Genomic DNA, 114940 nt, shown 5'->3' with positions numbered 1-114940 from the left:
GGCGACGGAGTGAAAGAGGATGCGGGCCGCCTGCTGAGGCGATTCGGTGAGGTGACGCGCCAGTCGGGTCTCGAGTGAGGTCGAAAAAAAAGGGTCCATCGGGCGGCTCCGCAGGTTTCAGTGTCGACCCATTATACTGAATTGCCGCGGATCGATTCCACCCTCAAACCGAAAATGGACGCTTTTCGACGAAATGGGTCAGGATTGAGACCCTTCCGTTAGACCCGTCTCCTCCGGGATGCGCGAGAGCGTGCCCGCATCTCGTGCGCCAAGATCACCGGATCCTCGATTCGCCCGCAGCAGAGGCACCGCGCGCCGAGGTAATCCCACGGCCGTGAATCGATCGAGGTGAATAAAAACTTCTCTGCCACCATCAGCCCGCCACATTTTCTGCAATTCATTTGATCTCTCCTTCTGTTTTTATTTCGTTGTGAAGTGTGACACTTTTAGTATTAAGCAATCGGTGTGCCGCTGTTCGGGAAAAGAGTTCATTGCTAAAAAAGGCTCTCTTTTGGGCCGAATGCTTTCGGAAAAGTGGTCTGGGCGCCCTCTTTTCCCTTCCGGAATCTGGAGGTTCTTCCGGAAGTCAGAATCCCGCTGTATGATTTTGGACCGTCACTGTATCCAGGCGCCGATCGCAATCAACCCACCGAGGAGGGTGACCCCCGCCGCGGAGAGGACCGGCAGAACCTCACGGAGCGACCCAAACCGATCGAGCCGCCCCATCATCCCCCCCAAATAGACCATCAACAATCCGATCGCCACCAACGTTGCGGCGAGCCCCGCGCTGAAGGCGACGATTAGAATCAATCCGAATCCGACCTGATGAAAGGCGATTGCACTTAGCAGAACGACCAGCGCCGACGGACAGGGGACGATCCCGCCGGTGATCCCCAATCCCAAGAGGCCGGAGAGGGTCGGGGCAGGATGAGGGTCATGCCGATGGCCGTGATCATGACGGTGAGGGTGATCGACCGGATGCGGGTGGTGGTGGGAGTGATGGAGGTCCTGATGATCGTGCCGCATCGCCTGCCACCGCTGCCGGAAGAGGGAGAAGCCGATGATCACGATCGCGAGCCCCGAGAGGAGTCCGAGCCAGGGATAGAGCCGTTCCGGGACGATATATTTCGAGAGATAGAGGGTGACGAGCCCGAGGAGAAAGACGCCGATCGTGTGTGAGGCGGTGACGATCGACCCGAGGAGCAGCGCATGTTTGGCGGTGCCGCGGGCGCCGACCAGGTAGGCGGCGACGATCGTCTTCCCATGGCCGGGGGAGAGGGCGTGGAGCGCGCCGAGCCCGAAGGAGACGGCGAGGGCGAAGAGGAGCATCGGAGCGGTCGGGGCGGCGCCGGTCATCCATCCGGTCATCAATCTGGTCATCAAGGCGGCGAATCGGTCGTTCCGAAGAAACCGGCTCCCGGGCGAGGGGGTGGTCCGAGGGAGGGTCGAACCGGAATCGGGGGTCGGCCCGAGAGAAATAGAGAAGTGGGTTTCTACCACCTGGGGAGGGCTTTGAATCTCTTTCTCCGGATACGACTTTAATTCGCCTCCCTGCGTCGGAAGGGGGGAGCCGGCGAGGGAGATCCCATCGCGCCCGGCGGCGGCCATCTCTTTCCAGCCGGCCCGGCCGGGATAGTTGCCATCCCGATAAAAAAGTGCGATCGATCGACGATCGGCCGTCATGGCCGGAGGAAGGGGCGCCCGGTAGCGCAGGGAGAGGCGCATCGTCGGGAGGCCGCCGGCGCCGGGGGAGAATTCAATTTCGGAGGAGACCGGGGTCAGCGACAGCGGCGCTCCTCCCACCGTTAAGGCCAGACCCGATGCGAGGGCGCCTCCCTTCTCGGTCAGATAGGCCGCTTGCTCGGCAGGATCGGTCTCTCCGTTTTGATCGAGATCGATTTTCTGGATCTCCTGAAAGGTCGGGATCTCGGCGAAGTCGAGGAGATAGCGGACCTCCACCCCCTCCGGGCCGACCTCCAGGCCGGAGTAGTGATTGATGGAGAAGTTTCCCATCGGGTGGGCGGTCGCCTCTGCGACTGAGAGAAGAAGGGAGAAAAGGGCAATCAAAAAAAGTCGGATCATGACGGACCTCCTTGCGTCTGCCCGAGCGCGGCGAGCGCCTGGCGGGCGCGCTGCGCGTAGACAGGGTGAAAGTGCGGGTTCAGCGACAACGCTTGGTTTAAAAGCCGTTTTGCTTCTTTTTCTTTTCCGACCGCGCGGGCGATCATCCCGGCGTGAAAGAGCATCCGGGGGTCGCGCGTGCCGAGCCGAAGCGCTTTCTTCATCGCCTGCTCCGCCTCGGGGTAGCGCCGGTCTTTATAATAGGTCCAGCCGAGGATGTCATAGGTGTAAACATCTTTCCGAACCTCCAGCTCCCGCGCGGCGATTCGGACCGCCTCTTCCACCTTCCGATCATGGTCGGCATAAAAGAGGGCGAGATCGCGGTTGTAGAGAACCTGGTTGATCTGATCGAGTCGGGCCATCTGCTCGACGAGGTCATATTGCTTGCGGGCCTCGTCCGGTTTTCCCATCTCGGTATAAAGGTCGCCGAGGGCGGAGAGGTAATGGGGATAGGGGATCACCTCGATCGCCTGCTGATAGAGCCGGGCCGCTTCCGGTTTTTTGTCCTCCGTCGCGCGAAGCCGCCCGAGACCGGCCAGCGCGCGATGATAGTTTGGAAAGCGCTTGAGGGCCGCTTGATAAACGCCTTCCGCCTTCTTCACCTTTCCGAGGTTGAAGTATTCGTCTCCCAGTTCCACCTGACACCAGGCGGTATTTTCCGAGTGAAGCGAGCTGGAGCGGATCGCCTTCTCCCAAAGGTCGATCGCCCCCTCCGGATCGCCGTGCAGCGATCGAAGATGCGCGGCGCGGCTCAACGCCCCTTGGTCGGGCTTGAGGTCGAGCATCTGTTGGGCATGATCGATCGCCTTTGGATAGTCGCCTAGTTCCAGGTAGGCGTCGCTTAAGACGCCGTCATGGAAACTGATCTTCGGTTGCGCGGCGTGGGCTTTTTCGGCCCAGATCGCCGCTTCTTTAAATTCATGCTTGAAGAGGGCGACCCAGGCGCGCAGGCCGAGCGCTTCGCCGTTGGAGGCTTCCTTTGCGAGTGACTTTTCAAGAAGGCGCTCGGCCCGGGTGAAGTAGGCCGCATCGCCGGTCTCTCTTCCCTTCTGGATGTAGGCCCATGCCAACCGGTTGCGGAGGGGGAGTGATCGGGGCGCTTTCGCACTCTCTCCTTCCAGCAGGGTGACCTGTTGGTCGGTGGTCAAAGAGGCTCCGGGCGTTCCCGGCTGAACCGTCTGTTCATCGGATGTGGAGAAGGCCTGGGCGTTTATCAATAGTAGAAAGGTGAGGAGGATCCCGCCCGCGAGGACCGGCCATCGACTGGATTGAAAGAGATTTTTCCGATTCATCATCTGTTCTCCCTCCAAGGGGTGGGGGGAATCCCCCACCCCCGCTTGTCAGGTTAGGGTGTCTCGGTGGGGTCGATGTGGCGACGATCCCGGCCGTTGTGCGGGGTCGGGAGGAAGGGGAATTTCGTCGCGATGCCGTTTGCCGTGAGGTTGCTTCCCTCGGCGCCGATGTTGAAATTGACCCCGTCGCCGAGCATCGGTGTCGCCGGATCGATCAAGGCGCCGGCCACCGCACGGAGCGCGATGTCGGTGACATCGTCATTCGGACGCCGGCCGTTCGGCCAGGCGGCGGGGTCGGGGGTCGCTTTCCCGGAGGCGTCGTGGGCGAAGGGGCCGAGCCGCTTTTGGGCGTTTGGATCGGTCGGCGGGACGTTGAGATCCAGCCGGATGAAATCGGCCAATCGCCCGTCGCTCACCGCCTGTGCCTTGATCCCTTGGCTCTCCACCCCGCAGATGTTCTGAAGCGGGCTGTCGCTGTAGCGAAGCAACAGATTGGCCAGGTCGGCCCGATTTTGGGTGGGGAAGTGGGTTCCGAAGACAAGGTTTAACGCGGTGGCAAGCGAGGAGTTGCAGTAGTAATCGAGAAACTGCGCCTCGCTCTCGGCATCGGTCGCATTCCAGCGGTCTTTGTCGATCGTGGCGATGATCAGCTCGTTCACCAACGGGTTTCCCATCCGGGCCACCTGAACGAAGGTGGCGGAGTTCTCGCGCTTGTTCGCTTTCCGGATGACCGACACCCGCGGCCGGCTGGTGCTGGCATAGGCGCCGATCACCTTGCTGTCTCCTTTTTTGACGATCTCGTTGATCGGGATCTCCAGCGCGATTGTGCTGACGTTGTATCCGCTCAACGTGTTGGTGGCGGTCCCGACATTTTTCGTATCGTCGGCGTCGTCGGCTGCGGAGAGGATCGGCGAGACATGAAGGTTGAGCGTATCGAACGCCCCGCCGAGGTCGATGTAAAACGACTCGCCCCGTTGGCCGGCGAAGACCCGCCCGCCGTTGCTGAGAGAATAGATCCCTTGTTTTGCGAGATCTTCATAGTTCGGCATTGTTCGGGGTCCGACATTGGAGGGGACCGCGACCATCGCCACCTTCCCCAGCTGCCGGTCGGGGAGGCCGAAGCGCTTTTCGGTGACGGTGTAGAACTGTCGGAGGATCAATCCGTCCGAGCCGGCGCCGTCGAGCGTGGTGATCGGCGGGAGGGCGGCGTAGGAGAGGGGAAAGGTCTCGCCGGCGGTGCGGATCTCCGTCTTGAAACGAATCTGATAGACGGTGTTCGCGGCGATGTTGTTTTTGTTGTTGTCGATGTGGATTTCGTAGAGAACGTCATCGGCGAAGTTAAAATAATTCGGGCCGGCGCTCGGCTCCTGTAAGGGAATGACGTTCATCACGAAGACCACCTTATCGGGATTTTCCCAGCTGCGGAACATGTAAAAGTCGGTGATGTCCGCTTCCGGGTCCATCGAGATCAACGGGGCCTCTCGATGGCTTGCAGCAAAGACCGAGGAGGCCATCAAGACCCCCGCGAGCGATAGAATCAATTTTTGTTTCATTTTAGCGAACATGGTTGCTCTCCTTATGTGATCCGGTGAATGATTTTGGTTTTGATCTCTCTTTTAATTCGGCGAGGGTGTTTCTGATAATGTCACCTCTCCGGCTGATTTTTCTTCGGCTTCCGCCGAGGCGATTAAGGTGGACTCGTCCTGGGTCAGCTTCTCCGAGACGACGGGCACCTTCTCCTCCGCCTCTGCGACCGACGGTGTGTTGGAGTCGGAGCAGCCGGCTGAAAGACCGATCATCAACATCAGACCGGCCAGAAATAAAAAGTGGGATTTCATCGGGATCACCTCCTTTCGGTAAATTCCATTTTGGTCTTCTATCCATGCACAGAAGCGATTTTCTTCCGCACAAGTGTCACTTTAAAATCAATCGGGCAAACCAACAATCCCCCTTCATGGGGGGATCGGCTGAACCGGATTGCGGAATGCGGAATTCGGAGGGCGGGGTGAAGGAGCGGGCGTCGCCACCCGCTCTCAGGATGCAGGGAAGGGATAAAAAGCCGTCCTCTTGCCGCGGATGGCCGACCGCCGAGCTTCCTATCGAAATGCTTGTTTTCGGCGGGAAGTTGGCATACAATTACCCTTTTGTCGGGAGAGAGGGTTTGGCAAAGCGAAAAGAGAAAAAGAAGGTCGGATTGGTCAGCCTCGGGTGCCCTAAAAATCAGGTCGACTCCGAGGTGATGTTGGGATCGTTGCTCCAGGCCGGGTATGAGTTGACGGCCGAGGAGGCGGAAGCCGATATCGTCATCGTCAACACGTGCGGCTTCATCGATCAGGCGAAAGAGGAGTCGATCGAGACCCTCCTCGAAATGGCGGAGCTGAAGAAAACCGGCCGCTGTCGGGCCTTGATCGCCACCGGCTGCCTGACCCAGCGCTATTCGGGAGACCTGCTCGATCAGCTGCCGGAGATCGACGCCGTCGTCGGGACCGGCGATTTCCCCAAGATCGTTTCACTTTGTGATGCGCTCTTAAACCCGAAGCGGACCGACGACCGTCCCCGTCTGACCGAGACGCCGACCTATCTCTACCAGCCCGAGACCCCTCGCCTGCGGCTCGGGCCGAAACATTGGGCTTATATTAAGGTCTCGGAGGGGTGCAACTACCGCTGCTCGTTCTGCAGCATCCCGTCGTTCCGGGGCGATCTCCAGAGCCGAACGGTCGATTCGGTCGTCCGCGAGGCGCAGGCGCTCGCTGCGGAAGGGGTCATCGAGATTAATCTCATTGCGCAGAGCCTCACCAGTTTCGGCTGGGACCGGCGGAACAAGGGAGAGCTGGTTACCCTGCTCAAAGCGCTGACCCGGGTCGACGGAATTGAGTGGATTCGGCTTTTCTACACCTACCCGACCGATTTCACCGACGCCTTGATTGACCTGATTGCGGAAGAGGAGAAGATCTGCCGTTATATCGATCTGCCGCTCCAGCATATCGACGACGGCATTTTAAAGAAGATGAACCGAAAGGGAAAGCGGCGCGAGATCGAGCGGCTGATTCAAAAGCTGCGAGAGCGGATTCCGGAGGTGACGCTCCGGAGCACCTTTATCGTCGGCTTCCCGGGGGAGACCGAAAAGGAATACCGCACCCTCTCCGAATTCATCCGCGAGACCGAATTCGACCGGCTCGGCATCTTCACCTACTCGCTCGAAGAGGGGACCTCCGCCCATCCGCTCGGCGATCCGGTGCCGGAGGAGACGAAGCGCAAGCGCCGGCAGACGCTTTTGGAGATGCAGCGGAAAATCTCCCGCCGCAAGCAGCGGAAGATGATCGGAACGACCCAGACCGTCTTAATCGACGGGCTCTCGAAGGAGAGCGATCTACTTCTGGAAGGAAGATTGGAAGGACAGGCCCCTGATGTCGACGGGGTGATCCTGATCAACGACACCGGCGGACGGGTCGTGAATGGCGGGGAATTCGTCTCGGTCCGGATGACCGCGGCGCACGATTACGATCTGGTCGGAGAAGTGGTGGTTGAATCAAAGCAGGAGGCGCCGCTTCCGATGCTTTCGGTTTTGCCGTCGATCCAGGGGTAAGGGGGCCGTGACCGCCTCACTGCTGATCTTCCTCTTCACTTACACCTTCATTGCCTTCCGCAATGTCCCGGGCTTTCCGCTCGACATGCCGGCCGGGACGCTCGTCGGCGCCGTCCTCACCGTGGCCGCCGGGGTGCTCTCCCTGCAAGAAGCCTACATTGCCATCGACTGGAACACGATTCTCCTCTTGCTGGGGATGATGCTGGTCGTCGCCTATCTCGCAATGGCCGGCTTTTTCGGTTGGATCGCTTCGCTGTGGCTGCGTGTCTCGCCTTCCCCCCTGCGCCTGTTGATCGGCGTCGTGCTCCTGAGCGGCGTTCTCTCCGCTCTCTTTGTCAATGATACAATCTGCCTCTTCTTCACCCCGATCCTCCTCGTCCTTCTTCGCTCTCTTCGCTTAAACCCGGTGCCGTATCTGATCGCGCTGGCGACCGCCTCCAACATCGGCGGCCAGATGTCGATCATGGGAAACCCACAAAACATGTTTATCGGAAATCACTCGGAGATCTCCTTCGGCCGCTTTCTCCTCTTCCTCGCACCGATCACGCTGATCGGCCTCTTTCTCAATATCGGGGTGATTGCCTGGATCTACCGGAAGGAGTTTTTTGAAAAATCCTTGATGACACCCGCTCCGATCGAGCCGGTCGGCCCCGGCCTCGATCGGACACTCATGATCAAGGGTTTGGGGGTGGTGGCGGCGATGTTGGTCCTGTTCCTCCTCGAGCAGCCCTATCCGCTTGTCGCGATCGGGGGGGCGGCGGTCCTTTTTCTGATCGGCAACCGAAAGCCGGAGCTCGCTTTCCGGAGGGTCGACTGGACCCTTCTCGTCTTTTTTGCCTCCCTCTTTGTCGTGATGCGCGGGGTCGAGCGGGCGGGGTGGGTTCGATTGGTCTTGGAGAAGAGCGGACCCTGGATGATGGGGGGGCCGGCGCAGGTGGTGACGGTGTTGAGCGGGGTGACGTTGGTTCTCTCCAACCTCGTCAGCAATGTCCCGGCGGTGGTCCTGTTGGAGCCGTTTGTGAAGTCGATGCCGAATCCCGATTTGGGTTGGCTGACGCTGGCGATGAGCAGCACGCTGGCCGGAAACTTGACACTGGTCGGCTCGGTCGCGAACCTGATTGTCGTCTCGCTGGCCCATCCGGAGGTGGAGATCTCTTTTTGGGAATACCTCAAGGTCGGAGCGATCCTGACCGTATTGACGATCGCCGTCGGCATCGGGATTTTGATTCTAGAAGCGAGATTTTTGTGAGCGATCCGGAGGGGAACGCGGATCAGTCGATCAACATCGGCCGGCCGGCAATCGGAAGGGTCTGCCGGCCGGCCTTTTTTAGAGAACTAGGCGATCTCGATCAGCTCAATTTCAAACGTCAGCGCTTTTCCTGCCAGGGGGTGGTTTCCGTCGAGGGTCACACTCGCATCGGAGGTCTCCGTCACCATCACGACAATCGATTGGCCCTCGGATTGGGGAATCTGATACTGCTGTCCCACCTGAGGATCGAGCCCTTCGGGGAGGTGGTGTCGATCAACCACCAGCACCATCTCTTCGTGGCGAGGGCCATAGGCGTTCTCAGCCGGAATCACAATCTTTTTCGACTCTCCCGGGTTCATTCCAATCACCGCCTCTTCAAAGCCGGGAATGACCTCTCCCTCTCCGAGGGTAAAGGGAAGCGGCCCTTTCTCTTTAGAGGTGTCGAATACCGTCCCATCTTCGAACGTGCCGACATAGTGAACCTTCACGGTATTCCCGCGTTTTGCCTGAGCCATTATTTCCTCCTCGCATCTATGGCTGTTTTCCGGGGGCTGTTTTCCGGGCGGCCTGGCCGGATCATCGTGTCCCTCTCCGGCAGCGGAGGGCGGCCTTCTGGACAAGGTTTGGCCCGTGCGGCGCCCAGAACGACCCGGTCCCGCTTCTTCAATCGAATTCTGTTTCAAAGGACGACAAGCGGATCAGAAGATGGCTTAATGATAAAGGAACAATGCCGCGATTTGCAACGTTGCGGGCGGTCAGGCGGGTGAAAAGGAGCGGTTCCGGAAAGAGCAGACTGTTTTTCATTGAAATAAATACGAAACTTTTATACAATGAGCCGGAGCATTACTGATACATACCGCAACGGAGATTCAGCTTGCCTGTTTCAGCGTATGAAAGACGCAAGTTCGTTCGGGTCGATGTCAATCTCGCCGTGAATCTGAACCGGCAACTCCGTGCGGCGATGAAAAAGCTCGGCGTCGGCGGATGTCTTCTGGAGTGTAACCAGCCCTTCGATTCCGCCGAGCCGATTCAGCTCGATTTTTCAGCCCAAGGGGAGCGATTCAGTTTAACCGGTTATATCGTCCACTCGGTCGTCCAACATCAATATGGAATCCGGTTCAATACCGACGACAATCAGGTGACCCGCCTGGTCGATGTCATCCACAAAATCCAAGATGCATCGATCGTCCGACGCTCCACCCGCCTCAAGGTCCATCGCGAAGCGTTTCTCGACAATGAGCCGTCTCTCCTGACCGATCTCAGCGAGGGGGGCTGTTCTTTACAAACCTCCCGCTTCTTCAACTATGGCGATATCGTCGAGGTACGATTTCTCCTCGAGCAGGAGGAGATCTATCTCGCCGCCCAGGTCCGATGGAGGAGCCGACACGGGGTCGGCGTCGAGTTTCTCTCCCTGATCCGACCCAGCTCAGTGACATCTCCCATTTTATCGGCAAGCAGGGGACCCCATCCCCCGCGCTCTGAAGAGTGTCCCGCCTCGGCCCGGTTGAAATCGGTGATCGATCCTTCCTCGCTTTCTTCACCCGTCAGGCGCGCTCCCTGTCATCCGGCCTCACCGAAGGCGACCGTCTGTTTTGAGGAGAGATCCCTTTCAGGGAGGGGCGATTCCACTCTGTGATCTGGTTTTCATGCGCCTGATTGATCATGACGCAATCGAACTCGATCACCCGGAGGAGCGGATCGCGGGAGACCGGATACATTCCGGTGATGTCGAACCCTTTTTCTTTCAGCATCTGATATGACTCGGTAAAACTCGGCATGCTTTCGTAGATCTTTCGGAGCGAGACCTCCGTCTGAATGGCGTAAATCTGCTGGAGGGTCGCTTCCGCCCCCTTGATCACCTCGAGATCATAGCCTTGGGTGTCCATTTTTAAAAAGATATTTTGAAGCTTCAGTTTTGTCTGGAGCGGTCCGAGGACCGAATCCAAGGTCCGGACGTCGACCGTCGCCTTGTGGTCAATGCGGTTCGCATCGTTAAATTGCGCAACGACGGAGGTGTCCGGATTCAGGAAAGAGCTGAAGACCGGCCCTTTCATGACATTGATCTCCATCGTCTTGTTTTGGCTCCCCAAGGCATAGCCATAGATCTGCCATTGGGGATCATTTTTTGCCAGCGCTCTTAACGTATTGAGATTTTCCTCAACCGGCTCGAACGAGAGGATCTGTCCGTCATAGCCGACGCTGTTCCGAAGGAAATGTCGATAGCCGCCGACATTGGCGCCGACGTCGAGAACGCATTGGATATGGAGCCGCTTGAAGAGAAAAGCGAGATGGTGGGAGAAGGAGCGCCATTCTAAATTCTCCGGCCGCTGAACCACATAACCAAAACATTGAAAGAGCCGGCTGATACCGCTTGTGAGGATCCGTTTCATCGTCTTCTCAGAGGAGGGGTGATGAATAAGGAGAGGGGGCGGATTCCTTTCGTTGCGGACAATATGTCCCAACACCGATTCGGGATTCTGCAAGTCGGATGCCGGCGCCATTTTTCTCCAGTGGAGCACCAGGCGCGGTGGCGTGAGGAGAGGGTCTGAAGAAGATAGAGAGGTATTTACCGAAACCCGGAAAAGAACTCCCTGATTTTTCGTCGGGATTCGAGCGTCCCGAGCGCACCGGAGCCGGGATGAACGTGAGTAAAGGAGGCCGATTCCAATCACGGCCGTCTCACGAAGCTCAAACGGACCGATCGTTATGGCGGCGACGGTCCACCCTTTTCCTCGACCTGGGCGATCCTTCGGATTACATCGGCGAGGCCATGGACCACGCGCGCCAAGCGGAGGGTGTCGACCGTCTCCGGCCGGTCGGTGGGTCGATGATAGTGTGGGTTCCGAAAGGGGACGGTGTCGGTGATCATCATCGCAGGATAGCCCTCTTTCCAGAACGAGTCATGATCGGACCAGGAGATGCCGGGAAGCCAGGAGGGTGCGGCCGCCCCCTCCGAGGGGAAGGGGGTTCGCTTGCGGAATGCGGCGATGCTCTCTCTTACCAGGTTGCCATATCGGATGTTTCCGACGAAACCGATGAAGTTGCCGCGATCGGGATAAAAATGGTCCAAAGGGGAGGGATAGCGCTGGCTGCCGGGCGCGTCTGAATAGTAGCCGATCGACTCGATCGAATACATTGCGACGATTCGGTCGTTGCGGGCGCGCGCCGCCCGCGCGTAGACGCGGCTTCCCATCGCGCCGGTTAAGTAAGTCGGCGGCTCTTCATTGGTAAATGCAACGAATCGAATCGTCCGCTCGAACGCCTCTTCTTTGAACATCCGCGCCAATTCCAATATCGCCGCAACCCCCGTGGCGTTGTCGTCCGCGCCGGGCGAGCCGGGGACAGTATCATAATGGGCGCCGAGCAGAACGACCTCCGCCGAACGGCCCCGGCCCGGAAGAACCGCTTCCAAGTTCCGAAACGTCCGGCCGTCGTGGGTATAAGCCTGCGGGCGAACTTCATAGCCGATTTGTTTGAAGGCCGATTCGATATAGGTCGCCGCCGCTTCAAGACCGGTCGGATTTTGGAAGCTCCGCTCCCCGATCTCCCCGGCGAGGGCGAAAAGATCACCCTCCAGGCGGGTTCGGCTTCCCTCCTCCCCCTCCGTGAGCGGAGGAAGCGCCCCTTGAAAAGAGGACCCCGGCATGCGGATCATCATCAGCCATCCAATCGATAACCCACCTAAGAGAAGGAGGGCCCCCGTTAAAAGCAAGCGCTTCACCCTGCGGATGGAAGGAGCCGTCGGCCGTGTTGTCATGGGGTACGATGCCGGAGAATAAAGAGAGATCTTCTTGTGGAGACGCCTACGATTATTCTATCGAATTGGAACGCGCGCGACAAGGAGGTTGACTCGGCGTTGAGCGTTCGGTTAGAACAGAACAAAGGTGCCGCTGAAGATAGACGATGCCGATCGGGGTCTTACTTTTTCAATCGGGGATGGAGGAGCCATGAGGATGAAGGGACGTTTTCTGACGGGTGGTTTGTTCTTATTGATGATTCTCTGGATATCGATGACCGCCGCGCAAGGGGAGACGACGAAGCTGACGCACCTTACTTGGCACGGCCATGCCGCTTTTGAAGTGGTGACCCCGGGCGGCGCGGTGCTGTTGATCGATCCCTGGCTAAAAAATCCGGTCAATCCGAACGCCCAGGAAAACAAAGATCCGGTCGCCCGGTTTGAAAAGGTCGACTATATTCTGATCACCCACGGTCACTCCGATCACGTCGGCGATGCCGTCGCGCTGGCCAAGAAAACCGGAGCGCGGCTGATCACGAATGCCGAGCTGGGAGCCGCCATGGTGAAGCTCCTCGGTTTTCCAAAAGAGCAGGTCGGGTTCGATACCCTTCTCAACCCCGGTGGAGAGATCCGGATTGCCGACGGCGAAGTGACGGTGATGATGACGCCGGCGATCCACTCGAGCGGTCTGAACAATCCGAACGCGGGGCCGCAGGAGTCCGACATCGTCTATGGAGGGATCGCGGCCGGATTTGTCCTGATTATTAAGAACGGTCCGACGATTTATCACACCGGCGACACCGCCTATTTTAAGGAAATGGAGATGATCGGCGAGCAATATGAGCCCGATGTCGCCTTAATCAATATCGGCGGTCACTTCGGGATGGAGCCGCCGATGGCGGCCAAGGCGGCCGCGGCGGTCAGAGCGAAGCTGGCGATTCCGCACCATTTTGGAACGATGCCGATCTTAACCCAGAATCCGCAACCCTTCATCGATGCACTTGGGAAGAGGAAGATTCCCGCCCGGGTGATGAAGCCGGGAGAGACCCTCGCCTTCGAGGGAAACAAGCTCAAAAAATAGAGGAGCCGGCCTTATAAATCGCATGAACCACTAAGATAGAGCGCATCAACTACGCCGTCAACGCGACCGGCATGCCGGCCCTCGACCCCTTCGGCGTTAATCGAGCGTTTCACTGTAGGTTGAAATCGCATTGCAGAGGATTTCATCCATATAGAGATTGATCGTCCGGGCGGCACGGTAGTAGCTCTTGAGGTCTGCGTCGATGGAGCCGTTACAGCACTGCTCCGTTAAGAAGTCGAGCATGATGGTCCGCAGCAGCGAGACCTCACGCGCAAGCTCCCGGCCGCGGTAGCCTTGTTGGAAGCGGAGATAGACTTTGACGCGCCCTTCCAAGGTGTTGGTCGGGCTGGGGGTCTCGTCTGCTTGGAGCAGTTCGCAGATCTCTTCGATGATCGCCGGAACATGATCGCGCAGCTCCAGGCGGGAGAGCGCGGCGTCCGAATCGATCCGCGCGTCATTGCGCACCGCACGCATCCAACTCTCCGTGATCTTCTCGTTATTTTCCGCTATCCATGTGTTCAGCTTTTCATTCGCCATGGTTGATCTCCGGGATTCCGTTTACACAGGTTGTACACACTTCCCTCCAAACATTCCTCGAACTCTTTCCCATGTGTTTCCTTTACGAATTCAAGAAAGCCGTAGATATTTCTGACCCCTTCCTCGTCGAATCCCATCTTTTTGAGGAGATCGTCGTTCGCACGAAAAGAGAGGGGATAAGGAAGGATCTGGAAGCGATATTTCCCTGAGTCTTGAAATTTGACGATGACGTCATATAAATTCCGAAGCATCATGAAGGATGAAATAAGACATTCATAGCTGTTCTGGCTGGCGCGAATCAGAAGATAGAGATAATCTTCGTTGTAGTTTTTAATCAGCTGCTCGTAATCTTCCTGTGTAAACATGACGTCGACATTCCCGTGATCCGCTCACAAACCCGCCTACATCGTTGAGGACCGTTCCGTCTATTGAGCGGAAAGGGTCGGCCCCTTATTCATCGGTTTTTATGGGCGAGTTGGAAACCTATTCGGAAGCGGATAAAAAAGTCGGCCTTTTATACCGGCCGACCGATCCTGCTGATTAAGAGAAGAAGACCTCTCATACATGATGTTGGGATTGGTACATCAATAGAATTATAACTAAAATGGTTATTCGCAAGCAAGGAGGAAAATGAATTCCGCTTCATCCCGGGCGTCCTTTTCGCAATGGCGCATTTTATCTCTCCTTGAGGGACGCCGGCCGACGTTTGCAGATCGCGACGAGATCGGCTAGAATGCGTTCCGATTGATTAAATGAATGGGATCGAACCGACGATCGGAAGACTTATATCTAAATCGGTTCTCAGGCGAAAGAGGAGGAAGAGAATGAAGGCGATTATTCTATCTGCATTTCTAATTTTATCGGTCATGATCTTCTCCCCGGCGATGGCGACAGAGCTGTCGGGGACGGTCTACAGCAAAGGGGCGCCGGTGGCCAATTTGACCATTGCGGTCAAAGGGAGCGATACAAAAACGAAGACCGGCCCCAAGGGAGAGTACAAGCTCGATCTCGCTCCGGGAGATTACACCCTGATCATCCGGGGGAAAGAATTCCCCATAAAGGTGGCGTCGGCTCCGACGCGCCACGATATCCAACTCTGAGAAAAGGACTCTCTCAATGGCAGAACACGAGGGCAAGCGAACCGATATTTGGGCGAAGATGGAATCGTTTGCGAAGATCCTGGCCGGGTTCAGCGCCGCCGCCAGCGCCATCCTCATTCCGATTTTCCTGAGCTCCTATACGGAACAAAATCGCCGGGCGGAGATGTTCGTTAAGACCATGACCGAGCGGGAAAAGTCGGATACCGATATTCGACAGTCGATGTTCCAAAGCCTTCTCACCGGCTACCTCGGTGCGATCAAAGAAGATTTTATCAAGGCCGATGAAGAGTCGTTCAGAAGAAGGATTGTCTTCCTAGAGCTCCTGACCATCAACTTTCAGGAGTTCTTTAATGCGAAACCGCTCTTTGAAGATGTCTATACGGGGCTCGAGCGAAAACGGACCGCGTCGCACGGCGACGTAGAGAGAAAGAAATGGGATGATTTAGAACAGCAGATCATCCGGGTGTCGACGAATTTGGTCTCCCGACAGGCCAAGATGCTGAACAACATCGGAACCGGCGCCGTCTTCAACATCGACAAAGGGGAGTCGATCTGCGTGCGGCTGTATGATCGGGACGATTTTGCCAAGCTCCGGAAGCGAGATGGGAGAACTCCTTTCCAGAATTTTCTGCCGGGCCGTTGCATCGATGAGCAGAATCAATCCGGAAAGGGGGGGAGCAAAGAGGGGAGAGACGGGAAAGACGCCCAAGGAACCGGTGCAAACAACGACCTCGCCACGCCGGAGCCGAGGGGGAACAACCGGCGCCAGTCTCTCGAAATCCTTCCCGTGGCGGTTGACAAAGCCTATGCCACGGTTCAGGTCAGTATCTATGACGATGTCTTCGACGGAGAGGTTCTCCAAGGGAGTCTGCTGAAGGGGAGCCTCCAATTTGATGTTTCTTATTTTGATCTCCCTTATATGGACAACACCAAGATGAGTGACGGCAGCCGATTCTCGCTGATCTTAAGGGGCATCGACGGCGATTCGGTCGAAATCGAAGCGATCCGGTTTAAAAATGATTTTATGAGCCTTCGAGATCGCCCCCTCTTTGAGGAGATGCTCCAGAAGCTGGAAAAAGGGGGAGGCTAATCTCTCCGGTCTCATCGACTTGCCCCCTCTTTAAAGATAAGCGATTTCCCCTCCCGGCGGGGAACCGCCCTCCCCTTCCCCGCCGGCCGGCACCAAACCGGTGCATTAACTTTGAATCGGGTGGAGGTCCATGACCCGGTTTTGCTCGTCGACCTCAAAGCTGATCTGGGCTCCCTCTTTTAAGATAACCACCTTCGGAACAACCGGGTCTTTCAGCTCAAAGCTCTGCGTCGCGCCATCTTCGGTCCGAACGGTCAGCACTTTGTCTGATCCGCGGTAGGTCTCCACCATCGCAGTGAGCGACCGATGATGATGCGATCCGTGGATATCGATGATCTGGTTTCCTTCATCCATCTGCAAGACGACCGTGTCCCCCCGATCGATCGAGGGAAGCCCGCTCTTTTCCGCCTCTCTCACGGTGAAATACCGCGTCGTTCCTTCGTCGGTTCTTACCGAGACCAATGTCCCATCTACCTTTTTCACCGTGGCGGAGACCTCGCGGTGTCCCGGAGCGTCCAGCATGGCCGCGGTCGATGGGCCGGCATAAAACACCGGGGCGGTGATCGCTAAAACCAGAATCGTTCCAAATATTTCCTTTTTCATTTTCGTCTCTCCTCGTTTTTTGATGGCCGGCGGTCTCTCGGACCGTCCTTTGAGCCGTCGCATTTCCTTGGACCGTTGCGCTCTTGTCTCTTCATGGTAAGGGATAGAGCAAACGCTGTTCCAAATGCATTCGAGGCCGACTTCATTTCATGAAGTGACTGAAATCATAAGTGCTTTGCGCCGATTTGAAGGGGTCTTCTTAATTTTGAAATGGGAGGTGCCGAAGAAAAGGTGCCGGATGCTCGGCACTGCCGAAAGATCGGCACGGGGCCACGGTCTAGACGGCCTTTCACCCTCCGCGCGATAAAAACGCTCGGGCGATGTTTTCGCGTTCCCCGGGGTTATCGGCGTGAGATGCCGAGCTTTCTCATTCTCGATTGGAGGGTGGTCCGCTTCATCCCGAGACGGGCCGCGGCGCCTGAGACGCCGCCGACGACCCAGTTTGCTTCATCGAGAATGCGCATGATATGTTCCCGCTCGGCCGCTTCCAGCGTGGTTGTCCGTTTGGGAAGGATCTCCGAGGAGCGGGCCGTCTCGGCGAGCGGGACGGAGAGAATCGCTCCTTCGGACAAAATGACGGAGCGCTCAATCACGTTTTCAAGCTCGCGGATATTGCCGGGCCAGGGATAGTTCATCAGCAGGGTCATCGTCTCGGAAGGGATCGTTTCGGTCTGCTTGTTCATCCGCTGGGCATACTTCCGGGCAAAATATTTTACGAGCAAAGGAATGTCTTCACGCCGTTCCCGCAGCGGCGGGAGGAGAATGGGAAAGACATTCAGGCGGTAGTAGAGGTCATTGCGGAACGCTTTCTCCGCCATCATCTGGCCCAGGTCTCGATTCGTCGCGGCGACCAGGCGGACATTGACCTTGATCGTCTTGGTTCCCCCCAGCCGCTCGAACTCTTGCTCCTGAAGGACCTGCAATAATTTCGACTGCAGCTCCAGCGAAATGTCGCCGACCTCGTCCAAGAAAAGGGTCCCCTGATGGGCCAACTCGAACCGGCCGATCTTCTGTGCAATCGCTCCGGTGAAGGCGCCCCGCTCATGGCCGAAGAGCTCGCTTTCCAGCAATCCGGTCGGAATCGCGGCACAGTTCATCTTCACGAAGGTCCGCTCGCGTCGCCCGCTTAAGTTGTGGATGGCCCGTGCGATCAGCTCCTTGCCGGTGCCGGTTTCGCCCAGGATCAACACGGTCGAGTCGGTCGGCGCGACCGTCTCCACCTGTTTGAGCACTTTTTTTAACGCGGCGCTCTGACCGATGATCTCCTTGAAGTCATATCCCGTCCGAATCTCCTCTTCCAGGTACAATTTCTCTTTTGCCAATTTGTCCTTCAGCTTGGTGATCTGCTGGTAAGCGAGGGCGTTCTCCACCGCGATCGCGATCTGGCTGGCCACCCGGCTGAGCAGTTCGAGGTCGTCTTCCGAGAAGGCGGCCTCCTGCTCACTGAGCACCTCCAACGTCCCCAGCACCCGGTCGTGCGAGATTAAGGGGACGCTGCAGATACGCTTTAACCCCTCGGCGATCAAGCGTTTCGCGTTCTCATCGGGAAGATCGGTCAGATTGCGGAGGACGGTCCGGCGCGACGTAAAAGCCAGCATCGGCACCTCCACTTCCGCGATCGGGAAGCCCGATTCGACGAAGTCGCGATATTGCTCAATGAATTCCTGATGTCCCGGGGAGTCGAGCGCATAAGAGCGAAGCCGGCACTGATCGGGGTCATAGAGGGTCATGCCGGCGAAATCGTGCGGGACCACCCGGCGCAGGAAGGCGGAGATTGCCTTCAGGAGCTGCCGCAGATCGAGATGGGCGATGATCGCATTCGTCACCTCCAGCAGCAGCCGTTGACGGTCGAGCTCTCGCGTTAACTGTTGTTGATACCTCCGGGCGCTCTGATAATTGAGGACGTTTTCGACGGCGACGGCGACGAGCTTGCCGATCTGCTGAAGAAATTCCAAGTCGGCGTCGCCATAGGCCCCCTTCTTCAGACTGAGAAATCCGAGCGCGCCGAGCCGCTGCGCCGCGGTGGTTAAGGGGACAAAGCAGAATGCTCTGATTCCATCGTCCCGCATCGGTTGAATCTCCTTCCGCCAACGCGGCTCCTCGGAGAGATCGGGGACGAGCAGAATTTCCTGCGTATTCCAGACGTGAACGGTCGGGAAATCGGCCGGCTCGTCGTGATCTCCAACGATCTCCGCCGGAATGTTCGCCTGAACGGTATGCAGCCGCATCACGCCCCGTTCGGGGTCATGCAAGGAGAGGCCGATGACGTTCACATCGACGACGGCAGGCAAGCGCTGCGCCAGATCTCGAATCAGCTCGCGCAGATCCTGATGGACCGAAATAATCTCAGCGACTTCCAAAAGCGTCCGATATCGCTGTGCCGGGTTATCAAATGTCCGGGAAGAATCGTTATTCGTCAATGATCAGAGGTCCTCCTTCCGTCGGTGGGCCGATGAGCAGGGAGCGGGGGAAGGGGTGCGGTCGCGCAGCGGGGTGGCAGCCTGTTTCAAAAGATTATTGCATTTTTAATTCATATAGACAATCGGCCTCTTTTACGATGCCGATGGAGTGAGCCGCGCCTTTACAAAACTTTAACCGCGAGTTGATCCGGATGTAATCTCACCGGTCTACCCTCATTCCTGGTCCATCGGGATGTAGACCGTTGGCGGGATGTAGACCGCTGGGGCCGTGCCGGTGGGGCGGCCGGATTGCTCGCTTGCCATAGGATCGAGGGTCCTAAAAAGAGGGGATCTGACGCCAGCCCCGCCGACGCGACGGTCCGTCCGGGCACCGACCGAAATTATGCCTGGGCGACGGTGAAGGTCCTCGCAAACGGTAAGGTCAAAATCAAAGCGTATGGTTTCGACGATCACTACGGTCCGACGAGTTTAATCGGATCGATCATCCTCAAACAGTCATCGAGGAGAGGACTTAAACCAAACCCTCTCCTCTCGCCTTAGTGTGAAATATTAATGAAAAGAGGAGACATTCATGTCTAAAAAGATCTTTCTGGCGGCGTTTGTTTCAATGGCGATGGCCCCTGCGGCGCTCTCCGCCGCAACCGGTCCGAGCAGCGCGCAATCTCCCTACCTCAACCCGTCCGCGCCGGGGGTGGAGTTCACCTCCATTCTGACCGTGGGCGATGAGGCCAAAAAGATACCGGGAGAGGAGGGCTATCGGATGGCCGGCATTCCCGATGGGCTCGGCGCCTACGATAATGGGGACGGCACCTTCACCCTATTGATGAACCACGAGCTGAACATCAACTCGGCGGGAGTCCCTTCCGGCATTGTCCGGGCTCATGGCGGGGCCGGCGCCTTCGTCTCCAAGTGGAAGATCCGCAAAAGCGATCTCAAGGTTCTCAATGGGGAGGACCTGATCAAGCGGGTGTTTCTCTGGGACACCACGAATCAAACGTATGTCGCCTCCTCGGATGCCGTCTTTATCCGGTTTTGCTCGGCCGACCTTCCGTCCCCGACCGCCTTCTTCAACAAGAAAAGCGGCAAGGGCTTTAATGAAGGGAGAATTTTTCTAAATGGGGAAGAAGAGAAGACCGACCTTCGCCCCTCCCAGCGCGCCTTTGCTCATATTGCCGAGGGCCGTCAGCAGGGAACCACCTATGAGCTTCCTTTGATGGGGAAGGGGAACTGGGAGAACCTTCTGGCCAGCCCCTCTTCGCAGGACAAGACGATCGTCATCGGGCAAGACGACGGCGGGTTCAACAAGGTCTTCATCTACATCGGAGAGAAGCAGAAAAAAGGGAATCCGATCGAGCTGGCCGGCCTCTCTCACGGCAAGCGCTATGTCCTCGCGATCGATGGTTTTACGACCGAGCCGGGGTTCGATCCCGCCGCCGCTCAATTTAAAGGGAGTTTCAGCCTGATTGAAGATGCCGACGGCTCCCATGGAACCACCCTTCTCCGCCCCGAAGATGGCGCCTGGGATACGGTCGATCCCAATCGGTACTATTTTGTCACCACCGCGAGCATCACCGGCAACAGCCGTCTCTGGCGGCTGACATTCAGCGATATCGCGCATCCGGAATTGGGCGGCGCCATCGAGGTTTTGGTCGACGGCAATGCCGTTGCATCGCCGCAGATCAAAATGATGGACAACATCGCCCTCGACAAAGGAGGCGATGTCTATCTGCTCGAGGATGTCGGCAATAATCCGCGGTTGGGTCAGCTCTGGAGCTACGGGGCCTCGACCCGCAATGTCACGAACCTCGGCCAGCATGATCCGAGCCGCTTCGACCCGGCGGTCTCGAATAACCTTTCCTTTTTAACCCAAGACGAAGAAAGCTCCGGGATCATCGAAGTGACCCGTTTATTCCAAGGGGTCCGGGGCTATGACACCCAACGCAACCGGTACTTTCTGCTCGACGTGCAGGCGCATTATCCGATTAACGGCGCCAATCCACATGGATTCACGAATCCGGATGAACTGGTGGAAGGGGGACAGCTGTTGCTCATGAAGATACCGAAGGAGGCGACGGTCGAGGAAGAGATCGAAAGCGAGTAGCCGCGCCGGGGCGGATCAGAATTAAAAATACGATTTGATGACAATGTGGCCTGCCGGTTGGGCCGGATCGGCTTTTAAACAGAACCCTTGCGTGATAGGAGAGCATCATGAGTAAAAAGAAGTGGGCTGCTTATCTGTTCATTTCATCCCTGTTTGCAGCTGCCGCCGCCGAGGCGAGCACCGACCTGATCGCCGTCGGGAGTGTGAGCGGAAGCTATGAAGATTTTGCGCTTCAAACCGCCCCGCCGCTGGAAAATGGAATCCCGGGGAACCGCCTCGGCGGGCTCGGTTCTGGCCTCGCCTATGCCGGTGGGAACACCTTCCTCGCCGTTCCCGATCGGGGGCCGAATGCGAAACCATACGACCCCAGCGTCGACGACACCGTCTCTTACATCAACCGTTTCCAGAACTTTCACCTGACACTGGCGCCGAGTGATCCCGGCGCGCCCCTTCCGTTCACCCTCACCCCGATGCTCACCGGGACGACGCTCCTCTCAAGCTTCACCCCGCTGACCTACGCTTCCAGCGGCGTCCCTCCGCTGAATAGCGTCAATCACACCTACTACTTCACCGGTCGGTCGGACAATTTTAATCCAACCCAGCCGTCGACCCATCCGCTGAATGCCCGGTTCGACTCCGAGGGGATTCGGGTCTCGAACGATGGTTTGAGCGTCTTCATCTCCGATGAATATGGTCCCTATGTTTACCAGTTCAACCGCCTCACCGGAAAACGTGTCCGGGTCTTCAATCTTCCCGCCAAATTCGCCGTCAAGAATCTAAGTCCAAACGGGGATACCGAGATCAACGGCAATACCTCCGGACGGGTCGCCAACAAAGGGATGGAAGGGTTGGCGATCACTCCGGATGGGAAAACGTTAGTCGGCATCCTGCAAAGCCCGTTGATTCAAGACGGCGGGACCAACGGCGCCGTCACCCGAATCGTCACGATCGATCTTCGGACCGGCGCCACCCATGAATATGGGTATCAATTCGACAACATTGGCTCCGCTTCAAAGGCGAAATATGGCACCGCCAGCGAGATCCTCGCCATCAATAACCATGAGTTTTTAGTCGATGAGCGCGATGGCAAAGGGCTGGTGGATAATTCCATCGCCGTCGTCAAGAAACTCTATAAGATCAACCTCGTCGGCGCCCCAGAGATCAGCAATCTCACCGGAGCGAGCAATCTTCTCGGGACCGCCGCTCCCAAGACCCTTTTCTTAGACATCGTGGCCGTGCTGAACAGCAAAGGGATCGCGAGCACCGACATTCCGGCGAAGCTGGAAGGAATCGCTTTCGGACAGGATGTGACGATCAACGGCGCCACCCTGCACACCCTCTACGTCTCCAACGACAACGACTACGTCGCCACTGTGATCGACACCACCCATCCGCTCGGGATGGACAACCCGAACAAGTTCTTCGTTTTTGCCTTCGAAGACGCCGACCTGCCGGGCTTGGTTCCCCAGGATTTTGATGACCTCTATCTTCGATTCACGAATTAACGTCTGTTGAAAAGATGCTGATAGAGTGAGATAAAAAGAGGCCTTGCGGCTCACCCGCAAGGCCTCTTTTTATGCGCGCCGGAGGTGGGATATAGAAGCAGAAGACAGCGCGGTAAAAGTACCCTCTAGTGTTACCCCTTGTGAATGCCGACAACACGATTTTGATCATCGACTTCCACGGTGACGCGAGATCCCTCCCGGATGGAGTTCATCTTCTGAATGGCGGGGCCCTTCACTGTGAAGGTTTCCGTTTCTCCGTTGTGGGTCACCACGGTCAGTCGCTCATCCGACGGGCTAAACGTCTGGACCTTTCCATGGATCGTCCGGTATCCCTGATTGGCGGAGATCACGGTTGCCGGAAAGACATTGATGCTCCGGTTTGCCCAAGTCCTTTCCACGACGACCTTTTCTCCCTGGGTGTACGAGCTGAAGTCGTCTCGCCTGCTTTTGCTGATCGGATAACTCATCACGGCACCGGAATCGGTCCTCACGGCGATTGCATGATCGTCGATCCTCTCAATCGTTCCATTGATTCTTTCGGGCGGCGCGCCGGGCCCATCTGCCGCAAAACCATATCCGGCATAGCCGACCTGTGATATTGTCGCCAAAATCAAAAATCCCTTCAGCAGCTGTTTTTTCATTTTTACTCCTCCTTCGTCATTGGTCCTGTCTGATTTGTGATGCTGCGGTCTTGCGATAAAACAGGATAGAGATCCGATTGGACTCCTAGGCTCTCAACTGATCGTTTGTAATATTATTTTTCTGTAATATTATTTTCACATAGTCGAAGCACGCGAATCTATACTACCTCGGGCTCATCCGTTTAATCCTTTTCGGCTAATGCTTTCGGAATAAGGATGATTCCCTTTGCGGGAGTGGAATCGCAGAGGAGGCTTGCTGTATGGACTGTTGCGGAGTTCGGATCGGGAGGGTTTCGCGCGTTTTTAGTTTTTAAAAGCAGGCTGCTGCGTTCCGTCGGGATTGGAAGGAAGTGAATCGTTCACTTCATTCCAATGGCGTTCTAGGCGGAGAGCATCTTGAAAGCATGCATCCAATCGTTGCGTAAAAAAACCGGAGACGCACCAAAGGATGCAGAGCGGCTCAATCACGCGGGCCACCTCGGCGCCTTAGGATCTTTTCGGTTGGCTCGAACGGTCCAGCAATCTCACGCCGAGAAAAACCAAGAAATTAACCACCCAGGCCATCCAGGCGATCCAAAGCGAGAAAACAAAAGCGCCGCCGAAATCGACCGAGTACCAGACGGTCGCAACGTTGGCGAGCGTGACGGTGACCGCCGCGCTGAGACCGGCGCCGAAGACGCTTCCTTGGTAGTTGAATTTTTCCAGTGCGGTCAGGAAGCCATAGGTGGCGAGCCCGATGACCAGGCTGTAAATCAGGTGGGAAACAATCAAGAGGGTCCACGCCCCGCTCTCGCCGAGATCGCCGACGAGCCCGTTCCAGCCGGGAAGGAGACGAAAGACGATCGCTCCGACCGGCAGGGTGACGACGGCGCTGGTCACAAACCCGCGAAAGACGAAGTTCCCGGTCATAAGTGACAGAGCCGTTCAGATTCTCGGGAGCGCGCTGATCTTCTGCCGGCGGGACCGGATCGGATCGGCTGGAACTCTTCCACGATCGTTACGCCGTTGATCTTCCATCCCTCTCCTTCGAGGACCATCAGATATCGTGCGATGACCGTCACATGGTCTTTCCCGGTCACATGGACCGTCGCGACCGCCGCCTGTGTATCGTCCGAGAAGAGGGTCTCTCCGAAGGAGACGAGGTGGGAATTCGCGATCTGCGGGTAACCGGACCGGACCATCGTCTCAAAGCGTTCTTTCGAGAGCCGTTGGCGGATCGACTTCGAGGCAAGGGTGTAGGCGGTCGGGTAGTCCTCCTTGTTGAAGGCGGCCATCTGCTGTTGGATGACCGATTGGATCAGGTCGGTTGAATGAATGGGGTCAAAGGCCGCCATCGCAGTGCCTTCGAATAAAGCGAATAAAGAGAGGACGATGAGAGAGCAGGCGATCTTCATAGCAGGATGAGCTTATAGAATTGCGTCAGCAAAGTAAAGGACCGGCCGCTTGGATCCCGGTTGAGGGATCGATCTGAGGAGGGATGGCCCAAAAAAACAACCATCGTTGATCGCCGCGAGACTCAACATGACACCTATTAGGCGGCTATGCCTCTCACGGGCCGGGGGAGGGAACATGATCGCCTATGCGACGACCCAGAGCTGACCGACCAGAGTGCGCTTTATTTGTTTGCCCGATCGCGCGCCGCTTGCAGCTCGTTCCGATACGACGCGTCATTTGAATTCAGTCGGATCGCCTCGGAGAGATGCTTGACCGCTTCGTCGAATTCTCCTCGTTTTCTCAATATCGCGCCGAGACCGTAATGGGCGAGGTGCTGACCGGGATTGATCCGGATGACCTCGCGCAGATGGGGCAACGCCTCGTCGTCTCTCCGTTGCTGGGTGAAGAGGCGCGCCAAAAAGAGGTGGGCATACTCGTCATTGGGATTGAGTCTAAGGGCGGCATCAAAGTGACGAATCGCCGCCGCCACCTCTCCTTTTTTGACGAGGAGGGCCGCCAGCTCGGTATGGGCGAGGTTCGCGTTGGGCGCGTTTGGCGCGTTGGGCGCGTTGGGATTGAGTTGAAGTTCCTCTTGCAGCTGCAGGATCGCTTCGTCGGGCTTGCCCTGTTGCACCAACAGCTCCGCGAGTTTCAGACGGGGCCCCGATTTTTGAGGGTAGTGGCTGATCATCTGACGAAGAGCGTTGATGGCGTCATCATATTTCCCTTGCCGCGACAAGACCGTCACCAGAAAATAGTATGTATCGGGATGCGGTCCCTGAAGTTCTAAGGCCTGCCGCAATGCGTTCTGCGCCTCTTCCAGTTTTCCGGCCCAATTCAGCGTCCGTCCCAGGATGCGAAGCGCCTCCGCCGCGTCATTCACGCTAAAGCCGGCGAGCACCTGGCGGGTGACCTGCTCGACCTTCTCGCTGTTCCAAGCGGCGTCCGGCTTCACAACTTTTTCTCTGACCAGCGCGTCGAACAACGCGAGCCCCAACATCCGGTAGCCTTTGATGTTGGTGTGGACATGGTCAACGAAATATTCTTTTCCCAAGATTGGAGGGAGGTTCTTCTGCTCGCGCACATAGGCTTCTTTGAGCAGACGCGGGAAATCGACCAACGGCGCGCCTGCGTCGGAGGCGACCTCCTCCACGATGCGCTGCATGGGACTTAAGATTCGCAAGGGGGCGATGTCCTCATCGACGGCGCGCCAGAAGACCTTCTCCGCTTCGTCATACTGACCTGTCTCATAGAGAACCTGTCCGATTCGGTAATGCAGCTCGGCATAACGATCGTCGATCGCAAGCGCTTGGCGGTAGAGCGGCAATGCGTCGCTGACGTGGCCTTGCCCCTGCAGCTCGCTCGCGCGCCGGTAGAGATCTTCCCACATGTGAAGCGCATCGTCGCCGAGTCCCGCCTTGTGCTCGCTCTTGAACGGGGACATGTCTTTGAGGTTCACCGCCGGCTGGACGAAGACGATCTGGGCCCCCGCACCCCGCGCGATCTGTGCCATCCGCTCCATTCCATAGCGGTAGTGTTTTAGGACCTGCCGCTTGAGCGGGTCATCGCGGTGATAGCTCGTCGGGCCGACCGTATGGGTGAGGATCTCATCGACCTCGCCGCTCAGTTGGTAGCGCTCTTTTGCATTTTTGAGCGGGTCGGGCCGAACGACGCCGATTGCCTCTTTCATCGCCGCCCAGGTCCGGGTCCGGCTGAGGAGGGCGCTTCCCCGCAGCGCCCAGTCGGGCAGCGCCATCAGGCGTCCATAGGAGCGCCGCTCGAGGAATTCATTCTGCCCGCAGTAGACGATAAAAAGGTCGGGCTGATATCGGCTCAGCTCCTCCATCAGGTTGGCGATCCGGTAGCTGGCATAGCTGACGCCGCCGGCATTGATCACCTCCCAATTTCGGGATGGATCAGCGGCCTTCAAAAAGGCCCGCAGCCAGCCGCAAAACGACACCGGATCGTAGTAGGGATGACCGACCGTCGTCGATTCCCCCATGCAGAAAATCCGATAGCTCTTCTCTCCTTTTACCTTGGGAAACGCTTGATAGTTAAAAAAGGCAATTTTGCTTGGAGCGGTCTGGAGGAGGATCGATCCGTCCGGCTGCCCGGCTTCGATAAAGAGGGGGATGTTTTGGGCGAATCCGACAAAGGGATCTTCGGTGACGAGGACGGGACGGACGCCGGTCAGCGCCAGGGTCAGCTCCAGGGTCCCAAAGAAGAGGGTCACGATGAGGATCGTGAATAAAATGCTTTTCCAAAACGGGCGGGGTCGCGGAGAGACGGCGTCGTTTTTTTCCGGTTCCTGACTCATTCTGCGGTGATTTTAACATGTAAAGGGGTTTCGATCCAGGGTTTCCATCAGGCGGGGGCATTCTGAAGCACACCGATCTCTTGACAAGGAAGAGGGGAGGTGTAAAGATCGAGGGGCAATTCGCTTAACAGAAAAGAACAGCATGGCATTCACCATTTTAGGAATATCGGCCTATTACCATGACAGCGCTGCGGCATTGCTGCGCGACGGCGAAATCGTGGCGGCCGCGCAGGAAGAACGCTTTACCCGGCGGAAACACGATGCCCGGTTTCCCGACCGGGCGATTTCGTATTGCCTCAAAGAGGCGGGACTTCGCCTCGCCGATCTCGATGCGATCGTCTTCTACGATAAGCCGCTGGTCAAATTCGAGCGGCTGATTGAGACCTACCTCGCCTCCGCCCCCCGCGGATACCGCTCCTTTGCCGCCGCCATGCCGGTCTGGCTTAAGGAAAAACTTTTCTTAAAAGGCCAACTTAAAAAAGCGCTGGCGCGTCTCGGACAATGCCGGGTGTCGGCGCTCCCTTCGCTCTATTTTACCGAGCACCATCAGGCCCACGCCGCTTCCGCATTTTATCCAAGCCCTTTTCCCCGCGCGGCGATCCTCTGCATGGACGGCGTCGGAGAGTGGGCGACCACGTCGGTCTGGCTCGGGGAGGGGAACACGCTGACCCCGCAGTGGCAGATCGACTTTCCCCACTCGCTCGGCCTCCTCTACTCGGCATTCACCTATTACGCCGGATTCAAAGTCAACTCCGGGGAGTATAAATTAATGGGGTTGGCCCCCTACGGCGAACCGGAATATGTCGATCTGATCTTAAAGCACTTGTTGGATCTCAAAGAGGACGGAACCTTCCGTCTGAACCTCGACTACTTCGACTACCCCACCGGCCTGAGGATGACGAATGCCAAATTCAATGCGCTCTTCGGCGGACCGCCGCGCGCGCCGGAGGAGAATCTCACCCAACGGGAGATGAACCTTGCCCGCTCCATCCAGGTCGTCACCGAAGAGGTTGTTTTACGGCTGGCCAGAACGATTCATCGGGAACTCGGGGTCGATCAGCTTTGTCTCGCCGGCGGGGTCGCGCTCAACTGCGTCGCCAATGGACGGCTCGTTCGGGAAGGACCGTACCGGGATCTTTGGATTCAGCCGGCGGCGGGAGATGCCGGCGGCGCGCTCGGCGCCGCGTGGGCCCTCTGGCATCAATATCATGACCGGCCGCGGAGGGTGACCGGCGCCGACCGGATGGCCGGCGCGTTTCTCGGGCCTCGGTTTAGCGCGTCCGAGATCGAGGCCTATCTCGATTCGGTCGGCGCCGTCTATGAATCTTTGGACGACGCGTCGTTGATGAATTCCGTCGCGGAGATTCTGGCGAATGAACAGGTCGTCGGGTGGTTTCAGGGACGGATGGAATTCGGCCCCCGCGCCCTCGGCGCCCGCTCGATCCTCGGCGATCCCCGGAGCGAGAAGATGCAATCGGTGATGAACCTGAAGATCAAATACCGGGAGTCGTTCCGTCCGTTTGCACCGTCGGTTCTCAGCGAATCGGCCTCCGCCTGGTTCGACCTCGACCGGCCGAGTCCGTACATGCTCCTAACCGCATCGGTCCGTGAGGCGCGCCGCACTCCGATGCCGCCCGATAACCCAGAAAAGGGAGCGGCGACCGCTCCGCGACAACGCTTTGGGATCGACCGGCTCCAGGTCAAACGCTCGTCGATCCCCGCCGTGACGCATATCGATTATTCGGCCCGAATTCAGACGGTGCATCCGGAGACGAATCCCCGGTATTACAAACTCATTGAAGCGTTTGAACGGCGAACCGGCTGTCCGGTCCTGGTTAACAGCTCCTTCAATGTCCGCGGGGAGCCGATCGTCTGCACGCCGGAAGAGGCGTACCGCTGCTTCATGCGGACCGAAATCGATTATCTGGTCTTGGAGAATTTTTTGCTGGCCAAAACAAAACAGCCTGCATGGAAAAAAGAAGATGACTGGAAAGAGACGTTCGACCTGGATTGATCCGGTCTTCAAGCGGCCCGCCCCGCCGACGGCGAAAGAGCTGCGTTCCTTCGGCCTCACCTTGGGGCTTTTTATCGCGGGCTGTTTTGGCCTTCTGTTTCCCTGGCTCTGGAGCCTGACGCCTGCGCGTTGGCCTTGGACGCTCGGAGCGCTCTTTATTTTCTGGGGCCTGGTTGCGCCGACGACCTTGGCGCCTGTCTTTTATGGTTGGACGATCGTCGGCGGTCTTCTCGGATGGATTAATACCCGGATTATTTTAGCCGTTCTTTTTTACCTCGTCTTCTTTCCGGTCGGATTTTTCATGCGGCGGTCGGGATGGGACCCGCTTCGGCGCACCTGGAAGCGTGATATAATCAGCTACCGGATCCAAAGCAAAGCGGCGGACCGGAAACAGATGAAGAGACCCTTCTAATGATTGAGTTTTTGAAAGACCTCTTGGCTTTTATGAAAGAGCGCAAGAAGTTTTGGCTGGCGCCGATTATCTTGATCTTGGTGCTGCTCGGAACGCTGATCGTCCTGACGCAAAGCGCGGCCGTCGGGCCGTTTATCTATACCCTTTTCTGAACGGCGTAGCCCGATCATGGCTTCAGCCCGGCGAGCCTCCCCGCGATTCAGGAGCGGCCCCCTCCGCAATTCTTCTTTTTGTCTCCTTGCAAAACAGCACCACCAGGCCGGCCAGCGCGCCGTTCACCCCAATCATAAAAAGGGCAACCAGATGTTTGATGTAATCAGGCTCATTCGGATCGTAGAGATAAAAGAGCTTCGAGAGGAGGAGCCCCGGCATGTGAACGATAAAGAAGATGACCGACCCGTAGAGCGCCGTCGGGCCGTCCAGATAAAAATTTGTGAAATGCCAGATCACGCCGATCACGATATAGATAAGCCCGGCGCCCCACGCGGCCGGAGCGGCCGAGCGAACTTGTCTTTTCATTTTAAGATCCGAGGAATCGAACACGCAATTTACTGCTTTAGCCCTTTCAAGTCAATCATCTCGATGAGGCTTCCCGGATTAAAGCGCTTTTAATTTTGGATCGTCCTCATTCGATGTTATAATTTTTTTGTGCAATGACGGAAGAGAATCAGAAAGAAAATTCGACCTATACTGAAGGCGCTTCGCTAAACCCGTCGCCCCGGCTCCGCCCATTCTGGAAAATAATCTTATTTACAACGATCATCGTCACCCTCTTTTTCGGCGCCCTGGAGCTGATCTTGGCGCTGGCCGGCGTCCGTCCCGTCCTCGTCACCGACGATCCCTTCGTCGGATTCGCACAGAATATTCCTCTCTTCGTCGAAGATCGTCAGCCGGATGGATCGGTTCTCCTCAAGGTCGCTCAAAACAAATGGCATTTTTTTAATGAGGATCAACTCTTCCCCAAGGAGAAGGGGCGCAACAGCTATCGGATCTTCTGCTTGGGGGGATCGACGACGTACGGTCACCCTTACAAAGATCGGTTCTCGTTTTGCGGGTGGCTGCGGGCCTATCTGAAAGCGGCCGATCCGTCGCGCCAATGGGAGGTGATCAACGCCGGAGGGATCAGCTACGCCAGCTACCGGGTGACCCACCTGATGAATGAGCTGAAGCAATACCAACCCGACCTTTTTATCGTCTACTCCGGGCAAAACGAATTCCTCGAACAGCGCTCCTATGGGACGCTTGCCGAGCTCCCCGGCGCGGCGCTTCGGGCCGGCGCCCTCCTCAGCCGGACCCGGACCTGGGCGGCGATGAAAAAGGCAATCGAGGTTGTCCGACCCGACCCGCTCAAAAATGCCAAGGAGCGCTATCAGCTGAGCGGCGAGGTCGATGATATCCTCGATCACACCCTCGGCCCGACGACTTATCACCGCGACGATCCGCTCAAGCGGCAGATCATCAACCACTATCGCCTCAATCTAAAACGAATGGTCCAGATCGCCCGCGGCAGCGGCGCGGAGATCCTCTTCGTCCAACCGGCGGTGAACCTCAAAGACATGTCCCCGTTCAAAAGCGAGCACAAAGCGGGACTCGGCGATGATCCACTCCGCAGGTGGGAAGATCTCTACCGGCGCGCGGGCGAGTTGCAGAACCAGGGCCGCTTCAGCGAGGCACTGCCGCTCTATCAACAAGCGCTTGCGATCGACGACCGCTATGCCGAGCTCCACTACCGAGTCGGACAGGTTCTTTATGAGACGGGCAGATATGACGAGGCGGAGAAGGCGTTCTGGCGGGCCGTCGATGAGGACATCACCCCCTTGCGGATCTTGAGTGCCATGCAGCGAATCGTGGAAGAGGTGACCTCGGACGAAGGGGTTCCGCGGGTCGATTTCCCCCGCCTGCTCAAGGAAGCCTATGCGCGTGAGCAGAAGAACCTCCCTCCGATTTTGGGAAAAGAATATTTCGTCGACCATATTCACACCAACATCAACGGATATCGGATGTTGGGTTTGGCGCTGCTTGATCAGATGATCCAACGGGGAATCGTTCGGCCGGATCGGTCGTGGGGCGAGGCGGCGATCGTGAACGTGGACAGAGAGGTGATGTCGGGCTTTGATCGGAAGGCGGAGGGGGTCGCGTTGAAGACGCTGGGAAAGACGCTCGATTGGGCCGGAAAGTTTCATGAGGCCCATCAGGTCTTCCTGCGTGCTCTGGAGGCGCTCGGCCCCGACGCGGAGATCTATAAACGGTTGACCACCTCTTCAATGGGGCGGGGCGCGTTCGATGATGCGATCTTTTACATTCGGCAGGTCATCGCCCTCGGAGTGGAGGAGCCCGACCTTCATCACAGGCTGGCGAGATTGTTGGTGCAGCAAGGGAGAAATGAGGAGGCGATCGAGCAATACCGAGAGGAGCTTCGGCGGTATCCGGACAACCCGGTTGCGCTGACCGATCTGGCGGTCCTCCTCGCGAAAAAGGGGGAGAACGAGGAGGCGCGGCGTCATCTCGATGCGGCGCTGAAGCGGGCGCCCGATTTTGGATATGCTCATTTAAATTTGGCGATCCTTTTGACCAAGGCGCAGCGGTATGAGGAGGCGTTGCCGCACGGCCGCGAGGGGGTTCGGTTGAACCCGGACCAACCGCTGGCGCATTTCTATCTTGGGGTGATTCTGAAAAAGCAGGGGAGGGTGGAAGAGGCGATTCCACACCTCTCCGAGGCGGTCCGATTAAATCCGGACGATCCGGCGGCGAAGAAAAATTTGGAAGAGGCGCTGGCGGCACGGAAGCCGTAACGACCTAAAATCGGTCGGCTAGATCATATAGGGATCCGCAGTGCTTGCGTTACTTTTCCTTTTCAGGGTGGGGTTGTTTTTGCGCGACGGTTCGGATGTTCCACCTTCTGTTCGGTTTCGAAGCTCCATAGAGCCTCGGATATAAAATCGAGGTATCTTCTGATTCCGATCGGTTGTCAATCTATCGTAGAACGAGACCCTTGCCGAAGTCGACTGTCGGACGTTCAGAAATGCTTTATGATTTAATCGGTTCGTGGTAATCTACGGTTTTATTTCTCAGGGGACGATAAGGAGAGAGACGCGATGAAACATTATAAAACAACCTGCGCCCTATTGATCGTTGCATCGGTCGGCTGCTTTTCAGAGATGCCGGCTTTTTCTGCCGATCCCATTTCGGGGGAGAAGATCTCTCAGAAACAGGTCGGACAGGAAGTGCAAGAGGCGGTCGATGCAATCAAGAAGTATTCGGCCGACCAGCGCGACGAAGCGGTGAAAAAGGGGAGGGCGGTCTTGGATCATCTCGATGTCGAGATTGCTGCGATGGAATCGAAGATGAAAAAGAACTGGGGCCGGATGGAGGAGTCGGCCCGCAAGAGCGCCACCGCCTCGCTGGAGGCGATTAAAAAGGAGCGGGCGGAGGTGGCGAAGTGGGTCGGGTCGATGACGCAGAGCTCCGCCGCCGCGTGGGAAGAGGTCAAGAAAGGATTCGTGGAGAGCTATCAAACGCTGCACGAGTCGTTTGATCGAGCCGCACAGAAGTTTTAGGTGGGACGTCTCTGCCGTCGTGCGTTCCCGTTACGGTGATCGACCCTGGCTAACGGTCGACGAACACTTTCAGCCGCTCATATAGGGATGATAATTATGCCGAGGAGTCGTAAAGCTGGATCATGTTAATGAATGCGGTGTATAACTTCTTTTTGAGCAATGGATGTGATCTTGGTACTCGCGGTTAGTGCACTAATTACATCAGTTATACGGATGACTTCGAAATTTGGTATAAATTCTCCATTTTCATTTAGTTTGTTAAACGAAATTCCGAGGTCATAGCTTGGTCCTATATAGGCTATACCAACGCCAGTTTTGATCGCATTGCGCTTTTCTCGCCAGCTCAAAAACCAGTTAATATAATCAGGATATGAAGTTCTTATTATTTGAGCTACTGGATTATTAAGTTTAAATTCCTTTTTCTTATGATCAAAAGTGTCTGTCATTGCACTCGCCCTTCCAGCCTGTTGGCGGATAATACTCAAAAGGGTTTTATACAGAGAGTCATGATATGTTCTAATGAAATAGAAGAATGCTTTATATCCGACCCTCAGGCTAGCGGATGATTTATCTGTCATTCTCATAAGCTGTTTGGATTGATCAAAATATCTATCAAGCTTTTCTCGCGACTCCTTATCCGTGAAGTTATCTTGCATCTCCCCTAGGGTGTCGAAGTGCTTTATCGGGTTTTCAGCCTCCAGAACGTTAAATAGTCTGGTCTGTTCCACACAATCTTGGACAGCTTTTATATGTATTTCTCGGAAAACTGGAGAGAATGAAAGGATATCAGCCGCTAATTCTGCGCGTTGTAGACGGATAGGGAACGAAATAAGATTAGCTTCGGCAAGGGAGTTGTCCAGCTGCAGGGAAGCTTCCCGAAAATCCTCAACATTTATCAAAGTCAGATAGCATAAGCTAATGAAAAGTATATCTCTAATCGAGCCAGTCTCTCTCTTTCAGCTTTTTCGGAAGATACTTCTTCGTCAGATACTGGAAGTCTTTGTTGGCCAGCGCGTCGAGCTCATACTTGAGGCCGCTGGCGAGCATCCGCTTGATCTCTTCCTGCCAAGCGGTTTTCTGGAACCAGGGGTAGGCGAGGAGCTCTTTGGCGCGGGCGATGTCTTTTTCGTTGAGCTTGATGCCGACGTTGCGCGGGAGGCCGTAGGTCTCGGGGTCGCCGCTGGAGAGGCCGATGAACTTCGCTTTCGGGATCGCCATCCGCTGGCTTTCGAAGGCGAGGTTGATCGAGCCTTGCTTCACGACCGAGTAGATGTAGTAGCCCCAGGGATCGTTGTCGACGAGCACATAAACGGGGAGACCTTTCTCTTCATGCAGCCGGCGGGTCAAGCGGCGGATGCCGCGGGGGGGCTGGCCGTTGCCGGTGAGCAAGATGCAGTTGTACCGGCGCCAGAACTTGTCTTCCGAGAGGCGGTTCCACTGCGTTCCCTTCTCGACGAGCAAAACGAAGTCGGCGGTGCATTTCTTGATCGAAAGATATTCCGGCTCGACGATCGACGGGACCGAATAGCCCCCTTTCCCGAGCCGCATACAATTCACCGTGTCGCCGTCGTCGAGGAGGACGAGCGGCCCGATGACGCTCCCCGCGCTCTCGGCGCGGACATGGAGCTCTTCGCGGAGCGCCTCAAGCGACGCCTCGAGATCTTCAATCACCGGATCGGATTCGTCCTGGTTGTCGAAGGTGTTTTCGTTCGAGTCTTTCAGCGTGTGTTTGGTCCGGTAGTAGATCTCCCTGAGCGACGTCGTGAGGCCGGCCCGCTGCAGCTCGGAGAGGGCGTCGGCGACGAGCACCGTCTGCATGAACTTCTTCGCCATCCCGACGTTGAAGAACGAGCGCTCCTGTTTCTTCTTCCCCATCTCGATCATCCCCTTCTTCTCGCTGAAGGTGACGTTCGAGAGAGATCGGATCGGAATCGAGAGGGTGGGATCTTGCTTCCGCTCCGCGGCGGTGATCACCGCATCGGCGACGCCGATCAGCTTCTTCTCCACCGGGGTGATCTTGTGCTCCGCTTTCTTTTTCGCCATGCTGTCTCCTACTTCTTTTTGCCTGGGGTCTGTTTTTTCGAAAGATTCTTTGCCTTTGCCACCGGCTGAACTTTCCGTTTGGTTTTCGCCGGCCCCGCAGGAGCGTCTTCGTCTTCAGGGCGATCTTCATTTTTGGCCGCATCCGGCTCTTTTAGAATTCCTTCCGCAGGAGGGGTTGCGTCGGGTGCTTCGTCGTTGATCACCGGCGCATCCCCTTCGACCCCCTCCGCGGTGACGATGATCGAGTGGGGAAGCCCTTCGGGGCCCTCTCCGGTTTTCCCAAGGGCGGCGTCGGTCTTCTCGCCGCCGGTCCGCTTCAGCGCGATCTTCTGCAGCTGCTCTTTGAGTTTCTCCGCGGAGAGCTTTCCCCCTTTCAACCGGTTGCAGGCGTCGACGACCTCTTCGATGTAGAGCTCGAAGATATTGCGCCGGCGGAATTCTCCTTTGGCGCGCTCCCTCCGTTTGATAAAGGCGCCAAGGCGCCGGCCGCACTCGCGGAGCGCCAGCGTAATCTCTTTTCGGATTTCATCGTAATCGGCGATCGCCTCTTTCGATTCGCTGGTGAACGGCACCCAGACCGATGCCATGTGGACGAAGATCACCATCGGGCCGGCCGGCAGCGCCCCTCTCGATTGCGAGACGCCATAGTTCCGCCACGAGGTGTCGACGACCCCTTTGAAGGTGGCGCAGGCCGACTGCTGATAGAGGAGCGGGACCCGGTTTGCGTAGCGGATCACCCGGGCGAGCTCGCTGTCTTCTTCCTGATCTTCCCCTTCGGCGAGCGGTACTTTTTTCTCTTCCGGTTTTTTCCCCTCCGGCTCGGGTGCCTTGCCATAGGCGAGCCCCGCTTCGATTGCAAAGGGGTTGCCCCGGTAGACCGCCGGCGGGCGGCTGACCGCCGTGTAGAATTCCCCCTTGATCTGTTTGTAGAGGCCGGCGAGGATGGCGTTCTCTCCGATCGGCGAGAGGCAGTTGGTCGGCGGCGCCATGATCTTCGTCGATTGGATCGCCTTATAGAGCGCCTCGGCCTCGGCCCCGATCACATCGCGCGGCTTCATCTGGGGCGACAGCTTCGCCGCCTTGCAGATCTCCTCGGCGAGCTTGGTCGAGACGCGGCTGAAATCGGTGGAGAGGAATCCGGAGAGCCAGCGGCTTTTGGTGTCTTGCAGCATCTTCAGTAGAATGCCGAACTCGATCCCGTACGGATGCGGCTTGATCTCTTTCGGCGGGACCGGGAGCTCCTGGACCATCCGGGGGTACTCTTTGGTCTCCCCCTCCGGGGTGACGTAGACGAGTCTCACGTGCGGGTTGGCGATGGAGGTCTGCTCGAGATAATCATCGACCGACGCCCTCCCCTTCTGGTAGCGCCCTTCGATCTCGAGCGCCACCTGGGTGCCGCGGGGGTTCTCCCAGTTGACCTGCTTCTTCTCCAGGATCAACGGCTCGTTTTTCTTCGTATCGATCTGAACTTCGAAATAGTGCGCGGGGGACTTCGGGCCGGTGCGGGAGATAATCTGGACCGGCCGGCCGGTCGTCAGCTGGCCGTACATCCCGGCGGCCGAGATCCCGATCCCCTGCTGCCCGCGGCTCATCCGAAGCCGATGGAATTTGGAGCCGTAGAGGAGTTTCGCGAAGATCGGCGGAATCTGCTGGCGGATGATGCCGGGCCCATTGTCGGTGACGGTGATCCGAAACCGCGTCGCCTGGCTCGGCGGGGGCGGGGCCGCGTCGGTGGAGACGATCTCGAGCTTGACCGTCACCTCCGGCAGAATTCCCGCCTCCTCACAGGCGTCGAGCGCGTTGTCGACCGCCTCTTTGACGCAGGTGAGCATTGCTTTTCTCGGGGAGTCGAATCCGAGCAGGTGCCGGTTCTTGGTAAAGAATTCGGCGACGGAGATCTCCCGCTGCCGCGCCCCCATTTCGACGGCGGTGAGGGTCTCCTTCGGTGCGGCGGCGCGGGTTTCGGATTTCGGGGTTGCGCCGCTACCGGACGCTTCTGAATCGGGGTCGCTCTTGCTGCGTTTCGCCATGGCTCCTCTCAAGATTGGGTCATCGTTCTTTTGTATAATAGAATCCTCTTAGAGTCAACCGGGCAGGCTCACTGGGAAAGGGAGGCATTCAGGAAAGAACCCTCCGCGGCAGAGCGGCTGCGCGTGGTCGGCCCGCGTCCTTCCGAACGATTGAACGGATCACGTCGCATATTCATTCGACCCTTGGACCCAAAGGAACGACTGAATATCGATCTGATCACGCGGCCGCAGGTCGCGGAGGTCGCGTCGGAGGGTGTCAGGGTGCGCCGTGCTCGGTTTTTTTGTATCTCCTGGTATAGGATCATTTGATTTGAAAAGGCTGGGTTTCGAGACGTTGTTAAAGTATGTTCCTTTTGCGGGATGATGCCGAATCTTGTGACCACGCCGTCATAACAACAATTTTTGCACACTCTCTGCCGGGCGATCTATAATCCAAAAGAAGATCAGATCATTCCTTTAATGAAGCGGCCGCTTCGGTTTCGCAGGGAAAACTCAATCGGAGGTGCATGAAAAGAGTTCCAATGGAAGGGGTTGGTTGCTTGAGGATGATTCTAAATTTGTAGGGCGCTTCGGATTTCCTGCACGATCTCCTCCGGACGCTTGTTGACCTCCACCACCATCGCGTCGCGGGCCGGCTCTTCCAACGTATCGAATTGACTGCCGATCAAAGAGGGGTTCATAAAGTGATCGGGCCGCCTCTCAAGGCGCGCCTCGATCAGCCCCGGCTCTCCTTTCAGGTAGACCGTCTGGACGGTGCTGCTCACCCGCAGATATTGTCGATACGATTTTTTCAGCGCGGAGCAGGCCAAGACGATATTCTTCCCCTGCGCCACCCACTCGCTGACGGCCGTTCGCAGGGAGTCGAGCCAAGGCTGGCGCGCCGCGTCGGTGAGCGGAATGCCCTGCCGCATCTTTAGAATATTGTCGGGAGAGTGAAAGGCATCGGCATCATAAAACGTCCAGCCCAATTCTTTCGCAAGCAATTGGCCGACGGTGGTTTTCCCCGCGCCTGTCACGCCGAAGAGAATGATGACCATGGTTCATTTTAGCATTTGGGAGGAGGGGAATGTAGGCATGGGTATCCGAAGTCTGTCTCAATGGCCTAGCTTTGTGTATGCGTTGGAGGTTAGGCGTCCGTGATACCGCTCTTTTTCAGAGATAACATTAATCGAGTGATTCACCGGATAGAAGTTTTCCAAGACCGTATTTACGAATGAAATAAATACTTCCAATGAGCCCGGTAAGCAATAATGACAATCCGACAATACCATCTATCAAATAGAGCACCAATGGAAAGTCATCGACGACCTTGCCGTTAACAGAATACTTGAGTGACCACCTATGTTTTTGGATTGCCGTGCCTGAAGGGAAGGTGCCACGTGGCGGGTTCAGCGACTGATCGTTAGGGCCAGCAGAGTAACGGATCGATGAGCCATCCATATCCGATTGGATTGTATAGTTGGTGACGCATCGATTATTAGAGGGCTGCTCGCAAAGGGTTGAAGACTCAAGAATAGTGCCCGACACATCAATTTGTGCACGGCCCATTATACCGAAGAACGAAAACAAGAATAGCGGAATTCCCCAAATGAATCCGGCGATGGTAGATATCTTTTTAAATCGATTAGAGCCTTTGGGAAGGAATTGCATCTTAGCCGTCGCTCAACGCGTGTTCAGAATTAAAGTAGTCGGAGGTAGTGCCGATATGGGTTCAGCCGATGATTCGGCAAGAGATTATATCTGTCTTTTATGGTCATTGACTCAGTTCAGAGGGTCTATCGCTTGAGCGACACGAGGATCGCCCCCGCCGCAATCAGCATGATCCCAACCCAATTTTTCAGCGGCAGTTTCTCCCCGAGGAAGCTCACGCCGAAGAGGGCGACCAGGACCACGCTGAGCTTATCGATCGGCGCCACCTGCGACGCATTCCCCAGCTTCAGCGCCCGAAAGTAGCAGATCCAAGAGGCGCCGGTGGCGAGGCCGGAGAGGACCAGGAAGAGGTAGCTTCTTGGTGAGACCGAGTCGAAGGGTTGGTATTGGCCGGTGGCGAAGAGGATGATCGACAGGGAGAGAAGAATCACGATCGTCCGGATGAACGTCGCGAAATCGGAGTTAACGTTTTCGATCCCGATCTTCGCGAAAATGGCGGTTAAGGCCGCGAAGATCGCGGAGAGGATTGCCCAAAATTGCCAAGAAGAAAAGGGAGTCAATTCACCCCATTTTTAACTGCTTCATCGCTGCAATCATGTTCGATGGTTTTTCCGATTTCAGGAACCGCCTTTTATATAATCGAATCCACTCATTGAGTCAACTACGGATGGAATCAGCGTCGCGGGGGTGGAGCCCCCTCCTTCACTTGATGGCGTCTTTTTTTGGATCGGGGAAGGTGTCGTCCGGATAGGCCATCACGACATCGCTGATCAGCTTGCCGTCTTTATCATACATCAGGTAGCCGAGGTTCGGCGGGGGAAGGGGGCGGACGATGTACCGCTCGGTTGTTCCCTCCGGGAAGATGGCGACCGCCCCGTTTTGGTAGCGAACCATCAGCCCCTTGCCGAAGGGGGTGACCCCCTCCCGCTCTGCGACGTCGAAGCCGAAGAGATCTTCCAGGTCGGCGTCCAGGGGAATTTCCGTCGGCCAATTCTCCGTCCCTTCAACGACCACGGTGCGGGGCTCGGGAGGGGCTTTCTTCGGCGCTGGGGGCGGTTTGGGAGGGGTTCCCTTTTGTGTTCCCGACCAGTCGGTCGTGTGCCAGACCCGAAATTCCTTCCCTTTCCCCTCGTCGTTGATCCAGACCTCCCACCAATAGTAGGGAAAGTTCCCGCCATACCCCGCATAAATATAGCCGCGATCCCAAAACCATTGCGGTTTGTATCGGGCAAAAATCACGGCCGCTTCATAGTCGCCTCCGGCCCGGACCTCCCGCTGCGGGTGTTTCTTCGCCCACGCTTCATACTCGGGCACCGTCAGCTCGCCCGGACCGGGCGGAACTTTTTGGGAGGATTTCGGCTGCCGTTGAACCCGATGGCCGCCGGAGGCGCGCTGCTGGACGACATGCGCCAGCTCGTGCGCCAGCAGGCGCCGCCCCTTGGACGTTCCCGGCGCGTATTCGCCTGCTTCAAACACCAGCTCCGGTCCGACCGTGTAGGCCCGTGCGCCCAACAGGCGCGCCGATGCCGCCGCCCGGTCGTCCGTGTGGACTCGCACCTGGCCGAAATCCTCCCCAAAGCGGGCCGCCATCCACCCGCGCGTCGCCGCATCGAGCGGACGTCCGGGGGAGGAGACGGCCTCCCGTACAGAGGACGGCACTGCCGCTTCGTCGGTATTCTTCCCCTGCACCGGTTCTGTCTGTAATTGCTCGCGAGGACCCGGTGTCTGCATCACCTGATTGGCCATGCGGTCTGCTTCCTGTTCAGACCGATCTGCCGGTGTGCTGACGGTCCGTTTCAGTTGGATCTGGGGAGGCGCCGCATGGGTCTGGAGCAAACGTTGGACGGCTTGGTTGCCGATGGTGTGTTGTAAGTGAGGAATGACGTGTCTTGCCGGATTGTGTGCGAAGGAGTTTCGAGCCTGCATTTTGGAGCGAGCAGGTTGGAGCAGGTGATTTTGTTTTTGATCGGGTCCGAAGGTGCGCATTCGCGGCCATCCTTCCGGATGCTGAGGAATAAGGAGTCGGGGTCTACTGAGGAAAGGATATAGACAACCTATCGGATTGTATGCTGTTCCCACTGCCAGCGTCAATGAAGTGCCGTCAGTGTATGGCGTGGATTCATTATTTAGGGGTTGGCTGGGTCGCTAGAATCTCCCATCCAAAGATCGTGAGCTGTTGGTGGACAAGGTGAATAAGTTGTTGCTCGGTGATCTGGATGCGCTCTCCTAAACTGAGATTAGCGATTTCTCTGGCAAGCAACTCAAATGCCTTTATCAGCATCGCCAGCTCAACTTGAGGAGGTGAATGCTCGTAGCCGATTACAGCAACTGCTTTTTTTCTGCCAGTGGTAAGTCGCGAAGTTTTAAGGCATCACCGATCAGACTTACGTTTCCAGGATATGGATGCAAAAGGTTAACTGACCAGTTCTCTGCCTGCTTACCGTTATCCCCGAATGGTCGTGCAATCTTGAACTCGATTCCCCAGCAACCTTTAATCAGTAAATCAGGAGTTCGTTTAGTTATTACGTTTCCGGAGTATCCTGGCTTTGTGTTGAGTCGTTTCGCAATTTTGCCTATGAGTTGAGGCTCGCCGTGTGGACCCACGCCTGGTTGAAAGCTCTTGAAAGATTCACGGCTAGCATCCATTGCCGCAAGTTCGTCCGCAATATCGCTGAATACTTTTTGAAGTTCCATACGGAGTGTTAGAGGGGATTCCACATTAAGCAAATTTATAATCAGGCGTCTACTGCTTCACCACCGCAATGGTACTATTGGAAGCATTCAGCCCATCGACAGTGGCGCCGAGACGGTCCATTTTGCGGATGTAGTCGATGACCTCTTGGGTCACGATCTCGCCGGGGACGAGGAGGAATGCAGGGCCCAAGACACCTTCTCTCTAAGTAGCTCGACTGCGTGTTTTTGCGCGTCGGCTGGCGCGTTTCGTTGGGCTGACAGATTGGTGAGCGGCCTTGATCAATGTCCGTAATGCCTCATTCACAGCGTCGGCATCGGGAAAAACTTCCGCAACATCCGGGCTGAGCAGCACCAGGTTCGTACCGGATTGGTAGGACTTGTAGTATTTTCCGCGAACACCGCGACCGAGATCGCTGCGCTTGTATTCAGGGCGTAATTCATCGTGTTTAACCTTCTTCATAGATTTTCCTTTCCTGTCGCGTTGCAGGGCGGGCACTGATGATTCTGGTTCGATCACTCCGTTGGGTATGGGAAACGACCAACAGCTTATTCGACTGTGAGAGACCAAAAGTCAGATAGCGCTCTTCCTGGGAGGAATGGTCAGGATCATCGAATGTGAGGGCGAGGGGGTCACCAAAGACCGTCGATGCTTCGTGAAAAGAAACACCATGTTTTTTCTCATTGGCAACCGTCTTCTTTTCATCCCACTCGAAGATCATCTGCTGATTATAGACGACTTCAATTGAATGGTCCAATCTGTTTTAAGGTTCAGAGGTGACCGGGACCTACTGCTTCACCACCGCAATGGTACTATTGGAAGCATTCAGCCCATCGACAGTGGCGCCGAGGCGGTCCATTTTGCGGATGTAGTCGATGACCTCTTGGGTCACGATTTCGCCGGGGACGAGGAGGGGGATGCCGGGGGGATAGACGGTGATGATTTCGGAGCTGACGAGGCCGCAGCTTTCGTCGAGCGGGGCATAGCGATAGTCGCGGAAGAAGGCCTCGCGCGGGGTCATCTGGCCCGCCTTGCCGAAGGGGGGAAGGCTGACCTCGGCAATGAAACTCGATTGGCTCGGTTTGCCGTGGTATTCCTTCGACATGTCGCGGAGGGCGTCGACGAGCTTGTTGAGGTCGTCCCGCCGGTCGCCGATGCTGACGATGACCAGCACATTGAATGGATCGGCCATCTCGACCTGAATGTGATACTTGGTGTTGAGGATCTGCGACGCCTGAAAGCCGGAGAGGCCGAGGTCCCGGACGGTGATCGTCAGCTTGGTGATGTCGAAATCGCCCATCGGGGCGAACATCGGGTTTTTGACCATCTCTTTGTCGAAGCAGAAGACGCCGGGGATCCGATTGATCTTCGCCCGCGCCTCGGTGGCGAGCTTGATCGCCTTGTCGAGAAGCTTCTCCCCCTCGGTCGCCATCTGCATCCGTGCCAGATCCAACGACGCCATTAAAATATAGGACGGACTGGTGCTCTGAACGAAGCGGAGGACCTGGGCGAGGGTCGTCATGTCGACCCGCGGCCCCTGCGCGTGAAGCATCGACGCCTGCGTCATCCCGCCGATGATCTTGTGAGTGCTCTGGACGACGAGGTCGGCGCCGGCCTCGACGCCGGAAATCGGCAAATCGGGGTGAAATTTCAGATGGGGCCCGTGTGCCTCGTCGACCATCACCACCAGGCCCTTTCCATGGGCGTACGGGATGATCCGCTCCAGATCGGCGCAGATGCCGTAGTAGTTGGGGCTGGTGAGGAAGAGGGCTTTCGCTTCGGGATGGGCGTCGATCGCGCGGATCGTCTCTTCGTAGGTGACGTTGAGGGTCAATTTTAAATTGTCGTCGACCGCCGGGGAGAAGAAGATCGGCTCGGCGCCGGAGAAGATCAGCCCGGCCAAGACCGACTTGTGGGCGTTGCGGGCGACGAGGACCTTGTCGCGCGGGCCGCAGGCGGCGAGGATCATCGCATGGTTGCCGCCGGTGGTGCCGTTGACGAGGAAGAACGAGCGGTCGGCGCCGTAGGCCTTGGCGGCGAGCTCCTGCGCCTCTTTGATGACCCCTTTCGGCTTTTGGAGGGAGTCGACTTCGTCCAGCGTCGTCAGGTCGATCGAGAAGATCTTCGGACCGACGAATTTCCGGAAGCGGGTCGAAATCCCCTTGCCGCTCTTGTGGCCGGGGGTGTGGAAGGAGACCTTCCGGCTCTCGGCGAGCGAGACCATGGCGTCAAAAAGGGGGGTTTTGAATTGCTCTTGGTCGATCATTTTATATGTGGGGGCCCGTCCGGAAAGTGCAAATGAAAGAGTCCTCCGATGCCCCCACACCCCGCGCTCGCACCGGCGAAGCCGGCTGCTCGCTTTGATCTATGATGATGTCTCTTCACGGGAGATCTCAGAGAACCTGTTTTTAAATGCTGAAAAAATTTCTTTCTCAATGGTATGTGAACAACGGATAATTGTCTTCGATGATTCGCTCTTGTTTCTCGATTTGGGTCCGAACCTGTTTTGGGAGGTAGAACTGGCCGACATGGGTTTCGCCGTCGTAATATTTCAGCTCTCCCGCCACCCGCTGTGAAATGCGCCGGTCGACTTCATTCTGGTCCAACATCCTCGGATCGAACCGCTTCGAGGCCAACGCAAAGCCCCAGGGGAGACCGAAAGAGGGGATGGCCGCTTGATAGGGGGAGACCACCGGAAAGACCGCCCGGAGGGTCTGATAGACGGCGGAGTAGTTCAGCAGGTTGGTGGCGGCGGTGGTGCCGGCCTGAAGCGAGATGATCCCATGGTCGGTGAGCCGCTCCATCACCAGGCTGTAGAATTCTTTCGTGTAGAGGAGGTACGCGGGCCCTTCTTCGACCGGCTCGGAGATGTCGATGATGATGATATCGTAGGTGTCGGTCGTCTCCTCCAGATACTTCCGCGCGTCGAGGTAGCGGACCTCTGCGCGGCGATCTTCAAACGCCCCCTGGTGCCATTGCGGGAGGTGCCGCTTGCAGCTCTCCACCACCTCTTGGTCGATGTCGACCATCAAGACCCGCTCGACCGACCGGTGGCGCAAGATCTCCCGGAGGGTGGCGCCTTCCCCCCCTCCGACGATGAAGACCCGCTTCGGCTCCGGATGGGTGAGCATCGCGGGGTGGACGAGCGCTTCATGATAAATAAACTCGTCCATCGCGCTCGACTGCATCTTGCCGTCGAGAACCAAGCAACGTCCGTAGCTTTTGGTATCGAGAATCTCTACCTGCTGAAATTGGGTCTGCTTGGAAAAGACGATGGTGTCGATCCCATGCATGTGCCCCTCATACGGGGAGAGGTGATCAAGGAACCATTTGTAGCTCTTTGGCTCGGTCATAATGAACGGGCTCTCCTTTAACCGGCTTGTGCGGCAACTTTTGGTCGCCCAAGGAAAGCAAACCCCTCTTCATTTCGACCAAGGAGGGATTCTTCGATTGTAGTTTGGTGACAATGTAATGGGCGGCGACGGAAGGCTGGAGCGTTTCGCCGCAGGTAAAGATGTCAACGGCCGCATAGCCGTATTCAGGCCATGTATGGATGGTCAGATGCGATTCCGCAATCACGACCACGCCGCTGATTCCGAAGGGGCTGAACTTGTGGAACCGACTTTCAATGATGGTTGCTTTCGCTTCCTTTGCTGCGGTAACGAGAATGTCCTCGATCTTCTTCAGGTCATTGAGTGTTTTGGTGTTACAATCCTTCAACTCCACCAACAAGTGCGTCCCTAAAGCATGCACTCTATTTGCCCCCTTTCGTTAGGACGGGGTGAGTTCACCCCTTTCGAATTGTGAGTTGTGAGCAGTCTCACCTCCTTTTCTCCCGGCATCCCAAAAACAGCTAAAATTTTTTGTAAATATATATCAATAAATTTTTTTGTCAAGGTAAAAAGTTCACCACTAATTGGGGTCGGCTGAATCTCCTGCGCCTATAGGTTGAGGTTTCGCCGTTCTTCCCATGTTGAGTAGAGTCTACATGAAGATCCGAAAGATATTCAATGCCGGATTTGGAAAAATTTGGTGAATTTTAGGATCATTTGAGTCAGAATCAGGCTGCATTTGATTTAGAAAAGTCCTTTTTGATGGCATAGTCGAAATATGGCCTCTTTTCTCTTCCGTCGCCTCGCGCAATTTTTAATTTCTCTCTTCGGCATCACCCTTTTGACCTTCGGCCTCCTTCATCTGGCGCCGGGAGAGCCGACCGACCTTCAGACGACCCTCAATCCTAAGATATCGGCACAAGCCCGAGAAAACTTAAGACGGCTCTATGGACTCGACCGGCCGCTTCCAGTCCAATATGCCGACTGGCTCCGGCGCTTCGTGACGCTCGACCTCGGTCGCTCCTTTGTCGACGGAGAGCGGGTGTCGAAGAAGATCCTCGACCGGCTGCCGATTACGGTGATCATCAACCTCCTCTCGCTCACCCTGATCGTCCTGATCGCCTTTCCGATCGGGATTGTGTCGGCGACCCGCCAATACTCCTGGTTCGACCGAGCGACGACCCTCTTTGTCTATATCGGCTTTGCCCTTCCGAACTTTTGGCTGGCGCTGCTGCTGATGCTCCTCTTCGGGGTGACGCTCGGCTGGCTGCCGCTCTCCGGCGTCCAATCGCTGTCGGTGGCGCAGATGTCGTTCTTCGAACGGGGGGTCGATTGGGCGGAGCATCTGATCTTGCCGGTCTTGACCGCCGCTTTCATCGGGCTCGCCGGCTACTCCCGCTACCTTCGATCGGAGATGTTAGAGGTGGTCCGGCAAGATTATATCCGGACGGCGCGGGCTAAAGGGCTCTCGGAGCGGCAGGTGATCTTTAAACATGCGCTGCGGAACGCGCTGATCCCCGTCGTCACCCTGATCGGGCTGGAGCTGCCGGCCTTGATCGGTGGGAGCGTGATTATTGAAACGGTCTTCGCGATTCCCGGGATGGGCCAGCTCTCTTATCAGTCGGTCTTGGCGCGCGATTACCCGGTGGTGATGGGGTTGACGATGATCGGGGCGGTGCTGACGCTGGCCGGCAACCTCCTCGCCGACCTTTCCTACGCCTGGATCAATCCCAGGATTCGGATTTCGTAGAGCGCGGCCTCGGTATCAGGGCTGAAGTGGCTAAATCAAAATGGATAAGAAGGGAGATCCGATGGAAAAAACCGAGTCCGCCGCGCGATCCGACCTGCCGCCCCCGATCCTGCTTCCCCCGCCGGCCGATGTCTGGCGGCGATTTGTCCGAAACCGGGTTGCGCTCTTTGGCGCCGTCGTCGTGTTCAGCGTCTTTCTCGTCGCCCTGGGAGCGCCGCTCCTCGCCCCCTATCCGCCCGATCAGATCGACATTCAGAACATCCTCAACCCGCCGAGCTTCCAACATCCGTTCGGAACCGACCCGCTGGGGCGCGACGTCCTCAGCCGGGTGATCTGGGGGGCACGTGTCTCGCTGCTGGTCGGATTTGTCGCGGTCGGCATCGCCGTCTTTATCGGGGTCTGGGTCGGCGCCGCCGCCGGCTTTTATGCCGGCGCGGTCGACGCGCTTCTCATGCGGCTCGTCGATGTCATGCTCTCGATCCCGGCTTTCTTTTTAATCCTGGCGGTGATTGCGATTCTGGAGCCGTCGATCTGGAACATCATGATTGTCATCGGCTTGACCCGCTGGATGGGGGTGGCCCGGCTGGTCCGGGGGCAATTTTTAGCGCTGAAGGAGGTCGATTATGTCGCCGCCGCCCGAACCCTCGGCGCGGACGATCTTCGGCTGATCTTCCGCCATCTCCTGCCGAATGCCCTGTCGCCGGTCTATGTTTCCGCTGTGCTCGGGATCGCCGGGGCGATCCTCACCGAGTCGGCGTTGAGCTTCCTCGGCCTCGGCGTGCAGCCGCCGAAGCCGAGCTGGGGAGGCATTCTGACGGCCGGAAAAGACAACCTCGAGATCGCCTGGTGGCTCTCGATCTTCCCGGGCCTTGCGATCTTCGTCACGGTCCTCGGCTACAACCTCTTGGGCGAGGGGCTGCGCGACGCGCTCGATCCAAGGTTAAAGGTGTGAAAGGCCGCGCGATTTCGGATTGCGGAGTGAGGGTCAAAAGATTTTTATTCCGAAATACGCAATCCGAAATCCACATTTAATATCAGGCTGCTTTTTTCAGCCGGGCGTATTCGCCTTGGCAGTAGGCGAGGTGCCGGCGCTCGTCCCGCAGCCCCTTCTCGACCGATTGAAGGATCTCGGGGGGGAAATTCTTGGTCGCTCCCTCTTCATAGGCCGAGACGGCCGATTCCTCATTGGAGACCATCGCCGAGAGGATCGCATCGGCCCCGCCGAGCTTTGAGACGGCGGTCCATCCTTTTTGAAGCACCCCCATGCCGCCGGGGCTTTTCTCCGGCTCTCCCCCATATTGCCGGACGAACGGGGAGAGTTCCTCGATATGACGTTCATGGTCCCCACGGAATTGGATGAAGTTGTCCCGGATCGTCGGCTGATCATTGAGGCCGTCGATCGCCGTATTATATGCGCCGATGGCATTGTGGTCGGTCTCGATGAGGTCGTTTAATGTGCTGACGATTTCGTCATTGCCCATGATGGCACCTTTGTACTCCATGGCAGGTTCCTCCTTGGTTTAAATCGGTTAAGCGGCGCGGGTCAAGAGATACTTTTCTGGAATTTCATAGAACTGTTTCCTGCACGCGTGGCTGCAAAAATAGTAACTCTTCCCCTCATACTTCAACGCGGTTGAGAGTTTTTCGTCGATCAACACCCCGCATACCGGATCTCGGCTCATTGCGTCCCCTTTTCTAAAAATGGGTTGATACGGAACGGCCTCCTTCAATGGGCGGTGCCGTGGGGGCCGGTCGGGCAGGCGAGCCCTCGATGGATGGTGAAGGGGCCGGCCCGGCGATTCGCTCGGTCATCCTCATGCCGATCCAGAGCTCTAACATCTTTTTCTGGGTACGATAGCGAAGGCTCAGGCCGAACTGTGGTCCCTGATGATGCGGGAGCGCCATTCCGAGATCGAATAGCGTCAGCCGAACCCCGAAGCGAAGTGACGTCATCGTTCCTCCCGTTGCCTTTAGACCGACGAATCGGAAGTCGATCCGCGGGTAGTCGTCAGCACTGCAATCAGGGTGCCGCTAAAAAGCACCGATCAGATAGATCTGGTTGAGGCGATCCCATTTTTAAAAACGAATTGTGTCGGACGGGTACAGATATTCAACGGAGGGTGGAAGGGCTGTCTCTTTTTTGCACACCGTTCGGGTTTAGGGGAGGTGTCCCGCGGCCCGATTTTCAATTTTCCATTGGGGAAGGTTATAGGTGATCCCGATCGGGGAGGGTTCGATTCCTGTGAACCGCTTATGAATGATCGGGAGGGCCATCGGGTAATAGAGAAAGGTGTAGGGCTGCTCTTCCGCAATCAGCCGGTGGACCTCCTGATAGATCTTCTTCCGGTCTTCCGGTCGGCAGCTCCGCCGTCCCTGAATGAGGAGGTCGTCGACCCGGGGATTTCGATAGGAGACAAAGTTGAACTCTCCCTCTTTCGTCTTGCTCGAATGCCAGATGTTGTAGATGTCGGGATCGAGCCCGACCCCCCAGCCGAGGATCACGGCGTCGAACTGCTTCTTGTCGATAAATTGGTGCAGCAGCGCCTGCCACTCGACTACCCGGATCTCGACCTGGATGCCGACCCGTTTCAGATTGTTTTGAACGATCTCCGCCGCTTTCATCCGCTCTTCATTCCCCTGATTGGTCAAGAGGGTAAAGGCGAAAGGCCGGCCTTTTTTCTGAAGCAGCCCGTCCTTTCCGGCCGGCTCGGCCGGGCGCCAACCGGCCTCGGCGAGGAGTGCTTTCGCCTTCTCCGGATTGTAGTCGAGCGCCTTCACCTCCGGATTGTAGGCCCACGACTCGGGGATGTAGGGGCCGGTGGCCGGCCGGCCGAGGCCGAAGAGAACCGCTTGGATGATCGCTTCTTTGTCGATGGCGTGGGTGAGCGCCCGCCGCACCCGCGGATCGGCGAACTTGGGATCGAGCAGGTTATATCCGATGTAAGTGTATGCCAACGCCGGATACTTGAATCGATTGAACTCGCGCCGGAAAAAGGAAGTGTCGGTCTGCTTCTGGTATTGCACCGGCCGAAGGGCCATCCAGTCGAGATTCAGCGCCTTTAGCTCCAGAAATTGCGTTGCCATGTCGGGGAGGATCCGATAGATAAACGTCTCGATCTCCGGCTTCCCCTCGAAGTAATCGGGATTCGCCTTTAACACGACCTTCTGGCCGGTGGTCCACTCCGAGAAGCGGAACGGGCCGGTCCCGACCGGGTTTCGGCTGAACGGATCGGTGTTGAGCTCTTTCCCCTCCAGCAGGTGTTTCGGAAGGATTCCCATCGTCCAGCTCTCCAGGCCGGGGGCGAACGGCTCCTTGTAGATCACCCGCACCGTGTAGGGATCGACCTTCTCGACCCGCGCGACCGATTCAAAATTGCTGCTGTAGGGGGTGATCACGTTCGGATCGATGACCTTCTGATAGCTGAAGAGCACATCATCGGCGGTGAACTCTTTGCCGTCGTGCCATTTGACCCCTTTTCGCAAATGGAAGGTGGCCGAGAGGCAGTCGGGGCTCCGCTCGAACGTCTCGGCGAGACTGCCGATCAGCCGGGCGTTCTTGTCGTATTTCACCAGGCCGTTGAAGACAAGGCTGGTAATCTCCTGGGAGGCGCTGTCGGAGGCCATCATCGGAACCAGCCGTTTCGGCTCGCCGATCGAAGCGGTTGACAGGGTCGTCGGATGCGCCGGCGCTTTCGGCTTCGTGCAGCTGCCGAGGCCGGCACCGATCAGGGCCGCCATCACGAAATAGATTTGAAACCGACGTTGAAGATGCATCGAACGATCCGTTTTGGGTTGCTGTCACTTCTTCTCATGCCAAGCTCGGTATAACAGAAGTCGGATGCTTTTCGCAACGGGTCGGGTCGGAGAGAAGGGAAGCGGACTGAAAGGGTCTCAGAAAAAATAAGAGGGGCGGGTCAAAAGCGGCCCGCCCCTCCGAGGAGAATCAGATGAAGATTAGTTATACCGCAGCTTCCGGAGCAAGGGAAGGGAGATCAATCCCGCAGCAAGAAGGAGAAAGGTGCTCGGCGTCGGAACCGGCTGGGTGGCCACGCCGGCAAAATCAATTTCGAGGGGCGTACTCGAACTTCCCCCGTAATTTTGAGTCTCGGTGATCTTAAAATATCCGCCGGTCACCGCCTGATCAAAAACGAAATAGTAGGCCTGATCAATGCCGGGTGCAACGTCGTTGGTTCCGAATCCGCTGGAGGAGAGAACGGTCGAGAGAGCCGATGAACTAAACCCATTAAAGAGAAGGTCCGATTGGGTGCAGGCCGCATTGTAGCAGTAGCGGAGCGCGAATGGATCCAGTCCTGCATCTTCGAAAATAACCAATCCGGGCACAGAGACATTGGAGGTGGAGGTCTTTAAGGTGAGCGAGGCGCCGCTGGTAAAGTCGACATTGAGCGGCGCATCGGTCGACTCGGTGACGATACCGACATCGTCGAGCTTGGCCAGCTCGCTGTTCACGCGGGCAGCGATTCCGCTCGCCGCTACTTCCGAGGGATCGAGGGTCCCTGTGTTGGATTGGTAATAAAGACGGTCCGAAATCTGGATCGGCAGCAGCCCGCTCACGGCGGTTGCGGAAGTGGCGACACCTGAGCTGAGGGAGAGCTGAAAGCCGGAGGTGCCGGTCAACGCAAAGGGGGCTGTCGAGGTCTGGGTCGGTGAAGACCAATCCCCCAGCAGGTAAGCTTGAGAGACGCTCAGCGCCCAAGCCGGCGCCGCTGAAGCAGCGGCGATCATCAGCGTCAGCATCGCGGCGATTACCCCGGCACGAATGCCGGATCGCTTTGATCGCCGCTCTGAAGAGATCGAATCGGACTTGCCCTGCGGTTCATTCAACATGTTTTAGACCCTGTTACAGGATTAATATTGTCTTTCAACGGGTGCCGCCGCTTTCTATGTAAACCGTATGAGTATACTCCTTGTTGGGATAATACTACGATGGGCACACCCCGGGTGTCAATGAAAATTTAACCCAATCTTACGCCATCATTGTCCGATGTTTGTCCCGCCCGCCCGTAATCAAGGCCGGACGGAATACAGTTCTTTCCTTGCTGATTCTGGGGTAAATCTTGTAGAGAGGGATGCCGTATGGCTTCAGAAAGCCGCATGGGGCCGGAGCGGGCGTTCTCTATATAATAGAAGGGCGGTGTTACTTCGAGTAGAGATGACAGCGGGTTGTATGTCCGGTGCCACGGTCGTTCTCTCCGGGATAGGTTTCCCGGCAGATCGCCATTACTTCGGGGCAACGGGGGTGGAAATAGCAGCCTTGGGGCGGATTCATCGGGGAGGGGATCTCCCCTTCCAAGCGGAGAATGGTTCGTTTCTTCTCGATGTCGACCTGAGGGACGGCCGAGAGGAGGGCCTGGGTGTAGGGGTGCTGCGGGCGGTTCAGCACCGCCTCGACCGGGCCGTATTCGACGATCCGGCCGAGGTACATCACCGCCACCTCATGGGCGAAGTATTCCACCACGGAGAGGTTATGGGTGATGAAGAGATAGGCGAGGCCGAACCGCTCCTGAAGATCTTTCAGAAGATTGAGAATCTGCGCCTGAACGGAGACATCGAGCGCGCTGGTCGGCTCATCACAGATGATCACCTTCGGATCGACCGCAAGTGCCCGAGCGATGCAGATTCGCTGCCGCTGGCCCCCGGAGAACTCATGGGGATAGCGCCGCTTCGCATCGACGGGGAGACCGACCTGCTCCAGGAGCCGATCGACCCGCGTCTCCGCTTCGGCGAATGATTTCGCGCGGCGTTGTGCTTCAATCCCCTCTTTGATGATGTCGCCGACCATCATCCGGGGATTGAGCGACGCGTAGGGATCTTGAAAGATGATCTGGCAGTCGCCCCGCTTTTCTCGAAGGGCCGGTCCGGAGAGGGTCGTCAATTCGACGCCGTCGAATTGAACGCCTCCTCCGGTCGGGCGAATCAGCTGAAGGATCGCTTTTCCGGCGGTTGTCTTTCCGCAGCCCGACTCGCCGACGAGTGCAACCGTCCGACCGGCGGCCAGGGAGAAAGAAACGCCGTCGACCGCTTTCACCTGGCCGACGATTTTTTTGAGGAGCCCTTTATGAATGGGAAAGTGAACTTTCAGATCGGTCACCTGGAGGAGGGAGTCGTTTGCTTGAACCGTTCCCTTTCCGTTCCCTTCCGTCGTTACTGAAAGTGTGGCTTCGATCGCGGTCGCCGGCCGCGTCGCCGCAACGGCCGGATCGTAGAGATGGCATCGCACGCCGCCGGCTCCGTCGATCCAGCGGGGGACGATCGTCTCGCACGCCTCCCACGCCGCATCGCATCGGTTGGCAAAGCGGCAGCCGGCGAACTCCCGGTTGAGCGGCGGAACGCTGCCCCGAATCACGCCGAGACGCTCCCCCCGCTTGTTCCGGTTCGGCAGCGAGTGGAAGAGCTTTTGAGAATAGGGATGGCGCGGGTTGCTGAAGAAGGTCGCGCGGTCGGCGCTCTCCACAATTTGACCGGCATACATTACGGCGACCCGGTCGGCCATTTCGGAGACGACCGCGAGGTCGTGGGTGATGAGTAGGATCGCCATCCCTCGCTCTCGCTGCAGGCGACGGAGCAGGTCAAGAATCTGCGCCTGAATCGTCACGTCGAGCGCCGTCGTCGGCTCATCGGCAATCAAGAGCGCCGGCTCGCCGGCGAGCGCCATGGCAATCATGATCCGTTGCTTCATCCCCCCCGACATCTGATGGGGGTATTCGTCGAACCGGCGGACCGGGTCGGGGATGCCGACCGAAATAAGGAGGTCGCAGGCGCGTCTTTTCGCCGCCGCTCCATCGAGGGAGAAATGATACCGCAGCGTCTCGGAGATCTGCGCGCCGACGGTCATCACCGGATTGAGGCTCGTCATCGGCTCTTGAAAGATCATCGAGATCCGATGGCCGCGCAGCGGGCGCATCGCCACCTCCGGCAGCGCGCAGAGATCCTCTCCATTCAACACGACCGCTCCCGACACGATCCGCCCCGCCGGCTCCGGAACGAGCCGCATGAGCGACAGCGCCGTCATCGATTTCCCGCAACCCGACTCTCCGAGCAGGGCAAACGTCTCCCCCCGTCGCACGTCGAACGAGATCCCGTCGACCGCCCGGACGATCCCGCCGTCGGTGTGAAACCAGGTTTTGAGGTCGGTCACTCTAAGGACAGGATCCGGGGTGTTCATGCGCGCCCCCTCAAGCGGGGATCGAGCGCATCCCGCACCGCGTCGGAGAAGAGATTGGCCGAGAGGACCAGGCCGAACATAAAGACGAAGGCGGCGACGAGCGACCACCAGACGATCGGCTCGCGCGCCATCTCCATCCGGGCGCTGTTGATCATGTTCCCCCAGGAGATCATCGCCGGATCGACGCCGACCCCGACGTATGACAAGACCGCCTCGGCGAGGACCAGGCCGCTGAAATCGAGGACCACCGAAATCAAGACGATGTGCATCACGTTCGGGAGAATGTGGCGAAGGATGATCCGCCAGCTTCCGACCCCGAGCGCGGTCGCCGCTTGAACATAGTCCATCTCCCGCAGCTTCAGCGTCTCGCCCCGCAGCAGCCGGCAGAGGCCGATCCAGCCGGTGACTCCGAGGATAATGCAGAGAAAGAGGAGGCGAATGTCGGCCCGCTGGTTCACGCTGGTGAACGCGTCGGCATTCTGATCCATATAGACCTGGAGGATCAAGACCGCCGCGGCGATCAGGAGCACCCCCGGCACCGAGCTGAGGGTCGTATAAATATATTGGATGACGTCGTCCACCCATCCGCGGAAGTAGCCGGCGGCAATCCCAAGGAGAATGGCAAAGGGGAGCATGACAAGCGTCGTCACGGTGCCGATTACCAGCCCGGTCCGAATCGCCTTGAGGGAGAGGTAAAAGACATCCTGTCCCACCTTGTCGGTTCCGAAGAGATGGTATTTGGCGCTCAGCGAAAAAGCGATCCCTGAGAGGAGAATGAGCAGGGTCAGGGTGCCGAGGGTCGCCCGCCAGGCGGTGTCGCTCTTCCCTTTTAAAATCGTTTCAGCCATCGCCGGCACCGTGGTTTGATGGCGCCTGCTAAGGCCGAGAACGAAGAGGCCATTGAACGCAAACGCCGCGACCAGTCCGATGGCGGTGCCTTGAAGGGTGGTGAGGAAGAGATCGCGCGACCGCTCCGATTCCGGGTTGCCGAGATGGGCGCCGCCATATTTCAGCCGGGGAAAGATGCGCCCCTGGGTGCCGTCGGGCATCTCGACCGTTTCCTTCGAGTACGCATGCGCCGCCAGCGGGGCGGAATAGGTCCGCTCGACATTTTTCCGGAGCCGATCGGTCATCCCATCGAGGAGAGAGACGACTTCCGGCGCGTACTGCGCCGCCTGGCCCGCCTCGGTTGCCGGCAGTTTCCGCTTGAAGTGGATCGAATCGGTCAAGCCGACTCCGACATAGGCGAGCAGGATGACCATCGCCGCCATCGCTACCGGCCGCCGGCGGATCTGCCGCCAGGGGGCGCGCAGCGGCTCTTGCCGGGAGGCGTAGAGGCCGAGTGCAATGGCCGCAGCAAGTAAGATGAAGATCAAGGCGTCGGTCCAGAGGACCACGGGGAGGATCGGCATCAGGTGAGCCTCACGCGTGGATCGACCAGTGTGTAAGAGATGTCGGTCAGAATCAGTCCGATGATATAGAGGACCGATCCGAGGAAGACCATCGCACGGACAATGGCGAAGTCCTGGCTGTTGATGGCGTCGATCGTATAGCTTCCAAGACCGGGGATGCCGAAGAACGATTCGGTTAGGAGCGAGCCGAGAAAGAGAAGGGGAATGATCACCACCACGCCGGTGAGAATTGGAATCAGCGCATTTCGTAAGACATGGCCGAAGAGAACCCGCAGCTCAGAGAGCCCCTTTGCCCGGGCGGTTCGGACATACTCTTTCCCGATCTCTTCGAGGAAAATCGTGCGGTACCAGCGCAAACTGCTTCCCAGTCCGGCGATCAAGCCGATTAAGACCGGAAGGAGGACGAACTTGAGGGAGCCGAATCCGCTGCTGTAGCCGGAGATCGGGACGAGCCGCAGCACCTTGCTGAAGAGAAACTGTCCGCCGATGATATAAAAGAGGGCAGAAACCGACATCATGGCGACGGCAACGATCACCCCCCAATAATCGATATAGGTTGCCCGGAAGAAAGCGATGAGCATGGCGAGAGTGATGTCAATCAGCAGCCCGACGATCAAAGCGGGAACGGCGATGGCGAGGCTCGGTCCCATTCGCTGGCGGATGTCGGCCCCGATCTCCCGCCCATCATCGGCCCGTCCGAAATCAAATGCAAAGAGCTTCACCGATTTTTCGAAGAAGATCGTCTTCGTGAACGTCCCCCGGCCTTCGGCGGCGGAATTAAAGAGAAGCGGTTTGTCATAGCCATGTTCCGCTTTCCACTTCTCGATCGCCTCCTGATTGACCCGTTTCATCCCGAGGTGCATTCGCGCCATGTTGTCGGGGGTGTTCACGACGAAGAAGAGAATGAAGGTGAGGAGATTCACCCCGATCAAGATCGGCACGGCATAGAGGACGCGGCGGATGAGGTACCCGATCATTCTAGTCTCCTCTGGACCGTTCCCCGCTCTCTGCGCCGGTAGGTCGCCACGGCCGGAAGGGTGCCGACCACCAAGACGCCGACCAGCGCCACCACCGGCCACCAGACCGGTTTGTTCCACGTTTGACGCTGTTGGGCGCGGAGGGCCGGATCAATCTTGGCATACTTGAGCGTGTTGTTGGCCATCAGGTTCGGCTTGGCCTTTCGATACCAGGCGTGGTAGAGGCCGAACTGCTTCGGATGAAAGCCGGAGGCCCAGGGGGCGTCGTACCGGACGAGCGCGACCATCTGGTCGATGATCGCTTTTCGCTCCGGGGTGTTCCCCATGTTTTTCATCTTCTCGAAAAGCCGGTCGAACTCCGGATTTTCGTAGTTGGTTGCATTCTCCCCGTTTTTTCCCGCCTTGGCATTCGGGCCGTAGAGGAGGAAGAGGAAGTTCTCCGGATCGGGATAGTCGGCGTTCCACCCCCATTGGAAGATCTGCCCGGTGCCTTTCAGCATCTTATCTTGGAACCGATTGTAATCGGTGTTTCGGATGACGAGCTGAATGTTCAGCTTCTCAAACTGCTTTCGCATCCAATCGAAACTCGACTTCGCCTCCGGTCCGGTGCCGGTGGTGTCGAAATTCAGGACGAGCGGCTGCCCGGTCTGGGCATCGCGGCCGTCGGGATAGCCGGCCTCGGCGAGAAGTTTCCGCGCAACCTCGATCGGTTTTCGCTGCGGCCGACCGTTCACCCAATCGTAAACGTAGCGGTTGATCCCGGCTTCCCCCTCGGTGTAGCCGAAGATCCCCGGCGGGATCGGGCTCTGCATTGCGATCCCCCGCCCGTTCCGGAAGATGGCGATCGACTCCTCTTCATCGACGGCGATCCCGATCGCCTGGCGGAGCTTTCGAGCGGCTTCGGATTTTCCTCCGACCACCGGGTCGAGCATATTAAATCCGAGGTAAAAGGTGCTCGTCTCCACGCTTGTCACGAGGCGGATTTTCTTCTCCTTCATCTCCTCGGTCAGGTCGGCATCGCCGGTGCCGCTGATCCGGATCGCTTTGTCGAAGGTGTCGGACGAGATTCCCGATGCGTCGTAGTAGCCTTGCAAAAATTTATTCCAAACCGGAACATCTTCTTTCTCCAAGCTGAAGACGACCTTGTCGATGAAGGGGAGCGGCTTGCCGGCGTCGGCGAGCAGGCCGGCCGCTTCATCTTCCGGCTCTCCCTCGCTCGGATAGCGCTCGCCATGGAAATTCGGATTCCGCTCCAGCACCATCTGACGATTCGGATTGTTGACCGTCAACATATAGGGGCCGGTGCCGATCGGATACCAGTCGAGGGTAATGTTCTTCTCGGTCAGCCCCGGTTGAGAATAAAATCGGTCGGCCTCATAGGGGATCGGGGCGAAGAACGGCATCGCCAGCCAGTAGATAAACTGCGGATATTTGCCGACGATTTTGATTCGATAGGTGTACCGATCGACCACCTCCACACCGGCCAGAGGGAACGTCCGCAGATCGAGAAAGGCGTCCCGGCCGGCCTTCACCTGCGCCTGCTGGAGGGTGGCGGCCAACTCCTTTAACCCGACGATATATTCCGACATAAAGCCGTAGATCGGAGACTGGATCTTCGGGTGGGCAAGCCGTTTGATTTGATAGACGTAATCTTCGGCGGTCAGCTCTCGGCTGCCGGTCCGCTTAAAATCGCCGAGGGTGGCAATCTTTGAAAGGTCGTTGGGGCCGAGCGCGTGATAGAGAAAGGGTCCCTCGCCTTCTTGACCCTCTTGAGCGAAGGCGGGGTGGGGCTGATAGCGGCTGCCGGGCCGGATCTTGATTTCATAGACGCTCGATGCCACCTGCTCCGCCGGGTCGGTCTCCTTGAGCCGCTCGCCTTTACTATTGAGGTAAATCGGGGTCGGCATTTCGGTGGCGGTCAAGGGGACCAGGGTGTAGGGACGCTTGAGATAGTGGTACTGAAAAGGGGGCTCGTAGATTTGACCGGTGAAGGTCGCTTCGTTGGAAGAGTACGATTGCGCGGGGTCGAGATGTTTCGGCCGTTCGCTGAAAGAAGAGTAGAGAATGTTTTTCCCCTCTTCCGACCGAGGATAGGGATCGTTCAGCGGGGAGCGGGCGCATCCGAGGATGGAGAGGAGAAGAAGCGCCGCAACAAGTTTGGTGGTCAAAAGAAGATTCATGCCTTTAGGGCACGATCATACTGATTTTTTGGAAAAAACTCAATGGGGCCGGAGTCGGCCCCCCTGAGTTCGATTGATCGTATGTGGAACCGACACCGGGAGAATTCTGTTGGTTTTGAATCCTCACACCCGAAGCGCCCTGTCCCACCCTTTTATTTTGCAGGCGCCGGAGCGGTCGTGGCCGGCGGTGTGGCGGGTGCCGCCTTCGACGTATCGTCCGAACCTTTGGGTGGAAGGGTGTCTTTGCCCCCCGGAACCGGAACCTCTTTCGGAACAAGCTCATCTTTCTTGCCGGTATCAACGATGGAGGAGGCGATCGATCGGTCCCGGCTCAGGATAGAAAGGGTGAGGGAGGTGATCATGAAGAGGACGGCCGCTCCGACGGTGAGCTTGCTCAAGAAGGTGGCGGCGCCGCGGCTGCCGAAAATGGTCTGGCTCGATCCCCCGAAGGCGGCCCCCATCTCGGCCCCTTTGCCGGCCTGGAGCAGAACGACCCCCATCAGGATGAGACAGACGATCAGATGAATGATTACGACGAATATGTACATTGATTCTCCTTATTATTTATTTTTTGCTTTTACTCCCAATTCGATCATATTGCCGAACGACTCGGCGGAGAGGCTGGCGCCGCCGGCCAATACACCATCGATGTCGGCCTCCTCCATAAATAGCGCAATGTTCTTCTCGGTGACGCTGCCGCCGTAGAGAAGACGGGGTGTGTCGGCTCCTTCTTCCGAAAGCGACAGAAAATAATCGCGGATCTGGCGGTGGGTCGACTCGGCTTCTTCCGGCTGTGGGGTGAGCCCGGTGCCGATCGCCCAGACCGGCTCATAGGCGATGATCCAATCCGACGGGCCTGGCCGGAGGTCGTCCTGCGCCTCTCTCAGCTGCCGCTCGATGACCTCCCAGGTTTTATTTTCCTCCCGCTCTTCCCGGGTCTCGCCGACGCAGAGGATCGGGATCAATCCCGCCCGCAGTGCCGCAGCGACCTTTTTGTGAATGATGGCATTCGTCTCTCCGAAATAGATCCGGCGCTCCGAATGGCCGATGATCACATAGCGGCATCCGGCGTCGCGGAGCATCAGGGGAGAAATTTCGCCGGTATATGCGCCGCGCTCCTCAAAGTGGGTGTTCTGGCCCCCCAAGCCGACGGGAACACTTCCCCCCTTTAGATAATCGGCCATCGGGGCGAGCAGAGTAAAAGGGGGGGTGACGATCGCCTCGAAAGGGAGGGGGGGAAGCTGCGGCCATCGCTTCTCCATCTCCTGAAGGTAAACGAGCGCCTCGCCGCGGTTCTTATTCATTTTCCAATTCGCCACAAAACAAGGGGTGCGCATCAAGGGACCGTTTAGAATAGAAATTCAGAATATAGGAGCCGGAAGTCAGAATTCAGAAGGAGGTGCGACCTGCCGATCCTTCCGGTTCCTGACGTCTGAATTCCGCCTTCATTAATAATTAGGCCTCTTTGTCCGGAAGGACCGCGAGTCCCGGGAGATCTTTGCCTTCCAACAGCTGCAGCGCCGCGCCGCCGCCGGTGGAGATGAATGAGATATTCTCCGACTCTCCCGCCTTGTGAACCGCCAGGGCGGTCTCACCGCCGCCGACGATCGTCAGCGCATACGAGTTGGCGATCGCATGGGCGATGGCGGAGGTGCCGCGGGAGTAAGCGTCCATTTCAAAGACCCCCATCGGTCCGTTCCAGAGGATCGTCTTCGCGTTCGCCAGCACTTCGGTGAAGAGGCGGACGGAAGCCGGTCCGGTATCGAGGCCGATCCATCCCTTGGGAATTTCCTGGACCGGGACGATCTTCGTCTCCGCCGCCGGATCCATGCTGGCGGCGACCACACAGTCGACCGGAAGGTAGAATTTGATTCCCCGCTCGATCGCATGCTCTTTGATCTCGCGTGCGAAGGAGAGCATCGAGTCTTCGACCAGCGAATTGCCGACATCGTTCCCCAGCGCTTTCAAAAAGGTGAAGGCCATTCCACCGCCGATGATCACCTTGTCGACCTTCTTGCCGAGGTTCTCGATGACGCCGATTTTCCCGGAGACCTTTGCGCCGCCGAGGATTGCCACGAAGGGGCGCGCCGGATTCTTCACGGCCCCCTCGAGGTAGGAGATCTCCTTCTTCATCAAGAAGCCGCACGCTTTCACCTTGATGAAGTGGGTGATGCCGGTGACCGAGGCATGGCTTCGATGGACCGCCCCGAAAGCGTCGTTGATATAGACATCGATTCCCAGATCGGCCAGCGCCTTGGCAAAGCCCTCGTCGTTCTTTTTCTCTTCCGGATGGAAACGGAGGTTCTCGAGAAGGAGGACATCGCCCGGCTTCAATTTGGCGACCATGTTTTGAACCTGCGGCCCGATGCAGTCGGGGGCGAAGAAAACCTCTTTCCCCAAAAAGCGTTGGAGCCGTTTTGCCACGGGGGCGAGGGTGTAGCGTGGATCGACCCCTTTCGGCCGATCGAGGTGGGAGGCCAGGATCACAATGGCTCCCTCGTCGATGGCGTAGTTAATCGTCGGAAGGGTGGAGCGGATTCGGGTATCGTCGGTGATGTGCAGGTTGCTGTCCAACGGGACATTGAAGTCGGCCCGGATGAAGACCCGCTTCCCTTTGATGGGGACATCTTCAATGGTCAATTTATTCATGTTCATGAGCGTCCGCCCTTTCTTTTTGTATGTGGGGCCCGTCCGGCAAGTGACTAAGAAAGGGTCCTCCGATGCGCCCACACCCCGCGGCTTGGACAGGCACCGCCTGATCCTCACCTTGATTCATTTCCCAGGCTCCGAATTTTTATCTGGACATCGTATTCGCGGCATTCGCGCCGGCATGGCCAGTCGTTTGCTTCATCTAGAATTTTTTCCAAATGGCTTAAACCAGCCGTTACTTTTTTCCGGCGATGTAGAGGATCAGATCCCGAACGCGGCAGGAGTAACCCCATTCGTTGTCGTACCAAGCGATCACCTTCGTCATCCGGCCGCCGAGGACCTTGGTCAGCGTCCCGTCGACGATTGAGGAGTGGGGATTGCCGTTAAAATCGGTCGAGACCAACGGCGCCTCGGTGTAGAGGAGAATTCCCTTTAACTCTTTCTGCGCCGCATTCGAGAAGGCTTCTCGAACCGACGCCTCGGTGGCATCCGATTCCAGCTCCGCCACCAGATCAATGACCGAGACGTTCGGTGTCGGAACCCGGATGGCCATGCCGTCCATCTTTCCGGCGAGATCGGGAAGGACCTCCGAGAGGGCTTTCGCCGCCCCGGTGGTGGTTGGGATCATCGAGAGGGCCGCGGCCCGCGCCCGCCTTAAATCTTTGTGCGGGAGATCGAGGAGCTGCTGATCGTTGGTATAGGAGTGAACCGTTGTCATTAATCCCCGCTTGATCCCGAATTGATTGAGCAGCACCTTGGCGACCGGCGCGAGGCAGTTCGTCGTGCAGGAGGCGTTCGAGAGGATATGGTGCCGGCTCGGATCGTATTTCTCCTCGTTGACCCCCAAAACCAGGGTGATGTCGGGATTCTTGGCCGGGGCGGAGATGACCACCTTTTTCGCCCCGGCGGTCAGGTGCTTCTCGGCGCCGGCACGGTCGGTGAACTTGCCGGTCGATTCGACGACCACCTCGACTCCCATCTCCTTCCAGGGGAGTGCGGCGGGATCTTTTTCCTTGGTGATCCGGACCGATTTCCCATCGACCAGCAGAACATCGTCCTTTGCCTCGACCTCGGGGCCGAACGTTCCATGCACAGAGTCATATTTGAGAAGATGGGCGAGGGTCTTGGCATCGGTCAGGTCATTGATCGCCACGATTTGAAGATTTGGATTCCCAAACGCAGTGCGAAAGAAATTCCGTCCAATTCTTCCGAACCCATTAATCGCTATTTTCGTGGGCATCTGTGTAGACACCTTCGTAGACATCGCTGCTCCTTTCAGTTTGCTCATTCTGCCATTCTGTCGATCTGATGATCAGCCGGTAAATAAGGATGTGAGGCGTGAAGCGCGAGGCGTCCGGGAAAAACGATCTTCCCGGATCCCTCCCACTCCACCCCTCACGAACTTAGAACGCGCTCTCTTCCTCATCCAGTTTAAAGAACTGTGTCGGGGTCGGGGTCTCGACCTTGTACTCTTTCGGTTCGGTCCCCTTTACAAAGACTTCGACGATCCCTTTTTCTTCACCCGGAGGGGTGAGCAGCCCGGTGTGCGGGTCTATCTTAGCATAAACGATATTGTCTGGGATAGAAAAAGGTGTAACGGGAAAACGGGCCAGCGTTTCCTGCATAAAACTCATCCAGATCGGCAATGCGGCGCTTCCGCCCGCTTCGCGGTCTCCCAAGGTCCGATTGTCGTCGAATCCGACCCAGACGCCGGCGACGACATTGGGGGAGAAGCCGATAAACCAGGCGTCGGTAAACTCATTGGTCGTTCCGGTCTTCCCGGCCAGCGGCCGCCCGAGTGATTTGGCTTTTTTCGCCGTTCCGCGCTGGATGACGTCTTCCATCATGTTCGTCACCACATAGGCGGTCTCCTTCGAGACGACCTGCTGCGGGGCGAGCTCGCGGTGCTCCAGGACTTTGCCGTTATGATCGCTGACCGAAATGATGAGGGTTGGATCGACGCGGACCCCTTGGCTGGCGAAGACGGTGTAGGCGGAGGTCATCTCGATCAGGGTGACGCCGGAGGAGCCGAGCGCCAGGGAGAGGTCGCGGGTCAGCGGGCTTTGAATGCCGACCCGCTTTGCGAAATCGATCACATTCCGAACGCCGACCTGTTCCAAGAGCCGAACGGTCGCCAAATTTCGCGAATAGGTGAGCGCTTCGCGAAGGGTGATCGGGCCGTAGAACTTCTCCTCGTAATTCTCCGGTTTCCAGACCTTGTCGAGCTCCACATCTTCGTAGACGACCGGGTTGTCGAGGACGACCGTCGCCGGGGTCAGCCCCCGCTCGATCGCGGTGGCGTAAATGATCGGCTTGAATGCAGAGCCGGGCTGCCGCCGGGCGGCGAGCGCCCGATTAAATTCGCTCCGCTTGAAGTCATACCCGCCAAGAAGCGCTTTCACCGCCCCGGTCGCCGGATCAATCGCGACGAAGGCCCCTTCGACGATCGGTTCTTGCTCCAAGCTGAAGAAGGTCCCTTTTCCCTCGGCCGCAACCTTCTTCACCTTGACTTTAATCAGATCGTTGACTTTGACGATGTCTGACACTTTCGGTTTCTCGATCACCTGCAGGTCGTCCGGGAGATGCGGCCCTTTCAGCCGCCGCGCCCCCCAGGCCATGTCTTCCATCAGCATCTTGCCGGTGACCCCGCCCGCGCGGACCAGCGCATACCCCTCTTTGTCCGAGAGCTGCGTCACCTGCCCGTCGAGGAGGTCGCCAGCCGCCAGCGTCGGGGTGGCGATCTCCGCCGTCTCGGCCGGTCTCTCCGCCTTTCCGATCGGACCGCGGTATCCTTGCCGCTTGTCGAGATCGCGCAGGCCGGTCCGAAGCGCCCGGTTGGCGGAGCGCTGCATGTCGATGTTCAGGGTGGTGTAGATGTTGAGTCCCCCCTTGTAAACCGCATCGTCGCCGTATTTGGAGATCACATATTGCCGGATGTATTCGATGTAATGAAGCGCCAGCTCTTCGTCGGGGACGAGCTTTTGGAAGAAGAGGTCTTGCTGGTAGGCCGTTTTATACTGTTCCGGCGTGATAAATCCCTCGTCAAGCATCCGTCTGAGGACGACCCCCTGCCGCGTCTTCGCTTTCTGCGGATTGCGATAGGGGGAGTGGTCGTTCGGCGCCTTCGGAAGGCCGGCCAAGAAAGCGACCTCGGCTAGTTTCAGATCGCCGACATCTTTGCCGAAATAGGTCCGGGAGGCGACCTGGACCCCATAGGCGCCATGCCCGAAATAGATCTGATTCAAGTAGATCTCGAGGATCTCATCCTTGGTCAGCATCGTTTCCATCTTGCGGGCGAGGAGGATCTCCTTGAACTTCCGCTTCATCGTCCGCTCGGAGGTCAGGAAGAGGGAGCGGGTCAGCTGCTGCGTAATTGTGCTCGCCCCCTGGCGAATCCTCCCGCTCTCCAGATTGGTCACGAAGGCTTTCACGATCCGGAGGTAATCGAATCCGCTGTGCTCGTAAAACCGGGAGTCTTCCACCGCCAGAATCGCCTGAATCAGCTCTTTCGGCATCTTCGAGAGGGGAACAAAAACCCGTTTTTCGATATAGAATTGCCCGATCACCCGATTGTCGTCGGAGTAGATTCGGGTCGCTTGGCTCGGCTCGTAGCTTCCGAGCGATTCGAGGGAGGGAAGGTCCCGGGAGAAATACCAGATCACCCCGCCGGCGGCGATCACCGCCAGCAGGGCAAGAGAGGCCATGGAGAGGAGGAGCCATTTCACCCATCGGAAACGACGCCGTCTCTCCGAGTTATTTTCAATCGGAATGTCCAAAATTCACCGGGATTTGCCAGGAAAATCCTTGATTGTCGAACCTTCAGCCTATCGGTTTTTGGTTTCCTTGTCAAGGTTGTTTCCCTCTCTTTCCGCGGATAAAATCCCTCTCAGGAGGGCTTTTTTGAGAGGAGAAGGGACCCTCTGTCCGGTCGACGAGCCGGCGGGGGAGGGGATTGAAAACTTCCTCTGTTTCTCTTATAGTACCGAGATTGCTGATATTGAGTTGGAGCCGGAGGTTGATCGGGGCCCGTGGCATTATAGCGCGGCCTCATAAGTCTTATAAGTAAGGATATGCGGAGCGCGATTGATCTTCCCGCCAGAAAGCATCGGATGAATTCGGTTTTACTCTTGATCTTTGATCTCGATGGAACGCTCATCGATTCCAAAAACGATCTTGCCATCTCCGTCAACCTGACTTTTCGTGATCTCGGTATTGCTGAAAGACCGCTGGAAGAGATCTACGGCTACGTCGGAAACGGCGTTCGGCGGCTGATTCTCGATTCGCTTGGGAACGCCGAGCCTGCATTGCTGGAGCGGTCGCTGGAGATCTTTGAAGCGCATTACCTCAAACACCTTCTCGATGAGACCGACCTTTATCCCGGGATAGAAGAGGTATTGCTTCATTTCAGCGGAAAAAAGAAGGCGGTCGTCACCAACAAACCGCTCCTCTATACCACGAAAATTATGGAAGGGCTGGGGGCGCGGAACCATTTTGATTTGATCCTCGGAAGCGAGCCGATCGTCAATTTAAAGCCGCATCCGGAGATGATCCTGAGAACCCTCAATCACCTCCAGGTGCCTCCCTCCGAGGCGGTGATGATCGGTGATTCGCCGAATGACGTTCTGGCCGCGCGGGCGGCCGGCATCAAATCATGCGGGGTCGGCTACGGCTTGGGAGATGTGAATCTTCTCCGGGAATCGAAACCCGATTTCTTCGTCGATACGGTGGCGGACCTCAAACGCCTGTTCAAATGAACAGGCAAAGGAGTTTTAAGTGAAAAAAATAAAATGGATGATCCCTCTCCTTTTAATTCACCTCTGGGCGTCCGCCGCCTCAGCGCAGACCCTTGCCGACCGGGTCGTCGAGAAAGTCCTCTCGAACGGCCTGACCGTCTTAATGGTCGAGCGCCATCAGGCGCCGACCGTCTCTTTTCAAATTACCTATAAGGTCGGATCGGTCAACGAACACAGCGGAATCACCGGCGTGGCCCATCTCTATGAGCATATGGCCTTCAAGGGGACGGAGCGGCTTGGGACGTCCGACTATCAGAAGGAGAAATCGGTTCTCGAAGAGTTGGAGGGACTGAACCGTGAGATCACCCTGGAAGAGGCGAAGGGGCCGAAGGCCGATCGCGAAAGAATAAAAGCGCTTCGGGTGAAATTCCAAGCGCTGGAGCAGGAAGGGGAAAAGTGGGTGGTGAGCAATGAGCTCGGCGAGCTCTACGATCGAAACGGCGCGGTCGGATTCAACGCCTCCACCGGTCGGGACGTAACTTCATATGTCGTGTCGCTCCCGGCGAACCGCCTTCCTCTCTGGATGGCGATTGAATCGGATCGCATGGCCCGGACGGTGCTGCGCGAATTCTACAAGGAGCGCGAGGTCGTCTTGGAAGAGCGGCGGCGGAGTGTGGAGACGAGCCCCGGCGGAAAACTGGTCGAAGCCTTCCTCTCGGCTGCCTTTGTCGCCCACCCCTACGGCTATCCGACGCTCGGGTGGCCATCTGATGTCCGGAATCTATCGGCGACGGAAACGGCCCGTTTTTTTAAGACCCACTATGCGCCGAACAATACGATTATTGCGATGGTCGGCGACTTCAAACCGGCCGAGGTGACGCCGATGCTCGAGAAATATTTCGGCGCCATCCCGGCCGGGCCGCCGCCGCCGCAGGTGGTCACGGCGGAGCCGCCGCAGCTGGGAGAGCGGCGAATCGAGGTCGAGGAAGAGGCCAACCCGCAGGTGATGATCGGCTATCACAAGCCGGGGATCGATCATCCCGACGACCCGGTCTTCGACGTCATCGACGCGCTTCTCTCTATGGGACGGACTTCGCGCCTTTATAAGAAATTGGTCGAGGAGAAGAAGATCGCCATCGCCGTGGGGACCAACTCCGGAACTCCCGGCGTCCGGTATCCGAGCCTTTTCACCCTCTCCGCCACCCCCCGCGCGCCTCATACCACGGCGGAGGTGGAAGCGGCCATTTACGAGGAGATCGACCGGCTGAAGACGGAGCCGCCGAGCCCGAAAGAGCTCGAGAAGATCATTACCAACATCGACGCCAGCTTGATTCGATCGCTTCGATCGAACAGCGGACTGGCCAGCCAGTTGGCCTATTTTCAGGCGGTCGCCGGCGATTGGCGCTATGTCCTCCAAAATCGCGATGATATCGCGAAGGTGACCGGAGAGGATGTAATGCGGGTGGCGCGGACCTATTTCACCAAGAAAAATCGAACGGTGGCGACGCTGGTCCAGGTATCGCCCCCTGCCGGGGAGGAAAAGAGGAAGGTTCTTCCCGTGTCGAAGGAGGAGGGACGATGAAAGGCTTTGTTCGCATAGAAAATAGAATTCAGAAGTCAGGAGTCCGGATTCAGAAGGGGAGGGCAAAACAGATTTTACTGCTGGCTTCCGGCTTCTGGCTTCTTATCTTTTCCCTTTCTTTCGCTGCGGTCCCGACCCCGGAGCTGCCCGATCCGCGAACGATGAACTTTCCCCCGCCGGCATTCAAACCGCCGAAGGCGGAGCGGCAGGTCCTTTCGAATGGAATGATTCTCTATCTGATGGAAGATCATGAGCTTCCGATCATCCGCCTGGATGCGGTGATCAAAGCTGGGAGCATCTATGAGCCGGCCGATAAGATCGGGCTGGCCGGCCTCAGCGGAATGGTAATGCGGACCGGCGGCACGCGAAATCATACCGGAAATGAGATTGATGAGTTGACCGATCAGCTGGCGATTGAGCTCTCGGTCGGCATCGGCTCCGATGTCGGTTCGGCGGGGCTCGATGTGTTGAAGAAAGATGTCGATCGGGGGCTCGGCCTCTTCGCCGACATCCTGATGAATCCGGTCTTTGAAGAGGAAAAACTTCAGATTGCAAAAAACAACGCCATTGAGGGGATTCGGCGGCGAAACGACCGTCCCTCCTCCATCGCCGGCCGCGAGTTCAATAAGCTGATCTTCGGTGCGGACAATCCGTATGGACGGGAGGCGACCGAGACGACGGTGCGATCGATCGGGCGGGCCGACGTGGTGGCCTTTCATGAGAAATATTTCGCCCCAAACAACATGATCCTCGGAGTGACCGGCGATTTCGATAAGAAAGAGATCGTCGCAAAGATCGAGAAGGCGTTCGCCGGCTGGAAAAAGAAAGAGATCGATTTCCCGCGGGTCGCGCCGGTGGTGGAGCGGAATGAAGGGGGGGTCTTCGAAGTGATCCGGCCGATTACTCAGACGCAGATCCGAATCGGCCATCTCGGGATCAAACAGGACAACCCCGACTTTTTTGCCCTCTCGATCCTCGATGACATCTTGGGGGCCGGCGGGTTCACCAGCCGGCTCTTCCGGGATGTCCGGACTCAGCAGGGGCTTGCCTACTCGGTCGGAACCGTCTTCCGGCCCGGGAACTTCGAGCGAGGGGTCATGGTCGCCTATGGCGAGACCCGTGTGGAGACGACCTATCAGGCGATCTCGACAATTGTCGATCACATCCGGAAGATTCGAGAGGCGCCGGTCACGGAGGAGGAGTTAAAGCGGGCGAAGGAGTCGTTTCTCAACTCCTTTATCTTCTCTTTTGCCAGCCCGGCGCAGATCGTCAGCCGTCAGATGTCGCTGGAGTATTATGGGCTGCCGAGCGATTTCCTGGAGCGCTACCGGGAGAACGTGGCGAAAGTCACCCGCGAAGATATTCTGCGGGTCGCCCAGAAATATCTCCATCCCGACCGGCTGGTCGTCTTGGTGGTCGGAGATGAGGGAAAATTCGACCGCTCTCTCGCCACGCTCGGGAAGATCGTTCATATACAGTTGACCCCTTAAAGATTCTGGAATGCGGCGGCAGGTTTGCCTGCCGCCCGTCTTTATCCGGGCTCCGACTCAATGCAGGGTTATGAAATGCTTCATCGAATGAAACTCCGGGTCTTGTATGGGGAGGCGCTTGCCGCCGATCGACCGGCACGCCGGCGGAAGATCCGGGTGATTTTACTCTCCGGGCTGGCTGTCTACTTTCCTTTTCTGATGATCACTTACCTTATCTTTTTCGAAACCCGCGTCTTCTTTCTGATGCTGATCGGTCTTTTGGCTTCCCTCGTCTCGATCCCGGTGGCGCTCTATGCCTACTCCGAAGGGTTCGGCCGTCCCCTCCGCCAGCTCTGGCGGGAGCGGCCGGAGGAGATGAAGTGGTTTTCTCTTAAGATCGGGTTCCTCTATGCCTTCGCCCTCTATTGGATGATCCTCGGGATCGTCGAGTTCCTCTTCGGCTACCATGCCTTTCGGGCGGCGCTGATCAGCTTTGTCGCAGCGGCCGTGGCGCGGGACGGTTTCGAGATCGGCTACCTTCGCGCACGGCAGGCGCGGGGACCCCGGACGATCTTTCCGGACGGACGGCCGATCGGGGAGTTCTTCCGCACCGCCCCCGGACGGAACCTGGCATGGATCGTCGGAGCGACCTTGATCGGCGGGACGGCGGGGGCGCTGCTCGGCTCCCTTCTTCTGAACTCCGTCCATCAGACGCTTGCCGTCGGAGCGGTCGTCGGCGTCATGGCGACCGCAGCCTATGTCTGGTTTCTTCCCGCCCTCCCCAGAATTGTTCCGCTCCTTCGGTTTTTCATCTGGCCCGGCTTTACGATGGCGGCAACCTATTTTTTGATCCTCGCTTATCTTCTCCGGATCATCCTCCGTCTTCCTCTCTCGCCGGCGGTCGATCTCGCGATTTTGACCGCCGCCTGCGCCGGATGGATGACGCTGGAGTCGCTCTTTCTCGGCTTCATCAAGAAAGAGGGGAGAGTGACCGAACCGGGATTTCCAGAAGAGATCGTCCCGAACGGTTGAACCTCCGTCGATCGTCCGGTTGACCGGGCCGGGATCGGTCTTTCGAATATGTAGGCGAAGATGTCAGCGAAGATGCTTGCGACCGTTGCAAAGATGCTTGACATCGACTCCCTTCGGGTATAGGGTGGCTTTATTTGGATGTAGCGATGCAGAAGGTGATTGGAGAGAACCCGCGCCGTCAGACCCTTCCCCTCTTCGGAGGTTACCGCCTTCTGCGCGCGCTGAAGCGGGGTCCCTTCCTCGAGAGTCACCTTGTACAAACTGAGAGCCCTCCCCATAATCTTTTTGTTTTAAAACGCCTTCATCCATTGGTCATCCATCGGGCCGACTGGGTCGCCCGTTTTCTGCGGGAGGCCCGGCGGGCGGCGGTCCTCTGGCATCCGAACATCGTCCGTGTCGTTGATCTGGGGGAGATCAACGGCATCCCCTACTTTATTCAGCCCTGTCTTTTTGGAAAAAAACTTCAGACCCTTCTGTCGCGAAGCCGAACCCTTCCGATCCCGACCGGGATGGCCCTTTTAATCGTCCAACAGATTGTCGAGGCGCTCGATGCGGCGCACCGGATCGCCGGGGCGCCGATTGTTCATGGCGGGCTTCATCCCGAACGGATCTTCATCAGCTATGACGGCGTCATCCATGTCAGCGATTTCGGCCTCGGCTGGCTTGAAGATCCCCGGTCTGCCGTCCGCTCGCGCTATCGCGCCCCGGAAGCGGTGGTCGAGAAGCGGGAGGAGGCGCATGAGCATCCGGCGGAAGACCTCTATGCGGTGTCGGCGATTCTCTGTGAGTTGTTGGGGGAAGTTCCCGAGCCGATCAAGCCGGGGCTGTCGCCGTGGGGGTATCTTTCAGAGCCGGTCCGGTCGATTCTCATGCGGGGACTCGCTGCGGAACCGGCGGCCCGCTTCCAGACGGCCGGAGAAATGCGAGGGGCGCTGGAGGCGATTTTACAGCGCAACTATCTTCGGCTCAACCTCTCCAATTATATCCAGGCTTTTTTTGGAAAAGAGATCGAGGCAGAAGGTAAATCCTTCGACCGGGTTTCCTCAAACGAAGTGGTCCTCTCCCGTCCGTCGCCGATCCAATCGGTCGATGCTCCGCCGTTGATGCTGATCCCGCCGGCGTCGCCCCCACGACCCGCATCGGTGGAGGTGATCTCATTGCCGTCGATTTCAACCCTTTCCCCTCTGTCGGTCGAGATGCCGTCGGCCGGAACCGATTCTGAAAGGACAAGCGTTCTTCCGGCGGAGAGGCCGCGTCGCTCTTGGCAGCCGATCTGGTGGGTGCTCTTTGGCCTGCTGCTCGCCGGATTTTTAGGGGTTCTTTTCTTCTCGCTCTATTATCGTCCCTCCCTCTTTGAGCGTGTGTCGCTCTCGTCCTCTTCCCCGGTTCCTCCGCCACCGGCCCCTCCTCCGATCGTCGCGGGGAAAACGGAGCCGATCGTTCCGCAGATCGAAGAAGGGTCTTCGAAATCATCCCCGGCCAAGGAGATCCCCTCCGCGCCGCTTCCCCCGCCCGTGCCTCCTGCCCCCGTGATGAACGACGCCGCCAAGGAGGCAACCCCCTTATCCCCAAAAAAACCGAAACAGGCCCGGATCAAACCGGCGCCGGTCAGCCCGCCGGTCAGTCCGATTGAGAAGCCGGCCCCGCCCTCTCCGGCGGCCGCGCTCATTGGGCCGGCTCCATCTCGGCCGATTGAGGTGGTTCCGCCGAAACCAAAGGCGAATGAAGAGCTGGTTCGGGAATTGATTGAGCGGCAGCGCCAGGCTTATCAAAACCAAGATTGGAGGGGTCAGAAGGCGGATCTTGCGGAGGGAGGGGAGATGGAGCGTCAGATGGCGGAGCTTTTTGAGGGGGCCCGGCCGCTCGAGGTTCATTTCGAGGTTTATGAGCTGAAGCTCCGAGGGGAGGAAGCCGACGTCTCCTTGATGCAGACGGCGCGGCTTCAGAAAGAGAAAGGAATCTCCTTTCAGAAGACCCTTCTCTTTTGGAAATTGAAGCGCGACAAGGAGCGTTGGAAAATTGAGAAATTTAACGTGGTGGAGAAATATCCGGCGACTGAAGTAAAGTGAGTTTTGGGAATGCGCTCCGCACCGATGACTCGGTGGTGGTTCCACCGCTCTGCGACCGCTTCTTTGTTCATCTTCATTCCTCCATTCTCATTCTCCACGCGCTCCACGTGACCTGCTTCTGATCTTGACCTTTGTTTTCTTCCCCGATATACTCGGCCTGTTCTAAAAAGGGGGGGTCAATGGGTCGGGAAATTTCGGTACCGTCTCTCTTCCAGCTGGGCTATTACTGGGAGGCAAAGATTTTTTTGACCTCCGTGAAGCTCGACCTCTATACCCCTTTGGGAAGTGGCCCCAAGACAGCGGGGGAGATCGCATCGACGGTTCAGGCAGACCCTTCCAGCCTGGAGCGCCTCCTCGATGCATTGGTGTCGATCGGTCTGCTCAAACGCGAAGGGGTGCGCTATGCCAACACCCCCGCGGTCGCCGAATTTCTCGTCAAAACAAGTCCGTTTTATATGGGCGAACTGATGCTCCTGCAGGACGAAGAGTGGGAGGCGTGGGGGAAGCTCGAAGAGATCGTCCGGACGGGACGGCCGCCGGTGACCGGAAACATCTTCATGAACCGTCCCGAGATCGGCGCAAAAATCTTGCGGGTGCTTGATCGGATGGCGAAGCGGGTCGCCCCCTCCCTTGCGGAGCGGCTTGACCTCTCTTCCTATCAGACCTTTCTCGACGTCGGCGGCGGGGCCGGCACCTTCTCAATCGCCTTTTCAAAGCGCTATCCGCAGCTTCAGGTGACCCTCTTCGATCTGCCGCAGACGTTGGTGACGACGGAGAAAAATGTTGAGAAAGAGAAGCTCTCCGATCGAATTCACCTGGCCGGCGGCAATTTCAACCGCGACCCGCTTCCCGGGACGTTCGACGTCGTCTTCCTCTCCGACATCCTTCACTATCAGACTTCCAAGGAGAATGCGGCCCTGTTTCAGAAGCTCTCCGGCGCCGTGAACCCCGGCGGGCTGATCATTGTGAAGGATATGTTCCTGAACGAAGATCTCTCGGAGCCCGGATGGAACGCCGTCTTCTCGATCCACCTGTTGGTCTATACGGAGAAGGGGCGCTGCTTTCCAGGCTCGGAGATCCGCGGCTGGCTGGAGAAGGCAGGATTTCATACGATCACCGAGATTGAGCGAAACACCGTTTTAACCGCGCGAAAGTAGCATCGAAACAGACGCACTAAAGAAATGAAGGAGCGCACCATGAAAGAGTTTCTGACCACACCCGGTTTTCTCTCACCCTATGGGACCTTGGGCGCCGACATCTCCTCGGTCATGGCCTGGCTGTTTACCCTTCTCTTTATCTATGGTTGGTATACAGCCAAGAAGCATCAGGGACAACACCACCATCTGGTGACGCTCTGGGGGATGGTGGCGATGCTCGGCTACTTCACTATCTACTATCTTGCGCGCGGCCTGGGGGCGCTGTCGTTGGAAGGGAAGGAGGGGTTCGGCGGACCCGACTGGGTCTACTCCTATATCTTCACGCCGATGCTGACGATCCATATCCTGGTGATCTCGATCGGCCTGGTTTTGGCGATTTATATGATCATCCTCGGTTTTCGCTCTTCTTTTAAAAAGGGGAAAGAGCGCTATCTAAAAGCGGGAACCCTCCAGATGGGAAACAAGGGGTTTAACTATACCTTGGCGGGGGCGGGGGTCTTCTTCGGCGGGGTTGCGGTGGTTCGCTGGGGATCGATGGCGCGGTTTCTCGTCTATGCATCAGGCTTCGGCTTGGTCGCTGCCGTCCTTTTCCTGGAGCGGGGGATTGAAAAGTGGATGCCCGATGCGGCGACCCGCCATCGGAAGATGGGAGCCTTTACCATGCTGCTCTATGTCATCGCGTTGGTGACGAGCACGACCACTTATGTGATGCTCTATTATATCTATCCAATCAAGGCGCAGTAATTTTTTGGCTGCGAAGGCCGCGGCGTTGCTACTCTCCCATGACCTTGATGATCACCCGCTTTCGTCGCCGCCCGTCAAACTCCGCATCATAGACTTGATCTGCGATGAGGACCTCCTCCGCATCGTTGACATAAACGCGGCGGTGATATGCATCGCGAGACGAGTACCATCCCCTCCGAGATGCCGCTTTTCTGAATCGCCTTTTCCTCATCGGCGGTGATGTTGATGTCCTTCCGCTTCTTCCGTGTTTCGAACCGAAGATATTCCGTGTGAAAACACATCGAGCCCTTTCTGTGGAGCGGCATCACTTCTTCTAAAACAAGCCAAGCTCAAGCCCAAGCCTGAGAATAGAATTCTTTCTGCACCCTTTTGCAGGATGAGGGAAAAACCTTGCCCTGCCATCCGAGTATCTGAAAAAACATGCACCAGATAGAGCGGCATTCCATTTGCACTATTATTCGGCATGTTCACGTAACCGAAAAGGAGATCGCTATGCTTTGGACACTTTTTGTGATTTTGTTAATTCTCTGGGCGCTTGGATTTAGCCTGCACGTGGCCGGAGGATTGATCCATGCTCTTTTGGTGATCGCCGCCGTGCTTTTGGTTTTCCAACTCGTCAGCGGCCGGACCGTCAGCGGACCTCCACGTCCATAGAAGACCCCCGCATCGGCCGGCTGTATTGCGCCATGGGTCACATTTATCAGATGGTTTGGAAAATGGGTCGGCTGATATTTCAGCCGATCGTTCGGTCCATCATCCGGCGAGGGGCGGTGTTGCTCCTCGCCGGATTTCTTCTTGTGCGATGTGCGGGGGCGCCGCCCCAAAAACCGGCGGCCGTTATCGCCCAGGATGCCGCCTTAGAAACGAAGATTCAAGCGCTGATGGCGACTGAGCCGACGCTGGAGGATCAGCCGGTCGAGGTCCATGTCGAGGAGGGAAAGATCTCCTTAAAAGGACGGGTCGATTCGGAGACACAGAAGAAGAAGGTTGCGGAGGTGGCCACCCGGGCGGGAGGAAATCTCCCGATCAAGAATGAAATCAGGGTTGGGGAGAGAGAAAAAGAGTCCGCTTTGGGTCGCTGTCTTTTTGCTGGCGCTCTCGTCTGTCCTGTTTGTCCTCCCCTCATGGATTACCCTCAATCGATGGATTCCTTCCCTCACGGAGCGGTTTCAGAATACTACCGGACGGCCCCTTTCCATCGATCAACTTCGGATCTCTTTTCTCACCGGTCCTGAGCTTCGATTTATTGGCGTTGCCGTCGGGTCGGCCGGGGGAGCGGGAGGGTTTGCACAGGCCGAAGAAATTCAGATCGGCTTTCAGCTCCTTCCCCTCATTAGGCGGCAGTTCATCATTAAAGAGGTCCGGCTGGTCAGGCCGGTCGTCGATCTGGTCCGGGATCAAGACGGGACGTGGAATTTCGACGATTTTCTCTCGAAAAAGAAATCAGAAAAAGAGAGGGGATGGACGGTTCAGCTTCGATCGGGCTTCTTCCTTATTCAAAAGGGGACCGTCTTCCTGACCGACCGTATCCCTCCGAAAAAGTCGGCTCACCTCTCGAATCAATCGATTCAATGGACTGCGGAGGGGGTCGATGCAAAAGTGGAGCACCCTCCCCTCAACGGCCGGGTCCTCGTGCGGGTCGAGAGCCCCGCTGTCTGGCGAAGCGATCTGCCTGAAAAGCCGACCGGGGTGAAAGTAGAGGGGACGATCGAAGGGGGGGGCTTCTTTCGGATCAGACGACCGCTCGCCCACCTGGCCGTCTCCCTCGTTTCGTTTGATTCCTCTCTGATCAAACCTTATCTGCCCGAGTCGGTCCCCTCCTTTTTTACCGAGGAGAGCCATTTTAAGATAGACGGAGAGAGCGCCGATTTACCCTCTCTCGAACGTCTCCTTCGTTCCGATCTATTTCAGTTAGAGGGAGCATCGAACGGCCTCTCCGTCATCCTCGATGAAGCGATCTCCCCTCTTCAGGTCGAGCAGGCCGCGTGGCGTTACAATCATCAAAAGGGTACTTTCGCCTTTCAGAACAGCCGGCTGAATCATTCAACCCTTCCAACGACCTCCGGACAGCTCCTCTCCCTCTTTTCAGACCCTCGGATCGACATTGACACTGCCGGCCGGGTTGCCGTTCCGGATTTGTCGGAAGTGCTCGCCGAGCGATTTCAAAGGATCTGGCTGAAGGAGACGAAGGCGCAGGGGTTCATCGATGCAACGCTTGCGATCAGCATCCCGCTCCACAATCTTTCCGCAGTCGATTTCAAAGGACAGTTCCGCTTGCAAGAGGGGACATTCACCCCCTTTCGCGCGTTCGAACCGATTCGAAAGATCAAAGCGACCGGCCGCGTGGAAGGAAGACTTCTCGTCATCGAGTCGGCCGAGGGGGCTTGGGGCGATGCCCAACTCAAGGCGACCGGTCGGATGCCCGATCTCCGCAGACAAGGGATAGAATTCGACCTGCGCGCGACCACCCTCGACTGGGATGCCATCCGATCGACGCTGCCGGAAGATCAGGGCTCCTCTTCAAAAGCAATCCCAAAAAAGGGAGTTCCAAAAGAAGAGAAAGGAGCCCCCACGCCGTCCGAGGGAAAGGGATATGCCGTCGGGCTGATCCAGATTGACCGCCTCAAAATAAAAGGATTTGATTTCTTTAAATGCAAAAGCGCGCTGACCTACCGGGGCGGGGTGCTGGAGTTCCAAGAGACCGAGGCTGTTTTTGAAGAGGGACGGTTCAGGGCGAACTTCGCGCAGATTTATTATCGGCCCGACGGCGGGTATGCTCTGGCGCTGATCCCCGATTTAAGGGAGATTAACGTCGGCGCCTTCTTTAAAGACTGGGAGCGTTCCGACGCGCGTCCGGTGATGTCGGGGCGGGCGCTGATCGCCGGCGGTCTTAATACGGAGGGGCGGACGTTCCAAGATTTTAAGAGCAACCTCAAAGGGAAGCTGGTGGTCTATTTGGAGAAGGGGACGATTTACCGATTTAAGACGCTCGCCAACATTTTTTCATTGATGAACCTGAGGAGCCTCCCTGAGTTGAATGCCAAGGGGATCGTGTATGACGCCTTTTCCGGGACGCTCGGCATCAACCAGGGAAAGGTGACATTGTACAATACCGTCCTCTATGGACGGGATGTCCGGGTCATCTCCGACGGCGAGATTGATCTCGGAAAAGATCGGCTCGATCTGTTGATGGGGGTACAGGTCTTTCGGCTCGTCGACGATATCCTTCGAAAGATTCCGCTCCTTGGACCAATCCTCCTCGGCCAGGATAAGATGTTTATCGCTTCTTATTTTGAAGTAAAGGGGAAGATCACCGAGCCAAGGGTGGAGTTCAAGCCGTTTAAGACGTTAAAAGAATCGACGCTGAGTGTACTTCGACGGGCGATTACCTTCCCGGCCCGGCCGGAAATTTTCAGCGGTTAGACACAATCTCGGTCAAAGTCTGCAGCGGCAGGACGCCGAAGTGGATCTCCCCCGCCTCTCTCATCTCTTTCTTCTCATCTCGGCCAGCAATTCCAGGTGTCCCGTTTGTGGAAACATGTCAAACGGCTGGAGCCGCGTTATCTCATAGCCTCGATCGAGCAGGACCCGCGCGTCCCGCGCGAAGGTGGCCGGATCGCAGGAGAGGTAGATGACTTTTTCGGGGGCGAGGGTGGCGATCCCTTCCATGACCGGTTTTCCGGCCCCTTCACGCGGCGGGTCGAGGAAGATCTGGCTGAACCCCGCCTCTTCTTTGATGGCGCGTCGCATCCCCTCTTGTGCGGAGGCGGTCTGAAGGGTGACGTTCTCGAGGCCGGCGCTCTGGAGGTTCCATCGCGCATCTTCGATGGCGGCGCGGTTTCCTTCGACGGCGGTGACGGCCCCCGCCCGCTCCGCCAGAAAGAGGGTAAAATTGCCGATTCCGCTGTAGAGCTCCAAGATCCGATCGCTTGCGGTCGGCGCCGACCATTTCAGCACCCGCTCCACCAGGAGACGGTTCACGGCGGGGTTCACCTGCGAGAAAGCCCGTTCGCTGATTCGGAAGCGCTTCTCCTGCAGGGTGTCGATCAGGAAATTCTCTCCAAAAATATGCCAGCCCCGCCGGTTGCCGACGACCACCCCTTTTAACGGGAGCGCTTGCCGTGCGCTCTCGTAGAATTGCTCCCCGCGGTCGTGCGGAAATTGATCGCCCCGGAGGACAACCAAAAAGTCGCCGGCGGGGACCGCTTGAAGCTCGATCTCCTCGAGCCGGTCCCGTTGCAGCGACCGGAGCATCGCCTCCAGCGCCGCATTCAACGGTGCGATCAGCAACGGGCAGCGCTCAATCGAAACGATCTCATGGCTTTTCTGTCGATAATAGCCGATCTCCCCCCGTGCGACCTTTAACTGGGTTCGCGTCCGATAGTGAAAGGGGAAGGGAGAGGGGATGGCCGAGAGGAGATTGACCGACGTGATCTTTCCGATGCGGGCCAAGACCTCCTGCATCGCCTCGACTTTATAGCGCAGTTGCGCCTCTTCCGGCAGCTGCTGCAGCTGACAGCCGCCGCAGACCGTGAAGACGGGGCACGGCGCCTCTCTCCGCTCCGGCGAGGGGGTAAGAATCGTGACGATCTCCGCCTCGGCATATTCCTTTTTCTGGCGGACAATTCTCGCTTCAATCGTTTCCCCCGGAATGGTGAAGGGGACGAAGACCACCCGCCCCTCCGGGCGAGCGAGGCCGTCGCCGCCATGGACGAGCTTTTCAATCTGGAGGGGGAGTATTTGATCTGGCAAGCCGGGCCTCTAGACCTCTCCCGGCGCTTCAATGCCGAGGAGTTTCATTTTCCGATAAAGATAGGTTCGCTCGATCTGGAGCGCCTCCGCTGTTTGAAGAACATTCCAGTCATGTTCCTGAAGTTTGGCGAGGATGTACTTCTTTTCGAAAGCATTTCGAGCGTCCTTGAGCGAGCCGGGGCCGGCCGCTTCTTCAAACGGCGGGAAGGAGTTCTCCTCGATCAAACCGTCGGTGATGAACTCCGGAAGATCGTTCGGTTGGACGACCGGCGCGGGTACCATGATCATCAGCCGCTCGACGATGTTCTTCAGCTCACGGACGTTGCCGGGCCACTGCGCCCGCTTCAAGATCGCGACCGCTTCCGGAGAAAAACGCTTTAATTTGATTCCCTGCTCCTGCGCGACCTCTTGGGCGAAGTATTCCAGCAGTTGCGGAATATCTTCAGGGCGCTCTCGCAGCGGCGGCACATGAAGGGGAATGACGTTCAATCGATAGTAGAGGTCTTCCCGAAACGATCCCTTCTTAATCTCCTCGGCGAGGTTCTTGTTCGACGCGGCGATCACCCGGACATCGACCTTGACCCGCTCGCTTCCGCCGACCCGATAGAATTCCTGTTCCTGTAAAACGCGCAGCACCTTGGATTGGGTCGCCAGCGCCATGTCGCCGATTTCATCGAGAAAGAGGGTCCCGCCGTCGGCCAATTCAAATTGGCCTTTCTTTTGATGTTGGGCTCCGCTGAAGGCGCCCCGCTCATAGCCGAAGAGCTCGCTTTCGATCAGGTTCTCAGGGATCGCGGCACAGTTGATCTCTAGAAACGGCTGATTTCGGCGTGCGCTGGCAGCGTGGATCGCCCGGGCGACGAGCTCCTTTCCGGTGCCGTTTTCGCCGGAGATCAACACGCGGCTTTGAGAGGGGCCGGCCATCCGAATCTGCTCCCGCAGGCGGCTGATCGCGCCGCTCTCCCCGATCATCTCATATCGTTTTTCTACGAGACGCTTGAGGGTTCGGTTTTCCTGCCTGAGCCGAAACTCGGTCAGCGCGTGCTCCACCATCATCACGACTTTCTGGAGCGAGATCGGCTTTTCAATGTAGTCGTAGGCCCCGATCTTGATCGCCTTCACGGCGGTCTCGATCGATCCATGCCCCGACATCATGATTACCACGAGGTCGGGAAAGAGGGTCTTCAGCCGCTTGAGCGTTTCGATTCCGTCCGGCTCCGGCATCCAGATATCGAGGAGAATCAGCGCCGGCGGATTTCCCTGCACTTCACGGAGCGCGGCCGCGCCGTTTTCGACGGTGGAGACACTATACCCTTCATCCATCAAGACCCCGGAGAGGGTCGAGAGGATCGCCGGCTCGTCATCAATGATCAAGATATTTTCAGACATATCGATTTCCAAGGGACATTGTACGCCTCTTCATGCCGGAAACTCCACGACAAAGATCGTTCCGATCGGCTGTCGCGCGACCACGCGGATCTGGCCGTTGTGATCGAGTACGATCCGATTGACGATGGCGAGTCCCAGTCCCGTTCCGGTTTTCTTCCGGGAGAAGTAGGGGAGGAAGAGCTTGTCGAGGTCTTCGGGCGGGACCCCGCTTCCTTCGTCGGCCACCTCAATCCGGACCCGCTGCTGGGCCGCATCATAGATGGTGCCGATGACCAATCGGCCCCGGCGGTTCATCGCTTCAATGGCGTTATCGAACAGGTTTACGAAGACCCGTTTGATCTGTTCTCGATCGAGATTGAGCGGCGGTGCCGCCTCGTCGAATTCCGCGGTAATCTGAATGTCTCGGTGGCCCGACTGATAAAGGGCAATGACCTCTTTTAAAATCGGATCGATCTTCTGCGGCGTCGGGCGGGGCGCCGGCATTCTTGCGAAGTTGGAGAACTCGTCGACCAGGTTTTTAAGGTCGTGCACCTCGTTGATGACGATCCGGGTCGATTCATCGAAAATCTTATCAAAATCATCCGACCGCTCAAAGTACTTTTTTCGAAGGCGCTCCGCCGAGAGCTGGATCGGGGTGAGCGGATTTTTGATCTCGTGCGCGATCCGCTGCGCCACCTCCTGCCAGGTGGCGAGCTTCTGCGCCCGGATCAATTCGGTCAAATCATCGAAGACGATCACCGCCCCCAGCTGTCGATGATCCTCCCCCTTCAGCAGCGAGGCGGACGTCCGCAGCGTTAACAGCTTTTTCCGCGCTTCGAGCTGCAGCTGCTCCTCCGTTGCCTCCTTTTTCAGGCGGTGCATCTTGTCGATCAGATCGGCCATGACCGCCATCTTCCGTCCGGTGAAGAACGCCGCATACGCTTCTCCGATCGCCTCGCGGGCGCGGATTCCCAGAATCCGCTCGGCCGACTGGTTGAAGGTGGTGATGATCCCCCGTTCATTGATGGCGATCACCCCGGCGGCGATATTTTGAAGGACCCCTTCCATGTAAGCGCGCCGGCTCTCCAGCTCCCAGTTCGATTCGGTCAGGGAGCGGGTCGCTTCCTCCACTTTCTGACGGGTCTGTTTCAAATCGGAGGTCATTTTATTGAAAGAGTCGACGAGGACCCCCAACTCGTCGTTGGCCCGGACGTCGATCTGGAACTCCAAATCTCCCTGCGCAACCGCTTGGGTCCCCTCCGCCAGTTTTTGCATTGGGACCGTAATCCCCCGAGCGAGGTAAAGTCCAAACCAGGTGGCCGAAAAGATGATCAAGAGAACGATGATCAGAAAGGAGAGAATGTAGCTTCCTTTGATCGGATTTTTAAATGCCTTGAGCTGCTTGTAATCTTCCAGCGCTTTTTTGATATCCTCCATCTTGCCGACGAGCGCAGGGGGAATCCGTCCGTCGACCACCAAGAGGGCGACCCGATCGCTTGATTTGACCGAGAGGATGCCGCGGATTAAATCGCCCTGGCGGGTCGATTGAATCGTCGTGATCGGCCCGGCGGTATTCAGCGCCCGTTGGAGAAGATCGGACGGCGGAAAGACCGAATCAGAGAGCTGAACTCCCTTGGAGGTCGAAGCAAAGCGTTGAAAGCTGGGGGTAAAAAGATGGATCGCCTCCACGCCATACTCTTTTTGCTGCGCGTCGAGGGCGCGAGCCAGCTCTTCGTAGGGGCCTTCCAAAAGATGCCGGTCTTGAATCGTCTGCCCGGTGAGCCGGGCGAGCAGGCCGATCTCTTCCTGGCTTTTTTGATAATAACCCTGCGCCACCTCCAGCGAGTGGCTCAGCGATTTTTCCACCTGGATGGAGAACCAGTTCTCGATGCTGCTGGTCAACAGGCCGCTGGCGACGATAAAGAGAAGGATCGACGGAATCATCGAGAGGCCGACGAAAGCGGCAACGAGCTTGCTCTTAAAGCTCGATCGCGGCTGCTTCCGCCGCTCGAAGTAAAGCTTGATGAGGTTGCGGGAGAGGAGGAGAACCAAGAGGATGGCCAGTGTGATGTTGACGTTCACCAGCGTCAGGACCAAGATGTTGGTCGAAAAAAGGGCCGGCCCCTCGACCCCCTTGAAGAAGAGGAGGGTCAGCGAAACCGAGAGGAGGAGGAAGAGGGCGGTAATCAGGGCGGGACGGAGGGTGCTCCTCGTCTTCATCGGGGGCTTGTTTTCAAGGGGAGGGTGATTCATTTTGTGAATCCGATCCGGTCCGAAGGGGTTGCTCCTCGCAGGGCCATCACCGATGCAGGGACCGATTCTCCCTTCGCGAGCGAAATAATCTCGGAGTTGGCCCACGGCGTGTCGAGTTCGAGAAAAGGGATAAAGAAAAGAAAATAATCGAGATAGAGGGGGAGCTTCGCCGCCTTCATCTGGGATTTGACGCTCACGTAGTAGCGGAATCTCGATTTTAGAATGTGAATGGGAGCGATCCGGATATGATCGATATGGGAGACCATCCGCCGCATCGCCTCCAAGCTGTCGATCGTGTTTTCCACCACATGCTCTCCGTCTCTTTGAATGACCGTGTACTTTTTCTTCAGCGTGTCGTATTTGACGGTGTACCGGAGCGTTTTTGCGAGGATCTCCTCATCAAACCAGCTCTTCTGCTTCCGCTTCAAGAGAAGGTAGTAGTAGAAATCTTTCGGGATGCCGTCTTGAATGTCATCGATGATCTCTTTGTTGAATCCTTCGATCAGGTCGGCTGAGACGACGACCTCTTGGTTGACGACCTCCGTAACCACATTTCTAATCCGCTCTGGGCCGGCGGCAAAGAGGCGGACGGGGGAAAAGAGAAGTGCGATCCACAAGAAGAGAGAGATCCACCGGAACCGGTTCATCGTCGACTGTCTCAGTTTCGTTGCCATGCCCGCTGAAAATCGGGATAGGAGATCAGGAACTGCTGCTCGAAGCGCTCCGAAAAGGGGTCGCCGCCACCCAATTCCTCAAGAAAGAGCTTGATTCTGAAAAAGCCGTAGCGATCGATCAAATATGCGGTCGCGGAGCGGCTGGTTTCATAAGCGCGCCGGGCGGTTGGTTCATCATACGACAGGAAGGAGCCATGCAACCGGTCGAGAGGGAGGGGAGGCGTCGGACGGCTCCGGTCGACCTTTTCGTCGCCGGCCCCTTCTTCAAAATAGAGGGCCAACCCTTCGTTCAGCCAGGTCGGGGTCTTTCCGTGTGAGAGCTGGTGGATGAGCGCGTGGGTGAACTCGTGATAAATGATCTTTTTCAACAAAGCCTCATTCTCGATCGGACCCCCGATCGGAAGGTGGATTTTACCATCAAAGAGGGCCTTTGTCCAAGCGGGACTTCGCGTCACATCTCTAAATTGCTGGTTGGTGTAAAGCAGGGCCACCACTGTCTGTGCGGGATAATAGGAGAAGGCTTTCCCGATCTCCCGGTAAGCCTCCTCCAACAGCGAGAGGATGGTCCGGGCCCGTTCTTTCTCCTCCCGTCCTTCGAATAGGAGCTCGAAATGGCGGGTCTCGGCCCGCTGGAAGCGGGAGAAGAGCGATTCTTCCCGTGCGAGCTTCTCAAGGCGTGCAGCCAACGAGAGGTCTTTCGGATCGAGCGCCAGCGCCCGTTTCCACGCTTCTATCGCACGCGCAGGATCGTGTTGCGCCTCATAAATTTCTCCCTGCAGCTTGTGGCCGATCGGCTGGTTGGGGTCACGCGAGAGCCCCTGCGCTACCCGTTGGAGCGCCTCCGTCTCTCTCTGCTGGCCGTGGAGGGCGGCCGCGGCGCCGAAGTAGAACGCCGCCCCTCCTTCGAACATTTGGATCGACGTCTGAAAGTGCGGCTCGGCCGCGGCCGGCCGGTTCTCTCGGAGCGCCTCCCATCCAAGCTGGGCATGCGCCTCTGCCAGGTTTCGCCGCAGCGTCTCTTCTTCCGGCCGGAGCGCCGATGCGTTTGCAAAGGCCTCCAGCGCCGCCGCATACTCCCCTTTCTTGAAGTAGGCAACCCCTTTTTCGTTCAGGGTCACCCACGCGGCCGTTTCTCCCGGTGAAGCCGGGGGAGGGAGCGGCGAGCCGGTCCCTCGTGGAAGCATGGCCGGAGGGGTCCCCGGCTCCCGCCGGTTTGCGATTTCCTCTTTTGTCGGAAAGAGAAGATAGAGGAGCAAGACGGCCGGCGCCAGGAGAAGCCACCTTTTCTTTAAGGTCAACGAGCGTGCCTCACGATTTAAAACGCATGGCCGAGGGTGAAGTGAATGGCCGAAGGACTCTCGCCGAGTTCACGGTCGAGCTTATATCCCCAATCGAGGCGAAAGGGTCCCACAGGGGTATTATACCTGATACCGATGCCGGTGGTCGATTTGATGTCGGGAAAACGAATGTCCCGGTATCCCCGCCAGACATTCCCGTGGTCGAAAAAAAGAACGAGGCCGAACGATTGGGGGAGGGCGATCCGGAGCTCTTCGTTGAAGATCAGCATCGCATTCCCCCCGGTCGGCTCCCCATTGATGATCGTCACCCCTTGGACGCCGAGCTTGTTTTGGTCATAGCCGCGGACGGTGCTTCTTCCTCCGACGAAAAACCGCTCCGGCAGCGGGATATCGGAGGTCTCTCCGAACCGCCACGCCACCCCGGTCCGAGCGGAGAAGGCGAAGACGAACCGCTTCGAGAGGGCCTGATACCAGCTGCTTTGAAGGGTCACTTTCACGAGCTGAACTTCGGAGCCGAGAATCCGGGCCGCATCCCGGACCGTAATGCCGTTGACAGAGCCGGATCGCGGGTTAAAAGGATCATCCCGGGTGTCGAGGATCAAGGAGGGATTGAGGCTGGCGATATTCACCTTTCCGGTATCATCCGGAGTGAGGATGGCGACTGCGGCGACGTTGCTGGTCCGATTTCGGTCGTATTGATAGAAGAAAGAGCCTTTGAGGCTCTCCGAAAAGCTCTTATCAAACCCGGCGGAGCCGCTGACACGGACGAGGTCGAAAGAGGTTTGTTTTTGATCAATGTAGGCGGCGACGACATGGGCGTCGGTATCGGGAAAAATAAACCAGGGCTCTTTATAGCCGAGGGTGTATCGCTTTTCGATCGAGCTTCCCTCGGCGCGGGCGCTGATCGATCGTCCCGTTCCGAAGAGATTCCGATGAGAGACCTCCAGGAAGCCCAGTAGCCGTTCATAGTTTGCATAGCCGACGCCAAAATCGAGCGCGATGCTCGGACGCTCGACGACGCGCAATTGGACATCTTGCACGGTCGGATGCGCTTCGGGGTGGATCGGGTCGAAGTGGACGACAGAAAAGAGGCCGGTCCGATAGAGCTGTCGCTGGCTTTTTAAAATGCTTTCCACGTTATAAGGGTCTCCCTCCTTCAAGGCCATCTCCCGAAGCAGGACATCATCGTGGGTACGCAGGTTGCCGTCGAGGGTGATATGGCCGAGCCGGACCTGCTCACCCTCAATGATTTCATAGGTCAGGTCGGCATATGTCTGATCTGAGGAGAAACGAATCGACGGGTTGACCGAAGCATAGGGATAGCCCACCTTTTCATAGGCGGCGAGGAGTTGCCGCGCCCCTTCTTTCGCGCTGGTCTCGTTGTAGGGCATCTCGGATCGGATCTGGAGCTCCTTTTTCAGTTGTGTCTCGGAGAGCGCCTGATTCCCCTGGAGCTGTACCTCTCCGATGCGTGTCCGGATTCCTCCGTCGATTTTAAAGAGGAGGGTGGCGGACGCCATCGCGGGGTCAAATCGGACCTCGGAGGTGACCTGGGGATCTCGGAACCCCTCTTTCTTATAAAACTGAATCAGGGAAACAACATCCCGATCGAGTTGCTCCTGGGTGAAGCGGCTTTTGGTAAAAGGTCCCTCCTCTTTGAGACGGATCACCCCCTGAAGCCGCTTCCGGGAAAAGGTGTGGTTGCCGGAGAAGTCGATTTTTTCAATACGGGTCCGAAATCCGCTCTTGATCTGAAAATGCGCTTCTATTCTGTTTTCTTCGGAAATCCGGCGGGAGGTCACGGTCACCTTGGCGAACGGATATCCTTCGCGCCGGTAGAACTCTTCCATCTGTCGCGCGCTCTCTTCGAGGATCTCGTCCGAATCGCTCCGCTCTTCTTTGATCAGTACGAATTTCCTCAATTGCTTTTCAGAGAACGGCGTCCGGCCTTCAAAGAAGAGATCGACTCGGTTCGAAGCGGCGATCGGGATGGTGAGATCGACTTCGTTCGTTCTTTCCACCACCTCCAATACCGGCGGGCCGACGGTGGCTTTCAGATATCCCTCTTTTTCATAAAAATCCTGCAACCGCTGGAGGTCCGCTTCCAGAACATCGAAGCGATAATACTCCCCCTTGAGCGAGCCTCCCCCGAGCAGCGAAATCATCTGCACCGTCAGCGTGAGGTCGGAAAAGATCCTCTCTCCCGTAAATTGAACATTCCGTATTCGGGCCCGGTCCCCCTCGCTGACCTGGAGGGTCAGGTCGACCTTCCGCCGGTCCTCGTCGCGGTGCCTGAGCTCCATGGTCAGTCTGACTTGAAAATATCCTTTGGAACGATAGAGGGCGGTCACCGCGGAGAGTGCCTTTTCCCACCGCGCCTCGGTGAACTCCTCCCCCTGCTTTAAAGGGATCGTCTGGAGGATTTCATTTTCGGAAATAAAATGATTTCCTAAAACGGTGATATCGGCCAGAAAGCGCTTTTCGACCAGGACGAACTTGACGGAGACCCCTCCCTCCACCGTCGGTTCCACTTCGACCCAGATGTCTTTAAATTTTCCGGTCTCGTAGAGTTTCTCGATCGACCGGCGAATTTGGCGTGTTTGATAAGGCTCTCCGGGGTGGAGGCCGATGATCCCAAAGGCCTCGCTCTCGGAGGCATGTTCACTCGAATCGAAGGAGATTTGATGGATGGTCCGCCCCTCCCATTCGGCGGCGGGAAGGGCGCGGGGGAAGAAGAAAAGGCCGAGGATGAGAATTATCGAAATTCGAATCGAAATTGGACCGTCCCCCGTAGCTGCCCGAATTCATCCCGCTCCCCCACCAGGGAGACATTTTTGGTGAGTTCATAAATCATTCGAAACAGGTCTTCTTCCGTGGGATCGAGCGTGGTGGTGTAGGTCACGATCACCCGGTCATCCAGGAGCCGTTTTTCCGCCGTCAATCGGGGACCGATCGACGATTTCGATCCGCTCTGGTACGGATCGATCTGGATCCGATCGATCCCGGTAAACTTCTGAAACGGATCGGTCAGCTTCTGAACCGGACCCTCGAGAACCCCGGAAAGGGCCAGTCCGGCCGCCTCGTTTCCAGGCGCTCCTTTTTGGGTCTGGGCGAGTTCCGAGGTTGTCTTCCCAAACGTTAAAAGGGCCAAAATATCGGTATCGGCGAGCGGCGGATCGGACGCCAACGACAACGTAAATTGGGAGAGGGTGCCGGTGAGGCTCAAGTCGACCGCATACTTTTTCCCGGGGTCCTTCAGGTCGACCCGCTGGATCACGGTTGTTTTCGCATTCAGTTGGATGGTCGGGTCGATTTTTTCCGAATTCAAGAACTCCAAGGAGGCTGACCCGATTTTGAACTCGTTTTTTCGATAATAGATTGTTCCCCGGGGCATCTCGACCCGTCCGATCAGCAGGGGATGGTCGATGGTCCCTTTTAGAAAAAGATCGACTTCAACCGGGGCCTTCGCCCAGTTGTTGTCGATCGCGATATTTTCTTTTCCATAGACGTGAATGTTCATCTTGGCGCCGCCGATCAACGGGGTCTCCGTGGCAATCTCCTCGTCCTTTCTCTTCCGGAACTCCGTGACCAACGATTTAAGATCGATCCGTTTATCGTAAATCACCTTTTTGACGGTCAGCTCTCCCTTTAATGTTTGATCGGTTCCCTCCCTCTGGAAGAAGAGCTCTCCATTCACCGTGGCCGGCAAATCCTGGAAGAAGCTGACACGGGTGTCGATGATCTCCAGAAGAAATCCGAACCGGCCGATTCCGAATCCGACCAGATCGGCCTTCCCGCTCGCATGAAACCGGCCCCGTCCCATCTCTCCTTCAAGGGTTTCCAGGAGCAGCGCCCGCTCGCTAAAAACGACCGAGAGAGAAGAGACATGGATTGATTGAGCGAAAGAGACCGTTCGTATCGTGCCGTTTTGAAGTGAGAGCTCTCCCCGAATCGTCGGCGCCTCCCACTGGTCGGCGATCCTCACATCGAGCGTTGCGGTTCCCCTTCCCGAGGTGATGGTTTTTGAGAAGAAGGGGAAGAGGTTTAGGTTGGCCTCTCCCTTCACAAAAAGATCCCATTGCTTGAACGGGGTCATGCCGCCGTTGAATTCCAAGGCGGTATTCTCCCCTTTGAGCCGGGCGTTTTCAAAAGCGAAGACCCCTTGCGCGGCGCGGATGGCGATCGGGCCGTCATTGTCGACCGGATAGCCGCCGAGATCGGCATTGAATTCCGTGAGGTTCCCGGTCAGATTCATCTGATCGATCCGGGAGAGGGTCCCGTTTCCTTCCAGCTCTCCTGTCACGGAAAGGGTCATCTTAGAGAAAGGGGGGGAGAGCCGCTCCTTGAGGAAAGAATCGACGCGAAGCCTTCCAAATTGGCTTTGAAAAGAGAAAGGATAAGATTCGGTCAGCCGGATCTCCCCCCGCGCGGTGAGGTTTTTTGTAACCGTTCCCTCCCAGCGAAGCAGCTTCTCGTTCCAGTCGACTTTGAGCGTCCCGCTTTTTCCCTCCATCTCGCCGTATCGAAGGCCTTGAAGGGTTGCGGCCGCCCTGAGTTTTGGCTTTTGGAAGCTTCCTTCCCCAGTCACTTCCATCGTTGCCTTCCCGAACAGCAGCGGCACGCGGCTCCGGAGAAGATGGATCTCTTCGATCTGAAGCGCGGTTCCTTTTGCCGCAAGGCGATAGGTCCCGCGGTACTGGATTTCCCCTTCCCCCTCCACGCGTCCCTTCTCCCGTTCGAGGACGACCTTCTGGAGGGCGACCCCTTTTTCCGTTACCGTCAAATCGAGCCTTCCTCGATCGAACGGCTCGTCATAAAGAACCCCTCGGGTCACGGTGAGCGGGCCCTTCACCGTAAAGGCCTGCGGCGTCCCGGAGATCGAAAGGGCCCCGGTCGCGGTGGTCTGGAGCGGAATCGAGAGCTTGAAGAAGCGGAAGATGCTCTGGGGATCGGCGGAGGCGACTTTCGTTTTGATGTCGAAGGCGAGCGGGTGGGATTCGCTCCATCGGAGGCTGCCATCGAACCGAAAGGGGGGAGGTTTATTGCCGGCGGGAACCGGCGACTGCAACGTTCCCTCCTTCAGGAGCAGTGTCTGCGCTTCGTAGGAAAACTGGGAGACAAGGGTCCCCATCGCCTCTTTCTGAAGGGTCCAGCGGTCGAGGACGATTTTCCCTTCGGCGCGGGGTTGGTCGACGGCCCCCGAGACCACCCCGTCGAGACGAAGCGCGCCGGTGAGGGGGAGGCCGAGCGGTTCCGCCACCCCTTTGATCTCCTCCGCGGAAAGGGCGCTTTCCATGGAGAGCCCTTCTTGTCGGGTCCAACCCCCTTGAAAGGTTCCCTCGACGCGCGGCAGAGTCATCTTGCCTTGGTTCACCGTCAATCGGTCTTCCGCCCAATTCCAGCGAAGATCGGCCTCTTGAAGAAGGGTGATCAGCTTAAACGCGCTTCCGGCGTCGGCCGGGAAGGGGGGGGAGAAGAGAGGAAGCCGTTTGACGGTGATTTGTCCCTCTCCGATCCAGGCCTCCGGCGCCATCCCCTGACCCGACGCGGAGAGGGTTCCCTCCGCAAAGGTTCCTCCCAAGGCACGGTCGTAAACCGACTCGGTGTTCAGGAGGAGCCGCCGTCCACTCTCGAAGGGGAGGTGGTGGAATTGAAGCGAGGTGTGATAATGCGGGGTCTCCTCGGTGAGGTCCCCCTCTGCGCTTCCGGAGAACGAGCCGGAGAAAAGCGCCCCGGAGAGGGAGGGAATCGTCAGCTTCCGATCGCCGTAGGAGATCTCCGACAGCAAAGAGCCGACCTCCGTCCCCGCGGAGAAGAGGTGTGGGAGGGCGATCTTCCCGACGACGGTGAGGTTCGGATAAATGCCTTTAATTTGTCCCTGGAAGAGCACCTCGCCGGAGAGATGTCGCTCGGCGACCGCTGCGAGACCGCCCTCTTCCAGCGGAAAGCGGAGGTCGATCCGAAGGTCGAGCCGATTTGCTTCTCTCGAATGAAGGGTTCCGTCGGTTCGCAGCGAGGCGCGTCCGGAATCAAGCAGCGCTTGTTTGATCTCGACCGATCCGGGAAGAAGGAGAACCTTCGCCTCCAGGTGATCGAGCGGACGCTCCCCCTGCTCTGTCGAGAAGGTCCCTTTGTCTGCGGAGAGGTCGATCTCGAACTGGCTCATCCGCAGGTCGGGACGGATCTCGGCGTGAACGCCGCCGACCGAGACGCGACGGACGGCCCCTGCTCCTTGATAGGAGAATGATCCGTTGTTGATCCGGATGGCGCGAATGACGACCGGCGGGGGGCCTTGCTTCGCCCCCCCCTTCATTGAGAAGGGAGACGCTGCCAGAAACTCCGGTGTCAGGGCGACGGCAGGAGATTCAATGACGACCTGGCGGATGAAAAAAGATTGTGTGATCAAAGACCAGGGGCTGAAGTAGACTCGGATCTCATCGGCCGAGAAGGGGGAAGCGGCGCCGGCCGGCGCCGCCGAGATTCCCTTGAAGAGAATCGATGCCGAGAAAGAGCGGAGCTGGACCTGCTCAATCCGGACCGGTCGGCCGAGCAGACGCGCGAGGGTTCGCTCTGCGACCCCTTTTGCCTTATCCGAAATGAGGCCGCTTTGGAGGAGGAGATGAATGAGAAAAAAGAGCAGCGCAGAGACGAAAAGGAAGGATAGGATCCACTTTTTCGACAAACAGGGCTCCTTGTTTGAAGCGGGTCAAAGGGAGGAGAATGCCGACCGGCTTGCCCTCTTCAATTCAAAAAGGAGGGGGGCGAGATCAGGGATGGCGTTTCTTCTCCACCTCGACATACTTCATCCGCAGGGTGAAGAGGATCTGGCTGAGGAGGCTCTCTTCTTCCTTGGTCAGGTTCCCCTTGGTCTTTTCTTCGAGCAGAGAGATCAGATCGATGACTTGGCGCGCCGACGGGAGCTCGACCGATCTCTCCCCCGTGGCTGGATTGGCCTCTTGCCCCAGGTGGATCAGCGCGGATGTGGCGAGCGAAAGTATAAAAGAGGAGAAATTAACCGGGAAAGAGGCCTCTCCTTCCATGGCGTGGGAAGCGGCCTCGGCTTGGGGAGGGGAGGTCGGTTTCTGTTCGCCGGTTTTCTCGGAGGCCTTCTCTTTCCCTGTCTCCGAAAGGTGGGCGCGGCGATCTCTAATTTGAAATCCCTTCTCTTCTTCCATCACGTCTCCTTCCGGGAATAAATTATCACAAACCCTTTTTGATTTCAAGGCAAGCTGTCCTGATTTCATCATTGACTTAATCGGCGCTGGAGGCTTAGACTACCGGTCATTAGAGGGAAAAGGGACTGCTTGCTGACATGGGAGAGCCGTTTAAGGAGAAAGTCCAGGTGGTCGGGGTTGGCGAGGACGGGATTCTCTCGATGAGCCTCAAGGCGATGCGGTTGATCCAAGATGCCGAGATCCTCTTCGGCAGCGAGCGGCTGCTCGCCCTCTTTCCGAATCATGATGCAAAAAAGATCTTACTCCAAGCCGATTTGAAAGAAGCCGTTGGGATCATCCGATCAAACCTGGGACGGCGGCAAATGGCGGTGCTGGCCCCCGGCGATCCGAATTTTTTCGGGATTGGACCGGAGCTAATTGCGCAGCTCGGGAAGGATGGGGTCGAAATTTTTCCCAACGTCAGCACGATGCAGCTGGCCTTTGCACGGATCAAAGAGGGATGGGGAGATGCTTATTTGGGATCGGTCCGCAACCGGCCGATTGAGGCGATTGTCGAACCGGTCCGTGCAGCGAGCAAGGCGGGCCTCCTGACCGATGACCGGCACACCCCTGCGGCGGTGGCGCAACTCCTCCTTCAGCATGGGATTGAGGAGAGGAGGGTCTACCTCTTCGAAGAGATCGGAGGGGGAGAGGAACGGCTGACCAAAACCAATCTCACCCATTTGATCGGAAAGACCTTCTCCCCCGCCGGTGTGATGATTCTGTTAAAGGGACCTTAAAATGGAGCGAATCATCCTCCCGATACCGTCGGAGGGAGGGGATGTTGACTGAGGACCGTTTGGATAGATCGACGATCGCCGCCGTCCAGACGAGGCGGAGCGGTTTGGCAGGAGAAATTGAATGAGAAGGTATCGATTCCTATTCGTCATCATACTCTTTCTTCTGATCGGACAGACGGCGACAGCCGATGAATCGGGCCGGACCGGGATGTTGGAAATTTATATTAAATCCGACAAGCCGATCTATAAAACCGGTGAGCCGATCTTTCTGACGGTTAGATTGAAGAACAATACCGATGGGCCGCTGATTGTCAGTCGGCGACTCGACCCCTTCAACGATCTTCAGTGGGAGCTCTTTGCGGAGCCGCAAGGTTTCATGCCGATTAAGACCGCTCCGGCCAAGGGATTGACCCCGCAGGATTTTGTCGAGTTGAAGCCGAATGAGCAGATTGAGAAGCGACTTCCACCCCTCTCAGAGATCACCTCGGAGCCGCTGAAGAGGGGTTTGTACGGTGTCCGGCTTACCTATACAATCAAAGAAGCGCCCCAAGGGATCGATTTGAAGGGGAAAGATTTTTGGACCGGGGAGATCGTCACCAACCGGCTCTCCATTCAAATTCGGCCCGGGGAAAAAGCATCCCTGTCGGAAAAATAAAAGGAGCGTGGTATGTGTGAGATCGATGAAACGATGGACGAGGTAGCACAAAAAGAAGCATTAAAAGACGACGCACCGGATGGAAGCACTGCACCGGAGACAACGCCGACGGTGAAAGAGATCACCCCGGTTCCCTCGCTTCCCTAAGATTCGAAGAATCGAATTTAAATCACTTCGGCGATTGTTCAATGGCACATCATTGTTCCTTGCCGACCCCCTCTCTTTCAGAGTCGGATGCCTGATTTCTCTTATTAAGTGAATCCCTGTTTTCATTTCTTCCCCTCTTGGAATATCCCAAAATTGCCAATACGAAATCTTTTGCTATACTTGAATCCCGTGTTGAGGCTTCTTGAAGCGGACCCGCGATCAAATACAGTTTTGGTATCGCGGCCTAGAGGCACCTTAAACGGGAGGAGAATATGGCGCGGGCGAGACAGCTCTGGAAATTGGGTTTCCTCTATATCGTAATCGGCCTCCTCTTCCTTGGCTTACCGATGACGGCGCGGGCGCAGCTGGGAGCGATCGGCGGAATCGGGGGGATCTCGGGGGCCGAGACGAACGAGGCGACCCCGCTTTTTACCATGACCGGAACCCCCAGCTTCAGGGCCGGGGAGGGAAGCCTCAACTTCGCTTATCTGAACACACGGGTTACCCGCGCCTTCGGGGATAAGATTGAAGATCGATTCGGCGCGAGCGTCGCAGCCGAATTGGTCTCCAAAGTCTTCCTCGTCAACTATGGGGTCACCGATCGATGGTCGGTCGGGGCCGCTTTCCAGTTCGATACCTCCCGTGTCCGAAGCGCGACCGACAAGGTGGAGACGAAAGACCTTTCGAATCCTTCTTTCTCCGCCAAGTACACCATGATTCGAAATCCGAACATCTCGGTCCGTGGGCTGGTCAAGCTTCCGACCGGTTATGAAGCGGGAAGCGACAACCCCGAGCTCGATCTCGATCTGGCTTGGACGGCTTCCCTCTGGGGTTACTCCGACCTTCATCTTCAAATCGGCTATCAATATACGATGGACGGCCGTTCGGGGGTGAACCCGACCGATCTGGTGATCGCCAATGCCGCGCTCGCCCGCTCCTTCGGAGAGAACTTCGTTTTCTTTACGGAGCTCCTCTACCGTCGAGGGGGAGGATCGTTGGATTCGAAAAATAAGACCGCCGCGCAAAAAAGCCTCGATGTCACCCCCGGCTTCAAAGTGCAGTTTAAGGAGAAATTCCTCTTCTCCACCGCCGTCCGGATCGCCCTGATCAATGACTTCGCGTTGGGATACGATTACTCTTACCTGGCGCTCCTCGGGTATCTCTTTTAACAAGAGGAGAATGAAATCAACGATTCGGGTCAGAATGATCGAATGAGTTCTTCTCCTTTCCGCCTTGGGCTTCGGCTCAAGCTGACCCTGCTGGTGATTCTCATTATCCTCGTCGTGACCTCCTCCCTCACCTTTCTTTTCGGCCTCCGCCACGAGCAGACGCTGCGCGGAGAGCTAAAGAAGCGGGCGGTGAGGGTGACCCAGACGATCGGCTCGATGAGCCTGATTCGCCTCCCCGGCGTCTCGCCGTGGGATCTTTCAAAGAGCCTCGTCTCGCTTGTTCCAGAGCTGGATCCAAATGCGCTCTATGTGGTGGTCTTGGATGAGTCCGGCAAAGCCCAGGCCGCTGCGGTCAATCGGCCCCTCTTAAAATCGCTGTTAAAGCGAGAGGAGATTGCATCGGCCGAGCAAGAACTGGTTTCGGCGATCGTTCGAAAACTGGGAGAGAGCCTCGATCCCGCGCGCTGGGGAGCGCTTCTTCCGCTGGAGGTTCCCCTTCAGCAGGGGGAGGGGAGCCGGGGGAGGATCTTGGTGGGATTCTCACTTCAAGGGGTGGAACAGGAGGTCTTCTCCTCCCGCTTGACCGCCGCCGGATTAACCCTTGGTTTTATCCTGCTGGGGGTGGTGGTTGCCTTCGGCGTCGCCTCATCGATGACGCAGCCGATTCAGGTGTTGGTTCAAGGGATGGAAGAGGTGCGAAAGGGGAACCTTTCGGCGGAGGTGGCGGTTCCGAATAAAGATGAGATCGGGATGTTGGCAAATGCATTTAATTTTATGATCGCCGGGCTCAGAGAGCGGGATCGGATCAAAGGGACCTTCCAGCGGTTTGTCTCATCGCAGGTGGCCGAAAAGCTCTTGGAGGCGAAAGATGTCGTTTTAACCGGGGAGCGACGACGCGTCACCGTCCTCTTCTCCGACATCCGCGGATTCACCTCGATGTCGGAGCGGATGGCGCCGGAAGAGGTGGTCAGCATCTTGAGAGAGTATTTCAGCGTGATGGTCGATGTCCTCATCGCGCATGAAGGGGTTCTCGACAAGTTTATCGGCGACGCGATCATGGCGGTCTTCGGCGCGCCGGTTCGTCATCCGGACGATCCGCTGCGGGCCGTCCGGACCGCCATTGCAATGCAGAAAGCTTTGGTCGATCTAAACGAAGAGCGCGACCGGCGGGGCGCCGAGGCGATCTACATCGGCATCGGGATCGCGACCGGCGATGTCGTCGCGGGAAACATCGGTTCGGAAAAGCAGATGCAATACTCGGTCATCGGCGACGACGTCAACCTCGCGGCACGGATTCAGTCGAAGAGCGGCAAAGAGAAAATTCTCATCTGTCCGGAGACCTATAAGGCTGTCTGCGGAGAGATTAAAACCATCCCGCTGGAGCCGATGATGCTCAAAGGAAAGAGCCATCCGGTCCAGATTTATCAAGTCGTCTACTAGACATCGGACCTGAAAGGGAAGAGTTCCGCTCGGTTGGCCTGCCGGAATTACGGTAAGACTTCCACTACCAGCTGGGGGATCACCGCCTTTTCTTTCTTCCTGTTCACTCCAATCTTTCCCGCAATGATTAGCTGTTTACCCAAATAATCCCACATTCCCTCCGACGTCCGGCCGATTGCTGTTAACGGGGCGATCAACGGAAGCCAGGGAGCGATCGGAATCTGATTTTTTGTCGCGTCTTCCAAAATAAATTCAGGGGCGGGGTCATCCATCAGATCGTCGCCGACATATTTCAGCCGACCGCAAATCGTGATGTTTTGTTCAATCATTAAATCCAGCTTTGATATCGACCGATTAAAACGGGTTTCTGTTGCGAAAGAAAAAAAGACGAAAGGGATCACGCGGCCGGAAAGATAGAGATAAAACGCAATCAGTATTAGAAGAAGAAAGAAGGGGGAAGCCTCCTCAAATGGCGTGGTGAAGTGCGGGTTTTCGATCATCGCTGGAAGGAGACCGAGTAATGACGACATAAACATCCTCCTTGGCCTTGAACGGATTGAGGTTTCGACGTTCCCCCTTGCACCCTTTTCTCTGGAGGTTGCTTCCTAAAAAAACTGGGTATATCCCGAACGAAAATAAATGGGAATGCCTGTTTAGAAATGCAAGCGGTGTTCCCCTTAATCGGAGACTGGATATTGTTTCGGAATCGTCCAAAATAGAGAGTTTCTGATACGAACCTGACCATAATATGAAGGGTGTGCTCGGGATGAGATGCAAGCATTTGCAGAAAAGTGAAAAGCGGTTCACTCTGTTGAAGCGGATTGAGCAAGGGATATAGATCGATGATATAAATTAGGAATCGCGCCGATTGAGGGGTCGGGAGAAGGGGATCCGTTTTAGAGTGGAGCGGTTATTTCTTCCGTTTTAAGACGGTCTCGGCCGCCTGAACGATCTGCGTTGCGGTGAGGCCATATTTTTCGAGGAGCTCGGTCGGTGTGCCCGACTCCGCATAAGTATCGGCAATGCCGACCGAAGCCATCGGGGTCGGCCGATGCTGGGATAACACCTGAGCCACGAGGCTGGAGAGGCCGCCGGTCAGAAGATGCTCTTCGGCGGTCACGATGGCGCCGGACTCTTCGGCCGCGGCGATGATGGCCGCTTCATCGATCGGTTTTAACGTATGGAGGTCGATGACGCCGGCGGAGATGCCGCGCTCCCGAAGGAGGTCGGATGCAATCAGCGCCTCCCAGACGAGCAGCCCGTTCGCGATGATCGTCACATCCTCTCCGGTCACCAGCTTGTTCGCTGCGCCCCATTGAAATGTATCGGCGTCGGTATAGAGAATGGGGGCTTTCGGGCGGCCGGTTCGAATGTAGACCGGTCCGACATGCGCCGCGGCCAGCCGGACGAGCGCTCTACAGGAGACCTCGTCGGCCGGGGAGAGGACGCTAAATTTTGGAAGGGCACAGGCCAATGCAAAATCTTCGACGCTCTGCTGAGAGGCGCCGTCTTCTCCGAGGCTGATCCCGCCGTGCGATCCGACGATTTTTACATTCAGAAAAGGATTCGCGACCGACATCCGAAGCTGGTCAAACGATTTGCAGAGAAGGAAAGAGGCGAAGCTTGAGGCGAACGGAATTTTGCCGCACGAGGCGAGCCCCGCCGCCACGGAGACCATGTTCGCCTCGGCAATGCCGCAGTTGAAGAATCGGTCGGGGAATGCTTTTGCGAAGAGGCCGCTTTTGGTTGACTTTGAGAGATCGGCATCGACCGCCACGATCCGGGGGTTGGAGTGTCCGAGCTCCACCAGGACCTGTCCATACGCGTCTCGGGTGGCGACACCCAATTTCTTTTGCCGCGGCGCCGGTTTCTCGACGGTCGATTGAGTCTGAGAGGGACTTTCTGTTTTCATCCGTTGAGTTCCTTGAGGGCCGCCTGCAGCTGATCGGCCGTCGGCGCGACGCCATGAAATTCGAGGTTGTTCTCCATAAACGAGACCCCGCGTCCTTTGGTCGTGCGGGCGAGGAGCAGGGTCGGCTTTCCCCGCGTTCCCTGCGCTTCTTCAAAGGCGCTGAGAATTTGCTCGAGATCGTGCCCGTCGAAATCGATCACATGCCAGCCGAACGCCCGCCATTTGTCTGCCAGCGGCTCGATGTCGAGAATCTCGGCGGTCCATCCATCGAGCTGCTGCCGGTTACAGTCAAGGATCACCGTCAGATGATCGATCTTATAATGGGCCGCGAGCATCGCCGCCTCCCAGACCTGGCCTTCATTCGCCTCTCCATCGCCCATCAAGACATAGACCCGATAATCTTTTTGATCGAGCCGTCCGGCGAGGGCCATGCCGGCGCCGATCGAGATCCCTTGGCCGAGTGATCCGGTGGAGGCTTCGACACCGGGGAGCTTTCCCTTCTCGGGATGCCCTTGAAGGGGGCTGCCGAGCTTCCGCAGGGTCTTTAGTTTTTCAACGGCGAAATATCCGGTTCGGGCCAGTGCGGCATAAAGGGCCGGCGCGCCGTGTCCTTTGCTGAGGATAAATCGATCGCGGTCGGGCCACTCTGGACGAGAGGAGTCGTGTCGAAGGACCTTGAAGTAGAGGGCCGCGATCAGGTCGGCCGCCGAGAGCGATCCGCCGGGATGGCCCGATCCGGCGGCGGTGATCATCTCCACGATGTCACACCGCAGAAGGGTGGCTTTTTCCCGCAGCTGTTCAATTGTCAATATTGGTGTCATCTTTTGCATCATCTTTTGCGTTCTGTTTTCCATAAAGGCAGCATAGACTACCAAAACGGAACGGCCAAGTCAATCCGATTTAGGATATTTATGAAGATGAAATTCTCCGTCAAAATCACACGCCATTGCTTGACAGGGTGCCACGAAGTTATTATAATGTCGAAAAATTTGCCGAAGTGGTGGAACTGGTAGACACGCACGTTTGAGGGGCGTGTGGGGCAACCCGTGGGGGTTCAAATCCCCCCTTCGGCACCAACATCTCGCTTGGGCGTTCGCCTTCCTTTTGGATGACCTCTTTGTGGACCGTCGGGAAAACCTTCGGGACCATCAGTCCTTTTCGCAGTACCCTGTCACCCATTGTCTCTTTATCTTGCATCTGGTTTGCATCTGCTTCGGCCTTGAAAAAGGCCGAAGGGAAGGTGGTATACTTTAGGAAAGCGCTATGGAAATGACGCTTCTATTGAATGCAACCTACGAACCGCTCCGGGTCATCCCTTGGAAAAAGGCCATTCTTCTATTGTGCCAGGGGAAGGTCGAGGTGCTGGAGGTCTACGACAAAGAGATCCGAGGGATTTCGATCTCCTTCCGGCTTCCTTCCGTTTTGCGTCTGCTTGAATTGGTTAAAATCAGAAAAAACCAGAGGGTAGTGAAGTTTTCGCGGAGCAACATTTTCGCGAGGGACAAGCATTCTTGTCAATATTGCGGCCAGCACTTCCGGGCCGATGAGCTGACCTTTGACCATGTCGTGCCGATTGCCAAGGGGGGAAAGAAGACCTGGACGAACATCGTGACCGCCTGTATTCGGTGCAATAACCGAAAAAGCGGGCGCACCCCTGAAGAAGCGAACATGCGGCTGATCAAAAAACCGGTACGGCCCGATTGGAGTCCTTCCCTGACCATTACGATCGGTTTTAAAAAGACCCCGGAGAGTTGGAGAGATTACCTCTATTGGAATCTCTCTTTGGAAGAGGATTTACCCGACGAAGGATCGTCCTAGCCTGCAACAAGTCCCGATTGATCCCCCTCCCGCCTTTCCTTCAGGAAAAACGAATTCGCTCGTGAAAGCGTCCCAGCCAGGTCCCTTTGTCTACCTCTCCCGCCTCCGTGTAGACGTGGATGAGATTCCGGATCATCCGGGCGAGAAGCTGGCGCGTGGAGACCTTTTGCAGATATCGATTCACAAATTTCGCTTCGTCCGCGGAGAGCTGTGACGCAATCTCCTGGCGGGTCATCATCTTTCCCTGATTGAAGGGATCGATGAAAATGTCATGTGCGGCATCGGACCACTGGACCAGAAAATGTCCCGGCATCCCGATTCCATACAACGGCAGATTCAGCCGCTCTCCGAGAAGAAGCATCAGTGTGGAGAGACTGATCGGAATTCCCTTCTTGGTCTCCAGAACGGTATGGATATAGCTGTTTTCGGGAAGGTAGTAATCTTCCCGATTGCCTGAAAAACCGAGCTCGCTGAAGAGGTAATGGCTGATTGCCTGGAGGATCTCCGCGGGGGAGGAGAGCGCCTGAATCCGATCGCGCAAGACATCGGCCATCCGGTTGAGGTGCGCCTGATAATGCCGGGGATCGATCTTCGGATCGGCGAACCGGGCGAGTAGAAAAACCCCTTCTTCAAGCGGGCAAGGCTCTTTCGCCGCATAATGTCGCCATTCCTGGTCCATCTCTCCGAGCCGGATCGTTTCGATGATCTTCTCCGCCCGCTCCGAAATAATCGGCGTTCCCTCGTTTTTACATTTCAACAAGGCAGGGAGCGCGGGAGAGCCGATCTCAATCAGTTTTTGCTGAACGACCTTCAGATGCCCCTCCTCTTCTCCGAGGAGTTGAATCAGCGCCTCAATCAGGCGATCGCTCTCTTCATTCCTGTCCAACCTGTCCAAAGAGCCGCGCTCCATCTAGATCTGATGAAAAAGGATACAGTTTTTCCCGCCCCGCTTTGCCTGATAGAGGGCGTCGTCGTCGGCGGCGATCAAGGCTTCTTCCGTCTCGATTCCTGCGGAGGGGAAGACGCAGGCGCCGATGCTGACAGTAAATTGGAGGCCCCCCTTTTTCCCTCGGCCGGCGCCGAACGTTTCCCCTGAAATGGTCCGGCGGATTCGGTCGGCGATCTCGAACGCCTGCTGCATCTCCATCCGTTGAGGCAGAACGATTGTGAACTCGTCGCCGCCATAGCGCGCCGCGAAGTCATACCCCCGAAGGAGGTCTCGAAGGATTGTGCCGATCTCAACCAGAACCCGATCGCCTTTAAGATGACCTAACTCGTCATTGATTCGCTTGAAGTTATCGACATCCATCATCATGCAGACAATCTGCCCCTTTTGCCGTTCCGCCCTTCTGATCTCGCGTTGCAGGAACTCTTTCAGATATTTTCGATTGTAGAGGCCGGTCAGCGGATCGATGATGGAGAGGCGCTCCAGCTGTCGGATCCGCTGCTTTAGTTTATCTTGCCCGATCTTGATGCGCAAGAGCACCTCCGTACGGAGGGCCAGCTCTTCCAGCTGATTGCTGCGCCGGTCGATATAATCCCATGCGCCGCTGTCGAGGGCCTTTCGTTTTTCGGCGGAATCAAGCGTCGATTCGATGAGAAGGAGCGGAATCTGCCGGTGGGCCTCGCGCTCGCCCAGTGAGGAGAGGTGGGAAAGATCGGCCTGAGAGGGAGCGGCCGTCTGTGCATAAATAATGATCAATTTTTTCTCTGGAGAGAACTTGAAGTCCCTGGCGGAGGGTCTCGGCCTCATAGAAGCGGTAGGAAGGGGTCCCCCCCCTTGAGCGCCTCCCGGATTTTTTTCCGTTCGGATCGGATCTTCTCCACCAAAAGCAATCCTGCTCCCATTCACATCCTCCTCAGGAATTCTCATCATGCCAACGCCTAGAATACCTAGGAGTTATTCTCGACGTCAACAAAAATCGCCCTGTTGTTTTCATCCAGGGGATTCGATATACTCGGAAAAAAGTTGGAGGAAGAATCGCGTCTTTGCCGGATGAGCCACAAGCAGCGTGAACAAGCGTGAACAGGATCGATGAACAGATTAAGGAAGTCCAAGACCGGATCGCCTCCGTCCGGTCGATCACCGTTTTAACCGGCGCGGGGATTTCCGCCGACAGCGGTGTGCCGACCTTTCGGGGTGAAGGGGGACTTTGGAAGCAATTTAGGGCAGAGGAGCTGGCGACCCCGGAAGCCTTTGAGTCGCAGCCGGAGATCGTCTGGGAGTGGTATCATTGGCGGCGGAAAATTATCTCGGGGAAACAGCCGAACCCCGCCCATGACGCGCTCGTTCTCCTGGAGAAAGCCTGTCCGGCCTTTACGCTGATTACCCAGAATGTCGACGGCCTCCATCGGTTGGCAGGCACTCAAAAGATCATCGAATTGCATGGAAGCCTTTGGCGGATGCGGTGTGTCAGCTGCGGTCGGGTGACGGAGAATCGCTCCCTCGATCTGCCCCTCCTTCCCGAGTGTGACCGCTGTCATGCGCGGCTTCGGCCCGATGTCATCTGGTTTGGGGAGGCGATCGATCCCACCGATCTGCAGAAGAGCATCGACGCCTGTCGGAGCGGCGAGCTCTTTCTGGTCATCGGGACCTCGGGGGTGGTTCAGCCGGCCGCCTCGTTCGCCTCCATCGCTCGATCGAGCGGCGCTTTCACAGTGGAGATCAACATGGTCGATTCAATGCTACCGGGGCGGGATCTTCTCTTGACCGGCCGAGCGGCCGAGGTCGTTCCAAAGTTGACGGAGGGCTTGCAGGGTTGACAGTCCTTTTGCGTCCGGTTCGGTAAGATCGAACGGAAGATTTTATCATTCATCATTAGGTATAGGGAGGATCAAATGACGCCACTCGCCCTTCTCATGCATCGCGATGTTCAGGAAATCTCCCCCAAGGCCACCCTTCGGCAGGCGGCCAAGCAGATGAGGGACAAAAAGGTCGGCTCGCTTCTGGTCAGCGAGGGGGTGGAGCGGATCGGGATCGTCAGTGAGACCGATTTTGTCCGAAAAGCCTTGGCGGAGGGGGTGAATCCCGATACCACGCCGGTAGAGAAGATCATGAGCCAGCCGATCATTTCAATCGATATCGACAAGACGGCAAAAGAGGCGAATGACCTGATGGCGACCAAGGGGATTCGCCACCTGGCGGTGGCCGATAAAGGAATAATCGTCGGAATTATTTCGGTGCGCGACCTGGTGATCTGCTTTAAGAATCGCTTGTAAGAAGCGCGGCGGGCGGCCGTCGGAATAAGGGGAGAAATAAAAAAGGAGAGGCCGACTGCTGTGCCTCTCCCTTTTAAACTTCTTGCTCAATTTTTGTTAGTTGCGGACGCCGCTCCAAACGCGGGCCGGATCAATTTCCTTGTCCGGATTCAGCGCCCTTGCTTTTCCAAGGAGCACGTCGGTCGTCTCGGGATAAATCGGATCAGGAATACAGCAATCGGAAACCGGGCAGACGGCAGCGCACTGCGGTTCATCAAAATGGCCGACACACTCGGTGCAGCGCTCATAAGTAATGACATAGATGTTATCGCTGGTGGCGTGGGCAAGCTGGCCGCCTCCCTCTTCGCCGGTTAATTTATATCCCTTTGATTCGCAATCGCTCCGATTCTCAAAGATCGCTTCGTTCGGACACTCAGGCAGACACGCTGCGCAGGCGATGCACTCATTGGTGATCAAAAGTGCCATGGTAGGACTACCTCCCTCGTCATTACGTTAAAAGAAAGTACGTTAAAAAAAACTGATTTTCGGACTATATCATGCGTCTTTAAGCCATGTCAAACGCTTTTTGGTCTTAGGTCTTCCGCACCAACCGAGACGCTTTTAAGGCGGCAAGCACCTCTTCAATATGGCTCTCCACCTTGACCCGTCGAAAGAGATGGGTGATTTTTCCGTCAGGATCGATGACGAAGGTCGATCGCTCGATCCCCCAAAATTTCCGTCCATACATGTTCTTCAGCTTATAGACGCCGTACGCTTTTGAGACCGCCCCATCGGCATCGCTTAAGAGGGGAAAAGGGAGGGTATACTTCTTGATAAATTTTTCATGAGCGGCGAGCGGATCGAGGCTCACCCCCAAGATGACCCCCTTCGATTTTTTAAAGTCGGAGAAGGCGTCCCGAAAGAAACAGGCCTCCTTGGTGCAGCCGGGGGTGTCGTCCTTCGGATAAAAATAGAGGACCACGGAGCGCTTCCCGCGGTACGAGGCGAGATCGATCTCTTTCCCCTCCGAAGAAGGAAGGGTAAAGGGGGGCGCCTCGTCTCCCGGCTCAAGCGGTTTCGTCATCGGCATTCTCCATCGTGTCGGTCCTTTGCAGTCCCATTTCCATCAACGCCGCCAACCGCCGTGCCCGCAGCGGAAGGGTCTCCGCTTCCAGCAAAAATTGCTTCTCAACCACTGTCAGCGGAAGCCCCGCCGAGAGGGTTGCGACCAACACATCGTCCTCCAGCCCGGTCTCGAGCACCGACTGGAGCGACTCTCCCTCCGGCATTTTTTGACGGTACTCCAGCGTCAGCTCGACCAGCCGTTCTTTCAGAGGCGCATAAAGGGCCTCCACCGCCGGTTCCCGGAGAATATCAATCTGCCCTTGCCGGTACGATCGGTCCTGTTTCTCGGTCCGGACCAGACACTTTTCGAGGCCGTATAAGATGATGTTGAACCGGCCGTCATCCAGCCGCTGGGAACGGACGATTTTTCCGATCGATCCGGTTTCATAGATCGGCGGCCGTCCATCATAGTCGGCCTCCCACCCCTCTTTCAGGAGAACCATTCCGATCATTCGATCTCCTTGGAGGGCGTCCTCAACCATCTCTCGGTAGCGGGGCTCAAAAATGTGGAGCGGAAGGTAGGTCTTTGGAAAAAGGACAACTGTCGGCAGGGGGAAAAGGGGAACCCACTCCGGAATTTCTGTTTTGGCCATTGGCTTTCCTTATTGGATTTTCTCGATGAGCGGGGCGGTGGAAACCAGATGCCGCTTCATCCCCAGCTCTTTTGGTGAAAACCCCATCGCCAAACCTAAAAGCTGGGGAAGATGAAGAATCGGCATTCCCAACGTCTTCTCCGGTCCCTGCTCCCGCTGGAGTTTGTCTTCGGCCCGCTCTTGGTAGATATCGAGGCTCATGTGGCAGAGGGGACAAGGGGTAACCATCGCATCGCCCCCACTCTCTTTCGCCTCCGAGACATTCTTTCCGACCATGCTCAGCGCGATCTGGTCTTTCTCAAGCAGCACCGGGAATCCGCAGCACTTCGTCCGACCATCATAATAGACCGGGTGCGCGCCGACCGTTCGGATTAACTTCTCCAGCGAGGTCGGATTCTCCCAATCATCGAATCCGGTGGCGCGGGAGGGGCGCAAAATATAACAGCCGTAAAAGGCGGCGATGGAGACATCGCTGAGGGGATGGGTGACAAATTTGGCGAGCGCGTCGAGCCCGAAATCTTTGATCAAGATCCACTGGAGATGCTTTACCTCCACCGTCCCCTGATATTCCAGTCCGGTCGTCTCCTTGAGCGCCCGATTGATCCGTTCCCGCCGCGGCTCGTCTTCTTGAAGGATTTTATTGGCTCCTCCCAAAACACCCTGGCAGGTGCCGCAGATCGTCATGACATTTTGAATTCCCATCCGCTCGGCGGTCGCGAGGGTTCGGGCATTGAGGGTTAAAGCGAGGTCGGGATCGGCTTCGGTGATGACACCGGCCCCGCAGCAGTTAAACGCTTCGAGCTCGACGATGTCGATCCCCAAACGCCCGACGACCTTCATGGTCGAGGTATAGAGCTCGGGGGTTGCCCCTTTAGAGGCGCATCCGGGAAAGAGGGCGTACTTCATTTTGGCTTCTCCCACTTCTTGAAGATTGCACGGATCTCCTGGCGTCCCGGCACCCGTTTAAAGGGGAAGGGTGTTTTTCCATGTAAAAACATCTTGATGCCGAGCGGGATGATCCGGATCATCTTGCGAATGTTTCCCAAAGTCATTAAGACGGGAAGGAGGGCTTCATTGAGCCGTCCCTCCGCCGCGACCACTTTGGTAAATTCGGTGATATGTTTCGCCTCGACCGAGTCGGTGAAGCCGGCTCCGATCGAGCGCCGCCGCAGCCGGATGATCTGCTCCATCGGCTGCACATCCTTCGGGCAGACCTGAACGCAGAAATTACATCGAACACAATCCCAGATCCCGTTCGGCCCCTGGAGCTTTTCAAGACGGTCGACATGCCCTTGATCCCTCGGATCGGCCTGGAAACGGTAGGCTTTCGCCAGCGCCGCAGGCCCCAAAAATCCGGGGGAGACCTCATAGCTGGTGCAGGCGGAGAGGCAGGCCATACACATGATGCAAGCGTCGGCGTTATCGAGCTTTTTATGGATGTCTTTTAACGCCTCGGTCGGCACCGGTTTGCCGCCGTCTTCCAGCAGATAGGGGGTGACCGCTCGGATCTTCTCCCAAAAGGGGTCCATCCGGACGACCATGTCTTTGATGACCGGCATGTTCGCCATCGGACCGACCTCGATCTTTCCATGATGCTCCAGCTCTTCTTTAATCGCAACCTTGCAGGCGAGCTTTTGGCTCCCGTTGACCTGCATCAGGCAGGAGCCGCAGATCGCCGCCCGGCAGGAGGCCCGAAACGTGAGGGTGCCGTCGGTCTCGGCCTTGATCTTAAGCAGGGCCGAGAGCAACGTCATGCCGCGGCTCGTCTCCACGAAGTAATCTTGGGGATGAGGCTTGAGGTCGATGTCAGGGTTGAACTTTTGGACCGTTAATTTAACGCGCATGCCTCTCGATCACTCAAAGTGTGTGCTTGCAAGCGTGCTGGTTGTCGGGCCAATCGATGGGACTGAAAATATAAAAAAAAGGGGGGGAAAGAAAAAAAATGATTATCCGACCTCCGCAGGTTGGGTCATCCAATACCGTTCAAATTCGGCCATGTGGGTCAGTGTGGAGAAATCTTTCATTCGATCGAGGTAGACCTTTCCATTTAGATGGTCGATTTCGTGTTGGAAGACGATCGCCAGGAATCCCTCGGCCTCCATTTCAACCGGTCGCATATAACGATCGAACCCCTTCACGCCGACGCCGGCCGACCGGACGACCTTACCGCGAAGGTTCTCGACGCTGAGGCAACCTTCCCATCCCTCGATCTTTTCGTCGGAGAGGTGGGTCAAGGTTGGATTGAGCATGATCAAAAGGGAGAGATCGGGTGCGTCTGGATAGCGGGGATTGGCGTTTGCCTCGATGACAATGATCTGTTTCGACTCGAAAACCTGCGGCGCGGCGAGCCCGACACCGTCGAGCTTGCGCATCGTCTCAACCATGTCTTCCAGGAAGCGCTGAAAGGCCGGATCTTGGCTCTCCGCCTCGGTGACCGGCGCTGCAATCTTCCGGAGAATCGGGTTTCCCAGTTTTGCGACTTTTAAAATGGCCATCGTACAAACCCCGCAGTTTCCGTTATTTATATATCATAGAGCTCCCTTTTTTGCAATATGCGCCTGCGGTGAACCTGGCAGGCAAACGAAGGGGCTCCGTCTAAAAAAGAGCACGACGGAGCCCCTTCATACCTTTAGAGAATGAGGGAGACGGAGGCGTCACTTAGGAGAAGACACTGATTACATCGCGGACCCCTCGGACCTTCTTTGCCATATCAACGATGCTTTGCCGCTCCTGCTCGTTGGGAATGGAGCCCCGAAGGGTGATGATTCCATTCTGGCTCGACACCTCGACGCTGACGAGGTTGAAGAACCGTCCGAGCTCTCCTTTGACCCGCTGCTCCAGGATATCATCGATATCATCGGACTCGATCGCCTCCTCAAAGAACGAGCGTTCACGGGTCTCGAAGGTGACCCCCTGGAGCCGGCTTTGGGTGCGGGTTTTCTCTGCGAGCTGTTCCAACAGGCCGCTGAGGGTGCTCATCCAATATTGATATTTCTGGCTAATTAATGCCCGGGTGCTTCGACCGGTACGGGGGGCGAACAAGATACCAACCGTCAGACCGGCCAACAACATGGTGGTGCGTGATGGAAAAACGGAGGGGAAAAAGGACCTTCTGTACCCAAATACGCGCGCCATTATGGTACCTCCTCACTTCACATTGAATGAATGATTTCTACCCAAATAGGAGACGTCATAATTTTCTAACAAAGTCTGAAGAGAGCGATAGATCTCCGCGGCGCCCGCCGCGGTGAGGGCTTCTTCTGAAAAGCCGCCGGTTAAGAGGGCAATGGTTGCAAGATCGACTTTCTGGGCCGCTTCGATATCATAAGGCGTGTCGCCCAAGACCACCGCCTCCACCGGGTCCCAGCCGAAGCGATCGAGCGCGATGTGAAACAAATCGGGATGCGGCTTGGTTCGGGCGACATCATCGCCGGTCACGATATCCCGCACAAAACGTTCGATTCCGAGGAGGCGAATGTAGTGCTGCGTCTCGTTCGCGCTGCCGGAGGTGGCCAGTACGATCGTCTTCTTGTCTCGATAGAGCTTTTCGAAGAGGGGGAGGACCCCCGGGAAGGGTTTGATCTGGTCAAAATATTCTTTTCGGAAGACCTCTTTTTTCCTTTTGTCAATTTGTGTCCCGATTGAGGAGAGCTGTTCGGGAGAGAGAAATTCCGGCAGGAGCTGATCCGACCCCCTTCCGACCTGAGAGCGGATCTCTTCCCAGGGGATGGAGAGGCCAAACTCACGAAAAGCCTCCTCCCAGGCGCTCGCATGCGCATCGTTGCTGTCGACCAGTGTTCCATCGACGTCTGAGATGACCCCTCGGACCATGTGTTTCACCTTTATCATCAAAATAGAGAGATCATGCCGCTTTCCGGTGAATGGCCGGGATCTCTTTTGTCGCCGTCTTTAAGAAGCGGGGATAGATTCCCAAGCTGATCCCGAAGGCGACATGGACGGCGGCAAATGGGAGCGGCGGGGTGGCAGCGAGGGCCGGGTTGATCACCGGGAGAATCCCGAATTGCATGATCACCCAAACGGAAAGGGAGAAAAGAAGGCCCCACCCGAGGGCCGCGCCGCGGCTGAGGTATCCTCCCAGCCAGACAAAGAAGATGCCCAACACCAGCGACCAGATCAGATGAACCATCAAGCCGAACATGACCGGCCCGGGCTGAAATCCGGGGCGGCCCGACACCGCGTCTCCAAGGAAGGTCGCCGCCACCCCCTTCATCGGTCTCCAAAAGTCCCCCTGCGTCTCGGCAAAGAGGCCGGCGATTGCCGCCGTGAAACACGCTCCAATCAGGCCGCTGATCATCCCAGGGAGGGTGGCCTCCTGGAGTGAAATCGGTTCGTCTTCCGGGTGGATTCTGGTTGGCGTCATCGAAGCCTCCTTCGACCCTCTGACAATCATGGTGCGGAGGGTCGTCCAGATTTGCAACTGAATTTGGAAAGCGAAGGACCTTGCCATGATGGGCCGGGAACGCCTCCTCATCAAAGATGGATCCCCGGCCTGCACGAAGGCCCTTCGCTGACTTAGAGCTGAAAGGAGGATGGTCAAATTAAGAGGCGGCGTTGCGTTAGAAGTGGAATAAGACTAAGAAGTGAACATCCATCCCTTTCATTCCATCGTAAAGAATTCAGGAACAGCGAGTCAACGTAACCAAAAGGAGGATGCCTAAATTAATCCAATGGTATTATTCCAAAAGATGTATCCCCGCAGCCTTCAAATTGACACCTCTTCTGCCGCGTTGTAAGATGAAGAGATTTTAATTTAGGAAAATTTATGGCAAAGCCGACTTTCTATATTATTGATGGAAGTTCCTACGTCTACCGGGCTTATTTTGGGATTCGGGAACTCTCAACCTCGAGCGGTCTGCCGACGAATGCGGTCTATGGGTTCATGCAGATGCTCCTCAAGATCATCAAAGACAAAAAGCCCGACTATCTCGCCATCGCTTTCGATACAAAGAGCCCGACCTTCCGCCATACCGCCTACCAAGATTATAAAAGCCACCGACCGGAGATGCCCGATGCGCTCTCGCTTCAGGTTCCCTACATCCACCGATTGGTTGAGGCGTTTCGAATCCCGGTCGTCATGGGAGACGGCTATGAGGCGGACGATCTGATCGGCACCCTCGCTAAGAAAGGCGAAGAGCAGGGCTTCCGGGTGGTGATTGTGACCGGCGACAAAGACATGTTCCAGCTGATCTCGCCCGGCGTCACCGTCTACGACACGATGAAAGAGAAGAGCTATACGGAGAAGGAAATTCGTGAGAAGTTCGGCGCGGAGCCGGCCCAGGTGGTCGAAATCATGGGGTTGATGGGCGATTCGGTCGACAACATTCCCGGCGTGAATGGCATCGGGGAGAAGACGGCGGTCCAGCTGATCCAGCAGTTCGGGACGATCGAGAACCTGCTGGCCAACCTCGGTCAGGTGAAGAAACCGAAGCTGCGGCAGACGTTGGAGGCCGAGGCGGAGACGGCACGCCTCTCCCGCTCGTTGGCGGTGATCCACATCGACTGCCCGGTTGATTTCGATCCGGAGCGCTTTCAAATGCAGTCGCCCGATTTTGAAAGGCTGATCCCCCTTTGCAACGAGCTGGAGTTTTCCAACATCCTCAAAGGGCTCACCCTCCCGCCCCCCACCTTGGCGGCCGGCTATCGAATTCTCGAGCCGGCCGACCTGGCGAAAGAGATCGCCGCGATCGAGAAGCAGGGCCGGGTCGCCCTCGAGCTGCTGACCACCTCGGAGGAGCCGATGCGGGCCGAGTCGGTCGGGATCGCCTTCGCCTCGGAAAAGGGGAAAGCCTTCTACGTGCCGCTGGCCGATCGAGAGGCCCTCCCGCCGGCGCTTCGGGCGCTCCTTGAATCAAAGGAGGTGGTCAAGGTCGGTCATGATTTGAAAGTGGCCGAGATCGTCCTCGGGCGGCGCGGCATCCCCCTGCGGGGTGCGGCGTTCGACACGATGATCGCCTCGTATCTTTTAAATCCCGGCCGCCGTGATCACGCACTCGAGACAGTCGCCTTCGAGCATCTGAAAGAGCGATTGGTCACCGCCGTCGAAGCGGCCGGCGGCGACAAGCAGGCGAAAGCGCAGCCGCTTTTTCAGTCCGACGCCGAGCGGATCGCCCCTTATCTCTGTCAGCGGGCCGACGCGGTCCTGAAGTTGGCCGAGCTCCTCCCGCCGCTGCTGGAGGCGCAGGGGCTCAGCGCCCTCTTTAACGATATGGAAATGCCGCTCGTCCCGGTGTTGGCCGAGATGGAGCGGGCCGGGGTGAAAGTCGATGCCGGGCTCCTCTCCGACATCTCCAAAGAGCTCGATGTCAAGCTCGCCGAGCTGACCGAGCGGATCTACCGGCTCGCCGGCGGGGAGTTCAACATCAACTCGCCGAAGCAGCTCGCCGACGTTCTTTTTGTGAAGCTCGGGCTGCCGCCGATCCGGAAAACCAAAACCGGCTACTCCACCGATGAAGAGGTGCTCACCCAGCTGGCGGTCCGTCACGAGCTTCCCGCCGAGATCTTGAACAATCGGCAGCTGATGAAGCTGAAGTCGACCTACGTCGATGCCCTTCCCAAACTGATTCATCCCGAAACGGGACGGGTCCACACCCAGCTCAATCAGACGATCGCCGCCACCGGCCGGCTCTCTTCGAAAGAGCCGAACCTCCAGAACATCCCGATCAAGGGAGAGCTCGGCCGCCGCATTCGCCAGGCCTTTACCGCCGAGCCGGGCTATCAGCTCCTCTCCGCCGACTACAACCAGATCGAGCTGCGCATCCTCGCGCACATGTCGGACGATCCGGTGCTGACCGAGTCGTTCCGCACCGGCGAAGATGTCCACACCCGGACGGCGATCCAGCTCTTTAACCTTCCCAAAGACGACATCACCCCGGAGATGCGGCGGATCGCGAAGACGGTCAACTTCGGCGTCATCTACGGAATCAGCCCCTTCGGTCTGGCGTCCAACCTCGGCGTCTCGCACTTCGAGGCGAAGCGCTACATCGACCGCTACTTCGAGAACTATAAAGGAATCCAACGCTTCATCGACCAGATGCTCGAAACCGCCACGCAACAGGGCTACGTCACCACCCTCTTTGGGCGGCGCCGTCAAATCGCCGAGCTCTCCAGCCGCAACAGCCAAACCCGCAGTCTCGGCGAGCGCCTCGCTGTGAACACGCCGATTCAAGGAACCGCCGCCGACATCATCAAAAAGGCGATGATCGACATCGCCCGCTGGATGGCGGAGGCCCAGGTGAAGAGCCGGATGATCCTTCAGGTGCATGACGAATTGATCTTCGAGGTGCCGGAGAGCGAAATTCCATTGATGAAGGAGAAAGTGGCGGCGTTGATGGAGGGGGTGATGGTGCTCAAAGCGCCGTTGAAGGTCGATGTGGGGGTGGCGGCGAATTGGGCCGAGGCGCATTGAGGGGGATCACCTTCTGACAAGAAATGGCTAGATCAATATTCGGCTGGCCGAACCGTCCGCCCTCGCAGGGGCACTAAAGTCAAAGGCCAAGTTTTTTCAGGAGAGGTTCACTACCTCTACCCAGAGTTAAAGGAGTTCGGCAATGCAAGATGAACTGCAAAACATCGTTGAAAAAGAAAAAATCATCGATACGATCAACGCCCTGTTTATCGGGACCGATCAGCGGGATTGGGTTTGGGTGAAGAAGTGTTTTGCGCCGGCGGTTTACTTCGATATGACCTCGGTGGCGCCGGGCAAGCCGGCGACGCTGACGCCGAAGGAGATCGTCGATGGTTGGAGAAAAGGGCTGAAGCCGTTGAAGGCGATCCACCATCAGGCGGGGAATTTCGTCGTGCGGGTCACGGGGGACGAGGCGACCGCCTTTTGCTATGCGATCGCCCTGCATTACCTTCCCAATCCGAGCGGCCGGAACACCCGGACCTTTGTCGGGAGCTATGATTTTCATCTGATCAAAAAACGGGAACGCTGGCAAATTGACCTGTTTAAATTTAACCTCAAGTACATCGACGGCAATCTGAATTTGGAGAAATCCCAAGCCGGCGCGGCATGAGTTTGCCGCCCATCCGAAAGCAACCATGCTGTTCATCCAGATCAATTCCCTTCCATTCGAGCAGGGCCGAGAGATCGGCGCGATCCTGACGGGAATAAGCCATGATTTCTCGGAGGGGGTCGGGATCGACCTTGCGCAGGTCATCGCCATCTGGGAATATCTTGAGCCGTGGCACTATGCGGTGGCCGGCCGGACCGCCGTCAATCAGCCGGACGATCTTCATCCGATCCTCGTTGAGTTGCTCGTTCCCGATTTCGATCCGCCTGAGCGGATCGAGAAAATGCTCGAATGTCTCGCCGCCAGCATTGCCGCGCGGGTGAGGATTCCAAAGAACAATATCTTCATCAACGTGACACAGGCCGCCAGCGGCCGGATGTTTTATGCCGGAGAAATCGTCCGTTGGTAGGCGCGCAGTCGCCTCGGCCAGGGATCGGAGGCTGCGTGTGATTCGGCTTGGATCTCAGTGGGAGTCTGGTCATCACCGCTCATTATGAATTTGGAGAAAAAAGAAAGATGTCAAAGAAAGTCCGTGCACTCATCATCATCACCGGCCTCGTTATTTTCTTTTCGTGGGGATTCCGCCTTTATGTTCTCTACCTTCACTGGGGAAACGATCCCTTCATGACCCCGCATGCCGCCGTCGCGGTGATCTCCTTTGCGATCGGCGCCTTTCTTCTCTCCATGGGGATTCGAGGGAGCAAATCGACGCGGCGCGACTACACGATTCTCACCGGCGCGGCGCTCTTCACCGTTCTCTGGTGGGGCTTCCGGGCAATCAAGGTTCTTCTCCACCCGGAGAGCGATCCGAATCCCACCGCCCACCTTCACCTCTCCGTTCTCTTTATTGTCTTAGGCGCACTTCTGCTGACGGCAGGATGGCAGGGACGGAATAGAGTTTCAACTTCTTGAGTGAATTGGGGAGTGGGTTGTTTTCATTTTGTCATTCCCGAATGGTTCATCGAGGATCCGGTGATTTAGTTCTAAGATCTCTGGATTTCCGCTTTTGCGGAATGACGCCCACAAAGCAACCACTCAGCCCAAATGGACCACTGCCGGGAATCCTAAAATCTAAGCGCTAAAACCGCCCCTTCGACAGGCTCAGGGTGAACGGGGAGTGACTCAAAGGTCCTTTCCGGGTCGATAGAATTCCCCATGAAGCAGGAGCGTCAAATACAAAACCCTTTACCTCCGTGCTGAGCTTATCGACATGAATGGTTTTTAAGGTTTACGCTTTCGCTGAGGAGGTCTTCTCTGTGGTCCAGGAGGGGAAGGGGGCGGCGGTGGTGTACTTCCAATCGAGACCTTCGGGCCGGTGGCCCGCTCGGTTTTAGAGCCGAGGGAGCTTCCGCATCCCTGACAAAGATAATCGTAGAGCTCGCCGTCGGGAAGGACCAAGAGGAGCCGCTCGCGAACCGGCATGGCACGGCCGCATTTATTGCAATAGAGAAGGGAGGCGCGAAATTGATCGAATTGCTTATCCATCACAATCTGACATAATCCGAATGAGGAAGGGAAAAGGGGTTTATGATGTGCTGGAAGACTCGGCCGATCTCGTTTTTTTTATCTTTCGGTATTGAGAGATCGTCCAAAGCATCAAAAAATAGCCGATGATGGAAAAGAGCAGTCCCAGCAACACCGATCCGAGCACAAAAGGGAAAAAATAGGATTTCAGCTGCACCGCCATATTGGAGATCGTAATGTTCTCCCAATTGATCGGCGGAATCTCGCGGGCCTTGCAGCAAAGCTCGATCCCAAACCAGGTGGAAGAAAGTGTAATCGGAGTAAAGGTCCAGGGATTGTTGACGAAGGCGCCGAAGAGAATTGCCACCCGGTTGAGATTGAAAAGCCAAGCTAATAAAAAGGCCAGAAAAAAGTGAAGACCGAGCAGAGGAGAGAAGGCGATAAAAACGCCCAGGGCAAAGGCGAGGGCAATGCGGTGGGGGGTGTCGTTCAACGAGAGCACCCGCAGCGCCTGCTCCTTCACCTTCGAAATCAATCCCATCCGCTATTCCCGCCGTTCCTTCGGAGATGATCCCATCCGCCGGCAGCAAGGGGGCGTGTTCGGCCTTGGGAATCTTTTAGCTTCAAACCGAGCCGTCGAGACCTTGTCCACCCGATCCGCCGCGCCTGAATCAGCCCACCGTTAATGAGCGCTTCCAGCCGCTTTATCTTCCGGATTGGAACAGAAAAAAGAAGCTCGTAATCTTCACCACCCGCTAAACCATACTCTAGCGGATCGGCACCTAATTGTAAAGCCACTTCCTTCAGGCGCGCGGAGAGGGGCAGAAGATGGGCCTCTAACTCAGCGCCGACGCCGCTTTGATCGGTGAGGTGGCGAAGGTCGGCGGCGAGCCCGTCCGAGAGGTCGATCATCGCCGAAGCGATCCGCTCTTGTGCCAAAAGCCGTCCTTCTTTCCATCGGGCCTGCGGTGTCCGATGGCGACCGAGAAGCCGGGTGAATCGCCGTTCCTCAATCCCTTTTTTCAAGAGGGCGAGTCCGGCGGCGGCCTCTCCGAGCGTCCCGGTGACGTAGATTGCATCTCCCTCCCGCGCCCCGCTACGGGTGACCATCTCTTTTTTCGGCACCTCGCCGACCAGCGTGGGGGAGAGAAAGAAAGGACCGGGTGTCGCGGCGATATTCCCGCCGAGGAGGTCGAGCCCCGCCTCACGGCTTGCTTTCCGGATGCCGCGGTAGAGCTGATCGACCTCTCTCACCGATTGTCGGTCGGTGAGGCCGAGCGAAATCAGCAGATAACGGGGCGTTCCCCCCATTGCCGCGATGTCGCTTACGTTTACCATGACCGATTTGTAGCCGACCTGTTGGAGGCTGGAGAAGGAGAGATCGAAGTGGACCCCTTCGATCTGGCTGTCTGTGGTGAGGAGGAGGTATTGCCGGGGGTCGGTACGGATCGCCGCCGCATCATCGCCGATGCCGAGTGGCACGGTCGCGGCCGGCGGGGGAAACCACTTCTGAATCCGGTCAATCAACCCGAACTCGCCGAGTTGGCGGAGGTCCATGTCGTTCCTTTGAAGGGGCTGGCTAGAGGGTGGCGACGGTCTGCGCGATC

At 57.1% G+C, this 114940-nt stretch carries 107 protein-coding genes, 1 tRNA gene and 1 pseudogene (2 of these 109 only partly in view); 37 read left to right on the top strand and 72 right to left on the bottom strand.

What is annotated here, in order from left to right:
* From HY282_08975 to HY282_08950, 6 genes are all read right to left on the bottom strand, one after another.
* Window positions 1-99, bottom strand: partial view of a phenylacetate--CoA ligase family protein gene (locus HY282_08975; GenBank protein MBI3803879.1) — the start only. The gene continues 1380 nt to the left of window position 1, outside the view; only the first 99 of its 1479 coding nucleotides appear in the window; it begins with the start codon at window positions 97-99; its stop codon lies beyond the left edge, outside the window.
* A gap of 119 nt (window positions 100-218) precedes the next feature.
* On the bottom strand, window positions 219-401 hold the full coding sequence (locus HY282_08970; protein ID MBI3803878.1) for a hypothetical protein: 183 nt from the start codon (window positions 399-401) through the stop codon (window positions 219-221).
* A 214-nt stretch (window positions 402-615) separates the two neighbouring features.
* Window positions 616-2082 carry a sulfite exporter TauE/SafE family protein gene (locus tag HY282_08965; protein MBI3803877.1) on the bottom strand — a complete coding sequence of 489 codons (1467 nt, stop codon included), beginning with the start codon at window positions 2080-2082 and terminating at the stop codon, window positions 616-618.
* Entirely contained in the window at window positions 2079-3416 is a 1338-nt protein-coding gene (locus HY282_08960) for a tetratricopeptide repeat protein (protein MBI3803876.1), read from the bottom strand. Before HY282_08960 ends, HY282_08965 begins: the two co-directional genes overlap by 4 nt.
* 50 nt (window positions 3417-3466) lie before the next feature.
* Window positions 3467-4966 (bottom strand): DUF4331 domain-containing protein, encoded by a 1500-nt coding sequence (locus HY282_08955; GenBank protein ID MBI3803875.1) that lies wholly within the window; start codon window positions 4964-4966, stop codon window positions 3467-3469.
* A 63-nt stretch (window positions 4967-5029) separates the two neighbouring features.
* Window positions 5030-5251: a hypothetical protein gene (locus HY282_08950; protein ID MBI3803874.1), complete on the bottom strand. Its 222-nt coding sequence runs from the start codon at window positions 5249-5251 to the stop codon at window positions 5030-5032.
* A 266-nt stretch (window positions 5252-5517) separates the two neighbouring features.
* On the opposite strand from HY282_08950, the gene rimO reads away from it, so the two are divergent.
* Together rimO and HY282_08940 are read left to right on the top strand one after the other, a co-directional pair.
* A complete protein-coding gene (gene rimO / locus HY282_08945) occupies window positions 5518-6999 on the top strand; it encodes a 30S ribosomal protein S12 methylthiotransferase RimO (protein ID MBI3803873.1) in 1482 nt (493 codons plus the stop codon).
* A 7-nt stretch (window positions 7000-7006) separates the two neighbouring features.
* Window positions 7007-8248, top strand: coding sequence for an anion transporter (locus HY282_08940; GenBank protein MBI3803872.1), 1242 nt, complete (start codon window positions 7007-7009; stop codon window positions 8246-8248).
* Between the two features lie 86 nt (window positions 8249-8334).
* On the opposite strand, the gene HY282_08935 is transcribed toward HY282_08940, so the two are convergent.
* Window positions 8335-8763, bottom strand: coding sequence for a peptidylprolyl isomerase (locus tag HY282_08935; protein MBI3803871.1), 429 nt, complete (start codon window positions 8761-8763; stop codon window positions 8335-8337).
* Window positions 8764-9122: 359 nt separating this feature from the next.
* Between HY282_08935 and HY282_08930 the strand changes: the two genes are divergently transcribed.
* Entirely contained in the window at window positions 9123-9884 is a 762-nt protein-coding gene (locus HY282_08930) for a PilZ domain-containing protein (protein ID MBI3803870.1), read from the top strand.
* Here HY282_08930 and HY282_08925 read toward each other — a convergent pair.
* Window positions 9793-10638 carry an FkbM family methyltransferase gene (locus tag HY282_08925; protein MBI3803869.1) on the bottom strand — a complete coding sequence of 282 codons (846 nt, stop codon included), beginning with the start codon at window positions 10636-10638 and terminating at the stop codon, window positions 9793-9795. The two genes, HY282_08930 and HY282_08925, sit on opposite strands and share 92 nt — an antisense overlap.
* A 314-nt stretch (window positions 10639-10952) precedes the next feature.
* Window positions 10953-11903 carry a M20/M25/M40 family metallo-hydrolase gene (locus tag HY282_08920; GenBank protein ID MBI3803868.1) on the bottom strand — a complete coding sequence of 317 codons (951 nt, stop codon included), beginning with the start codon at window positions 11901-11903 and terminating at the stop codon, window positions 10953-10955.
* Window positions 11904-12201: 298 nt separating this feature from the next.
* Between HY282_08920 and HY282_08915 the strand changes: the two genes are divergently transcribed.
* Window positions 12202-13065, top strand: a complete 864-nt coding sequence (locus HY282_08915) for a metal-dependent hydrolase (protein ID MBI3803867.1) — start codon at window positions 12202-12204, stop codon at window positions 13063-13065.
* Window positions 13066-13161: 96 nt separating this feature from the next.
* Here HY282_08915 and HY282_08910 read toward each other — a convergent pair whose 3' ends face one another.
* Complete coding sequence (locus tag HY282_08910; protein MBI3803866.1) at window positions 13162-13602, bottom strand: RsbRD N-terminal domain-containing protein; 441 nt, start codon at window positions 13600-13602, stop codon at window positions 13162-13164.
* Window positions 13584-13967, bottom strand: coding sequence for a hypothetical protein (locus tag HY282_08905; GenBank protein ID MBI3803865.1), 384 nt, complete (start codon window positions 13965-13967; stop codon window positions 13584-13586). The genes HY282_08910 and HY282_08905 overlap by 19 nt, the downstream gene beginning before the upstream one ends.
* A 459-nt stretch (window positions 13968-14426) precedes the next feature.
* Between HY282_08905 and HY282_08900 the strand changes: the two genes are divergently transcribed.
* Together HY282_08900 and HY282_08895 are read left to right on the top strand one after the other, a co-directional pair.
* The gene (locus tag HY282_08900; protein ID MBI3803864.1) at window positions 14427-14702 is read left to right on the top strand and encodes a carboxypeptidase regulatory-like domain-containing protein; all 276 of its coding nucleotides are present in this window, start codon (window positions 14427-14429) and stop codon (window positions 14700-14702) included.
* A 16-nt stretch (window positions 14703-14718) separates the two neighbouring features.
* Window positions 14719-15792 (top strand): hypothetical protein, encoded by a 1074-nt coding sequence (locus HY282_08895; GenBank protein MBI3803863.1) that lies wholly within the window; start codon window positions 14719-14721, stop codon window positions 15790-15792.
* Window positions 15793-15897: 105 nt separating this feature from the next.
* On the opposite strand, the gene HY282_08890 is transcribed toward HY282_08895, so the two are convergent.
* Window positions 15898-16395: a hypothetical protein gene (locus HY282_08890; GenBank protein MBI3803862.1), complete on the bottom strand. Its 498-nt coding sequence runs from the start codon at window positions 16393-16395 to the stop codon at window positions 15898-15900.
* Window positions 16396-16736: 341 nt separating this feature from the next.
* Window positions 16737-18815 carry a sigma 54-interacting transcriptional regulator gene (locus HY282_08885; GenBank protein ID MBI3803861.1) on the bottom strand — a complete coding sequence of 693 codons (2079 nt, stop codon included), beginning with the start codon at window positions 18813-18815 and terminating at the stop codon, window positions 16737-16739.
* A 571-nt stretch (window positions 18816-19386) separates the two neighbouring features.
* Here HY282_08885 and HY282_08880 point away from each other — a divergent pair.
* Complete coding sequence (locus HY282_08880) at window positions 19387-20916, top strand: hypothetical protein (protein ID MBI3803860.1); 1530 nt, start codon at window positions 19387-19389, stop codon at window positions 20914-20916.
* Between the two features lie 107 nt (window positions 20917-21023).
* Window positions 21024-22421, top strand: a complete 1398-nt coding sequence (locus tag HY282_08875; protein ID MBI3803859.1) for an esterase-like activity of phytase family protein — start codon at window positions 21024-21026, stop codon at window positions 22419-22421.
* A gap of 131 nt (window positions 22422-22552) precedes the next feature.
* Here the strand turns inward: HY282_08875 and HY282_08870 are convergent, their stop codons facing one another.
* From HY282_08870 to HY282_08855, 4 genes are all read right to left on the bottom strand, one after another.
* A complete protein-coding gene (locus HY282_08870) occupies window positions 22553-23062 on the bottom strand; it encodes a hypothetical protein (GenBank protein ID MBI3803858.1) in 510 nt (169 codons plus the stop codon).
* Between the two features lie 486 nt (window positions 23063-23548).
* Complete coding sequence (locus HY282_08865) at window positions 23549-23971, bottom strand: hypothetical protein (GenBank protein MBI3803857.1); 423 nt, start codon at window positions 23969-23971, stop codon at window positions 23549-23551.
* Window positions 23968-24396 carry a DUF4864 domain-containing protein gene (locus tag HY282_08860; protein ID MBI3803856.1) on the bottom strand — a complete coding sequence of 143 codons (429 nt, stop codon included), beginning with the start codon at window positions 24394-24396 and terminating at the stop codon, window positions 23968-23970. The genes HY282_08865 and HY282_08860 overlap by 4 nt, the downstream gene beginning before the upstream one ends.
* A gap of 281 nt (window positions 24397-24677) precedes the next feature.
* The gene (locus HY282_08855; GenBank protein ID MBI3803855.1) at window positions 24678-26813 is read right to left on the bottom strand and encodes a tetratricopeptide repeat protein; all 2136 of its coding nucleotides are present in this window, start codon (window positions 26811-26813) and stop codon (window positions 24678-24680) included.
* Between the two features lie 142 nt (window positions 26814-26955).
* Here HY282_08855 and HY282_08850 point away from each other — a divergent pair, with 142 nt between their 5' ends.
* The 3 genes from HY282_08850 to HY282_08840 are packed head-to-tail and all read left to right on the top strand — an operon-like array spanning window position 26956 to window position 29391.
* Entirely contained in the window at window positions 26956-28827 is a 1872-nt protein-coding gene (locus HY282_08850) for a carbamoyltransferase (GenBank protein MBI3803854.1), read from the top strand.
* Entirely contained in the window at window positions 28796-29239 is a 444-nt protein-coding gene (locus tag HY282_08845; protein MBI3803853.1) for a sxtJ, read from the top strand. Before HY282_08850 ends, HY282_08845 begins: the two co-directional genes overlap by 32 nt.
* Window positions 29239-29391, top strand: coding sequence for a hypothetical protein (locus tag HY282_08840; GenBank protein ID MBI3803852.1), 153 nt, complete (start codon window positions 29239-29241; stop codon window positions 29389-29391). The genes HY282_08845 and HY282_08840 overlap by 1 nt, the downstream gene beginning before the upstream one ends.
* Before the next feature lie 22 nt (window positions 29392-29413).
* Here HY282_08840 and HY282_08835 read toward each other — a convergent pair whose 3' ends face one another.
* A complete protein-coding gene (locus tag HY282_08835; protein MBI3803851.1) occupies window positions 29414-29758 on the bottom strand; it encodes a hypothetical protein in 345 nt (114 codons plus the stop codon).
* Between the two features lie 134 nt (window positions 29759-29892).
* Between HY282_08835 and HY282_08830 the strand changes: the two genes are divergently transcribed.
* Window positions 29893-32031 carry a tetratricopeptide repeat protein gene (locus HY282_08830; GenBank protein ID MBI3803850.1) on the top strand — a complete coding sequence of 713 codons (2139 nt, stop codon included), beginning with the start codon at window positions 29893-29895 and terminating at the stop codon, window positions 32029-32031.
* A 303-nt stretch (window positions 32032-32334) separates the two neighbouring features.
* The gene (locus tag HY282_08825) at window positions 32335-32796 is read left to right on the top strand and encodes a hypothetical protein (GenBank protein MBI3803849.1); all 462 of its coding nucleotides are present in this window, start codon (window positions 32335-32337) and stop codon (window positions 32794-32796) included.
* Window positions 32797-32921: 125 nt separating this feature from the next.
* Here the strand turns inward: HY282_08825 and HY282_08820 are convergent, their stop codons facing one another.
* From HY282_08820 to HY282_08755, 14 genes and pseudogenes are all read right to left on the bottom strand, one after another.
* Window positions 32922-33695, bottom strand: a complete 774-nt coding sequence (locus HY282_08820; protein ID MBI3803848.1) for a hypothetical protein — start codon at window positions 33693-33695, stop codon at window positions 32922-32924.
* Window positions 33696-33729: 34 nt separating this feature from the next.
* Complete coding sequence (locus tag HY282_08815) at window positions 33730-34839, bottom strand: DNA topoisomerase IV subunit A (GenBank protein MBI3803847.1); 1110 nt, start codon at window positions 34837-34839, stop codon at window positions 33730-33732.
* A gap of 209 nt (window positions 34840-35048) precedes the next feature.
* Window positions 35049-36758, bottom strand: a pseudogene (locus HY282_08810) (DNA topoisomerase VI subunit B).
* 662 nt (window positions 36759-37420) lie between these two features.
* Window positions 37421-37906: a gluconokinase gene (locus tag HY282_08805; GenBank protein MBI3803846.1), complete on the bottom strand. Its 486-nt coding sequence runs from the start codon at window positions 37904-37906 to the stop codon at window positions 37421-37423.
* A gap of 127 nt (window positions 37907-38033) precedes the next feature.
* Window positions 38034-38519 carry a hypothetical protein gene (locus tag HY282_08800; GenBank protein ID MBI3803845.1) on the bottom strand — a complete coding sequence of 162 codons (486 nt, stop codon included), beginning with the start codon at window positions 38517-38519 and terminating at the stop codon, window positions 38034-38036.
* 125 nt (window positions 38520-38644) lie between these two features.
* Window positions 38645-39079, bottom strand: coding sequence for an EamA family transporter (locus HY282_08795; protein MBI3803844.1), 435 nt, complete (start codon window positions 39077-39079; stop codon window positions 38645-38647).
* A gap of 142 nt (window positions 39080-39221) precedes the next feature.
* Window positions 39222-40505: a DUF4157 domain-containing protein gene (locus HY282_08790; protein MBI3803843.1), complete on the bottom strand. Its 1284-nt coding sequence runs from the start codon at window positions 40503-40505 to the stop codon at window positions 39222-39224.
* 333 nt (window positions 40506-40838) lie between these two features.
* Window positions 40839-41213, bottom strand: a complete 375-nt coding sequence (locus tag HY282_08785; GenBank protein MBI3803842.1) for a hypothetical protein — start codon at window positions 41211-41213, stop codon at window positions 40839-40841.
* 49 nt (window positions 41214-41262) lie between these two features.
* Window positions 41263-41403, bottom strand: coding sequence for a hypothetical protein (locus HY282_08780; protein ID MBI3803841.1), 141 nt, complete (start codon window positions 41401-41403; stop codon window positions 41263-41265).
* Window positions 41404-41415: 12 nt separating this feature from the next.
* On the bottom strand, window positions 41416-41673 hold the full coding sequence (locus HY282_08775; GenBank protein ID MBI3803840.1) for a hypothetical protein: 258 nt from the start codon (window positions 41671-41673) through the stop codon (window positions 41416-41418).
* Entirely contained in the window at window positions 41660-41932 is a 273-nt protein-coding gene (locus HY282_08770) for a BrnT family toxin (GenBank protein MBI3803839.1), read from the bottom strand. The genes HY282_08775 and HY282_08770 overlap by 14 nt, the downstream gene beginning before the upstream one ends.
* Before the next feature lie 66 nt (window positions 41933-41998).
* The gene (locus tag HY282_08765; GenBank protein MBI3803838.1) at window positions 41999-43477 is read right to left on the bottom strand and encodes an aminotransferase class I/II-fold pyridoxal phosphate-dependent enzyme; all 1479 of its coding nucleotides are present in this window, start codon (window positions 43475-43477) and stop codon (window positions 41999-42001) included.
* Window positions 43478-43643: 166 nt separating this feature from the next.
* Window positions 43644-44564 carry a polyamine aminopropyltransferase gene (speE, locus tag HY282_08760; protein MBI3803837.1) on the bottom strand — a complete coding sequence of 307 codons (921 nt, stop codon included), beginning with the start codon at window positions 44562-44564 and terminating at the stop codon, window positions 43644-43646.
* The gene (locus tag HY282_08755) at window positions 44530-44964 is read right to left on the bottom strand and encodes an S-adenosylmethionine decarboxylase proenzyme (GenBank protein MBI3803836.1); all 435 of its coding nucleotides are present in this window, start codon (window positions 44962-44964) and stop codon (window positions 44530-44532) included. The genes speE and HY282_08755 overlap by 35 nt, the downstream gene beginning before the upstream one ends.
* Window positions 44965-45321: 357 nt before the next feature.
* Between HY282_08755 and HY282_08750 the strand changes: the two genes are divergently transcribed.
* Window positions 45322-46293, top strand: a complete 972-nt coding sequence (locus HY282_08750) for an ABC transporter permease (GenBank protein MBI3803835.1) — start codon at window positions 45322-45324, stop codon at window positions 46291-46293.
* A gap of 61 nt (window positions 46294-46354) precedes the next feature.
* Window positions 46355-47245 carry an ABC transporter permease gene (locus HY282_08745; GenBank protein MBI3803834.1) on the top strand — a complete coding sequence of 297 codons (891 nt, stop codon included), beginning with the start codon at window positions 46355-46357 and terminating at the stop codon, window positions 47243-47245.
* Between the two features lie 82 nt (window positions 47246-47327).
* Here HY282_08745 and HY282_08740 read toward each other — a convergent pair whose 3' ends face one another.
* The 14 genes from HY282_08740 to HY282_08675 all read right to left on the bottom strand — a co-directional run bounded on the left by HY282_08740 (window position 47328) and on the right by HY282_08675 (window position 64419).
* Window positions 47328-47795 carry a PA2169 family four-helix-bundle protein gene (locus HY282_08740; protein ID MBI3803833.1) on the bottom strand — a complete coding sequence of 156 codons (468 nt, stop codon included), beginning with the start codon at window positions 47793-47795 and terminating at the stop codon, window positions 47328-47330.
* A 27-nt stretch (window positions 47796-47822) separates the two neighbouring features.
* On the bottom strand, window positions 47823-47975 hold the full coding sequence (locus tag HY282_08735) for a YHS domain-containing protein (protein MBI3803832.1): 153 nt from the start codon (window positions 47973-47975) through the stop codon (window positions 47823-47825).
* Between the two features lie 13 nt (window positions 47976-47988).
* Window positions 47989-48246: a hypothetical protein gene (locus HY282_08730; protein ID MBI3803831.1), complete on the bottom strand. Its 258-nt coding sequence runs from the start codon at window positions 48244-48246 to the stop codon at window positions 47989-47991.
* 204 nt (window positions 48247-48450) lie between these two features.
* Window positions 48451-50067, bottom strand: a complete 1617-nt coding sequence (locus HY282_08725; GenBank protein ID MBI3803830.1) for a peptide-binding protein — start codon at window positions 50065-50067, stop codon at window positions 48451-48453.
* Window positions 50068-50247: 180 nt separating this feature from the next.
* Complete coding sequence (locus HY282_08720) at window positions 50248-51138, bottom strand: hypothetical protein (protein ID MBI3803829.1); 891 nt, start codon at window positions 51136-51138, stop codon at window positions 50248-50250.
* Window positions 51139-51448: 310 nt separating this feature from the next.
* Window positions 51449-53476: an ABC transporter ATP-binding protein gene (locus tag HY282_08715; protein ID MBI3803828.1), complete on the bottom strand. Its 2028-nt coding sequence runs from the start codon at window positions 53474-53476 to the stop codon at window positions 51449-51451.
* Window positions 53473-54888: an ABC transporter permease gene (locus HY282_08710; protein ID MBI3803827.1), complete on the bottom strand. Its 1416-nt coding sequence runs from the start codon at window positions 54886-54888 to the stop codon at window positions 53473-53475. The genes HY282_08715 and HY282_08710 overlap by 4 nt, the downstream gene beginning before the upstream one ends.
* The gene (locus HY282_08705; GenBank protein MBI3803826.1) at window positions 54888-55865 is read right to left on the bottom strand and encodes an ABC transporter permease; all 978 of its coding nucleotides are present in this window, start codon (window positions 55863-55865) and stop codon (window positions 54888-54890) included. The genes HY282_08710 and HY282_08705 overlap by 1 nt, the downstream gene beginning before the upstream one ends.
* On the bottom strand, window positions 55862-58045 hold the full coding sequence (locus tag HY282_08700) for an ABC transporter substrate-binding protein (GenBank protein MBI3803825.1): 2184 nt from the start codon (window positions 58043-58045) through the stop codon (window positions 55862-55864). The genes HY282_08705 and HY282_08700 overlap by 4 nt, the downstream gene beginning before the upstream one ends.
* Window positions 58046-58197: 152 nt before the next feature.
* Window positions 58198-58593: a preprotein translocase subunit SecG gene (gene secG / locus HY282_08695; GenBank protein MBI3803824.1), complete on the bottom strand. Its 396-nt coding sequence runs from the start codon at window positions 58591-58593 to the stop codon at window positions 58198-58200.
* 12 nt (window positions 58594-58605) lie between these two features.
* Complete coding sequence (locus HY282_08690; GenBank protein MBI3803823.1) at window positions 58606-59382, bottom strand: triose-phosphate isomerase; 777 nt, start codon at window positions 59380-59382, stop codon at window positions 58606-58608.
* A gap of 118 nt (window positions 59383-59500) precedes the next feature.
* Window positions 59501-60694, bottom strand: a complete 1194-nt coding sequence (locus HY282_08685; GenBank protein ID MBI3803822.1) for a phosphoglycerate kinase — start codon at window positions 60692-60694, stop codon at window positions 59501-59503.
* Between the two features lie 235 nt (window positions 60695-60929).
* Window positions 60930-61934 carry a type I glyceraldehyde-3-phosphate dehydrogenase gene (gene gap, locus HY282_08680; protein ID MBI3803821.1) on the bottom strand — a complete coding sequence of 335 codons (1005 nt, stop codon included), beginning with the start codon at window positions 61932-61934 and terminating at the stop codon, window positions 60930-60932.
* A 163-nt stretch (window positions 61935-62097) separates the two neighbouring features.
* Window positions 62098-64419: a PBP1A family penicillin-binding protein gene (locus HY282_08675; GenBank protein MBI3803820.1), complete on the bottom strand. Its 2322-nt coding sequence runs from the start codon at window positions 64417-64419 to the stop codon at window positions 62098-62100.
* 175 nt (window positions 64420-64594) lie between these two features.
* Between HY282_08675 and HY282_08670 the strand changes: the two genes are divergently transcribed.
* The 10 genes from HY282_08670 to HY282_08625 all read left to right on the top strand — a co-directional run bounded on the left by HY282_08670 (window position 64595) and on the right by HY282_08625 (window position 76903).
* A complete protein-coding gene (locus HY282_08670) occupies window positions 64595-64747 on the top strand; it encodes a hypothetical protein (protein MBI3803819.1) in 153 nt (50 codons plus the stop codon).
* A gap of 56 nt (window positions 64748-64803) precedes the next feature.
* Window positions 64804-65448, top strand: a complete 645-nt coding sequence (locus HY282_08665; GenBank protein MBI3803818.1) for an HAD-IA family hydrolase — start codon at window positions 64804-64806, stop codon at window positions 65446-65448.
* A 37-nt stretch (window positions 65449-65485) separates the two neighbouring features.
* On the top strand, window positions 65486-67009 hold the full coding sequence (locus tag HY282_08660) for an insulinase family protein (GenBank protein MBI3803817.1): 1524 nt from the start codon (window positions 65486-65488) through the stop codon (window positions 67007-67009).
* The gene (locus HY282_08655; protein MBI3803816.1) at window positions 67006-68499 is read left to right on the top strand and encodes an insulinase family protein; all 1494 of its coding nucleotides are present in this window, start codon (window positions 67006-67008) and stop codon (window positions 68497-68499) included. Before HY282_08660 ends, HY282_08655 begins: the two co-directional genes overlap by 4 nt.
* A 75-nt stretch (window positions 68500-68574) precedes the next feature.
* The gene (locus HY282_08650) at window positions 68575-69510 is read left to right on the top strand and encodes a hypothetical protein (GenBank protein ID MBI3803815.1); all 936 of its coding nucleotides are present in this window, start codon (window positions 68575-68577) and stop codon (window positions 69508-69510) included.
* A 146-nt stretch (window positions 69511-69656) separates the two neighbouring features.
* Window positions 69657-71579, top strand: a complete 1923-nt coding sequence (locus HY282_08645) for a serine/threonine protein kinase (protein ID MBI3803814.1) — start codon at window positions 69657-69659, stop codon at window positions 71577-71579.
* Between the two features lie 179 nt (window positions 71580-71758).
* Window positions 71759-72736: a methyltransferase domain-containing protein gene (locus tag HY282_08640; GenBank protein ID MBI3803813.1), complete on the top strand. Its 978-nt coding sequence runs from the start codon at window positions 71759-71761 to the stop codon at window positions 72734-72736.
* Window positions 72737-72775: 39 nt separating this feature from the next.
* Window positions 72776-73480: a DUF420 domain-containing protein gene (locus HY282_08635; GenBank protein ID MBI3803812.1), complete on the top strand. Its 705-nt coding sequence runs from the start codon at window positions 72776-72778 to the stop codon at window positions 73478-73480.
* A gap of 492 nt (window positions 73481-73972) precedes the next feature.
* Window positions 73973-74134, top strand: coding sequence for a lmo0937 family membrane protein (locus tag HY282_08630; GenBank protein ID MBI3803811.1), 162 nt, complete (start codon window positions 73973-73975; stop codon window positions 74132-74134).
* 378 nt (window positions 74135-74512) lie between these two features.
* Window positions 74513-76903, top strand: a complete 2391-nt coding sequence (locus tag HY282_08625; protein MBI3803810.1) for an AsmA-like C-terminal domain-containing protein — start codon at window positions 74513-74515, stop codon at window positions 76901-76903.
* A gap of 60 nt (window positions 76904-76963) precedes the next feature.
* Here HY282_08625 and rlmD read toward each other — a convergent pair whose 3' ends face one another.
* The 8 genes from rlmD to HY282_08585 all read right to left on the bottom strand — a co-directional run bounded on the left by rlmD (window position 76964) and on the right by HY282_08585 (window position 90865).
* Window positions 76964-78232, bottom strand: coding sequence for a 23S rRNA (uracil(1939)-C(5))-methyltransferase RlmD (gene rlmD / locus HY282_08620; GenBank protein ID MBI3803809.1), 1269 nt, complete (start codon window positions 78230-78232; stop codon window positions 76964-76966).
* A 9-nt stretch (window positions 78233-78241) separates the two neighbouring features.
* On the bottom strand, window positions 78242-79621 hold the full coding sequence (locus tag HY282_08615) for a sigma-54-dependent Fis family transcriptional regulator (protein MBI3803808.1): 1380 nt from the start codon (window positions 79619-79621) through the stop codon (window positions 78242-78244).
* A gap of 30 nt (window positions 79622-79651) precedes the next feature.
* On the bottom strand, window positions 79652-81820 hold the full coding sequence (locus tag HY282_08610) for a HAMP domain-containing protein (protein ID MBI3803807.1): 2169 nt from the start codon (window positions 81818-81820) through the stop codon (window positions 79652-79654).
* A 29-nt stretch (window positions 81821-81849) separates the two neighbouring features.
* Entirely contained in the window at window positions 81850-82500 is a 651-nt protein-coding gene (locus HY282_08605) for a DUF4390 domain-containing protein (protein MBI3803806.1), read from the bottom strand.
* An 11-nt stretch (window positions 82501-82511) separates the two neighbouring features.
* On the bottom strand, window positions 82512-83825 hold the full coding sequence (locus HY282_08600) for a tetratricopeptide repeat protein (protein ID MBI3803805.1): 1314 nt from the start codon (window positions 83823-83825) through the stop codon (window positions 82512-82514).
* 17 nt (window positions 83826-83842) lie between these two features.
* Window positions 83843-86356 (bottom strand): outer membrane protein assembly factor BamA, encoded by a 2514-nt coding sequence (gene bamA, locus HY282_08595; protein ID MBI3803804.1) that lies wholly within the window; start codon window positions 86354-86356, stop codon window positions 83843-83845.
* 224 nt (window positions 86357-86580) lie between these two features.
* Entirely contained in the window at window positions 86581-90507 is a 3927-nt protein-coding gene (locus HY282_08590; GenBank protein ID MBI3803803.1) for a translocation/assembly module TamB domain-containing protein, read from the bottom strand.
* 85 nt (window positions 90508-90592) lie between these two features.
* On the bottom strand, window positions 90593-90865 hold the full coding sequence (locus tag HY282_08585) for a DUF1844 domain-containing protein (GenBank protein MBI3803802.1): 273 nt from the start codon (window positions 90863-90865) through the stop codon (window positions 90593-90595).
* Between the two features lie 272 nt (window positions 90866-91137).
* Between HY282_08585 and cbiE the strand changes: the two genes are divergently transcribed.
* The 4 genes from cbiE to HY282_08565 all read left to right on the top strand — a co-directional run bounded on the left by cbiE (window position 91138) and on the right by HY282_08565 (window position 95190).
* Window positions 91138-91779: a precorrin-6y C5,15-methyltransferase (decarboxylating) subunit CbiE gene (cbiE, locus tag HY282_08580; GenBank protein MBI3803801.1), complete on the top strand. Its 642-nt coding sequence runs from the start codon at window positions 91138-91140 to the stop codon at window positions 91777-91779.
* 121 nt (window positions 91780-91900) lie between these two features.
* Complete coding sequence (locus tag HY282_08575) at window positions 91901-92434, top strand: hypothetical protein (GenBank protein ID MBI3803800.1); 534 nt, start codon at window positions 91901-91903, stop codon at window positions 92432-92434.
* A 419-nt stretch (window positions 92435-92853) separates the two neighbouring features.
* A complete protein-coding gene (locus tag HY282_08570) occupies window positions 92854-93750 on the top strand; it encodes a hypothetical protein (GenBank protein ID MBI3803799.1) in 897 nt (298 codons plus the stop codon).
* Window positions 93751-93792: 42 nt separating this feature from the next.
* Window positions 93793-95190, top strand: coding sequence for a HAMP domain-containing protein (locus HY282_08565; protein MBI3803798.1), 1398 nt, complete (start codon window positions 93793-93795; stop codon window positions 95188-95190).
* A gap of 47 nt (window positions 95191-95237) precedes the next feature.
* Here the strand turns inward: HY282_08565 and HY282_08560 are convergent, their stop codons facing one another.
* The 3 genes from HY282_08560 to HY282_08550 form a co-directional block, all read right to left on the bottom strand.
* On the bottom strand, window positions 95238-95720 hold the full coding sequence (locus HY282_08560; protein ID MBI3803797.1) for a hypothetical protein: 483 nt from the start codon (window positions 95718-95720) through the stop codon (window positions 95238-95240).
* Window positions 95721-96100: 380 nt separating this feature from the next.
* Window positions 96101-97102, bottom strand: a complete 1002-nt coding sequence (locus HY282_08555) for a transketolase family protein (protein MBI3803796.1) — start codon at window positions 97100-97102, stop codon at window positions 96101-96103.
* Window positions 97099-97932, bottom strand: a complete 834-nt coding sequence (locus tag HY282_08550) for a transketolase (GenBank protein ID MBI3803795.1) — start codon at window positions 97930-97932, stop codon at window positions 97099-97101. The genes HY282_08555 and HY282_08550 overlap by 4 nt, the downstream gene beginning before the upstream one ends.
* A gap of 161 nt (window positions 97933-98093) precedes the next feature.
* Between HY282_08550 and HY282_08545 the strand changes: the two genes are divergently transcribed.
* Both HY282_08545 and HY282_08540 read left to right on the top strand, forming a co-directional pair.
* Window positions 98094-98178, top strand: a tRNA-Leu gene (locus HY282_08545).
* A 187-nt stretch (window positions 98179-98365) separates the two neighbouring features.
* Window positions 98366-98920, top strand: a complete 555-nt coding sequence (locus tag HY282_08540; protein ID MBI3803794.1) for an HNH endonuclease — start codon at window positions 98366-98368, stop codon at window positions 98918-98920.
* Between the two features lie 40 nt (window positions 98921-98960).
* Here the strand turns inward: HY282_08540 and HY282_08535 are convergent, their stop codons facing one another.
* Complete coding sequence (locus HY282_08535) at window positions 98961-99815, bottom strand: hypothetical protein (protein MBI3803793.1); 855 nt, start codon at window positions 99813-99815, stop codon at window positions 98961-98963.
* 15 nt (window positions 99816-99830) lie between these two features.
* A complete protein-coding gene (locus HY282_08530; GenBank protein MBI3803792.1) occupies window positions 99831-100622 on the bottom strand; it encodes a GGDEF domain-containing protein in 792 nt (263 codons plus the stop codon).
* A gap of 329 nt (window positions 100623-100951) precedes the next feature.
* Here HY282_08530 and HY282_08525 point away from each other — a divergent pair, with 329 nt between their 5' ends.
* Window positions 100952-101683: an NAD-dependent deacylase gene (locus HY282_08525; GenBank protein MBI3803791.1), complete on the top strand. Its 732-nt coding sequence runs from the start codon at window positions 100952-100954 to the stop codon at window positions 101681-101683.
* A gap of 75 nt (window positions 101684-101758) precedes the next feature.
* Complete coding sequence (locus tag HY282_08520; protein MBI3803790.1) at window positions 101759-102139, top strand: CBS domain-containing protein; 381 nt, start codon at window positions 101759-101761, stop codon at window positions 102137-102139.
* Between the two features lie 96 nt (window positions 102140-102235).
* Here the strand turns inward: HY282_08520 and HY282_08515 are convergent, their stop codons facing one another.
* The 9 genes from HY282_08515 to HY282_08475 form a co-directional block, all read right to left on the bottom strand.
* Window positions 102236-102604 carry a 4Fe-4S binding protein gene (locus HY282_08515; protein ID MBI3803789.1) on the bottom strand — a complete coding sequence of 123 codons (369 nt, stop codon included), beginning with the start codon at window positions 102602-102604 and terminating at the stop codon, window positions 102236-102238.
* A 106-nt stretch (window positions 102605-102710) separates the two neighbouring features.
* Window positions 102711-103202 carry a thioredoxin-dependent thiol peroxidase gene (bcp, locus tag HY282_08510; protein MBI3803788.1) on the bottom strand — a complete coding sequence of 164 codons (492 nt, stop codon included), beginning with the start codon at window positions 103200-103202 and terminating at the stop codon, window positions 102711-102713.
* Window positions 103186-103836, bottom strand: a complete 651-nt coding sequence (locus HY282_08505) for an LON peptidase substrate-binding domain-containing protein (protein MBI3803787.1) — start codon at window positions 103834-103836, stop codon at window positions 103186-103188. The genes bcp and HY282_08505 overlap by 17 nt, the downstream gene beginning before the upstream one ends.
* A 9-nt stretch (window positions 103837-103845) precedes the next feature.
* The gene (locus tag HY282_08500) at window positions 103846-104742 is read right to left on the bottom strand and encodes a CoB--CoM heterodisulfide reductase iron-sulfur subunit B family protein (protein MBI3803786.1); all 897 of its coding nucleotides are present in this window, start codon (window positions 104740-104742) and stop codon (window positions 103846-103848) included.
* Window positions 104739-105680 (bottom strand): succinate dehydrogenase/fumarate reductase iron-sulfur subunit, encoded by a 942-nt coding sequence (locus HY282_08495; GenBank protein MBI3803785.1) that lies wholly within the window; start codon window positions 105678-105680, stop codon window positions 104739-104741. Before HY282_08495 ends, HY282_08500 begins: the two co-directional genes overlap by 4 nt.
* 102 nt (window positions 105681-105782) lie before the next feature.
* Window positions 105783-106331, bottom strand: a complete 549-nt coding sequence (gene def, locus HY282_08490; GenBank protein MBI3803784.1) for a peptide deformylase — start codon at window positions 106329-106331, stop codon at window positions 105783-105785.
* 163 nt (window positions 106332-106494) lie between these two features.
* Window positions 106495-106971: a BON domain-containing protein gene (locus tag HY282_08485; GenBank protein MBI3803783.1), complete on the bottom strand. Its 477-nt coding sequence runs from the start codon at window positions 106969-106971 to the stop codon at window positions 106495-106497.
* Window positions 106972-106983: 12 nt separating this feature from the next.
* Complete coding sequence (locus HY282_08480; GenBank protein MBI3803782.1) at window positions 106984-107685, bottom strand: HAD family hydrolase; 702 nt, start codon at window positions 107683-107685, stop codon at window positions 106984-106986.
* A 13-nt stretch (window positions 107686-107698) separates the two neighbouring features.
* Complete coding sequence (locus HY282_08475; GenBank protein MBI3803781.1) at window positions 107699-108217, bottom strand: hypothetical protein; 519 nt, start codon at window positions 108215-108217, stop codon at window positions 107699-107701.
* A 402-nt stretch (window positions 108218-108619) separates the two neighbouring features.
* Here HY282_08475 and polA point away from each other — a divergent pair, with 402 nt between their 5' ends.
* From polA to HY282_08455, 4 genes are all read left to right on the top strand, one after another.
* Window positions 108620-111262: a DNA polymerase I gene (polA, locus tag HY282_08470; protein ID MBI3803780.1), complete on the top strand. Its 2643-nt coding sequence runs from the start codon at window positions 108620-108622 to the stop codon at window positions 111260-111262.
* A 142-nt stretch (window positions 111263-111404) separates the two neighbouring features.
* Window positions 111405-111872 carry a nuclear transport factor 2 family protein gene (locus HY282_08465; protein ID MBI3803779.1) on the top strand — a complete coding sequence of 156 codons (468 nt, stop codon included), beginning with the start codon at window positions 111405-111407 and terminating at the stop codon, window positions 111870-111872.
* Between the two features lie 25 nt (window positions 111873-111897).
* The gene (locus tag HY282_08460) at window positions 111898-112278 is read left to right on the top strand and encodes a hypothetical protein (protein MBI3803778.1); all 381 of its coding nucleotides are present in this window, start codon (window positions 111898-111900) and stop codon (window positions 112276-112278) included.
* Between the two features lie 107 nt (window positions 112279-112385).
* Window positions 112386-112781: a hypothetical protein gene (locus HY282_08455; GenBank protein ID MBI3803777.1), complete on the top strand. Its 396-nt coding sequence runs from the start codon at window positions 112386-112388 to the stop codon at window positions 112779-112781.
* Between the two features lie 309 nt (window positions 112782-113090).
* On the opposite strand, the gene HY282_08450 is transcribed toward HY282_08455, so the two are convergent.
* The 4 genes in view from HY282_08450 to lon are tightly spaced (at most 40 nt apart) and all read right to left on the bottom strand, a layout consistent with a single transcriptional unit that may run on beyond the window.
* Window positions 113091-113354 (bottom strand): hypothetical protein, encoded by a 264-nt coding sequence (locus HY282_08450; protein ID MBI3803776.1) that lies wholly within the window; start codon window positions 113352-113354, stop codon window positions 113091-113093.
* A gap of 40 nt (window positions 113355-113394) precedes the next feature.
* The gene (locus tag HY282_08445; GenBank protein MBI3803775.1) at window positions 113395-113874 is read right to left on the bottom strand and encodes a DUF2062 domain-containing protein; all 480 of its coding nucleotides are present in this window, start codon (window positions 113872-113874) and stop codon (window positions 113395-113397) included.
* The gene (gene thiL, locus HY282_08440; GenBank protein MBI3803774.1) at window positions 113865-114890 is read right to left on the bottom strand and encodes a thiamine-phosphate kinase; all 1026 of its coding nucleotides are present in this window, start codon (window positions 114888-114890) and stop codon (window positions 113865-113867) included. Before thiL ends, HY282_08445 begins: the two co-directional genes overlap by 10 nt.
* Window positions 114891-114912: 22 nt before the next feature.
* On the bottom strand, window positions 114913-114940 hold the final stretch of the coding sequence (lon, locus tag HY282_08435) for an endopeptidase La (protein MBI3803773.1). 2444 nt of this gene lie beyond the right edge of the window; the window shows 28 of its 2472 coding nt (coding positions 2445-2472); its start codon lies off the right edge, out of view — the gene reads right to left on this strand; it ends in the stop codon at window positions 114913-114915.

It is taken from the genome of Candidatus Manganitrophaceae bacterium, from assembly GCA_016200325.1.
Lineage (GTDB): Bacteria > Nitrospirota > Nitrospiria > SBBL01 > Manganitrophaceae > Manganitrophus.
This window is presented reverse-complemented; position numbering and strand designations above follow the sequence as displayed.

What these genes read in the sequence shown, in the direction of transcription:
- HY282_08970 (MBI3803878.1), bottom strand. Translation starts at nt 401, where the DNA reads ATGAATTGCAGAAAATGTGGCGGGCTGATGGTGGCAGAGAAGTTTTTA.
- HY282_08965 (MBI3803877.1), bottom strand. Translation starts at nt 2,082, where the DNA reads ATGATCCGACTTTTTTTGATTGCCCTTTTCTCCCTTCTTCTCTCAGTC.
- HY282_08960 (MBI3803876.1), bottom strand. Translation starts at nt 3,416, where the DNA reads ATGATGAATCGGAAAAATCTCTTTCAATCCAGTCGATGGCCGGTCCTC.
- HY282_08955 (MBI3803875.1), bottom strand. Translation starts at nt 4,966, where the DNA reads ATGAAACAAAAATTGATTCTATCGCTCGCGGGGGTCTTGATGGCCTCC.
- HY282_08950 (MBI3803874.1), bottom strand. Translation starts at nt 5,251, where the DNA reads ATGAAATCCCACTTTTTATTTCTGGCCGGTCTGATGTTGATGATCGGT.
- rimO (MBI3803873.1), top strand. Translation starts at nt 5,518, where the DNA reads ATGCTTGTTTTCGGCGGGAAGTTGGCATACAATTACCCTTTTGTCGGG.
- HY282_08935 (MBI3803871.1), bottom strand. Translation starts at nt 8,763, where the DNA reads ATGGCTCAGGCAAAACGCGGGAATACCGTGAAGGTTCACTATGTCGGC.
- HY282_08925 (MBI3803869.1), bottom strand. Translation starts at nt 10,638, where the DNA reads ATGAAACGGATCCTCACAAGCGGTATCAGCCGGCTCTTTCAATGTTTT.
- HY282_08920 (MBI3803868.1), bottom strand. Translation starts at nt 11,903, where the DNA reads ATGATCCGCATGCCGGGGTCCTCTTTTCAAGGGGCGCTTCCTCCGCTC.
- HY282_08915 (MBI3803867.1), top strand. Translation starts at nt 12,202, where the DNA reads ATGAAGGGACGTTTTCTGACGGGTGGTTTGTTCTTATTGATGATTCTC.
- HY282_08910 (MBI3803866.1), bottom strand. Translation starts at nt 13,602, where the DNA reads ATGGCGAATGAAAAGCTGAACACATGGATAGCGGAAAATAACGAGAAG.
- HY282_08905 (MBI3803865.1), bottom strand. Translation starts at nt 13,967, where the DNA reads ATGTTTACACAGGAAGATTACGAGCAGCTGATTAAAAACTACAACGAA.
- HY282_08900 (MBI3803864.1), top strand. Translation starts at nt 14,427, where the DNA reads ATGAAGGCGATTATTCTATCTGCATTTCTAATTTTATCGGTCATGATC.
- HY282_08895 (MBI3803863.1), top strand. Translation starts at nt 14,719, where the DNA reads ATGGCAGAACACGAGGGCAAGCGAACCGATATTTGGGCGAAGATGGAA.
- HY282_08890 (MBI3803862.1), bottom strand. Translation starts at nt 16,395, where the DNA reads ATGAAAAAGGAAATATTTGGAACGATTCTGGTTTTAGCGATCACCGCC.
- HY282_08880 (MBI3803860.1), top strand. Translation starts at nt 19,387, where the DNA reads ATGTCTAAAAAGATCTTTCTGGCGGCGTTTGTTTCAATGGCGATGGCC.
- HY282_08875 (MBI3803859.1), top strand. Translation starts at nt 21,024, where the DNA reads ATGAGTAAAAAGAAGTGGGCTGCTTATCTGTTCATTTCATCCCTGTTT.
- HY282_08870 (MBI3803858.1), bottom strand. Translation starts at nt 23,062, where the DNA reads ATGAAAAAACAGCTGCTGAAGGGATTTTTGATTTTGGCGACAATATCA.
- HY282_08865 (MBI3803857.1), bottom strand. Translation starts at nt 23,971, where the DNA reads ATGACCGGGAACTTCGTCTTTCGCGGGTTTGTGACCAGCGCCGTCGTC.
- HY282_08860 (MBI3803856.1), bottom strand. Translation starts at nt 24,396, where the DNA reads ATGGCGGCCTTTGACCCCATTCATTCAACCGACCTGATCCAATCGGTC.
- HY282_08855 (MBI3803855.1), bottom strand. Translation starts at nt 26,813, where the DNA reads ATGAGTCAGGAACCGGAAAAAAACGACGCCGTCTCTCCGCGACCCCGC.
- HY282_08850 (MBI3803854.1), top strand. Translation starts at nt 26,956, where the DNA reads ATGGCATTCACCATTTTAGGAATATCGGCCTATTACCATGACAGCGCT.
- HY282_08845 (MBI3803853.1), top strand. Translation starts at nt 28,796, where the DNA reads ATGACTGGAAAGAGACGTTCGACCTGGATTGATCCGGTCTTCAAGCGG.
- HY282_08840 (MBI3803852.1), top strand. Translation starts at nt 29,239, where the DNA reads ATGATTGAGTTTTTGAAAGACCTCTTGGCTTTTATGAAAGAGCGCAAG.
- HY282_08835 (MBI3803851.1), bottom strand. Translation starts at nt 29,758, where the DNA reads ATGAAAAGACAAGTTCGCTCGGCCGCTCCGGCCGCGTGGGGCGCCGGG.
- HY282_08830 (MBI3803850.1), top strand. Translation starts at nt 29,893, where the DNA reads ATGACGGAAGAGAATCAGAAAGAAAATTCGACCTATACTGAAGGCGCT.
- HY282_08825 (MBI3803849.1), top strand. Translation starts at nt 32,335, where the DNA reads ATGAAACATTATAAAACAACCTGCGCCCTATTGATCGTTGCATCGGTC.
- HY282_08815 (MBI3803847.1), bottom strand. Translation starts at nt 34,839, where the DNA reads ATGGCGAAAAAGAAAGCGGAGCACAAGATCACCCCGGTGGAGAAGAAG.
- HY282_08805 (MBI3803846.1), bottom strand. Translation starts at nt 37,906, where the DNA reads ATGGTCATCATTCTCTTCGGCGTGACAGGCGCGGGGAAAACCACCGTC.
- HY282_08800 (MBI3803845.1), bottom strand. Translation starts at nt 38,519, where the DNA reads ATGCAATTCCTTCCCAAAGGCTCTAATCGATTTAAAAAGATATCTACC.
- HY282_08790 (MBI3803843.1), bottom strand. Translation starts at nt 40,505, where the DNA reads ATGCGCACCTTCGGACCCGATCAAAAACAAAATCACCTGCTCCAACCT.
- HY282_08785 (MBI3803842.1), bottom strand. Translation starts at nt 41,213, where the DNA reads ATGGAACTTCAAAAAGTATTCAGCGATATTGCGGACGAACTTGCGGCA.
- HY282_08775 (MBI3803840.1), bottom strand. Translation starts at nt 41,673, where the DNA reads ATGAAGAAGGTTAAACACGATGAATTACGCCCTGAATACAAGCGCAGC.
- HY282_08770 (MBI3803839.1), bottom strand. Translation starts at nt 41,932, where the DNA reads ATGATCTTCGAGTGGGATGAAAAGAAGACGGTTGCCAATGAGAAAAAA.
- HY282_08765 (MBI3803838.1), bottom strand. Translation starts at nt 43,477, where the DNA reads ATGATCGACCAAGAGCAATTCAAAACCCCCCTTTTTGACGCCATGGTC.
- speE (MBI3803837.1), bottom strand. Translation starts at nt 44,564, where the DNA reads ATGACCGAGCCAAAGAGCTACAAATGGTTCCTTGATCACCTCTCCCCG.
- HY282_08750 (MBI3803835.1), top strand. Translation starts at nt 45,322, where the DNA reads ATGGCCTCTTTTCTCTTCCGTCGCCTCGCGCAATTTTTAATTTCTCTC.
- HY282_08745 (MBI3803834.1), top strand. Translation starts at nt 46,355, where the DNA reads ATGGAAAAAACCGAGTCCGCCGCGCGATCCGACCTGCCGCCCCCGATC.
- HY282_08740 (MBI3803833.1), bottom strand. Translation starts at nt 47,795, where the DNA reads ATGGAGTACAAAGGTGCCATCATGGGCAATGACGAAATCGTCAGCACA.
- HY282_08735 (MBI3803832.1), bottom strand. Translation starts at nt 47,975, where the DNA reads ATGAGCCGAGATCCGGTATGCGGGGTGTTGATCGACGAAAAACTCTCA.
- HY282_08730 (MBI3803831.1), bottom strand. Translation starts at nt 48,246, where the DNA reads ATGACGTCACTTCGCTTCGGGGTTCGGCTGACGCTATTCGATCTCGGA.
- HY282_08725 (MBI3803830.1), bottom strand. Translation starts at nt 50,067, where the DNA reads ATGCATCTTCAACGTCGGTTTCAAATCTATTTCGTGATGGCGGCCCTG.
- HY282_08720 (MBI3803829.1), bottom strand. Translation starts at nt 51,138, where the DNA reads ATGTTGAATGAACCGCAGGGCAAGTCCGATTCGATCTCTTCAGAGCGG.
- HY282_08715 (MBI3803828.1), bottom strand. Translation starts at nt 53,476, where the DNA reads ATGAACACCCCGGATCCTGTCCTTAGAGTGACCGACCTCAAAACCTGG.
- HY282_08710 (MBI3803827.1), bottom strand. Translation starts at nt 54,888, where the DNA reads ATGCCGATCCTCCCCGTGGTCCTCTGGACCGACGCCTTGATCTTCATC.
- HY282_08705 (MBI3803826.1), bottom strand. Translation starts at nt 55,865, where the DNA reads ATGATCGGGTACCTCATCCGCCGCGTCCTCTATGCCGTGCCGATCTTG.
- HY282_08700 (MBI3803825.1), bottom strand. Translation starts at nt 58,045, where the DNA reads ATGAATCTTCTTTTGACCACCAAACTTGTTGCGGCGCTTCTTCTCCTC.
- secG (MBI3803824.1), bottom strand. Translation starts at nt 58,593, where the DNA reads ATGTACATATTCGTCGTAATCATTCATCTGATCGTCTGTCTCATCCTG.
- HY282_08690 (MBI3803823.1), bottom strand. Translation starts at nt 59,382, where the DNA reads ATGCGCACCCCTTGTTTTGTGGCGAATTGGAAAATGAATAAGAACCGC.
- HY282_08685 (MBI3803822.1), bottom strand. Translation starts at nt 60,694, where the DNA reads ATGAATAAATTGACCATTGAAGATGTCCCCATCAAAGGGAAGCGGGTC.
- gap (MBI3803821.1), bottom strand. Translation starts at nt 61,934, where the DNA reads ATGCCCACGAAAATAGCGATTAATGGGTTCGGAAGAATTGGACGGAAT.
- HY282_08665 (MBI3803818.1), top strand. Translation starts at nt 64,804, where the DNA reads ATGAATTCGGTTTTACTCTTGATCTTTGATCTCGATGGAACGCTCATC.
- HY282_08660 (MBI3803817.1), top strand. Translation starts at nt 65,486, where the DNA reads ATGATCCCTCTCCTTTTAATTCACCTCTGGGCGTCCGCCGCCTCAGCG.
- HY282_08655 (MBI3803816.1), top strand. Translation starts at nt 67,006, where the DNA reads ATGAAAGGCTTTGTTCGCATAGAAAATAGAATTCAGAAGTCAGGAGTC.
- HY282_08650 (MBI3803815.1), top strand. Translation starts at nt 68,575, where the DNA reads ATGCTTCATCGAATGAAACTCCGGGTCTTGTATGGGGAGGCGCTTGCC.
- HY282_08645 (MBI3803814.1), top strand. Translation starts at nt 69,657, where the DNA reads ATGCAGAAGGTGATTGGAGAGAACCCGCGCCGTCAGACCCTTCCCCTC.
- HY282_08640 (MBI3803813.1), top strand. Translation starts at nt 71,759, where the DNA reads ATGGGTCGGGAAATTTCGGTACCGTCTCTCTTCCAGCTGGGCTATTAC.
- HY282_08635 (MBI3803812.1), top strand. Translation starts at nt 72,776, where the DNA reads ATGAAAGAGTTTCTGACCACACCCGGTTTTCTCTCACCCTATGGGACC.
- HY282_08630 (MBI3803811.1), top strand. Translation starts at nt 73,973, where the DNA reads ATGCTTTGGACACTTTTTGTGATTTTGTTAATTCTCTGGGCGCTTGGA.
- HY282_08625 (MBI3803810.1), top strand. Translation starts at nt 74,513, where the DNA reads ATGAAATCAGGGTTGGGGAGAGAGAAAAAGAGTCCGCTTTGGGTCGCT.
- HY282_08615 (MBI3803808.1), bottom strand. Translation starts at nt 79,621, where the DNA reads ATGTCTGAAAATATCTTGATCATTGATGACGAGCCGGCGATCCTCTCG.
- HY282_08610 (MBI3803807.1), bottom strand. Translation starts at nt 81,820, where the DNA reads ATGAAGACGAGGAGCACCCTCCGTCCCGCCCTGATTACCGCCCTCTTC.
- HY282_08605 (MBI3803806.1), bottom strand. Translation starts at nt 82,500, where the DNA reads ATGAACCGGTTCCGGTGGATCTCTCTCTTCTTGTGGATCGCACTTCTC.
- HY282_08585 (MBI3803802.1), bottom strand. Translation starts at nt 90,865, where the DNA reads ATGGAAGGAGAGGCCTCTTTCCCGGTTAATTTCTCCTCTTTTATACTT.
- cbiE (MBI3803801.1), top strand. Translation starts at nt 91,138, where the DNA reads ATGGGAGAGCCGTTTAAGGAGAAAGTCCAGGTGGTCGGGGTTGGCGAG.
- HY282_08575 (MBI3803800.1), top strand. Translation starts at nt 91,901, where the DNA reads ATGAGAAGGTATCGATTCCTATTCGTCATCATACTCTTTCTTCTGATC.
- HY282_08570 (MBI3803799.1), top strand. Translation starts at nt 92,854, where the DNA reads ATGGCGCGGGCGAGACAGCTCTGGAAATTGGGTTTCCTCTATATCGTA.
- HY282_08565 (MBI3803798.1), top strand. Translation starts at nt 93,793, where the DNA reads ATGAGTTCTTCTCCTTTCCGCCTTGGGCTTCGGCTCAAGCTGACCCTG.
- HY282_08560 (MBI3803797.1), bottom strand. Translation starts at nt 95,720, where the DNA reads ATGTCGTCATTACTCGGTCTCCTTCCAGCGATGATCGAAAACCCGCAC.
- HY282_08555 (MBI3803796.1), bottom strand. Translation starts at nt 97,102, where the DNA reads ATGAAAACAGAAAGTCCCTCTCAGACTCAATCGACCGTCGAGAAACCG.
- HY282_08550 (MBI3803795.1), bottom strand. Translation starts at nt 97,932, where the DNA reads ATGCAAAAGATGACACCAATATTGACAATTGAACAGCTGCGGGAAAAA.
- HY282_08540 (MBI3803794.1), top strand. Translation starts at nt 98,366, where the DNA reads ATGGAAATGACGCTTCTATTGAATGCAACCTACGAACCGCTCCGGGTC.
- HY282_08520 (MBI3803790.1), top strand. Translation starts at nt 101,759, where the DNA reads ATGACGCCACTCGCCCTTCTCATGCATCGCGATGTTCAGGAAATCTCC.
- HY282_08515 (MBI3803789.1), bottom strand. Translation starts at nt 102,604, where the DNA reads ATGGCACTTTTGATCACCAATGAGTGCATCGCCTGCGCAGCGTGTCTG.
- bcp (MBI3803788.1), bottom strand. Translation starts at nt 103,202, where the DNA reads ATGACGAAACCGCTTGAGCCGGGAGACGAGGCGCCCCCCTTTACCCTT.
- HY282_08505 (MBI3803787.1), bottom strand. Translation starts at nt 103,836, where the DNA reads ATGGCCAAAACAGAAATTCCGGAGTGGGTTCCCCTTTTCCCCCTGCCG.
- HY282_08500 (MBI3803786.1), bottom strand. Translation starts at nt 104,742, where the DNA reads ATGAAGTACGCCCTCTTTCCCGGATGCGCCTCTAAAGGGGCAACCCCC.
- HY282_08495 (MBI3803785.1), bottom strand. Translation starts at nt 105,680, where the DNA reads ATGCGCGTTAAATTAACGGTCCAAAAGTTCAACCCTGACATCGACCTC.
- def (MBI3803784.1), bottom strand. Translation starts at nt 106,331, where the DNA reads ATGGCCATTTTAAAAGTCGCAAAACTGGGAAACCCGATTCTCCGGAAG.
- HY282_08485 (MBI3803783.1), bottom strand. Translation starts at nt 106,971, where the DNA reads ATGGCGCGCGTATTTGGGTACAGAAGGTCCTTTTTCCCCTCCGTTTTT.
- HY282_08480 (MBI3803782.1), bottom strand. Translation starts at nt 107,685, where the DNA reads ATGATAAAGGTGAAACACATGGTCCGAGGGGTCATCTCAGACGTCGAT.
- HY282_08475 (MBI3803781.1), bottom strand. Translation starts at nt 108,217, where the DNA reads ATGACGCCAACCAGAATCCACCCGGAAGACGAACCGATTTCACTCCAG.
- polA (MBI3803780.1), top strand. Translation starts at nt 108,620, where the DNA reads ATGGCAAAGCCGACTTTCTATATTATTGATGGAAGTTCCTACGTCTAC.
- HY282_08465 (MBI3803779.1), top strand. Translation starts at nt 111,405, where the DNA reads ATGCAAGATGAACTGCAAAACATCGTTGAAAAAGAAAAAATCATCGAT.
- HY282_08460 (MBI3803778.1), top strand. Translation starts at nt 111,898, where the DNA reads ATGCTGTTCATCCAGATCAATTCCCTTCCATTCGAGCAGGGCCGAGAG.
- HY282_08455 (MBI3803777.1), top strand. Translation starts at nt 112,386, where the DNA reads ATGTCAAAGAAAGTCCGTGCACTCATCATCATCACCGGCCTCGTTATT.
- HY282_08450 (MBI3803776.1), bottom strand. Translation starts at nt 113,354, where the DNA reads ATGGATAAGCAATTCGATCAATTTCGCGCCTCCCTTCTCTATTGCAAT.
- HY282_08445 (MBI3803775.1), bottom strand. Translation starts at nt 113,874, where the DNA reads ATGGGATTGATTTCGAAGGTGAAGGAGCAGGCGCTGCGGGTGCTCTCG.
- thiL (MBI3803774.1), bottom strand. Translation starts at nt 114,890, where the DNA reads ATGGACCTCCGCCAACTCGGCGAGTTCGGGTTGATTGACCGGATTCAG.